Source organism: Armatimonadota bacterium, from assembly GCA_017303935.1.
Classification (GTDB): Bacteria; Armatimonadota; Fimbriimonadia; order Fimbriimonadales; family Fimbriimonadaceae; genus JAFLBD01.
In genome coordinates this window covers 860,725-963,112 of sequence record JAFLBD010000001.1, presented here as the reverse complement: position 1 = coordinate 963,112, position 102,388 = coordinate 860,725, and the positions used below count along the sequence as shown (strand labels likewise).

General features: G+C 52.5%; 88 protein-coding genes and 1 tRNA gene (1 of these 89 cut by a window edge). 52 read left to right on the top strand and 37 right to left on the bottom strand.

Annotated elements, in window-relative coordinates; translation table 11 throughout:
- The coding region (locus J0L72_04555; GenBank protein MBN8690049.1) for a hypothetical protein at positions 1–661 on the bottom strand (661 nt) is incomplete at its 3' end.
- A gap of 133 nt (positions 662–794) precedes the next feature.
- Positions 795–1,631: a M48 family metalloprotease gene (locus tag J0L72_04550; protein MBN8690048.1), complete on the bottom strand. Its 837-nt coding sequence runs from the start codon at positions 1,629–1,631 to the stop codon at positions 795–797.
- Between the two features lie 243 nt (positions 1,632–1,874).
- On the opposite strand from J0L72_04550, the gene J0L72_04545 reads away from it, so the two are divergent.
- The 7 genes from J0L72_04545 to J0L72_04515 all read left to right on the top strand — a co-directional run bounded on the left by J0L72_04545 (position 1,875) and on the right by J0L72_04515 (position 7,102).
- Positions 1,875–2,213 (top strand): prepilin-type N-terminal cleavage/methylation domain-containing protein, encoded by a 339-nt coding sequence (locus J0L72_04545; protein MBN8690047.1) that lies wholly within the window; start codon positions 1,875–1,877, stop codon positions 2,211–2,213.
- Between the two features lie 79 nt (positions 2,214–2,292).
- On the top strand, positions 2,293–2,625 hold the full coding sequence (locus J0L72_04540; GenBank protein ID MBN8690046.1) for a prepilin-type N-terminal cleavage/methylation domain-containing protein: 333 nt from the start codon (positions 2,293–2,295) through the stop codon (positions 2,623–2,625).
- Positions 2,626–2,811: 186 nt separating this feature from the next.
- Entirely contained in the window at positions 2,812–3,288 is a 477-nt protein-coding gene (locus J0L72_04535) for a type II secretion system protein (protein MBN8690045.1), read from the top strand.
- Complete coding sequence (locus tag J0L72_04530) at positions 3,285–3,872, top strand: hypothetical protein (GenBank protein MBN8690044.1); 588 nt, start codon at positions 3,285–3,287, stop codon at positions 3,870–3,872. The genes J0L72_04535 and J0L72_04530 overlap by 4 nt, the downstream gene beginning before the upstream one ends.
- Positions 3,869–5,851 (top strand): hypothetical protein, encoded by a 1,983-nt coding sequence (locus tag J0L72_04525; protein ID MBN8690043.1) that lies wholly within the window; start codon positions 3,869–3,871, stop codon positions 5,849–5,851. The genes J0L72_04530 and J0L72_04525 overlap by 4 nt, the downstream gene beginning before the upstream one ends.
- An 87-nt stretch (positions 5,852–5,938) precedes the next feature.
- Positions 5,939–6,382, top strand: coding sequence for a hypothetical protein (locus tag J0L72_04520; GenBank protein ID MBN8690042.1), 444 nt, complete (start codon positions 5,939–5,941; stop codon positions 6,380–6,382).
- A gap of 54 nt (positions 6,383–6,436) precedes the next feature.
- On the top strand, positions 6,437–7,102 hold the full coding sequence (locus tag J0L72_04515) for a hypothetical protein (GenBank protein ID MBN8690041.1): 666 nt from the start codon (positions 6,437–6,439) through the stop codon (positions 7,100–7,102).
- On the opposite strand, the gene J0L72_04510 is transcribed toward J0L72_04515, so the two are convergent.
- Positions 7,099–7,983 (bottom strand): helix-turn-helix transcriptional regulator, encoded by an 885-nt coding sequence (locus tag J0L72_04510; protein MBN8690040.1) that lies wholly within the window; start codon positions 7,981–7,983, stop codon positions 7,099–7,101. The two genes, J0L72_04515 and J0L72_04510, sit on opposite strands and share 4 nt — an antisense overlap.
- 128 nt (positions 7,984–8,111) lie before the next feature.
- Between J0L72_04510 and J0L72_04505 the strand changes: the two genes are divergently transcribed.
- Positions 8,112–9,134 carry an aspartate-semialdehyde dehydrogenase gene (locus tag J0L72_04505; protein MBN8690039.1) on the top strand — a complete coding sequence of 341 codons (1,023 nt, stop codon included), beginning with the start codon at positions 8,112–8,114 and terminating at the stop codon, positions 9,132–9,134.
- Here J0L72_04505 and surE read toward each other — a convergent pair.
- Positions 9,129–9,881 (bottom strand): 5'/3'-nucleotidase SurE, encoded by a 753-nt coding sequence (gene surE / locus J0L72_04500; protein MBN8690038.1) that lies wholly within the window; start codon positions 9,879–9,881, stop codon positions 9,129–9,131. The two genes, J0L72_04505 and surE, sit on opposite strands and share 6 nt — an antisense overlap.
- On the opposite strand from surE, the gene J0L72_04495 reads away from it, so the two are divergent.
- The 6 genes from J0L72_04495 to J0L72_04470 are packed head-to-tail and all read left to right on the top strand — an operon-like array spanning position 9,880 to position 16,698.
- Positions 9,880–10,569, top strand: coding sequence for a VanZ family protein (locus tag J0L72_04495; protein MBN8690037.1), 690 nt, complete (start codon positions 9,880–9,882; stop codon positions 10,567–10,569). The genes surE and J0L72_04495 overlap by 2 nt on opposite strands.
- Complete coding sequence (locus J0L72_04490) at positions 10,536–11,636, top strand: hypothetical protein (protein MBN8690036.1); 1,101 nt, start codon at positions 10,536–10,538, stop codon at positions 11,634–11,636. The genes J0L72_04495 and J0L72_04490 overlap by 34 nt, the downstream gene beginning before the upstream one ends.
- A complete protein-coding gene (locus tag J0L72_04485; protein ID MBN8690035.1) occupies positions 11,588–14,293 on the top strand; it encodes a hypothetical protein in 2,706 nt (901 codons plus the stop codon). Before J0L72_04490 ends, J0L72_04485 begins: the two co-directional genes overlap by 49 nt.
- Positions 14,294–14,317: 24 nt before the next feature.
- Positions 14,318–15,406 (top strand): glutamine-hydrolyzing carbamoyl-phosphate synthase small subunit, encoded by a 1,089-nt coding sequence (gene carA, locus J0L72_04480; protein ID MBN8690034.1) that lies wholly within the window; start codon positions 14,318–14,320, stop codon positions 15,404–15,406.
- A gap of 9 nt (positions 15,407–15,415) precedes the next feature.
- A complete protein-coding gene (gene radC, locus J0L72_04475) occupies positions 15,416–16,078 on the top strand; it encodes a DNA repair protein RadC (protein ID MBN8690033.1) in 663 nt (220 codons plus the stop codon).
- Positions 16,075–16,698 carry a haloacid dehalogenase gene (locus J0L72_04470; GenBank protein MBN8690032.1) on the top strand — a complete coding sequence of 208 codons (624 nt, stop codon included), beginning with the start codon at positions 16,075–16,077 and terminating at the stop codon, positions 16,696–16,698. Before radC ends, J0L72_04470 begins: the two co-directional genes overlap by 4 nt.
- Here J0L72_04470 and J0L72_04465 read toward each other — a convergent pair.
- Genes J0L72_04465 through J0L72_04455 form a run of 3 tightly spaced genes read right to left on the bottom strand, consistent with a single transcriptional unit; the run spans position 16,688 to position 19,206 of the window.
- Positions 16,688–17,344, bottom strand: coding sequence for a redoxin domain-containing protein (locus J0L72_04465; protein ID MBN8690031.1), 657 nt, complete (start codon positions 17,342–17,344; stop codon positions 16,688–16,690). The two genes, J0L72_04470 and J0L72_04465, sit on opposite strands and share 11 nt — an antisense overlap.
- A complete protein-coding gene (locus J0L72_04460) occupies positions 17,341–18,012 on the bottom strand; it encodes a phosphatase PAP2 family protein (protein ID MBN8690030.1) in 672 nt (223 codons plus the stop codon). The genes J0L72_04465 and J0L72_04460 overlap by 4 nt, the downstream gene beginning before the upstream one ends.
- Before the next feature lie 12 nt (positions 18,013–18,024).
- The gene (locus tag J0L72_04455; GenBank protein ID MBN8690029.1) at positions 18,025–19,206 is read right to left on the bottom strand and encodes a cellulase family glycosylhydrolase; all 1,182 of its coding nucleotides are present in this window, start codon (positions 19,204–19,206) and stop codon (positions 18,025–18,027) included.
- Between the two features lie 45 nt (positions 19,207–19,251).
- Between J0L72_04455 and leuB the strand changes: the two genes are divergently transcribed.
- The 3 genes from leuB to J0L72_04440 are packed head-to-tail and all read left to right on the top strand — an operon-like array spanning position 19,252 to position 23,185.
- Positions 19,252–20,313 carry a 3-isopropylmalate dehydrogenase gene (leuB, locus tag J0L72_04450; GenBank protein MBN8690028.1) on the top strand — a complete coding sequence of 354 codons (1,062 nt, stop codon included), beginning with the start codon at positions 19,252–19,254 and terminating at the stop codon, positions 20,311–20,313.
- Positions 20,310–21,713: a methylenetetrahydrofolate--tRNA-(uracil(54)-C(5))-methyltransferase (FADH(2)-oxidizing) TrmFO gene (trmFO, locus tag J0L72_04445; protein MBN8690027.1), complete on the top strand. Its 1,404-nt coding sequence runs from the start codon at positions 20,310–20,312 to the stop codon at positions 21,711–21,713. The genes leuB and trmFO overlap by 4 nt, the downstream gene beginning before the upstream one ends.
- 8 nt (positions 21,714–21,721) lie before the next feature.
- Positions 21,722–23,185, top strand: a complete 1,464-nt coding sequence (locus J0L72_04440; GenBank protein ID MBN8690026.1) for a proteasome accessory factor PafA2 family protein — start codon at positions 21,722–21,724, stop codon at positions 23,183–23,185.
- A gap of 2 nt (positions 23,186–23,187) precedes the next feature.
- On the opposite strand, the gene J0L72_04435 is transcribed toward J0L72_04440, so the two are convergent.
- Entirely contained in the window at positions 23,188–23,787 is a 600-nt protein-coding gene (locus J0L72_04435) for an NAD(P)H-dependent oxidoreductase (protein MBN8690025.1), read from the bottom strand.
- 38 nt (positions 23,788–23,825) lie between these two features.
- Between J0L72_04435 and J0L72_04430 the strand changes: the two genes are divergently transcribed.
- Positions 23,826–24,455 carry a carbonic anhydrase gene (locus tag J0L72_04430; protein ID MBN8690024.1) on the top strand — a complete coding sequence of 210 codons (630 nt, stop codon included), beginning with the start codon at positions 23,826–23,828 and terminating at the stop codon, positions 24,453–24,455.
- On the opposite strand, the gene J0L72_04425 is transcribed toward J0L72_04430, so the two are convergent.
- Positions 24,456–25,256, bottom strand: a complete 801-nt coding sequence (locus tag J0L72_04425; GenBank protein MBN8690023.1) for an esterase — start codon at positions 25,254–25,256, stop codon at positions 24,456–24,458.
- 27 nt (positions 25,257–25,283) lie between these two features.
- On the opposite strand from J0L72_04425, the gene J0L72_04420 reads away from it, so the two are divergent.
- Positions 25,284–26,675: a beta-lactamase family protein gene (locus J0L72_04420; protein MBN8690022.1), complete on the top strand. Its 1,392-nt coding sequence runs from the start codon at positions 25,284–25,286 to the stop codon at positions 26,673–26,675.
- A gap of 80 nt (positions 26,676–26,755) precedes the next feature.
- Positions 26,756–28,150: a VanW family protein gene (locus J0L72_04415; protein ID MBN8690021.1), complete on the top strand. Its 1,395-nt coding sequence runs from the start codon at positions 26,756–26,758 to the stop codon at positions 28,148–28,150.
- On the opposite strand, the gene J0L72_04410 is transcribed toward J0L72_04415, so the two are convergent.
- The 5 genes from J0L72_04410 to J0L72_04390 are packed head-to-tail and all read right to left on the bottom strand — an operon-like array spanning position 28,127 to position 33,445.
- Positions 28,127–29,986 (bottom strand): hypothetical protein, encoded by a 1,860-nt coding sequence (locus J0L72_04410; protein ID MBN8690020.1) that lies wholly within the window; start codon positions 29,984–29,986, stop codon positions 28,127–28,129. The genes J0L72_04415 and J0L72_04410 overlap by 24 nt on opposite strands.
- 3 nt (positions 29,987–29,989) lie before the next feature.
- Positions 29,990–30,361 carry a hypothetical protein gene (locus tag J0L72_04405; protein ID MBN8690019.1) on the bottom strand — a complete coding sequence of 124 codons (372 nt, stop codon included), beginning with the start codon at positions 30,359–30,361 and terminating at the stop codon, positions 29,990–29,992.
- A gap of 21 nt (positions 30,362–30,382) precedes the next feature.
- Complete coding sequence (locus J0L72_04400; protein ID MBN8690018.1) at positions 30,383–31,525, bottom strand: hypothetical protein; 1,143 nt, start codon at positions 31,523–31,525, stop codon at positions 30,383–30,385.
- The gene (locus J0L72_04395) at positions 31,522–32,451 is read right to left on the bottom strand and encodes a hypothetical protein (protein ID MBN8690017.1); all 930 of its coding nucleotides are present in this window, start codon (positions 32,449–32,451) and stop codon (positions 31,522–31,524) included. The genes J0L72_04400 and J0L72_04395 overlap by 4 nt, the downstream gene beginning before the upstream one ends.
- The gene (locus tag J0L72_04390) at positions 32,423–33,445 is read right to left on the bottom strand and encodes a hypothetical protein (protein MBN8690016.1); all 1,023 of its coding nucleotides are present in this window, start codon (positions 33,443–33,445) and stop codon (positions 32,423–32,425) included. Before J0L72_04390 ends, J0L72_04395 begins: the two co-directional genes overlap by 29 nt.
- 57 nt (positions 33,446–33,502) lie before the next feature.
- Between J0L72_04390 and J0L72_04385 the strand changes: the two genes are divergently transcribed.
- On the top strand, positions 33,503–34,231 hold the full coding sequence (locus J0L72_04385) for an outer membrane lipoprotein-sorting protein (protein ID MBN8690015.1): 729 nt from the start codon (positions 33,503–33,505) through the stop codon (positions 34,229–34,231).
- Here J0L72_04385 and hrcA read toward each other — a convergent pair.
- The 3 genes from hrcA to J0L72_04370 form a co-directional block, all read right to left on the bottom strand.
- Positions 34,228–35,226, bottom strand: a complete 999-nt coding sequence (gene hrcA / locus J0L72_04380; GenBank protein ID MBN8690014.1) for a heat-inducible transcription repressor HrcA — start codon at positions 35,224–35,226, stop codon at positions 34,228–34,230. The two genes, J0L72_04385 and hrcA, sit on opposite strands and share 4 nt — an antisense overlap.
- A gap of 29 nt (positions 35,227–35,255) precedes the next feature.
- A complete protein-coding gene (locus J0L72_04375) occupies positions 35,256–36,437 on the bottom strand; it encodes a glycosyltransferase family 4 protein (protein MBN8690013.1) in 1,182 nt (393 codons plus the stop codon).
- Between the two features lie 86 nt (positions 36,438–36,523).
- A complete protein-coding gene (locus J0L72_04370) occupies positions 36,524–39,049 on the bottom strand; it encodes an ATP-dependent Clp protease ATP-binding subunit (protein ID MBN8690012.1) in 2,526 nt (841 codons plus the stop codon).
- Between the two features lie 250 nt (positions 39,050–39,299).
- Between J0L72_04370 and J0L72_04365 the strand changes: the two genes are divergently transcribed.
- Together J0L72_04365 and J0L72_04360 are read left to right on the top strand one after the other, a co-directional pair.
- A complete protein-coding gene (locus tag J0L72_04365) occupies positions 39,300–40,712 on the top strand; it encodes an MCE family protein (protein MBN8690011.1) in 1,413 nt (470 codons plus the stop codon).
- 19 nt (positions 40,713–40,731) lie between these two features.
- Complete coding sequence (locus tag J0L72_04360) at positions 40,732–41,271, top strand: 50S ribosomal protein L9 (GenBank protein ID MBN8690010.1); 540 nt, start codon at positions 40,732–40,734, stop codon at positions 41,269–41,271.
- Positions 41,272–41,325: 54 nt separating this feature from the next.
- Here J0L72_04360 and holA read toward each other — a convergent pair whose 3' ends face one another.
- Genes holA through J0L72_04340 form a run of 4 tightly spaced genes read right to left on the bottom strand, consistent with a single transcriptional unit; the run spans position 41,326 to position 46,540 of the window.
- Positions 41,326–42,396 carry a DNA polymerase III subunit delta gene (gene holA / locus J0L72_04355; GenBank protein MBN8690009.1) on the bottom strand — a complete coding sequence of 357 codons (1,071 nt, stop codon included), beginning with the start codon at positions 42,394–42,396 and terminating at the stop codon, positions 41,326–41,328.
- On the bottom strand, positions 42,393–44,450 hold the full coding sequence (locus J0L72_04350) for a transglutaminase domain-containing protein (GenBank protein ID MBN8690008.1): 2,058 nt from the start codon (positions 44,448–44,450) through the stop codon (positions 42,393–42,395). The genes holA and J0L72_04350 overlap by 4 nt, the downstream gene beginning before the upstream one ends.
- A complete protein-coding gene (locus J0L72_04345; protein MBN8690007.1) occupies positions 44,447–45,589 on the bottom strand; it encodes a DUF58 domain-containing protein in 1,143 nt (380 codons plus the stop codon). Before J0L72_04345 ends, J0L72_04350 begins: the two co-directional genes overlap by 4 nt.
- Positions 45,590–46,540, bottom strand: coding sequence for a MoxR family ATPase (locus tag J0L72_04340; protein MBN8690006.1), 951 nt, complete (start codon positions 46,538–46,540; stop codon positions 45,590–45,592). It abuts the gene before it with no gap.
- Positions 46,541–46,601: 61 nt separating this feature from the next.
- Here J0L72_04340 and J0L72_04335 point away from each other — a divergent pair, with 61 nt between their 5' ends.
- Together J0L72_04335 and J0L72_04330 are read left to right on the top strand one after the other, a co-directional pair.
- Complete coding sequence (locus J0L72_04335) at positions 46,602–47,624, top strand: ROK family protein (protein ID MBN8690005.1); 1,023 nt, start codon at positions 46,602–46,604, stop codon at positions 47,622–47,624.
- Positions 47,625–47,702: 78 nt separating this feature from the next.
- Positions 47,703–48,908, top strand: a complete 1,206-nt coding sequence (locus tag J0L72_04330) for a 2-oxo acid dehydrogenase subunit E2 (GenBank protein MBN8690004.1) — start codon at positions 47,703–47,705, stop codon at positions 48,906–48,908.
- A 67-nt stretch (positions 48,909–48,975) separates the two neighbouring features.
- On the opposite strand, the gene J0L72_04325 is transcribed toward J0L72_04330, so the two are convergent.
- The 6 genes from J0L72_04325 to J0L72_04300 all read right to left on the bottom strand — a co-directional run bounded on the left by J0L72_04325 (position 48,976) and on the right by J0L72_04300 (position 54,929).
- Positions 48,976–49,635 carry a TrkA family potassium uptake protein gene (locus J0L72_04325; GenBank protein MBN8690003.1) on the bottom strand — a complete coding sequence of 220 codons (660 nt, stop codon included), beginning with the start codon at positions 49,633–49,635 and terminating at the stop codon, positions 48,976–48,978.
- A gap of 9 nt (positions 49,636–49,644) precedes the next feature.
- On the bottom strand, positions 49,645–50,097 hold the full coding sequence (locus tag J0L72_04320; protein ID MBN8690002.1) for a TrkA family potassium uptake protein: 453 nt from the start codon (positions 50,095–50,097) through the stop codon (positions 49,645–49,647).
- Between the two features lie 8 nt (positions 50,098–50,105).
- The gene (locus J0L72_04315) at positions 50,106–52,472 is read right to left on the bottom strand and encodes an HD domain-containing protein (protein MBN8690001.1); all 2,367 of its coding nucleotides are present in this window, start codon (positions 52,470–52,472) and stop codon (positions 50,106–50,108) included.
- On the bottom strand, positions 52,469–53,941 hold the full coding sequence (locus tag J0L72_04310) for a hypothetical protein (GenBank protein MBN8690000.1): 1,473 nt from the start codon (positions 53,939–53,941) through the stop codon (positions 52,469–52,471). The genes J0L72_04315 and J0L72_04310 overlap by 4 nt, the downstream gene beginning before the upstream one ends.
- Before the next feature lie 65 nt (positions 53,942–54,006).
- Positions 54,007–54,369, bottom strand: coding sequence for a hypothetical protein (locus J0L72_04305; GenBank protein ID MBN8689999.1), 363 nt, complete (start codon positions 54,367–54,369; stop codon positions 54,007–54,009).
- On the bottom strand, positions 54,366–54,929 hold the full coding sequence (locus J0L72_04300) for a sigma-70 family RNA polymerase sigma factor (protein ID MBN8689998.1): 564 nt from the start codon (positions 54,927–54,929) through the stop codon (positions 54,366–54,368). The genes J0L72_04305 and J0L72_04300 overlap by 4 nt, the downstream gene beginning before the upstream one ends.
- Positions 54,930–55,028: 99 nt before the next feature.
- Here J0L72_04300 and J0L72_04295 point away from each other — a divergent pair, with 99 nt between their 5' ends.
- Entirely contained in the window at positions 55,029–56,597 is a 1,569-nt protein-coding gene (locus J0L72_04295) for a hypothetical protein (protein ID MBN8689997.1), read from the top strand.
- Between the two features lie 18 nt (positions 56,598–56,615).
- Here J0L72_04295 and J0L72_04290 read toward each other — a convergent pair whose 3' ends face one another.
- A complete protein-coding gene (locus tag J0L72_04290; GenBank protein MBN8689996.1) occupies positions 56,616–56,825 on the bottom strand; it encodes a hypothetical protein in 210 nt (69 codons plus the stop codon).
- A gap of 158 nt (positions 56,826–56,983) precedes the next feature.
- Here J0L72_04290 and J0L72_04285 point away from each other — a divergent pair, with 158 nt between their 5' ends.
- Genes J0L72_04285 through J0L72_04275 form a run of 3 tightly spaced genes read left to right on the top strand, consistent with a single transcriptional unit; the run spans position 56,984 to position 63,182 of the window.
- A complete protein-coding gene (locus tag J0L72_04285; GenBank protein ID MBN8689995.1) occupies positions 56,984–58,879 on the top strand; it encodes a glycogen debranching enzyme family protein in 1,896 nt (631 codons plus the stop codon).
- 49 nt (positions 58,880–58,928) lie between these two features.
- Positions 58,929–62,462: a DNA polymerase III subunit alpha gene (locus J0L72_04280; protein ID MBN8689994.1), complete on the top strand. Its 3,534-nt coding sequence runs from the start codon at positions 58,929–58,931 to the stop codon at positions 62,460–62,462.
- 15 nt (positions 62,463–62,477) lie between these two features.
- Positions 62,478–63,182, top strand: a complete 705-nt coding sequence (locus J0L72_04275) for a hypothetical protein (GenBank protein ID MBN8689993.1) — start codon at positions 62,478–62,480, stop codon at positions 63,180–63,182.
- Here J0L72_04275 and J0L72_04270 read toward each other — a convergent pair.
- Positions 63,169–64,554: a hypothetical protein gene (locus tag J0L72_04270; GenBank protein ID MBN8689992.1), complete on the bottom strand. Its 1,386-nt coding sequence runs from the start codon at positions 64,552–64,554 to the stop codon at positions 63,169–63,171. The genes J0L72_04275 and J0L72_04270 overlap by 14 nt on opposite strands.
- Before the next feature lie 91 nt (positions 64,555–64,645).
- Between J0L72_04270 and J0L72_04265 the strand changes: the two genes are divergently transcribed.
- Both J0L72_04265 and J0L72_04260 read left to right on the top strand, forming a co-directional pair.
- Positions 64,646–65,926, top strand: a complete 1,281-nt coding sequence (locus tag J0L72_04265; protein MBN8689991.1) for an MFS transporter — start codon at positions 64,646–64,648, stop codon at positions 65,924–65,926.
- Positions 65,927–66,174: 248 nt separating this feature from the next.
- Positions 66,175–67,335, top strand: coding sequence for a site-specific integrase (locus tag J0L72_04260; GenBank protein ID MBN8689990.1), 1,161 nt, complete (start codon positions 66,175–66,177; stop codon positions 67,333–67,335).
- Between the two features lie 802 nt (positions 67,336–68,137).
- Here J0L72_04260 and J0L72_04255 read toward each other — a convergent pair.
- The 3 genes from J0L72_04255 to J0L72_04245 are packed head-to-tail and all read right to left on the bottom strand — an operon-like array spanning position 68,138 to position 69,795.
- Positions 68,138–68,992: an AAA family ATPase gene (locus J0L72_04255; GenBank protein ID MBN8689989.1), complete on the bottom strand. Its 855-nt coding sequence runs from the start codon at positions 68,990–68,992 to the stop codon at positions 68,138–68,140.
- Positions 68,993–69,013: 21 nt separating this feature from the next.
- Complete coding sequence (locus J0L72_04250) at positions 69,014–69,556, bottom strand: AAA family ATPase (GenBank protein MBN8689988.1); 543 nt, start codon at positions 69,554–69,556, stop codon at positions 69,014–69,016.
- A complete protein-coding gene (locus J0L72_04245; protein MBN8689987.1) occupies positions 69,553–69,795 on the bottom strand; it encodes a hypothetical protein in 243 nt (80 codons plus the stop codon). Before J0L72_04245 ends, J0L72_04250 begins: the two co-directional genes overlap by 4 nt.
- 293 nt (positions 69,796–70,088) lie before the next feature.
- On the opposite strand from J0L72_04245, the gene J0L72_04240 reads away from it, so the two are divergent.
- On the top strand, positions 70,089–70,286 hold the full coding sequence (locus J0L72_04240) for a helix-turn-helix domain-containing protein (protein ID MBN8689986.1): 198 nt from the start codon (positions 70,089–70,091) through the stop codon (positions 70,284–70,286).
- A 288-nt stretch (positions 70,287–70,574) separates the two neighbouring features.
- On the opposite strand, the gene J0L72_04235 is transcribed toward J0L72_04240, so the two are convergent.
- Positions 70,575–71,270 carry a hypothetical protein gene (locus J0L72_04235; GenBank protein ID MBN8689985.1) on the bottom strand — a complete coding sequence of 232 codons (696 nt, stop codon included), beginning with the start codon at positions 71,268–71,270 and terminating at the stop codon, positions 70,575–70,577.
- A 199-nt stretch (positions 71,271–71,469) separates the two neighbouring features.
- On the opposite strand from J0L72_04235, the gene J0L72_04230 reads away from it, so the two are divergent.
- The 20 genes from J0L72_04230 to J0L72_04135 all read left to right on the top strand — a co-directional run bounded on the left by J0L72_04230 (position 71,470) and on the right by J0L72_04135 (position 100,690).
- Positions 71,470–71,766 (top strand): iron-sulfur cluster assembly scaffold protein, encoded by a 297-nt coding sequence (locus J0L72_04230; protein ID MBN8689984.1) that lies wholly within the window; start codon positions 71,470–71,472, stop codon positions 71,764–71,766.
- Positions 71,767–72,084: 318 nt separating this feature from the next.
- On the top strand, positions 72,085–76,797 hold the full coding sequence (locus J0L72_04225; protein MBN8689983.1) for an RHS repeat protein: 4,713 nt from the start codon (positions 72,085–72,087) through the stop codon (positions 76,795–76,797).
- A 14-nt stretch (positions 76,798–76,811) separates the two neighbouring features.
- Entirely contained in the window at positions 76,812–77,279 is a 468-nt protein-coding gene (locus J0L72_04220; GenBank protein MBN8689982.1) for a hypothetical protein, read from the top strand.
- Positions 77,280–77,322: 43 nt separating this feature from the next.
- Positions 77,323–78,483: a hypothetical protein gene (locus J0L72_04215; protein ID MBN8689981.1), complete on the top strand. Its 1,161-nt coding sequence runs from the start codon at positions 77,323–77,325 to the stop codon at positions 78,481–78,483.
- Positions 78,480–79,268 (top strand): hypothetical protein, encoded by a 789-nt coding sequence (locus J0L72_04210; protein MBN8689980.1) that lies wholly within the window; start codon positions 78,480–78,482, stop codon positions 79,266–79,268. The genes J0L72_04215 and J0L72_04210 overlap by 4 nt, the downstream gene beginning before the upstream one ends.
- 20 nt (positions 79,269–79,288) lie before the next feature.
- Positions 79,289–80,533 carry a hypothetical protein gene (locus tag J0L72_04205; protein MBN8689979.1) on the top strand — a complete coding sequence of 415 codons (1,245 nt, stop codon included), beginning with the start codon at positions 79,289–79,291 and terminating at the stop codon, positions 80,531–80,533.
- Between the two features lie 597 nt (positions 80,534–81,130).
- A complete protein-coding gene (locus tag J0L72_04200) occupies positions 81,131–81,460 on the top strand; it encodes a hypothetical protein (protein MBN8689978.1) in 330 nt (109 codons plus the stop codon).
- An 89-nt stretch (positions 81,461–81,549) separates the two neighbouring features.
- Positions 81,550–82,464 carry a hypothetical protein gene (locus tag J0L72_04195; protein ID MBN8689977.1) on the top strand — a complete coding sequence of 305 codons (915 nt, stop codon included), beginning with the start codon at positions 81,550–81,552 and terminating at the stop codon, positions 82,462–82,464.
- Between the two features lie 1,702 nt (positions 82,465–84,166).
- Entirely contained in the window at positions 84,167–86,998 is a 2,832-nt protein-coding gene (locus J0L72_04190) for a glycosyltransferase (GenBank protein ID MBN8689976.1), read from the top strand.
- Between the two features lie 19 nt (positions 86,999–87,017).
- Positions 87,018–88,604, top strand: a complete 1,587-nt coding sequence (locus tag J0L72_04185; protein MBN8689975.1) for an SAM-dependent DNA methyltransferase — start codon at positions 87,018–87,020, stop codon at positions 88,602–88,604.
- Positions 88,595–89,527, top strand: coding sequence for a hypothetical protein (locus tag J0L72_04180; GenBank protein MBN8689974.1), 933 nt, complete (start codon positions 88,595–88,597; stop codon positions 89,525–89,527). Before J0L72_04185 ends, J0L72_04180 begins: the two co-directional genes overlap by 10 nt.
- A 37-nt stretch (positions 89,528–89,564) precedes the next feature.
- Positions 89,565–91,454 carry a DUF262 domain-containing protein gene (locus J0L72_04175; GenBank protein ID MBN8689973.1) on the top strand — a complete coding sequence of 630 codons (1,890 nt, stop codon included), beginning with the start codon at positions 89,565–89,567 and terminating at the stop codon, positions 91,452–91,454.
- Entirely contained in the window at positions 91,451–92,272 is an 822-nt protein-coding gene (locus J0L72_04170) for a hypothetical protein (protein MBN8689972.1), read from the top strand. The genes J0L72_04175 and J0L72_04170 overlap by 4 nt, the downstream gene beginning before the upstream one ends.
- On the top strand, positions 92,269–92,430 hold the full coding sequence (locus tag J0L72_04165; GenBank protein MBN8689971.1) for a hypothetical protein: 162 nt from the start codon (positions 92,269–92,271) through the stop codon (positions 92,428–92,430). The genes J0L72_04170 and J0L72_04165 overlap by 4 nt, the downstream gene beginning before the upstream one ends.
- The gene (locus J0L72_04160) at positions 92,427–93,626 is read left to right on the top strand and encodes a restriction endonuclease subunit S (protein ID MBN8689970.1); all 1,200 of its coding nucleotides are present in this window, start codon (positions 92,427–92,429) and stop codon (positions 93,624–93,626) included. Before J0L72_04165 ends, J0L72_04160 begins: the two co-directional genes overlap by 4 nt.
- Entirely contained in the window at positions 93,619–94,371 is a 753-nt protein-coding gene (locus tag J0L72_04155) for a hypothetical protein (protein MBN8689969.1), read from the top strand. The genes J0L72_04160 and J0L72_04155 overlap by 8 nt, the downstream gene beginning before the upstream one ends.
- Before the next feature lie 644 nt (positions 94,372–95,015).
- On the top strand, positions 95,016–95,321 hold the full coding sequence (locus J0L72_04150) for a plasmid maintenance system killer (GenBank protein MBN8689968.1): 306 nt from the start codon (positions 95,016–95,018) through the stop codon (positions 95,319–95,321).
- Positions 95,311–96,387: a HigA family addiction module antidote protein gene (locus J0L72_04145; GenBank protein MBN8689967.1), complete on the top strand. Its 1,077-nt coding sequence runs from the start codon at positions 95,311–95,313 to the stop codon at positions 96,385–96,387. The genes J0L72_04150 and J0L72_04145 overlap by 11 nt, the downstream gene beginning before the upstream one ends.
- Positions 96,384–97,541 carry an ATP-binding protein gene (locus J0L72_04140; protein MBN8689966.1) on the top strand — a complete coding sequence of 386 codons (1,158 nt, stop codon included), beginning with the start codon at positions 96,384–96,386 and terminating at the stop codon, positions 97,539–97,541. Before J0L72_04145 ends, J0L72_04140 begins: the two co-directional genes overlap by 4 nt.
- Positions 97,538–100,690 (top strand): type I restriction endonuclease subunit R, encoded by a 3,153-nt coding sequence (locus J0L72_04135; GenBank protein ID MBN8689965.1) that lies wholly within the window; start codon positions 97,538–97,540, stop codon positions 100,688–100,690. The genes J0L72_04140 and J0L72_04135 overlap by 4 nt, the downstream gene beginning before the upstream one ends.
- A gap of 284 nt (positions 100,691–100,974) precedes the next feature.
- Here the strand turns inward: J0L72_04135 and J0L72_04130 are convergent.
- The 4 genes from J0L72_04130 to J0L72_04115 form a co-directional block, all read right to left on the bottom strand.
- Positions 100,975–101,049 (bottom strand) — tRNA-Thr (locus J0L72_04130).
- Positions 101,050–101,108: 59 nt separating this feature from the next.
- Positions 101,109–101,510: a hypothetical protein gene (locus J0L72_04125; protein MBN8689964.1), complete on the bottom strand. Its 402-nt coding sequence runs from the start codon at positions 101,508–101,510 to the stop codon at positions 101,109–101,111.
- Between the two features lie 204 nt (positions 101,511–101,714).
- Complete coding sequence (gene bcp, locus J0L72_04120; GenBank protein ID MBN8689963.1) at positions 101,715–102,170, bottom strand: thioredoxin-dependent thiol peroxidase; 456 nt, start codon at positions 102,168–102,170, stop codon at positions 101,715–101,717.
- An 11-nt stretch (positions 102,171–102,181) separates the two neighbouring features.
- On the bottom strand, positions 102,182–102,388 hold the 3' portion of the coding sequence (locus J0L72_04115) for a CBS domain-containing protein (protein MBN8689962.1). Its footprint extends 156 nt past the window's final position; the window shows 207 of its 363 coding nt (coding positions 157–363); its start codon lies off the right edge, out of view; its stop codon occupies positions 102,182–102,184.

The window sequence follows — 102,388 nt, the reverse complement described above, 5'->3', positions numbered from 1 at the left end:
CCGATTCGGTGATGACATGGGCTGCGCCTGACGTATCGCCCACCGGCAAAGGTAGTGCTGTGTAATTGCCAGCCAGGTCCCAAGTCCCTGGGCGGTATTCGTTCATCCCGACGATGGTGCCATCGTTGGAGATATCTTTGGCAAAGCTTCCTCCAAGCTCGGTCAATACCATGCTAGAGGTCGGAGAGTATGAGACATACGCACCATACATATCTGGGTCGAACCTAACCCCGTAACCCACCACTTGCCGCGATTCATTGATCCCTTGGGTCGATAGAGAAGCTCCTGATCCTGGAGGGCTAGGATTGTGCCAATTCTCGACTGTTCCGTTAGCGTTCCACATCCAAATAGACTGGACAGCGTTTCCCTGGTTATCAAAGTTGAACCCGCCGATCGCGACATCTCCATTTTCGTTCATGGCAGTTGCACTACCCGCCGCCATATTAGAAATAAACTCTGAAACGGCACCAGATCGAAGGCGCCGGTAAATCTTTCCAGTGCCACTGTCCTTTATTGCCATTGTGCCTTGGCTGTTAAATGACTGTATCTGCAGGTTGCTCGTAGCACCTGGTACCGATACGGATTGCATGGTCCAAGTGATGGCCTGACCACTGGCCAGAAGGCCAGCGGTCATCGCGCAAGCAAGAGCGAATTTCGCCACAGACCCAGTTCTCAAAATTCCCGACATCGACAAGGCACCTGGATTCAGTATAAGCCAGTTTGATGCCAAATCAAACTTTGGGTTCTAAAAGGAGCTATGAGCCAGAACAAAGATTCGCTAATCAGAGGGCTGATCAATAGTCCCGGAGAGCGAGAATCTCCAGGAATGTCAGCGAGGACACCGGCTTGGGCTTCATCGCGTCGGTTTGAAACGGGAGCGGTTTTTGTGCAGGTGGAGCAGTCTTTTCGGCCTTCAGTCGCTTCTCGATCGCTTCGGCCCGCTTGAGCGGATCGGGGTGCGTCGAAAGAACATCGCCGAAGCCATCCTTGCCTTTGCCAGCCGCGAGCTTACGGAAGACGTCCGCCATTCCTTGCGGGTTCATGCCGAGCTTCATCACGAGGTCATAGCCGAACTTGTCGGATTCAGACTCGTGCTTGCGCGAATAGGGAAGCAAGAACAGGCCCTGATCGATGATGTCCGCGGCATTTGTGATCGAGCCGTTGGCGTTGATGATGGTCAAGAGCACCGCCAGACCGAGCCGGCGTTTCATGTTGTCGGCATACGCCGATGCCCAGTGCTGGTTGCGCACGTGGGTGATTTCGTGGCCGAGTACTCCCACAAACTGGTCGCTTGTGGACATGAGGTTGATCAGCCCGGTGTAGAAGAAGATTGGGCCACCCGGGAGCGCAAACGCGTTAATCTCTTTACTGTCGATCACATCGAAGCTGTATTGGAACGGTCTTTTCTTTCGCTCGGCTTCGGGGATGAGCGCAACTAGCTTCGGTCCCATCTCGCGGATGTACTTCACGCGAGGGTCGCTGTCTGGCAGCACCTTTTCCTCTTTGCGGATTTGCTTGGCGGCATCTTGCCCGATCTTGATCTGTTCGGCGACGGAAGGCCGAAGGTCCTGCGCGCCTACCGACTGGAGTAGGGCAGTGACTAGCAGCGGGGCAACAAACCGTTTTCTCATGTTCTTATTCGACGATATACCCGCAAAAGACGTTTCTTGATCGGATTGTTGGTTTTTGCGAAAAGTATGGAATGGACTCATTGCGGTGAGACTCATCGCACAGGAATCGGGCCAAAGCTCACAAGGTGGTCGAGATCAGAAACTAAAGATTCTGAGAAAGAAAACCAAGTATTTGTACTGAGACTGTCATTGGACTCTTGATGGAAAGCCCAATGTGAGTCGCATCGGAGGCAAAAACATCTTATGAATCGCTCGAAGAAGAACAAGGGCTTTACGCTCGTCGAAATTATGATCGTTGTTTTGATCATCGGTATCCTGTTGGCTATCGCTGTTCCAAACTTTGTCCGTGCTCGAGAAACGAGCCGAACCCGAACCTGCGTTGGTAACTTGAAGCAGATCGACTCGGCAAAAGAGCAATACGCAATGGAAAACCGACTTGCATCGGGTGCTGCAGTGGCCTGGGCAAACCTCGCTCCAGACTATTTGAAGCGACAACCAGCATGCCCATCGGGTGGCACTTACACAATCGGCAACGTGGGTACGGACCCAACTTGCTCGACTGCAGGCCACGTCCTTCCTTAACGTCTAGTTATTCGAATTGGCCTGGTAGCGATTTAGATTGCCACCAGGCCATTCAGTTATTGGGAGACTTAAAGTTTAAATGAAACGAATTAAAAAGGGATTTACGCTGGTTGAAATCATGATCGTGGTTTTGATCATTGGTATTTTGTTGGCAATTGCTGTTCCGAACTTCGTCCGTGCTCGTGAAACGAGCCGAACACGAACGTGTGTAGCAAACTTGAAGCAGATTGACTCCGGTAAGGAGCAGTACGCAATGGAAAACCGATTGGCATCCGGCGCAGCGGTAGCTTGGGCAAACTTGACCCCGAACTACTTGAAGCGACAGCCAGCATGCCCGTCGGGTGGTACCTACACGATTGGCAACGTCGGAACCGATCCGACATGCTCGACTGCAGGCCACGTACTGCCATAAACTAAGACAAAGACTTTTCATCACAAGAAATCCACTCAGCCAGTTCGCTGAGTGGATTTTTTTGTGCCTCATCCTAGCAGATTCGCTAGAAACCGTCGCCTCAAGCATTTTCACCATGTGAGGTCCTTTGACAATTGTTGAACAACCCATTCGGACGGCACAGTTTTTGCGGCGAAGAGTCCATCAATGGGCAATGAACTAAAAGGCACAATTCGGAACCGGAAGCGGGCGCGCGGCTTTACTTTGATCGAAGTTCTCTTCGGCATATTTTTGGTAATGCTGTGCGCGACGGTGCTTGCTGCCTCGATGCCTGTCGGAGATCGCAGCCGCATCACCGCTAACAACCAGAACGTCGCACTTTCTCTGGCGCAAAAACAGATGGAAGCTGTGCGGACTGCTGGTTACGCGAATCTTAGCGTGGATCGTCTCATGGCTCTCGGAATGATCGACGACACCGATCCAATCTCAGGGAACACGTACTCGTTCACCACTTGCGATAACGCGGTCGTCGACAGCCCAGCTGACGCCTTGCCAGAAGGAAATGGGACGATCACCGTGAACCAAATTGCGATCGACCTCCGGGAAGTGATCATCGAGGTCAGCTGGTTCGAAAACGGTAGGGAACGGACCGTGACACTCGGAACGATGGTGGCAAACTTATGAGAACTCGCAATCGAAATCAAAAGCGAACGGGCGCCACCTTGGTCGAGGTAATGATTGCCTCGGCGCTCACCGTATTCGTTTTGACGGGCGCACTCGCGACCTTATACACCGGCATGAGGTCTTGGGTCGCCGGCCAGAGCAAGATCGAAGCGGAGACCGATGGTAGCCAGGCTATCCGGACCATCAGCATCGAACTCCGAGAAGCGATGTCCGTCACCGTCGCTTCTGACGGGAATTCCATTAGCTACCGATTGCCTAAGAGAGATTCCAACGGCGATTTCATCGTGCCTGTGGAATGGGACGGTGTCTCTCGCAGAGTCGTGGTCCAGCCTTCTGGAACGAAGTACGCACTCTTGATCGGCGTATCTGGCAACGAAGCACTACTCACCAAAAACGTGATTTTGGTCGATCCTGAACGTGCGGGATCACCGGCATACCGAGTGTTTACGGCTGGCCCCGGAGCGATTACTCGAAGCGTGAACATTCAAGTGGTTACACGAACCACAAACGAAAAAGGCGGATTCATTAACCACCGCGTGAGAGAGACCCTCTTCTTGCGCAACATCCCTGCGATAACCCAATGACGAACGAACAAGAAGTAAATCAACTCGAATCCAAGCGGCAAAAGGCAAAACGACGCGGATCAGCGATGGTCGCGTCATTCCTAGTGCTGTCGATGTTGGCAGTCGCGTCGTCGGCGTATCTAACTAATGCCACCGAGACTGTCCGCACCTCTCGGCGCTTGACCCACGAAGTCACTGCAACTCACCTTTGCGAAGCTGGAGTTCAGGACGTCGTCCGGTCGTTGTGGCGTCCGTTTAAAGTTGTCCAGTCGTTCAACGACCTCGATTCTGACTTGATGTCGGCATCGGTCGCGAATCCTAAATCCACGATGACCGACACGATCACTGGCGTTGGCAGCTATTCCGCTGGCGTGATTCGGTATTGGCAGCCATCGGGCAATGCCTATGTCCGCAACATCGTCGTTCGAGCTGTTGGATGGGTGGATCGCGATATGGATGGCGTCCTGGATGACGGTGAACCTAGCCGCGTCGTTGACGTGACGACTCGATTGGAGCTCGCACGTAGCCAAGTGTTTGACTACACCTACTTCGTCAACAACTACGGCTGGATGGACGGATTCCGAGAAAGTGACCTCATCATCAACGGTGATATGCGCGCCAACGGGAATTTCAACTTCCTCCATGGATCGCCGACGGTAAATGGCTCGGTTTACGCCAGTAGTAACGACAAATTGGTGCCGAGAGCGGTTGGATTGTTGAATAGTGCGCCTGTAAAGATGTCACAGGCGAGCTACTCCGGCTGGAACCCCGCAGCACCTTCGCGGATTTCTGGCGAATCGGATTCGGCATACAGCGCTCGCGTCGCGGCATATCGAGATACGCTCGCAAAGCGGCGTCGACCTTCTTATTCTGCTGCCACCTACGGCGCGGACGGAAGCTCCTCGTATGAAAATTCGAGAGACTTTGTCTATCGAAGCGATGCCGCACTCGTCGAAGGGCGTGTCGCCGGAGCCGTCGTGGGTGATTCAACTGGAATTCGTAGCTGGAGCCGCACTGGATCCGGTTCCGCCGCTCTGACAAACCTGTTGGACGCAGGGCAAACGAAAGAAGTCGTGATGCCTGATCTGAGCGATCTCGCCAGATACAACGCAATTAGCACGAGTTACCGCGACCCGAAGGCAACGTTTGCTGACGGCACCGCGAATCCGGATTACAATCAGCCCGCTTACGTCGAAGTCTGGAACTCAAATTTGAACCGGTATGAACGACTTTCAACAAATGGCGTGATTACAGGCTCAGCGGTTCTAGTCGGCACGGATGCACGTCCCATCAAAATCCACGGACCGGTCACCGTTTCGCAAGACGTCGTGATCAAAGGGACGATTGACGGCCAGGGCACCTTCTATGCCGGACGAAATGTTCACATCGTAGGATCAATTCGGTACGCCGATGGCCCTGATTTCAGAGGAGATCTAGCCGCCTCGGACCTGGCGAACGAGAAGAAGGACTTCATGGGTCTGGCCGCTCGAGGCTCGGTGATTATGGGCAACCCGACAACTTTCGGCAATCCCTATCCGTTGCAGTACATGACTCCGGTAAACCCTCCCGCGAAGACGGTGGGCACCTACGGACGGTATGACGAAAACGGCACCTGGATTCCACCCTATGACGCCATGCAGGTGGACAGCAGTGGTCGCCGTCGATACCAAAGCGTCGTGTCCGACTCGACAATCAACAACATCGCCGAAGGGATCAATCAGATCGACGCCGTGATTTACACCAATTTTGTCGGTGGAGGAAACCTCGGAACAGGTGGTGGCGGTGTCGTCTTCAATGGCACGATCATCAGTAAGGATGAAGCCATGGTCACGTGGAGCCTTCCCGTGGTGATGAATTACGACAACCGGATTCGAGAGCGGGCTGTCAGTCAGACACCGCTGATCGATTTGAACCTGCCTCGAAGCCCAGTATTGATGCGAAGTACTTGGCAAGACCGTGGATATACCGATAGAGTACGCGGTCACATCGAGGAAGATTAACTTTAACCCCAGCTCTGCCGGACTGTTCCCCCACTGTTCGGCAGAGAAAACAAACAACCCCAAATAATGAAGAAACCCAACATTCTTATGTTGAGTTTGGTCCTATGTGTCCAAGCTCATGCCCTTGTCGGCGAAGAAAATCGAACAGGACAATATCAGACCGAAAATACTCAGGACCAGGTGGCCGCGCAGCAGGCATACCAAGGTCGCATGGGCGAAGTCGGCACTGTTCAAACGGACACCGAAATAGAACGCAATGAGAGAATCCGCAAAAATGATCGGGCAGAATCTGCGCTGAGCGCGGGGACACAACGTTCGCTTGATCGCGGCAATCTCGCAAAGGCGAACGAGAAATTAGAGGCTGAGCAATCCGGTCGTCAGCGTCCGGCGACAAACTGGGCATTCGGAGGATTACTCGTAGCGGTAGCTTGCGCGTCAGGGTTAGCCTTCAAGGACTTCGTTTCGAAGAGAATTCCAGATATGCCTGTCCTTCGAAAGAAAAAGAAGAAGCAGATCAAGTCTGTTTTGTAGCTTTTGCCCTAGATTGGCAACGAACATTTGGCCCATGCCGTTCTTAGAATCAGCATGGGCTTTTTGCTACAAGGGATTTGGATTGTGTTTACCAACAGGGAACTCCGCAGAGAAATCTGGCGACCTCTGTTGCAATCGGTGCTCCTATCGATCGGTGTTGTGATCGTCGTTGCGATTCTGCTTGGGTCGTTTCTCAATTCCCGAATGCCGCAGAACTTTTCGGGTCCGCTTGGGTTCATTCTCGGCACTATCGCTGCGGTCCTGCTATTCCAGCCAGTGTTCTTTCTGGGCTCGGTGATGCTGAGTGCGAATCGATGGGCGAGCATCTCTTTAAAGGTTGAGGATCAAGTAACACGTGGACCGATCCCTATGGACAAGCTAAGTAGAGGCCAGATCATTCAGGACATGGCGTTTCGTTTGGTTTCCGGCTTCACCTTTGCAATCATCAGCTTGGTCATCGGTACCATTTTCACACCCTGGGTGGGAATGATTTTCGCTTCCTTTGCTGCAACATTTGATGTCGCTGGTCCAGCGTATGCGCGTCGAGGCAAGATTTTTCCTGGACATGTGATGCAGGAGATAACTTCAAGAGGCTATCTCTCATTTTGGGCAGGCTGCTGGCTGCTCTCTTTGATCCCGATTGTCAACCTTTTGGCACTACCAGGAATGGTCGCAGGCGCGACGATACTTGTGGCCAATTCGGAGCGAAAGCAGAGTTAGCGCACTCGCTTGAAGTCAGACGCGGCCAATCCGAATATTCGTCGAATAGCGTCTCGCAATGACGCAGCTGAGCTGAATCCGGCGTGCTCAGCTGCTTTGGTGAAGTCGGGGCGGTCCGCTTTCAGATTGCTAATCGCGACTTCGAGCCTTGTTCTCTCGACAAATTCAGGGAATCCGATACAAAATTCGGCGCGGAAAGTCCGGCTCAAATGGAATTGCGAGTAAGTGGCAACTTCTGCGGCGCGCGCAAGTGTCCAGTCTCCCGCCGGATCTTCTCTCACTTCGGTAGCAAGTCGCCGTAATCCCTCAGACGCTTCAGGCGGAACCATCGTTAGTCGGCTGAACTTGGGTGCTTCAATGACATTAACAAGTTGTGAGAGAGCTGTTGAAAACACCCTCCCTTCCGTTGCACTATCAACGCTACTTATGAGCTGAAACAGTTCGCGGTTGGCGCAACCATACTGCCTGGTGCAATCGCATCCGAGGGCAAATGAGCGATCAGAGCATTCTGTAGCGAAAACCTTTGCTTTCCACTTCGAAATGGTATCTAACGCATGCCCAGGCCAAGAAACCACGATCAATTTGGCAGCATTTCGGCTCAAGCAGCCACTTATCTGCCTCCGAGGACTCACAACAGCGAAGTTGAACTCGGGAAGGATTTCAAATCCGTGAAATGAGGGCCGGAGGCACAGAAGAGGTGCCGACATGTTGGCGATCAGGGAAACATGATCTGGAATGAAATTCAGCTTGAATTTCTCAGCTTCACCAGGAGAAATTTCAATTTCTTCGACCCGAATAAGGTCGCCCTCGTAGAGCGATTTGGTGTCGACTTCTCGTAGCCCAGCTTCGACCCGAATGGATGATGACAATCTCGTGTTCATAAAACAAATTGCGAACCTCGCACAAATACATTAACCGATTCCTACACTTACAGACGAAAAACTTCACAGAATGTATGCAAGCGTCCTCACTTTAAGATTCGTTGAATCCAAGTAAACTTCCTCTAAGTATGCACACTTCTGATCGAAAAATCGCAATTTTTGGAGCAACTGGCGCAGTTGGTCAAGAACTTTTACGATTGATAATCGATCGCAAGTTCCCAGTAAATTCACTGTCATTGTTCGCGAGTCAGCGCAGCGCGGGAAGTACGGTGAAGTTCAAAGATCATCGGGTCACATTAGAAGTCGCAACGCCAGAGTCTTTCGCAGGATGCGACATCGCGTTCTTTTCTGCAGGCTCGGGCCCATCGCGTGAATTCGTGCCTCAAGCATTTGCTGCCGGTGCCCTTGTGATAGACAATTCCAGCGCATTTCGAATGGATCCGGAGGTGCCGCTCTGCGTCCCAGAAGTAAATCCAGATGCTTTGTCACCAGATAAAAAGCTGATTGCAAATCCGAACTGTACGGCGGCGATCCTACTGATGGCAGTGAACCCATTGCGCCAGATCGGTGAGATTAGTCGCCTGATCGTCAGTACTTATCAATCGGCCAGCGGAGCAGGTGCCCAAGCGATGGAAGAGCTCAAAACGCAGTCGCGAGACTATTTGGATGGAAAGCCCATCGTGCCCAACATCATGCCCCATCCGTACGCATTCAACCTGTTTAGCCACAATACGGCGATCAACGAGCACGGATACAACGACGAAGAATGGAAGGTGATGCTCGAAGCACGCAAGATCCTTTCGATGCCCGAACTGCCAATTAACGTCACCTGCGTCCGAGTTCCAGTGCTGCGGGCGCACTCGCTCTCGGTTACGGTCGAGTTTGATGGTGTCGCGCCATCCGAAGAAATGGTCAGGGAAGTGCTCAGCCGCGCGCCGGGAGTGGTCTTGGTTGATGACCGAGACTCAAACACGTTCCCGATGCCAAGCGAAACTTCGGGTCAAAACGATGTTCGTGTGGGCCGAATTCGCACCGATCTGAGCCACAAGAGCGCAATCAGCATGTTCATTTGTGGTGACCAACTCTTGAAAGGCGCCGCGCTCAACGCTATTCAGATCGCCGAGCACTATATCCAGAACGACTATCTATAACGCGTTGTAAGCATCGATCGCGGCTTGATCACTCCAATTCAGGCTAATAGGGGTGATGCTGACATATCCCGTTGAAACTGCTTGAACATCGGTGCCAGGCTCGTCGCTTCTGACCACGACCACACCGCCTTGCCAAAAGTACTGCCGACCCCAAGGGTCTGAGCGTTCCTCGACACGGTCTTCGTAAACTCTGCGACCCATCGAAACGAACTTGTGCCCATTGATCTCGCTGAATTCAATGGCAGGGATGTTGACGTTGAGAAAAACCCGATCTCGCCTGGGAAGTCCGACCAAGTATTCGAAGTTCTCGGTGAGCCACTTCTCGCCAGTCTCGAAGTGCAACGGTGCGCCGTCAACAAAGCTCGCCATGCTCACAGCGATTCCGGGAATTCCGTTAATGCAGGCTTCCATCGCTCCGCCTACAGTCCCGCTATAGGTGATATCGAATCCTAGATTAGGGCCATTGTTGATCCCACTCAGGACGAGATCACATCCATCTGGCCATGCGACGCGCAGCCCGACGTTCACGCAATCCACTGGCACTCCGTTCACTTCAAACCCTTCAACTCCATCGCAGTCCACTTGGCGAACCCTGAGCGGATCGCGCAAAGTCATGCTGTGACCGCAAGCACTTCGTTCTCGGTCTGGGGCTACAATCTTGACTTCACCAAACTGCCGAGCGACTCTCAAAAGGCTCCGAATCCCGGGTGCGTTGATGCCGTCGTCGTTTGTTATCAAGATTCTCATGCGCGACTTCATTATGGCAAAGCCCGAACGCCAAGCATGGCTCACTTGCCTTTGCTTTGGGGCCTTGTTCGCGGTCAGCTTGTCGGTCGGACAGTCTGGGATTCCGATGCTGTGCCTGCTATGTGCGGGCAGTTTGATCGCGTTCTTGGCACCGTCGCAGCAAGCAGGGATCGTTTTGCTTTGCGCTTCGATGAATGTGTTCTATACCAAATGTCCGCCAAACGACCTCACCATTCCACTAATTAGCATCGCTGCGGTACTTATGGCGGCCTTCGGAATCGGGGTGCGACTCGCTTGGGTTCCGGTGATTGCACTGGCGTTACCACTCACTTACTTTTCGGGCGGGGCGGGAGGTGCTGGTGGATGGGCCGAATATCTGATGGGCCACTTCGGTTTGACGTTTCAGCAAGCCGACTTTGCAGTCCTCGCACTCAGAAAGACAATCCACTTTTCTTACTACGGATTGATTGGACTTAGCGCATGGTTTGCCCTTCGTGAAGAGGTACGTCGCCTGATGATGGCTCTCATTTTGGTTCTTGGGGTTTCCTGTTTTGATGAAGTCCGGCAGACGTTCACGCCCGGAAGAACAGGGAAGATCGAAGACGTTCTCATCGACCTTGCCGGGGCCGCCGTCTGTGTGATACTTATTGAACGATGGAGTCAACGAAGAAACACCCCGTCCGGCTGATCGTCGTTGCTCCCGGCATGCTGGACGGCGCAGAAGAATCTGGTTTCTGGCCGGACTGGCGGCTTAGATGGGAAGAGTGTTTCAGACTTCAGCCGAAGCAGGATTCCGTTCATTGTTTTGAATCGCAATTTCTTGGACTCCCGCCCGAAATCGATATTCATGCTGGCCCCCTAGCTGTCGCCCTGCACAAAGTATTTCCGCCACAAGATGCGGTTCTCCTCGCACTGAGTCTAGGTTCCGTTGATGCTGGCGGGTTCATGCGCCAGCCGTTAGTCAGCACTGAAGCGGAGTTCATTCAAATCGTAAACCAGTTGAATCGGCTGAATTCGACAAAACTCACCCTGATTGCCGAACATGGTCTTGACCTCGGACTTGTTTGGGAAGGAGGCTCGATTAGCAACCGACTGGTGCCGTTTGGGGAGGTAATCGGTCAAGATATCGAGGAAAACATGCCGCAAGGAGATGGCGACAGACTGCTCAAGACTTACATCGACGACAGCCGAGAACTCCTTTCGAATTTGGATTTCAACAAATCACGCGAAGATAGAGAGTTGGCGCCGATTAACATCGCATGGCCTTGGGGCGGCGGATTGATGCCTAAATTGCCCAATTTGCCTTTGAGATATGGCGGACCGGTAGACGTTGCCGGAGGTGGGAATACCATCAATGCACTCTGTCGGCTAACTGGAGCGTCTCGGAACCCAATCGCTACAAACTTCAAGGCTAAATGGAACGAATTTAGGCCGAGAGCGAGCCGCTCCATTTTGATTCTGGATGCTCTGGGTGAAGCGGCGAATGCCCACCAGTTCGACCGAATCGAGAAGCAATGGATCGCATTTGTCGATTCAATTCGCGCCCTACAATCGCAAATGAAGGAAACTCGTATCCGTCTTTCGGTACTCTGTCCGAGCCTCAGTGACAAAAATGGAGTTGGATGGGTCTGCGAGGAATTGTTTGCCTTGCCTCAGTCACCAGCAGAACAGCGTGACCGAATCGAGGGAAGCCAACAGAGGGCAGTATGGGAAATTGTCGATCAGTCGTTATCTTTTGCGCCGTCGGAGCGCTAATCAACTGTGCACAGGCTCAGTTTACGGATGTCGAGAATCAGTTCATCCGCGACACCCTTCGCATCTCGAACTTAACTGATGAAGACTTGCGCTGGAGCCGCGAGCCGTATAGCGATGATTTTCGGCTGCCTTTGATTTCGGACGCTCTGCAAAATCCGATCTCGGGTGCTAGCCGGATCGATAAGCTCGAAGCGACACTGGCCAATACTTCCGTTTCACAGTCCCTGAGGTTGCTCAGCGACACTCTCGAACAAGGCCTGGAATTGCCTCCAGAATCAAAGCCACTAGCAATCAAGGAACTCGGACTACCAGAGCCGTATGCCTCTCTTGTGACGCCAGTATTGAAGCAGATTTCCGTTGCGTCGCAAGAATTACGCGCGAGTCTTGGTGAACTCTCTGAGGCCGAACGAAGATCACTGATCGAAAGCCTGCCAGCGCTCATGATGGAGGAATTTAATCCTGGATTCGACTTCGTGAATTCAAAGCCGATTCCTCGTGACGACGCGTTTGGATTGCTCCGAAAGATCGATTTGAAGCGGATTTTCCGTGCAGGAATCGCACTGAACAACGCAGTTGAAACACTCGTTGCGCAGTTGAAGGTCCTGAATCCGAGCGGCGCAAAATTCCCGATGATCGCCAAGGTCGCCGGTCAAACCGTTCGAATCACTGGCCCCGGCCGGGATGTCCACAGCGAGAAGGATGCGGTGCTGACGATCGATATGGGCGGCGATGATGTTTACACTGGCCGAGCAGGCGGTGGCGCAGGCTACGCCAGTGTGCTGGTCGATATCAATGGAGACGATCGCTACACTCCTTCCGACCTTAGCATCGGCGCAGGATTACTCGGAATCGGTATCGCATGGGATTGCGCGGGTGACGACATTTACTCAAACAAGTCGATTGGACTGGGATGTGGTATTGCGGGGGTTGGCATTTTGGTCAACCAGGCTGGCGACGATTCCTACAAATCGCACTGCCTCGCACAAGGGTTTGGCGCATTTGGCGCTGGATTGCTGATCGATTCCAGCGGAAGCGACACCTACGACATACACCTCACGGGGCAAGGGGCTGCACGGACACTTGGATTTGGTGTTCTTTCAGATCGTAAAGGACGCGACATTTATCGTGCTGGTGGCACCGCGCTCAATTCACCTTTGTTCGCTGATGTGAACTACAGTTTTGCGCAAGGATTTGGGATGGGATACCGCGAAGACACTGGCGGAATTAGTGGTGGAGTCGGGTTCCTACTAGACCTTGCTGGTGATGATGCATATCTTGCAGAGACTTACGCGCAGGGCGCGAGCTATTGGTTCGCTATCGGCGGGCTTTGGGACGGCGGTGGACATGACACTTATTCGGCGTACCATTACGCTCAAGCCAGCGCGATGCACTGCACTGCGGCTTATCTCACTGACAACGGTGGTGATGACGCCTACGTCACCAAATTCGGCGCAAGTCTTGCGATCGGGCACGATTACGGCGTCGCTGCGCTGATCGACCGCTCCGGCAACGATATCTACACGGCAAGGGATTCGACTCCCGGTGTCGGCAACGCGAATGGTATCGGAATGTTTTTCGATTTTGGTGGGGACGATCGATATCAAGGACCTGCCGGGGTAGGAAATGCTGCCCGGTCATCCGGTTCGCTTGGAATCTTTTTAGATGCTTCCGGACAAGACAAGTATCGCGAGGGACTCGTTGACGCCTCCGCGACAGTGACCGAACTCTGGGGCGTGGCCTATGACGCAGAGACACCGCGAATTCAGGCACCTCGTCCCGTCGATTCCCCAGACGTTCCCAAGCCAAATTCTCAGCCGATGCCAGACGATAAGACCATCGCAGAAATCTATCGGCTGGCTTGTCAGTGGGGCGTCGGCACTGCTCAGCAGGAAGTCAATCTCAACACGAACAAGCTTATCGCGATCGGGATTCCAGCGGTCAAATGGATGCTCGACAATCGCCTCGCCAAAGCGGACCGGCTACAGCAGCGTGCCTTTGTCGCAGTGATCAAAGCTGTTGGGCACGATGCTGCAGAAGCACTCGCGTTTAAGATCGCGCGGGGAACCACTGCAGAGCAGCGAAACGGCCTCGGGATCGCCGTCGATGGAGCATTTATGGAGGTCGCCTCAATCGTCCCGCCGTTGATCGATAATCCAAGTGTCTCGCTGCAAGCCATCCGCGCGGCGGGAGTGTTGAAGTCATCCGTCAGCGTCGACCGGTTGATGCCGCTCACGCGCAAAGATGGAACGACCGGTCTCGCGGCTATGATCTCGCTCGCACAAATTGGAGATGAACGGGCTTTCGGCACGGCCCAAGCGTTCTTGACCGCAAAGAGCTTACCGATGCGAAAAGCCGCGCTCAGCCTCGTCGCACAATTCCCAGAAAAAGCGATGCAAGCTGGCACACAACTCTTGTTAGAAAGCGATGAGCGCGCGGCAAGAATCGGTATGGAAGTTCTGGGTGCGGTCGGCACAGCAGAAGCGCTGGAGCAAGTCGCAGGTAGGTTGCTCGACCCCAGTCCTGGGTACCGGATGCAAGCGTTGATCACCCTCAAGGGTCGGTGTCCAGAGAATTTTAGGCTCACCTACGTATCACTGCGCAACGATCCAGATCCGATGGTACGTGCCGTCGCACAACGAAGCGACCCTGGTCGGTAGGTCTGCGAGGTACAGTTAGTATCCGTGAACCTGATTCTGAGCGACGGAACCGTTTACCCTGGAAGGCCCCTTGGCGCCATCCGCGAAACCGTCGGTGAAGTGGTGTTCAACACCGGTATGACGGGGTACCAGGAGATCCTCACCGATCCTAGTTATGCCGGTCAACTTGTCACGATGACGTATCCGCTCATCGGGAATTACGGCATCAACGAAGACGACTTCCAATCTGATCGACTCCAGCCATCCGGCTTTATCGTGCGCGAAGCGTGTGATCGCCCGAGCAATTGGCGCTCAAAGAAATCACTCCATGAACTTCTTTCGGAGCGAGGACTTACTGGAATTCAGGGCATCGACACTCGAGCATTGACGCGGCATATCCGGGAAATGGGCGTTTGTATGGGGATGATCACGCTAGAGAATCCTGAGCAAGCCGTGGCGAGACTGCACGCGATGGAATCTTATGACGAAACTGACTTTGTCTACAAGGTGACGACTCGAACGCCGTACGCTTGGGGAAAGATGGGTCGTGAGGCGATCGACGAGCCCTCTTCGCCTTACAATAAGAAACTCGTCGCCATTGATTGCGGCCTGAAGCAAAATATTCTGAGGCGTTTTGCTTCTCTGGGCGTGCGAACGATTATCCTCCCCGCAACGGCGAGTGTGAACGAAATTCTGAGCTATGACCCAGACGGCATTCTGCTTAGCCCCGGCCCAGGAGATCCGGCCCGGCTTCAGCCGATCGTTGCGACGGTAAAAGAACTTCTGGGGCAAAAGCCGATCTTTGGGATCTGTTTGGGCAATCAACTGCTGTGCCAAGCGCTTGGCGGTAGCACGTACAAACTGCCGTTCGGGCACCGAGGATCTAACCATCCGGTGAAAGACTTGCTGGATGGCTCGGTGACCATCACTTCACAAAATCACGGATATGCGGTCGATCCGGAATCGCTCGAAGGTACCGGTGCGGAAGTGACACAAATCAATGTGAACGATGGAACAGTCGAAGGCATTCGGCACCAAGACTACAGGGCAACGAGCATTCAATATCACCCCGAAGCGGCCCCCGGACCGTGGGATTCCAGAAAATACTTCGTGCAATTTGTCGATTCACTTTAAAGGCACGCCATGAACCCAACTCCGGAGGAAACAATCTACGAGAGGTACCTCATCGAAGGGAAGGAGAGTGCCAGCATTCCATTGCTTATCGGGATCGTGGCCGCGGAGAATCCAGATGGAGTTGCAACCATCGTTGAGAATGCAAAAGTTCTCATGACCAGGCGCGGGCTGGATTCTTTAAGAGACCTCTCGCGCGCAGATTTGGAAGAGATCGGTGTCACCGACCCGTTTAGGATTCAACAATGCCTCGCAGCGTTCGAACTGGCTCGTAGATTTTCATTAGTGAACCGGGGGCAAAAGACACGAATCGATCGCGCAGAGGACATCTACAAGCTTTTCAGAGATCTCGACGGCGAACCGAAGGAGTACTTCTGCGCGCTCTACTTGGACTCAAAGAACAACGTTCTCAGCCGAAAGACCATCCACATCGGCACGATCAACATGAGCATTGTTGGGCCGAGGGAAGTATTTCGTGAGGCGGTTCGAGAAGGCGCCGCGAGCTTTGCTGTCGTGCACAATCATCCCAGCGGCGATCCCACGCCAAGTCCTGAGGATATGGACGTGACCGAGAAGTTGGCCCAGGTCGGCGTGTTGCTTGACATCCCGCTGATCGACCACATCATCATCGGCCATAACAAGTACACCAGTTTCAAGAAACTTAAACTCCTATGAGCATTCCACTCGTTGACCCAGAAGCCCGACAAATCTTGGACGCGATGCACAAGCGCCGTGAATCGGCACTCGCGATCTGTCGCCAGATCATCCAGCTTTGCAGCAAGTCGATTCGCCACGTGCATCGCAAGCAATTCGCGGAAGCGGAGGTTTTGCTTGAAGAGGCAAAACAGCGTTCAAGAGCACTTCGCGCCGAACTTACGCCCTCTCCGGCAATTCTTTATGCGGGATATCTTCAAGATGCAGAGAAGGAGCTTGTGGAAGCCGCAGCCGTATTCGCGATCACACAATCGAAACCGGTTCCAAGCCTCGCTGAACTTGGCGTCGATGTGGTGAGCTATCTTAACGGACTCGGAGAGGCGGCCAGCGAATGCCGACGATACGCTCTGGATGAACTGCGGCATAGCCGCGGGGAAGAAGCTGAGCGGATTCTAATTTGGATGGAGTCCGTTTATGACGAGTTGATCACCTACGACTACCCAGATTCGCTTTCCGGTGGACTCCGCCGTACTTGTGATGCATTGCGAGCGGTGGTCGAGCGGACGCGAAGCGACTACACGTTGACACTAAGTCAGAAAGAGCTACTCGCCGAACTCAAAAAATACAACTCTAGTCGCTGAAGAAGGCGCAACCAGCTGTAATTTTTTCAGGCACGTCTGCATCGTCAAACTCGCGTGGGCCAGTCTTTGATAGCGTTCCGAGCAAGAAATTGGCTTGACGGAGGCTCGCCTTGTTGTATCCAGGCGAGACGGTGACGATCATGCCCTTGCCATCAATCACGGCAAAGCTACTACTGGCTTCGATCTTGAACGCTTTCATGAGCGACTTAGATGGATCGACAAGAATAGAAAAAGGCACAGTATTGGCGTCGGCGAAGTTCTGGGATGCTTTCGCCGAGCCATCGATGATCCCCAAGAAGTGAACGTCGCCGCCAAACTTCGCGGCCAAATCATTAAAGAAAGGCTGACTCTCGATGCTGCAAGGGCATCCGTCCTTGATGAACAGCAACAATGTCGGCTTACCGGACTTTAGGAGGTCGCTGGAAATCAGATCACCGTTTTGATCGGACAACACAAACTTAGGCGCTGGTGTCCGCTTGAGATTCTCGGCGGCAATTTCCATCTCCTTGGTGACAGGATGCCGAGTCGGAATCACGTACGGCTTTTCACCAAATGGTTGACTTTTTGCCATTCGCGACATCAAGAAGCCCGAAATTGCGAGAACGCAACTGAGCGGGAATGCGATGGCGATGACCCTGACTTTCACACTTCTATTGTACGCTGAACTGGCCCTTTCGTGAGCATTTGGACAATGGACGCAGCCATCAAGCCGATTCCCGCACCAGCAAGAACATCTGTTGGAAAATGGACGCCGACATAAACCCGGCTCGCCATCACGAGTAGCAGCCAGACTCCGGCAAGAACCCGAACACCCGAGCCACTCAAGTTCATCATCAAACAGAAGGCGATCGCGGCAGTAGAGAAGGCGTGCCCGCTCGGAAAGCTATCTTGAAAATACGGCTCAAGTGGATTTGACCACGCAAAATTACTAGGCCTCGGACGGTGGAAGAGTTGCCGCAAGATCCCGTGAATCAAGAAACCTAAAATCACCGATCCCCATACTTTGGAAGCTAGTTCTGGCTTGATTCGGTAGAAAGCAATCGCCAATACCGCGAAGGATGCCAAGTGCAAAATCAGATGATTTTCTCGCCATCCCAAGATTCCGACAATCACCGATACCACCAGCCAAGTGAGCCAGTGAAACTTCTGATTTAGCTTCTTGTTGATGACAATCGCCAAAAAGGGGGCGAGTTGAATTTGGCCGAGGCCAGTATTCGTGATGACCAGCATGATCGGGTCGAGCCACGACTGCCGAGCATCAACGTTCAGCGCGCGCACGCCCCAAACGTCAAATTGCCACAGCCAGTCGAACATGCTGTGTGAAGATTACCGACTCTTCGGTCTTGGCGGCTTTTGATAACCTAAGGCGAAAACCGTGTTCCAGTCCGCGGTGTCGTAACTCTCTGGAACAAAGAACTCACGATAGGCGAACCCCATCCCGCCACGATAGGAGTACATTGCCCAACCAATTCCAAACTTCTCAAGAGCCTTGCGAACATCGCGGTGCCAAAGCGTACGACTGTACGGGTCAGCATTGGGCCGGTAGGTTCCGAATTCGTCGCAAATCAATTTGACACCGAAATGCTTGGCCCATTGATCGGCGAGAGCGATCCGATTCTCAATCGCGTCATAGTTCCAAGTTTGCTTCGAATACTCGTTGTAGACTTCTAGCCAAGCACGATTTTGAACCTGAGTCTCTAGCCTCTTGGCAGTCTCTGGACTGGAGGGATACCGGACACCTCGCCAATTTGCCAAGTGCGAATCGACCCATGGCGCGTTGTTGTGAGTGAAGATAAACGGGTCGTAAAAGTGGAAGACATACACCAGATTCGGAATCTCGTACGGCTTCTCAGCGATCAGGTCTTTGATCTCAGAACGGCCGTCTGGACTGACGAGAATGGTGTGCTTTGGCGCAACTGAGCGTATCGCTTGCACGGCTCGGAGTTGCACGCTCCACCACATCGTCCTGTTGCCGGTCGTGGGTTCGTTCAGTACTTCGAATGCAATATTCGATTCGGAAATCTTTGAAAACCTTGTGGCGACGGCTTTCCAAAATTCGATGAAACTCGCAGCATTTTTGGGGTCATTGAGCGTTGCGCCGAAGGTCTCTTTGGGATGAAAATCTAAGATCACAAAGATTCCGCGTCGGTTAAGTTCACGAATTTCGGACTCCACAGCTTTGCACTTAGCTTCATTCAACGGCAGTCCCGAATCAGAGTCGCTAATAGCTCGCTGGACGAAGGGAAGTCGAATCATTTTGATTCCCATCGACTTCATAAAGTCCATTTCGCTCGGCGGCAGATAGCCCTTTATGTCTTTGATCTCAACCGAATCACGGTGCGAAAGCCAATGATCAACATTCACTCCTGCCGCGAGCCGCGAAAGGACTTTGTCTGTCGGAGGAGTGCGCTGAGAGGATTCAAACTTCCGATCCAGAATCTGGGAGCTTTGTAGCACGAAAGGTAGCACAAGCAAAATCAAGTTTCGGATCATCGTGTTTGAGTTCAAAGATTTCAGTTGGCTCCCCCAATAGGATGCCATAATTTGCGCATTATGCCCCACAAAATTGCAGTTCTCGCTGGCGATGGAATCGGTCCTGAGGTGACCGCCGAAGCAGTCAAGGTTCTCAACGCGGTCCGAACAGACCTTGAATTCACAGAAGCTTTGATTGGCGGCGCAGCTTACGACGCCACAGGGACGCCTTTGCCAGAAGACACTCTCGCGCTTTGCAAGGAGTCTGATGCGGTCCTTCTCGGCGCAGTCGGAGGACCAAAGTGGGACCGAATTGAGCCAATTTCGATGCGGCCGGAAGTCGGTGCATTGCTTCCACTCAGGCGCGAACTGAACCTGTATGCTAACGTGCGACCCGCGAAGGCATTCAAGCAGTTGTTGAGCGCGTCTCCGGTCAAGATGCCTAATGGGCCAATCGACTGTGTGGTGTTTCGCGAGCTAACAGGTGGGATCTACTTCGGTCAGCCACGTGAGCGGCGTGAGAATGGCACCGTCGCGATCGACACCTGCGTGTATTCCAGGTTCGAGATTGAGCGGATTGCAAGGCGCAGTTTTGAAATCGCCCGCAATCGAAGAAAGCAAGTTTGCAGCGTTGATAAGGCCAACGTGCTCGAAACCAGCCGGCTTTGGCGAGAAGTCGTCAACGAGATTGCACTGGAGTTTCCGGATGTCAGCTTGTCACATATGCTTGTCGACAACTGCGCCATGCAGCTTGTGCGCGATCCTGCTCAGTTCGACGTCATTCTCACCGAGAACATGTTCGGCGATATCCTCAGCGATGAGGCGGCGATGGTTACCGGTTCACTTGGCTTGTTGCCAAGCGCGTCGCTATCCGATGGCTCTTTCGGGCTGTATGAGCCTTCCCACGGCTCTGCACCAGACATCGCAGGGCAAGGCAAAGCGAATCCGATTGCGACCATCTTGAGCGCGGCCATGCTGCTCGAATACTCGCTTGGAGACATTGATGGGGCAGGCAAGATCGAATCAGCGATTGAATCTACTCTCGAAGCTGGGCTTCGAACGGCAGACATCTTTGAATCAGGTTGCCAACTGGTGAGCACGAGTCAGATGGGCACTGCAATCGCCGAGAGAATCGCTCGTTGATCACAGTCGTCGGCGGTGGATTTGCGGGAGTTGAAGCCGCTTGGGCGGCTGCTACTCGCGGCCAACGAGTGGTGCTGTACGAAATGCGCCCTGTGCGGATGACACCAGCACATACGACCGATTCCTTTGCCGAGCTCGTCTGTTCGAATAGTTTCAAATCCAAGCTGAGCACGTCTCCAGCGGGCCAGCTTAAGGCGGAAATGAGCGCGCTGGGTTCCATCGTGCTCGAGATCGCAGAACGTCACTCGGTTCCTGCTGGCGAAGCCCTAGCCGTCGACCGGGCGAAGTTCGCCGAAGATATCACCCGTACGATCGCAGACCACCCACTCATTGAGGTTCGAAGGGAAGAGTTTCAGCCTGAGGATGTTGACACTGCGATCCAGAATGGGCCGCTCATCCTTGCGACGGGGCCGCTGACTTCTCCCGAACTCAGTGAGGCCCTGGCGGGTTGGATCGGCCGAAAGCATCTCTATTTCTATGATGCCGTCAGCCCAACGGTGACGGTCGAGAGCATCGATTTCAACATCGCCTTCCGAGAGAGCCGGTACGGAAAAGGGGACGGGCAGGATTACATCAATTGTCCGTTTGAGAAAGATAGCTATCTCAACTTCGTGAGAGAACTCGTGAACGCCGAGCGGGCTCCGATCCATGCATTCGAAGCTGGCGGAAAGCGAGATGCGGACCCCAATGAGCTTGAGGGGCAACTCCTCGAAAAGATTAAGTACTTCAGTGGCTGCACTCCGATCGAAGCAATCGCAGAAAAGGGCGAGCGTAGTCTGGCGTTCGGGAATTTCAAACCGGTTGGACTCACCGATCCACGAACCGGCCGCCGGCCTTATGCAGCGCTGCAACTCCGACCAGAGAACAAAGAAGGCACTCTGTATTCGCTAGTCGCCAGCCAAACCCGCCTCAAGTGGGGAGAGCAAAAGCGGATTTTCCAAATGGTTCCGGGGTTAGAAAACGCCGAATTTGTCCGTTATGGTGTCATCCACCGCAACACTTATGTCGAGGCGCCGACCGCCCTTGATGATCGCCTCCAAGTAGTTCAAAAGCCGGGAGTATTCCTTTCAGGTCAGCTCACGGGAGTGGAAGGATACGTCGAAAGCGCCGCGATTGGAATCTTGAGTGGCCTACATGCGGTCGCACAATTGGGAGGGTTCGAGCTGCCACTTCCGAGCAGGGCGACGGCGTACGGTGGACTGATCTCACACTTGCGGGACCCAATCGAGCGAGAGTTCGCACCGATGAACGTGAATTGGGGATTGTTCCCAGACCCGCCAGAACCGATGCGTGACAAAGGACTCAAGCGCGCCTACAAGATCGAAAAAGCCAACGAGGGCCTGCAAGAATGGATAGAACTTCTGCGGGATGCTGGAATAATCGGGCGCGACGCATCGTAGCAACTACCGTGAGAAAGAAGTGGCCTGGTCGAATCTTTGGGATCGAGACTGAATTCGGTTGCTTGGTGCTGGACGACGAGTTAGGCACAGCTGAATCGGTTGTTGACGCGATCAAAGACCACATCTTCCTTGAGCAGCGCCTTGGGCTGATTGACCTCCACTCGCGTGACGAGGTGTTCGAACCGTCCCACTCTGGCGGCTTCTTGATGAACGGATCCAGGCTTTATGTGGATGCTGTTGGGAGTCATTTGGAGTACGCGACGGCGGAGTGCCTCGACCTAAAATCGATCATCACCAATGACCGAGCAGGGCATCGAATCATCAGCCACGCACTGGAGCAGATGGACTTGGTTGGCCGGGTCAAGCTGTTCAACAACAGCGTTGATCACTTTGGCGGGCAGACCTTCGGGACCCACGAAAACTACCTCGTGCACATGACCGAGGACTTCTTTACAGACCGAGTGCCGCACTTGTACTCGTTCTTGGTGACACGTCAGATTTTCGCCGGGACGGGCCGTGTCGGAGGGCACATCTTAGGTGAAAAGGACAATCTCCCGACGGTGGGGCAAATTCGCCAAAACCCGATTGATAACATCTGGGTGAGCGCGGTGTACGGTGTCGGACTCGACGATTCGATCCCATTCCAATTGAGCCAGCGCGCCGACCACATTCTGAAGCCAGTTGCGAGCCGTGTCCGATTCAATCGCGCGCTGATCAATCCTAAGTGGGAGCACTTTTATTCTCACAACGATCAACAACGGTTCCACTTGCTCTTTGGCGAATCGAACATGATGGAGTTTGCCTACGCACTCAAGGTTGGTACAACGAGCCTTGTATTGCGCTTGATTGAAGAAGGGCATTCGTTCCCCGATCAAATGTTGGTAGACCCGATCGAAACCCTGCGATCTGTGAGTCGAGATCAGTCGTGGAAGTGGCCTGTCGAAACTGTTTCTGGCGAGCACGAAACCGCAATTGGCATTCAAAGAAAATTCTTGGAGGCGTGCAAGAAGTACGGCGGGGAAAGCGCCGAGATCGACTGGATTTTGGAGCACTGGGCGAGCACCCTAGATGCACTTGAGATTGATCCTTTGAAACTCTACGATCGGCTGGATTGGGTAGCGAAATACAAGATGCTGTCCGAGTTCCGTAAATCCGAAGGGCTCGAGTGGAGCGATCCCTATCTGCACTCGCTGGACATGGAGTACCACAACATCAACGCCAAGGAAGGGCTCTATTACGCGCTTCAATCCATGGGCGATGTTCAGCGGATCACGTCAGAACTTGATGTGATTGACGCGATGACCGATCCACCATCCAATACTCGCGCAAATGCGAGGAGCCAAGCAATCAAGAAGATCATGAGCGGGAAGAAGCTCATCCCTTACATGATTGACTGGAGCGGGATTGCAATTGGCAGGTCGGAATACATCGATCTGGAAGACCCATTCAATCCGAATCTTCCAGAAGGATAGCGTTACTCTTTGCCGTGCTTTTCGCTGTAACAATACAGCCACTTGTCGCCGTACCGACCGCTATTCGTGGGCCACTGTTTCCACTGATTGGTCCCGTTCATGGCTTCGATTAAGTTGTGGCAGACGGTCTCGACATCGTTGGTCGTCCAGAGCTCGTTCTTGAGATGGTCGTTCGCGTGGGGATAGGCTGTCTGATTGACGTAGGTGATCGCAAGACCCGCCATCGGAGGAAACATCAGCCCATAAACGTTGAGCACGCCCATGAGGCGAGAGACGATGCCTTTCGCACCGACAGCGTGTGCTGTCGCCATCACGATTGCAGGTTTACCGACCCAAAAATCAAATCCTTCGGTGTGGGCAGTTTCTTCAAGGAACATCTGCATCGGCGAACCCCACGCATCCCAGTAAGTCCCAGTCCCAAAGATAAAGCCATCCGCGCGCTGGACAGCTTCTAGAACGCGGTCGATATGTGGACGGCGAGAGAGGTCTAGAATTTCGACTTCAACTTCGCCCGAAAGTCGCTCTTCTGCCAACGCAAGGAGTTCACCGGTGTTGCCGGTCACTCCGCCCAACGATCCATTCACAATCAAAACGCGCTTCATCTGTTAGCAAGATTATGACTCGGGTACAGTGCGGATTCATGGGCCTCTACGAGCGATTGCTACAGGGAAATTCGGAATGGCGAAGTCGTAAACTCGTCGCCGATCCTGAGTTCTTTTCGAGGCTTGTGAGCCAGCAGTCCCCGACCTACTTGTGGATCGGTTGCAGTGACAGCAGAGTCCCAGCAAACGAAATCACGGGTACGGATCCTGGCGAGATTTTCGTTCATCGCAACATCGCCAATTTGGTGGTCACCAATGACCTCAACCTACTTAGCGTCCTAAACTACGCGGTCAGCATTTTGAAAGTCAAGCATGTGATCGTGTGCGGCCACTATGGATGCGGTGGTGTTCGGGCTGCGGCGCTAAGAGATCCGGTCGATCCAATTCTGAGCATGTGGCTCAAGAACATTCGGGACGTTGTCCACGAAAATAGCCTCGAACTCGATCGGATTTCGGATGAAGAGCAGCGCGTCAATCGAGTTGTAGAGCTGAACGTGGCTTCCCAAGTCCAGAATCTCATGCGGACCGACATCATTCAAGACGCATGGCGCAATCAAGGTGGCCCCGATTTGCATGGGTGGGTGTATAGCATCGCCGACGGAATTCTGCATCCGCTTGTCGAAGTCCCGGCCGGAAGCCATGTCGACGACGCCTATCTTCGCAAGTAATCACTTCTTGGAGTGTTGTTTCAGGAACTTGTAGAACACTTCGTTCGAATCCTGCGGCATCTCGTGCGATCCGTTATGAATATGGGCGACGACAGGCGCGCCGACTTTCGAAGAAAACTCCATGATGTCTTTGCGGCCATCCCAAGGCTTGCCATCCGCGCTACATTGATTGATGGTTTTGAGCCGTTCGATCGTCCTTTCTTGATTTTTGAACGGAACCACTGGGTCTTTTCGGCCGGCGATGTGCAGCACTGGAATCGGGCTTGGGTCTGGTGCAGAACCAAATCCTCCAGCACACACCGCGATTGCAGCCAGCAAATTTGGCCTCGTACGCCATAGGCAATAAGTGAAGCCTGCGCCGTTCGAATGGCCAACCGAATAGATTCGCTTCGAATCCACTTTCGCCATCTTCTTCGCGGTGACCAAGAGCTGATCGAAGAACTTGAGATCGCGATCTCCATTAAGCCCTGGCGAGTTTTGCCAGCCATTTTTCTTTCCATCAGGATCAGTCCGTCCAGCAGTCGGCAATCCTTGAGGATAAACGGCGATCGCTTCGGGCCAATAGTCACCCACAGCAAACTTTCGAACTGAATAATTCATGTTCCCGCCGTGGCCATGAAACGCGAATACGATGGGAGAAGACTTGGTTTTCGCAGAGCTTGGAATGACGATGATCGCCTTTCGCTCGACGCCGTCGACGGTCAGGGTCAGAGTTTCTGTCGTTGGCTCCATGGCCATAAGCATCAGAGGGAACAGCGCAATCATGCAGTGCCAAGACGATTCAAAGTCTGAACGGTTCACCCAAATCGTCCTAGATTCGATAATCCTATGAAAGCTAACAGAGTGACTGTATTCGCCGCGCTATTTTGCATGCCTTTGGCGGCTACTGCGGAGGTCAATGCAACTGAAATCAACCAAATCGCTGCGGACTGGCAAAGGGTCTGTGGTGCGCCAGGAAGCGCGGTTGGAATCGTTCAAGACGGCAAGCTGATCTATTCCCAAGGCTTTGGCGTGATGTCTCTGGCTACCCAACAAAGGCCGGATAAGCGCACCTCGTTTTTGATTGGTTCTCTCACAAAGCAATTTGCTGCTGGCGGGATCATTCTGCTGAAGAGGGAGGGCAAGGTGAAACTCGATGACCCAATCACCAAATACATCCCATCGGCGCCATCGAGCTGGAGCGATATCACGCTCAATCACTTGTTGCACCACACCAGCGGATTATTCAATTACACCGACATTGCGGTGTCCATGATCTCGCCGAAGCCATTCACCTTGAGCGATGTTATCAAAGTCACTTCTGGACAAAAGCGAAAGACCAAGCCCGGTGAAGCCTTTGAATACTGCAACACCGGTTACTACCTTCTTGGCTCGGTCATCGAAGCGGTGACCAAGAAGCCGTACTTCGATTACCTAAATACAAAGATTTTCAAGCCACTTGGCATGAGCCGAACTTACATCTACCGGCGATCCATACCACGTCCGTACGAAGCGATTGGCTATTCGGATGCTCCCAATCGATTTTTGCCGCCCAACGAAGTGACGCCGGGTGCCGCAGGAAATTTGGCAAGCACCGTCGAAGACCTCGCGAAGTGGGACGCGGCTCTTTATGGCAACGACTTGTTCACCAAAGAAGAAAAGGCTCTCATGTGGACTCCATTCACCCTTAATTCGGGCGCAAAATCTGACTATGGAATGGGTTGGGGGGTTGGAAATGAAGGCGATCTGCCTGTCGTTGAACATGGAGGCGGAATCCCTGGATTCACCACGTATATCAAGCGATTTTTGAATGAGAAAACCACGATCATCGTGCTAAAGAACTCGATGAACGGCTCATCTCCTTCTGATTTGGTGACTCAAATTTCGCTGAGAATCATCCCCAAATTGGCGAAGTTATCTGAAGGCATTCCGGATGACAACACCCAGCTTACGGCGAGAACTTTGAACTTTGCGCGCTCTCTGATCGCGAACAATCCAGACCGCTCTCAAATGAGTGATGAAGCCAACAAAGGGCTGACGCCACAACTTGTACGCCAGGTTTCACAACAGTTTGAGCCCTATGGTCCGCTCAGCAAACTGACCTTGCTGAAGCGTGAATCAACAAATGGCACGATCATTAGCACCTATCTCGCCACATTTCCAACTGTTAGCCTAAAGTTGATGGTTTCAGTGAATTCCGAAGGGAAATTTGCAGGAATTCGGTTTTTGCCGTTCCCTTAAGTTCGATTAACTTTACGAATACTCGCATCGGGAGAGGAGCAATTGCTATAATAAGTTCGTCTAATTTTTTGTAAATTATTGTGAAAATTCTGGCTGGTATTGTGGTGGCGGTAGCCACGGTTTCGGGAGGTGCGTTGGCCGTTGGGGCATCGCAACACTCTCCTGTCATCCCGCAGGGAACGGTGATTGGCGTCGTTCCTGTCGGTGGTCTTTCGCCGGAAGAAGGCCGCAAACGATTGCGACTTTGGTGGGAAGGCGAGCGAACAGCGCAAATCAAGCTAACCAGCAAGAAGGTGGATGTGGGTTCTGGTGGTCGTGTGGATGAACTCGGGCTTTACCTCGACGATGAAGCCAGCATCAAACAGATTCAACTCGACGGATTTTGGGAGGACACCAAACGCAAGGTCGGCATTGATCAATCTAAGTCCAAGTTTCCGATTATCTTCGGAGTTCGAGAAGAGAAGATCAAAGCGCTCAGCGCGAAAATCGATTCCCAGAAGCGCGAGATGTCTCCTGCACGAGTGACTTTGGTCGCAGGGAAGATCAATCGCACCTACGAAAATGCAGGCATCGCACTGGATGCTGAGTCGTACCGAACAGCCTTGCAAGACGCCTTTTTGAACAAGATTCCTGAGATCGAGGTTCCACTGAAGGAAGGCGCCAAGAAAGTGCCGGACGAAGAACTCGAGAAGATCATCGAAACGGCATCGACCTTCACGACCCATTTTCCAGCCTCGAATCGACCACGCTGCGCCAACATCAAGCGCGCCAGTGAAATCATCGACGGTTTGGTTTTGATGCCTGGAGAGCAGTTCGCCTTCAACACAGTCGTTGGCAAGCGGACTGTGGCCAGAGGATTTAAGGAAGCTGGCGTGTATGTCAATGGTCGCCACGATACCGGTGTGGGCGGCGGCATCTGCCAAGTGAGCACGACGCTTTACAATGCTCTTTTGATGGGCGATTTCAAGATCGTCAAACGATCGAATCACTCACTGCCCGTGGCATATGTTCCAGTCGGCAGAGATGCTACAGTGAGCTTCCCGAATCCTGATTTGGTGTTCGAAAACAACAAGGATTACCCGATCGCCCTGGATTGCACCTATAGTCCCGGCACGCTGACCTTCAACATTTTAGGAATCAAAGAGAAGGGGCTGAAAGTCGAGATCATTCGCGGAAAGCAAACCACATGGTCGCGAGGAACAGAATACAAGCACGATCCTTCGTTACCGTTCGGAAAGGTGGTACTCATCGACCGTGGAGGCGCAGCGCATAAGATTAACACTTGGCGTTACGTCTATAAGGACGGCAAGCTCGTTCGCAAAGAAGATCTGGGCACCAGCTATTATCCGGGATCGCCTAGGCTGTACGGCAAAAATATGCGGGCAAAGGCTCCGGCGGCTCGGCCTTCAGCCACACCTACCCCTGCGCCCACTGCTGAACCGAGCACTCCCTCAGCGCCTGACCCGAATCAATAAGAACTGGTTTCCTTTGTAGACCATTTCTCCCAGATTGTTGATGCTGGCGAGATTTGCGTTCGGATAAGCCTCTGGATTCAGTCCCACCACGTATGTCACGTTGTACTTTTCGACATACGCTTGCTGCCTAGTAGGTGTGGAAGTTGGAGCAAAGAGCTCCTCTGCCATTTCGGCACGTCGCTCGGAATAATCAGGCGTTTCGCTCCAATGCCCGGCGATCGCCCTAGCACCGCCAAGACCGACAAATACTGGATTGAGATCGGGAATGATCGGGCTCCCGAAGCTGTCTGGCCCAAGCGGCGTCGGAACACCGGGGATGGCAGCGATGACCGGCACCGAATTCGAATCCCGCTGAACGATGTTGATCATCGCCAGCGCGTCTTTGCTCAAGAATGCGGGATGCACCGTTGTAGTTGACACATCGCCAGCGACCAATTTTGCCTCGCGTTGAATCCAGAGCACTGAGCTGGTGCAGATCATGATCAAGAACACGAAGGTCACGCTGTTTCGCTGATGCCGTTCGAACCGCTGCATGATGCACGCGATGCCGATGGCGGCAAGCGTGGCGACTGGAATGATCAGACCTGCCGCCATCTTACGCTGGAACAGAACAGGGAAGTAAGGTGCGGCCAGGCCGCACATAAGCCATGCGAGCATCAGATTCCAAATCGGCTCCTTGCGCCCTGCGCCAAAGCAGATCGCCAGCGCAGAGATAAAGAAGACAGCCCAGGTAATCGTTGTAAGAACGAAGTAGTCGCCCGTTCCTCCAGCCGCAATCCAGCTCACCAGCAGAAGCAAGAAAAATCCAAGCGCGCTTACTGTCGATCGAATTCGTTTCTGAGCGTCTGAGGCGATCGCCCAGACACAAAGCAAAATTGCAGGGAGCAATCCGCCTAAGAATGGCCGAAACCCGACGGTGAAAGTTGGAGTGGCGGCCCGCGCTTGAAACACCGCGTCGCTTTGGAGCACGTGCCAAAACCATGCAGCACTCGGCAATGCGCCAAGGCTCATCAGTGCGACTCTGCCCACCCATTTTGGCTCGACCTTCTTCGCGCCAAACATCGCCACCAACATCCCCAGCAGCACGAAGGCTAATGTGAGCACATCGTAGCTGTGGATGTTCATGAGCAACAAGAACGCCAGTGCACCACGCCAGACTCCCTTCGAGCTATCCCTGGCATTGAGCACCTCCAGTACGATCCAAAGCATCAAGCAGAGGCTCGCCATGAAGAGGCTGTTTGTGAGCATCGAAGGGAACACAAAAATCTCGGGCTGCCACACGTCCGTGGGAAGGTGTCCGCCAAAGATCGGCGCAAACACCTTGCCCTGTGGCGTGACGATCAGGCGTCCAAACATCTGCCAAGCCAGGAATCCCAATCCTCCGCCGAAGCAAATCAGGGTGATCGCGAGCTTGCAAACAAATAGATTGAGATCAGTGCGCCTGAATATCTGTCCGAGGAGATGGACAAATAGGTAAGTCAGTCCTAACCGAGCCAGCGTGAACGTGCCGATGATCCCAAAAATCCTGGCGAGATTCCCAAGTACCAAGAAGTAGAGATGAATTGTCAGCTTCGGCTGAGGATCAGTCGTGAATCGATTCTCGAAGAGGAAATTTCCTTCCATCGCCTGCCGCATCCAACCCATGTAGACCAGGTGATCATCGGTGTTGAAGACTTCGCCAAGATAAGCCTTGCCAGGAGGCTGGATACCCAGCGCGATGAGGTGGGGTAGTGCCGCCAAAAAGACGCAGACAAGCCCCAGAATTACACAGAAGCGGCTCAGCAGTTTGTTGCGCTGAGCCGAGTCGTCTGTTAATAGAAATTCTGGGAAATGCAAAGCTTAAGCAGGAATTGGGCGACCCATTTGCCGGTAGATGTCTTCGATCATCTTCTTGTTCTGAAGCGCTTCTTTGTTCTTTGGATCGAGCTTGAGCGCCTCTCGGTAGAGCTTTAGTGCCTTGGGATATTTGTCTTTCGGCCCAAGCGTCGGGGAGAGCATCGTGCCAGTGCCAAATTTTACGGTTGCATCGACATACGCTGCCTTCAGCTTGGCGTTTTTGGGGCTCTTGAGATATGCGGCCTTAGCGGACTTGTACGTTTTCTCCAGCTTCAAAAGCTTCTCTTTTTCGGCTTTCATGCCAGTAGCGGATTGTGCGCCGGCGAGTGATACTCCGAGCAACGAAACAACGGCAATGAGGGCTGATGCACGCATACAGGCATTTTACACACGTTGCTATCGGGACGTGTTGAGCTCTTCGATTTCTGTTTTGATCGCCGCGACTGTGGCAACGTCGATTTCCTCACCCCGAGAAATACGCTGCGTGGTGGACTCAATCATTCCAGCGAGTTCGGGACTGACCCGATTTGTAAGATTCTCGATTGGTGCATTGCGCGGAATACGCAGCTTTGTCTTTGCCTGATGGATGATCCGATCGAAGTAGAGAGCTGACGCGTACGAAATATTTTCGGTCCGTACGAACGTCGTACCGAGTGCATCAATCGCGTCTGTCGTTCCTCGTTCACGTGACCGCATCTGGTGAGCAATTCCGAACCGAACCGACACGCTATAGCACACCACGATGAAAAGAAGAAGTGCTTGCCATGAGGCCACAACCGCCCAGTTCCCGATTGCAGTGAAGAGGTTTGTGGGCTGACCGTTTCCAAAGGTGCTTTCGTAAGAGACGAAGTGGGCATTCTTGCCACCAAAACGGCGGAAAAGACTCACCAAGAATTCCGCATTGTCACCTTTGTCGATAAACCGATTGGATGCAATAAGGCCGCTGTTTAGCATCAAGACCTCGGTATTGCCGAACTTTTTAGACCAAGCAACGCTTTGATCTGCCGACGATCCGGTTTCATATTTTCCAAGCGGGGAACCAATATTCTCTTCGTAATCGGGGATGTCGCGAGGGATTCCTTGTAACTTGTATGATGGCTTCCCCAAATTCATCACTGGTATGTATGTTGCTGGACCTGCCGAAACCGATTGAGAGTCGAACTCTGGATCCATACGTACCAAGATGAGCTTACTGCCGGGTTTCGAATTCTTCAAAAGGTTTGATAGCGAGGGCATCAAACTTTCCGAACTAGAATCTTCTTCGTCGGACAGATAGTAAAGGGCAGATGAGATGTCTTTAGTAACGAAGGCAACGCTCACGGTCCCTTCTTCGGCAGTTGGAAATTCTGACCGGTTGGCATCGATCTTCATACCATTGCGCTCCAACAACTCGCCGAAGAGCTTCATCCCACTGGGTGCGCTGCTAGCCAAACTAGGAAATGCTGTCCTGGATTGTTGTCCTATGAGCAGGAAAACCGTCGCACCGAAGAGCACTGTGGTCGACCAAAGGGCAAATTTCTGGAGAGATCTGAACCTCATTTGCCAGCCACCTTCAGGGTTTCAGTGACCGACTCGTAGTAGGAGCGGAATTGCAGGGCGTCGCTTTCCGTGCAGTCCTTGTTTCCATACCAAAACTGGTCGAATCCTTCGGTCGGGGCCTTCAGATCGAACTGCTGCGAAAACTTGTTCCGCGAAAATCGGCGATAGTGCTCCCAATTCGTTTCAAAGGACTTGAGATCTAGCTTCTTGGATTCGTCCAACCGGATCAGGCACGCAATATAGAGGCATCGAACCGCCTCTCGGTGTCGACCAGCCGCAATGAACCCGTCCGCACGGGCTAGCCATTCATCAATCGAAAGCCCGGCTTCTTCCTCGGTGATCAAGCCACTACGAGATTTGGCGACTTTGATATTCCTCTTGAAAAACGGGGCAAAAACTTTGATGAGCATCAAGGCGCAGGCTGCGAGTGCAATGTAAATTGCAGATTCGATAAACTGTGGCGAAATGCTGGGGAAATTTGGAGCTGCGCCAGCCGGGGTCTCGACCCTGAAATCAAGCGAATCGAACCATTCCTGCATTTTTTTTGCAGAATCGGCCATCCAACTACTTTCTGTAAGCCCGCCCTGATCGTGATAGATTGGATCCTTCTTGGCCTCTGAGATCTCCTTGAGCCCGGAAACCGAGGATTCTCCTGCAGCCGTCGTGCTGTCTCCAAAGATCACCTTTGAGCGGACATATCCTTCGTAATTGTAGATCCCATAGCTTTCCGTCGCGTGGTCGGCGTCCCACAACTTCTTGAACTCAGGATCGTTGAATGCGCCATATTTCTTAGCGATTTCAAACCGAACTCCCTCTTCAGTGGCTGTGGAGAGCTCTTTGTCGAGTCCTGCCCAATCCACGGCCAGTGCCGTGCAATGCAGCAGCAAAACCAATGAACTAGCGGCGATTTTTTGAAGGAAGTTCATTGTTCATCAAATGGATGTCGTAGCCCTCAGCCCGGATGCGGCGCTCGAAGTAACTGACCGAGCTACTCACGCACCACATGGGAAAAAGAAAGGCAAAAACTGCAAAAAATGGAATCCCACCGATGAAATTACGCCAGACTTCCGCAAGAGGCGAATCTCCCATGAGCCGTTCGAGAATGGCGTAGATCGGCAGCATTTGATAGAGTATTGCCAGACTTCCGGAGAAGATTAGGCCCAAAATTCCGATGACGATGGTCATACCCAGGGTCATATCGGAGCCCGCCGCCACACCTCGATGCGCTTTTGACATCTGCTTGCTGCGCGCGAGCGCATCTTTGGGGCTGATCTTTTCCGCAATCAAAGCCGTAGGCGCCAGCAGATCGCGCAAAAAGTACACCAGCGGCATGACGAGCGACAAAATGACGAGTACAAACAGCGGAAGGTAAATGATCATCGAAGCATCGGAGTTACTGCTCACAAAAGCCGATGACGCTCCAAAGAAGATCGCAGTCGAAACTGGCCAAATCGATATTCGAAAGAGGATCCGGCTGCAGAGTTTGAACATCTCATATCCGGTCTGATCACATCGATTCTCGATCTCTTGCGGCGCAGCGGACCGCTGGTTGAAATGTGCCACGACGTGGTGCGTCACGGTGTTGAGGATCGACGAAAGCCCGATGATCAGCACCGGAACGCTCGTCATCACCATAAGCAAAAGAACGATGCCCGCTTCCAGAATTTGGAACCTCGTGTCGTTTGGGCGAGAAGTCAAAAACAGCCTCGGAATCAACACCTGGAAGTTCAAAACGATGACACTGTAAATCAGCGCGGACGGCAATAAGGTCTTGCCGTATATCTTGCCGGCGAGCTTTCTGAAGATTGTGGTGGTTGACTCAAACGTGCTCGCACTCAGCATCGACTGCAAGCGATCATATCGCTCGTGCTGATAGGTTTCTAGCGGCTCATTCCGCTCTTCGACGCTGTTTTTGAGCATGTTTATCGGATTGACAGAAATCCTTGGGTCTCTAATTCGTATCTACTTGTACGAGTCATGAGTATTTTAACCACGTTGGCGGCCACGAGCTTGATCCTCACGCCACAATCGCAAGATATAAAGAACTACGTTCAATCAGGCTTTCGGGATGCACAATTCACCGTCAAGACCGGAGCCCACAGCATCTCGGAGCTCAGCAAGATCAACAAGGACTTCACGAATTCCTATCGTGTCAGTTCGTCCCAAGTTTGGTTGAAAGAACCGTTCAAACTCCGCATGGTTTCCACGATCCAAGGTGAAGCCGTCACGTTCATCGTCAACGGCGGGATCAAATGGACGCGCGTGCCACGCTCAAACCTCAACGTCAAGATGGACGTTTCCAAAAAGCCTGGAATGCGCCAGACCGGATTCGACTTCGGATTGTTAACTCCAGCGATGCTCACGACCTTGTTCCAAGCGGACTTTGTACGTATGGACCGCGCGACTGGTGACGCCGTCTTTGATCTCACTTACTATGCGTCGCTGAAGGACACATCCCGATATCGCATCTGGATCGATCCAGAGCAGAAGCGAATCACGAAGAAGGAATGGTACGCCCAAAAGGGAAGGCAAGGAGGCCGTCTCATGGCGACGATCTTCTACGAGAAGCCTGTCACCCAAAATGGAGCCACTCTCGCGACTCAGGTCAGCGTGAACAACGCCGACAACAAGCGGGCCGGAACCGTCAGCTATGAGAACGTGAAGATCAATGCGGGCGTCGCCGACGACCTGTTCAAAGTGAACTAACGCAACAACTTCTCAATCGAATCACTAATCGCCTTGCTCGTGAATTTGAGCAGGGCGATATTCTTTTCGTACTCGGTGCGTGTCGGCCCCACCAATGCGATGGTTCCTGCGTGCTCATCGCCGATCGTAAAGCTGTGGCGTAAGATGCTAAGCGAGTGAAGCCCAGGAGTCAAATTCTCTTTGCCAATCGTGATGTACAACGGCTCGCTGCTTTGGTTGTCTATCGCTTGTGCCAGGAGTGTGTCGTCTTCAATGCTCTGCAAGACATTGGAAAGATTCATTGCGTCGCGCTGAACTTCGGGCGCCGCGAGCACATACTCTTCGCCTTCCACGAATAGCTGACCGCTAGAGCGATCCTTGTTGATTGCCTTCAGCCCTGCGATGGTATTCGCGGCAAGCTCTTCAATCGCTCCTGGCCTGCCTATAGAGCTCGATTTGAGCTTATTCACCTCACCCAGAGTTTGATTCACAACGACTCGGGTCAGCCAATCGTTGAGTTCACCAAAGTCGGCCAGAGTCACTTCTTTTGGAATCTCGAGTGGACGGTTTGCTACATCGCCATTACCGAGAACAACAACCAAGAGCGCGCTTCGTTCGCCAAGAGCGGTCACCACGGCATTGCGGATGACTTGCTTGCTGACGGTACTGAGTTTTGCTGCGCTGAGCTGGTGCGTCATCCGGCTCAGTAGCTTAGTGGTGTCTTGCAGGAGATCGCGGAGAATTTCAGCCTTCTGTGTGGTCTGATCGATCCTAGATTGCTCGCCCTCTTCAGGTGCGCCAGGGTTAACCATATGGTCAACAAAGTAGCGGTATCCAGAATCGCTTGGGATTCGTCCGGCACTCGTGTGAGGCTGCTCCAGCAATCCCATCTCACTCATTTCGGCGAGCTCGTTTCGAACGGTCGCGCCACGCACGCCAAGATCGTATTTGGTCGCAATCAGTTCGGAGCCTACTGGCTCTCCCTCGGCGACGTACTCGACAATCACCGCCTTCAAGATAATTCTCTTTCTTGGATCCAGTTCACTCATTGGGCGCACCCTTCAATGGATTCTACGACGCTTTTGGCAAAGGTTTCAATCGTACGATCCTTCGCATAAGCCAAACCAGCATCCTTGTATTGTTCCGCCTTCGATGTCAACTGGTTCAACGCTTGCGAGGTCAACTGGTTCAACGCTTGCGAGGTCATTTCAGGATTGAGGATATCCACTGCCAAGCCAAGACCGTTTTGGAGGACTTCCTTCCCGACATGACCGTCTTTGTTCGCGAGAATGGGCTTTCCTGACGCAGCTGCCTGGACCAGGACTCCGCTGCCACCCAACCAGTCGATGTACCCCGCCCAGACGCAATCGCATTCTGTAAATGCCATCGATTGGACTTCATTGTCTGCAAATCCAGGCAAGACGAAAAGCCGGTCGGATTCGATTAGTCGCGTTGCCCGATTCTCGCGCAGCAATTTTTGAACGTCATCGTCTTGCTTGCCGACGAGCAACCCAACGACATCTTGGTGGCACTCGGGCGAATCCAACGCGGACAGAAATTCTGCAACTCCCTTTCGTGGAGTCAATGATCCGAACATCAGGCAAACACGCTGTTCAGGCTGAATTCCAAGCTCTCGCCGTAGTGATCGCTCGGTATCTACGAACTCGATATAAGCCGCGTCTGGGATGAACCTGACGATTGACCCTTTCTGTGATTCTGCGAACTCAGGATCGACGACCAAGATCGATTTGAGGCTAGGAATCTTTAAGAGCCTCTGGAACGAGATCTTCTCAATTGCGTTGCGTGCGCCTCCCGCAAGGTGAAAGTGCCGCCCAAACAAGAAACCAGTGTAGGGAGAGGGACCAAATGGTGAGCCCTTGACCGCCATCGCGTGATCTGCACGGTCCAAGTTGACCATGAAGATTGCATCTTGCTTCGGTAACGAAAGATAAGCCTTGTTATAAGCCTTCCAGCGACCAAACTGGCCCCTGAGCTTTTCGCGAATGCCCGCAGATTCAGGTGTCGGGACATCCTCCATTTTCACGATGGAGAACTGACCTTCGAATCTTTCTTTTATCATTTCGAAGGCCACGCTCTCAATCACTCGATCGGTGGTGACCAAAGTAACCGTGTGGCCAGCCGCAAGCAGTGGGCCGAGGATGTACCGCACATAGACCAAGTGATGCCCATCGGGCTCTGGTTGGAATATGGCGATTTTCAGGCTCATCCTATGGTGCATTATGCCATTTAGGGCAAAAAAGAAGAGTCTGGGACTTGCCCCAGACTCTTCTTTCGATTCACAGAAGGGAAGAGTTAGTTCTTAACGAGCTCCTTCTTCTTCTTTCCGCCTTCAGTTTTCTTCTTGAAGACGACCTTCTTTGGATTTTCTGGATCGAGGCTAGCGATGATCGTGTCACCTTCGGCGAATGCGCCCATCAAGAACTCTTCGCTCAACGGATCTTCGATATATCGCTGAACCGCGCGTCGCAATGGTCGGGCGCCCATGTTCGGATCATATCCGTCGTTGACCAAGAGGTCCTTGACGTCTTCACCGAGTTCGATGGTGATGCCGATCTCCTTCGCTTGCTGATTCACCCGCTTGAGGTAGAGGTCAGCAATTCGCAGAATCTCTTCGCGTCGCAAGTGCTCGAATACGATCACTTCGTCCACACGGTTGAGGAACTCAGGGCGGAAGAGCTTCTTCATTTCTTCCAACATGCGGTTCTTCATCGCTTCATAGACCTTTGGATTGTTAGGATCTTCTTTCTGATCCTTGAATCCAAGAGCCTTATCCAGTTCGATCGGCCTTACACCGACGTTGGAAGTCATGATGATGATCGTATTGCGGAAGTCCACCTGGCGGCCCTGGCTGTCGGTCAAGTGACCGTCTTCCAAGACTTGCAACAGGATGTTGAAGACCTCTGGATGCGCCTTTTCGATTTCGTCGAGAAGAACCACGCAGTAAGGATTTCGGCGAACTTGCTCGGTGAGCTGACCGCCCTCATCGTATCCCACGTAGCCGGGAGGCGCTCCGACAAGTCGGCTAACCGCAAACCGCTCCATGTACTCGCTCATGTCGAGCCGGACCATGTTGGTGTCCTTCTCATACAAGTAGCCAGCAAGAGCCTTTGCAAGCTCCGTCTTACCGACACCGGTTGGGCCAAGGAAGATGAAGCTACCCATTGGTCGCTTCGGATCCTTGAGGCCGGATCGGCTGCGCCGGATTGCGCGGCTAACCGCGCTCACAGCGTCGTTCTGTCCGATGATTCGCATGTGCAAGTCATCTTCCATTCGGAGAAGCTTCGCGCTTTCGGTCTCAACCAGTCGAGTAACCGGAATGCCAGTCCAGCTTTGTACAATGCTGGCGATTTCTTCTTCGCCCACCACTGCATCGGGCTTGTCTTCCAGTTCCCAAGCTTCTTCACGCTCGATGATGCTGTTTTCAAGATCATCAATTTCAGTTTGTAGCTTGGTGATAGCGACCTCGTCCTCTGCCTTGTTTCGGCGAGCAAGGTGGTCGTATTCCGAACGCATCTTGGCGATCTTCACCTTGTCTTGACGGACTTCTGCCGGCGGCAAACTCTGTTGCAACCGAACTCGGCTAGCAGCTTCGTCAATCAAATCGATCGCCTTGTCTGGCAGTGTTCGATCAGAGATATAGCGCATGCTGAGCGTCACCGAAGCCTTGATCGCGTCGTCCGTGATCTCAACGTTATGGTGAGCTTCGTATCGCTCGCGAAGTCCTTTCAGAATGTCAATCGCTTCTTCTTCGTTTGGTTCTCGAACCTTGACGGCTTGGAATCGTCGTTCCAGCGCAGCGTCGCGTTCGATGTACTTCCTAAACTCTTCTTGTGTTGTTGCGCCGATGCATTGCAGTTCACCGCGAGCCAAAGCTGGCTTCATGATGTTGCTGGCATCAATCGCGCCTTCAGCTGCGCCGGCACCTACCAAGGTGTGAAGCTCGTCGATGAATAGAATCACCTGGCCTTCGGCGCGTCGCACCTCTTCCATGACCTTCTTCATTCGCTCTTCGAATTCGCCGCGATACTTCGTACCTGCGACAAGACCAGCAAGGTCCAGCGAGATCAATCGCTTGTCAGCAAGCAAGTTCGGTACGTCACCAGACACGATGCGCAAGGCAAGGCCTTCAGCGATAGCGGTCTTTCCAACACCAGGTTCGCCAATGAGGCAAGGATTGTTCTTGGTTCGTCGCGTGAGGATTTGCATCACACGCTCGATTTCCAAGTTACGACCCACGACTGGGTCCAATTTGCCTTCGCGGGCGAGTTCGGTCAAATCACGGCCAAATTCGTCCAGGGTTTGCGTCTTGACTTGGTTTTGATTCGACGCCGACTGCCGGCTAGAGCCAGAGCCCTTCGATGATCCACCGGAGCTACTGGTGCCTTCGTTATCTTGCAACGACCCGACTTCTCGGCGAGCGCGCTCCAATTCAACACCCAACTTGGCGAGAACACGTCCTGCCAAGCCATCGCCCTCTCGGATGAGGCCGAGGAGCAAGTGCTCGGTGCCGATGTAGTTGTTGTTCAAATTGCGAGCTTCGTCGTAGGCAAGATCAATGACTCGCTTGGCCCGAGGCGTCAGCGTCATCTCTTGCGAAGGGCGAGCATCACCGCGAGGAAGCTGCTTTTCAACTTCGGCTCGGATTCGGCTCAATGAAACCCCAAGTCTTTCGAGGACCCGTGCAGCAACACTGTCCGACTCTCGGACGAGGCCCAGCAACAGATGCTCGGTCGAAACGTATCCTTCACCGAATTTCTGCGCCTCTTCTTGGGCGTAAAAAACAACTTTTCTAGCTCGTTCTGTAAAGCGTTGCCACATATAGTTTATTCAGCCTCCTGCTGCCCCAAAGGGGTTCCCATCCATATAGACCACTGAGAGTTCATGGAGTGTTCTACGAAATAGGACTATTGCCGATTTCAAAACTCCCAGCGAATCTACCAGTTGAAGTCTACCATTCGGATTTTTTTGATGCCGTTACCGGGACTATCGGTCTTTTCCAGCACGTTCTTGACCTTTTAATGCGGTTGCGTCGTACGAAATCTCTTGCCGGATCGTCTGAAACGACAAGATGCAAAGCGCGTGGAAAGTAGGAGCGTTGGTTGTTGGCTTCACCGGGTGTGTTCTCGGAGCCTACGCCGTGCTGGGCAGATCTATTTTTGCTGAGTCCAAAGATGGCTACTCGGCGAAGTTTGTCGATGCGGGTGGGGTGGTCTCTGGCGCACCTGTGATGCTTTCGGGCGTTAACGTCGGGCAGGTTGTCAAAGTGCAACTCGCTGGAGCGAGTGAGGCCGTAGTTTCATTCGAGATCAAAAAAGGGATCGAGCTACCCAAAGGCACGATCGCAGAGATTCCTAATAGCTTAATCGGTATCGGTGATCGACCGATTTTGCTCAAGCCTCCAGTGACGACTTCAGCACAGCCGCTCGAAGTTGGCTCCGTTCTTCCCGGAAAGATGACCAGCCCGCTGGAATCGATGGCACCAGAGAGCGGCGAAACGATCAAAGCGCTGACGGCCACCTTGAAGGCCACCCAAGCTCTTCTGGAAGACCAAAAGCTCAAGAGCGATGTACAGAACCTCCTGGTAACCAGCAACAAAACCGCCGCGGAGTTCGGTGCCCTCGCCGCAAATCTCAGCAGTGTTGTGACCCAAAACCAGGCATCACTCCGAAGCACGTTGCTGAAGGCAAACATGATGATGGCCGACCTTTCTCAAGCAACTGCTGTGATCGCCAAGGTCGCGAGTAGCGGAGAAATGGAAGGCAAAATCAATCGGATCATGGATGAGATGAACTCGACCATGATGGCCTCGACTGCACTGATCAACGATCTCAAGAAGACCGTGAATGATCCTGAGCTTCAAAAGCCGATGAAGGACATTCTCGCAAATACGGCGACGATGACCGAAACCGGGACTAGAATCGCGAACAATGCCGAAGTGATGACCAAGAACGGCATCACTTTGAGCGAAAAGGCGATCGAAATCGCAGAGAAGGCGAGCAAGCTGGCCGATGAACTCAGTGGCGTCCTTCAAAAATTTGACAAGACGTTGGGTTCGGTCGCAGGCATCGGGCAAAGCAGCGGGCTAGGCAAGGGAATGGGGTACGAGACCACGGTCACTCGTGAAACCTCTCCCGGTCGGTTCCGCACTGACTTTGAAGCTAACCTGCCAATGAAGGGCGAAAACCTCTATTTGGGAATTTACGACGCCTTTGAAGGTAACAAGTTGATTGCGCAAGTTGGACGCCCATCCAATAGTCGTACAGAAATCCGGTATGGAGTGTATGCATCTAAGCCTGGACTTGGGGTAAAGTATTCACTCGCGCCCGGTTCGATTATTCGGGGCGACCTTTTTGATGTCAATAAACCGAGATTGGATTTGAGGGCAAGTTTCAGCCTCAATAAAGATATGACTGGTTGGATCGGTGTCGAAAGGATATTTAATCGAGCTGCGCCATCTATCGGAATCGGTATCCGGCGCTGAAAAAGGAATTTACAACACCATGAAAGTCATTCTGAACCAAACCGTGCCAAAGCTCGGCAAGACCGGTCAGGTGGTTACCGTCAAAGACGGCTATGCCCGAAATTATCTGTTCCCAAAGGGACTGGCCATTTTTGCTGATCGCGGTCAACTTAAGACCTTGGATCGAAAGAATGAGCGAATGGCAGCTAAGCTCGCCGAAACCAAGGCTTCTGCCGAAGCAACCAAGGCCAAGATCGATGGTCAATTGATCAAGATCGAAGGAAAGGTTGGTCGAGATCTCGGCAAGCTGTTTGGTGCGATCACCTCGCAAGATGTCGCTGATGCCATCAAGAAGGAACTTGGCGTCGATGTCGAAAAGAAGGATGTCTGCCTCATCGAGCCAATCAAGCGAATCGGCAAGCACGCTGTTATGGTTGATCTTCACCGAGACGTGGACGCTCACATCACCGTTCAAGTGTTCGACCCTGCTCACCCTGAATTGGATGTTGAAGCTGCCGCTCCGGTCGCAGAAGAGGCTCCTGAAGCCAGCGAACCAGAAGCAGAAGCTGTCGAAGCCTAATTCCTGTTAGTCAATTTGAAAGCCCTTGGTGATTCATCAAGGGCTTTTTGTATCTCAGATTCGAACCGAGATTCGAAAGAGCAGCTGTTCTAGAGTATCTAGGCTAGACGCGCTTGGTTCGCATCCTTTTAGGCGTGCATCGGCGCGCGCGACTTCTTCCAAACAATTCGTAATCTGGTCCATTCGCAATGTTCGCGCTTGGGCGACAATGCGCTTCGCTACCATCTCTTTTTGATCGGCCAAGCTGTTCTTTTCGGGCATCAAAGCGCTCACATTATCCGGTACTCGCATCGGGTCGATGTGGTGATCAAGGCAATACCGAGCTTGGTAGAGCAGTCGAAAGTGCCTGCTGAACGCGGGCAGGAGTTGGGAAATTGCAGTGTCTTCGAGCTTCTTGTTGCTACCAATCAAGATTCGCAGTTGCTTGAGTGCTTCGGATATCTTCTTGTCACGGATCGCGTTCATCAGCGTCCAGATATTCCATTCGCGGCTGGCTGAGACAACCAATTGAACATCGGATTCGCGAATCTCCTTACTCTCGGTGCAGTAGAACACTAGCTTATCAAGTTCGCTCAACGCCTTACTGTAGTTCGAACCACACATTTCGATGAGCATCTCTGATGCCGAAATGCTCATGCTGAATCCGCGTTGATTCGCCTGAGACCGGATGAGCTTGATCAGGTCCTTTTCGTCAACCTCGCAGGGTATCAGGATGCCCTTAGCTTGCTTGACCCAGTTTTGCCACAGAGTCAGGTTCGATTTAGCCTTTCGCCCGCGGTCACTTCCCGTTGATCCTGCGTCCTCTTGAGCGACGAGAATGATTCGGCTGAATTCCGAGATTCCCGTGAGCGGATTCTTGTCTTTTGAGAATGAAGACAGGTCCGCTGAAAGCGCGTCCTTGACGATCACGGTGCGCTTCGTCGCCAGGAACGGGACCGTCGAAGCCAATCCCAGCCATTCTTGGACGGGCATCTGTGCGCCTGTGACGACTTCACAGTCGAAGTCGTCTGGGCCGAGTTCGGCAGCTTCTGATATTAGTGCCAAAGCCTCGCGCCGGAGGTAGTCCTCTGAACCGTAAATTAGAACGACCGGAGCCGAAATCGCCTTTTGAAGATCAAAACTCATGAGTTTTTGAGAGCGATGCGAAGTTGCTCCACAATCGATCTCGTTTGGTCTAACGATTTTAGCCAATCCGCACTGTCTGCATCCGGCGGAGCGAACAGTAATCCTTCGATCGAATCGATGTAATCCGGAGGAATTTTGACCGTAGGGAAGGCGGTGCCCAAACGGAGGAGATATTCGCGTGGCGTTTCAGGGAAGTTGCGCCGGGTATCGCTCGCACGCTCGATTTGCGCAATGGCGAACAGGACGTTATCTACGTACGGCCGCGCCAAGATTTCGGTGCCTTCAACGCGAACTTTCTTCCAAATTTTCCTGGCCAAAGTGTCTTTGAGCAGGGCACCCACCAACACCACTCCAGCTAGCCCCAAAAGGATGTTCGCAATTTTCTCGATCCGTTCTTGGCTGAACAGCGGCTCGACTTCGCGCCAGCTTTCACCAACGCCATTACCTGGCACTTCCGATGAGAAGCTAGTCGCATCAAAGGGAACCCAGCCGAAATCTTCAAAATAGATTTCAGTCCACATGTGAGCATGGCGGTCGCGGATGATGTATTTGTCTTCATCATCCATGCTTTGAGGGTCAATCAAATACCCCATCGCAACCCGGGAATGCAGTCCAGCCGCACGTGCGAGCAAGGCGGTACAGGTCGCGAAAAGGTCGCAGTAGCCTTCCTTCTTGTCGAACAGGACGGAATCAACCAGATCCGTGTTCTCGGCAACCGCACCGGCTTGCAAGTTATAAGTGATTTGCTTGCCCACCGCTTCTGTAATCGCCTCTGCCTTCTCGTAATCGGTCATCTTGCCCGCGATGGCGTTCTTGAGGAATTCGACGCTTCTGCTTGAAATCCTAAACTCGTCAAACGTGTCCGACCACAGCGCCGGGCGAACTGACCGTACTGGCTTTTTGGTGAGGTCTGGAACGCGCACGAACCCTGCCGTGATGCCTGGAGAGTTCAATCCGAATCCGACTTGCACCATCCCGTCCGAACGTAAGTTTGCCCGGAATACTCCAGACTTAAACTCTTCGGGTACTCCGGGGAAAATCAGTGAATTCGCACCACCATCGATCGGCTCTAAGATGAATGGAATGCTCTTGGCTTTGTTCATCTCCGCCAATTCAGGGATCAGATTCTTGGTGACGAAGCTGCCATTGCGCGCTTGTGGTACCGCGCTGAATTGGAAATTGGGATTGCGCCACCGCTGCCCACGGAAGGTGTACAGCGCGTCAGAACGCAAGTATTCGACATTCTTCGCGGTCAGCAAAAGCACCGGGCGATCGCTCGGTTTACCCATTGGGCCCTGTCCCACGCGATATCCCGCACCGCTGAGGTCAGAATTTGAGCTCGTCGGGGTTCCGGCGACTGCATTGCGCATGCTGATTCGAAACGGCGAGGTCACATCTTGCATCGTCGTTTGAATAATCGGGGCGCCAAGCGCGCTCAGAATAATCACGATCACCGCCGAACCAAATGCCCACTCCGGGCCCGCGACAGATTTCCAGGCGTAGGCACGAAGCTTGTTGACATCCGGCTCGCCAGCACGCTCCGCGAGAGTCAACATATGCCGAATGTTGGAGCGCGAGAATAGCGTGCCAGCCGAAGCTAGAAACACGAAGAATAGCAACGGAGTGGCTTGAAACGTATCATAGGCACCTACAAGTCCAAACAGCGCAATTCCTGGTACGGCGAGGAATAACAGGGTCGAATCTCGCCAAGCGAACAATGCGCCAAGCGCAATCACCCAAGAGAGAATTCCGGTTTGGAGTAGTTGCTCGGGATAGCCGTCGTTTGGCAACAATCGGTTCATCGGAACCGCTAAGAAAACGCAAAACAAACTCGTCACGCCTAGCCAAACAGCATCAGCATTGAAAGTGAAGAGCTGCTTGGACGGTTGCCGAATTTTCGGTGCCAAGAAGTGCCCGATCACGTTCATAACGACGAGGACATATCCTGCAAGCGGATTTCGAATCGAGTGCCCGCCGACGATGAGAGCGCAACTCGTACTGACCGCGCTCAAAATGTAGTCGAGCGTCGAAATGGCGTATGGATTCCGCTTCATTTGACCTCCGGAACGGGGAGTAGCCTCACCCTAGCGCCTGCGCGTTGAACTTCGTCCATGAATCCAGGATTCTGATAGGCCGAATCCGATTGCTTAGTCGGGAGAACGAAAACGGTGCAGTTGGCACCCGATAACGCCCGAATTGCTTGCGGCAATCCTGTGTCCGTCACGCTCAGAAAGATGTAGATTTCTCCGCCTGCCCCCGAGGATTTGATCGTCTCGGAAAGAGGCTCGGTATCGGTGGCGGCGATCCCAGATAAGGCGTCTAGGTACGTGCTCAAGTTCTTGCCCAACGACTCGCGAAAGCCGCCGAGAACGATTTGATTCGTTAATGGCAGAAGCTTGCTGATCAAAAACGCGGCATGCCCGCAAAGCAAATCGAGCGATGACTCGTTTTGGAACATCACCTCCGTGCCAAGAGACTTTTGGATGAAGATCGTGGCTTGAGTGTTGGTTCTAGCATCGAACTCCTTGACTTTGAGCTCGCCAGTTTTCGCCGTGCTGCGCCAGTGAATCAGCTTTCTAGGATCACCTCGGACATATTCTCGAACTCCACGGGTGTCCAATGAGTTGGCCGCGCTGCGCTGGGCTGTAGATTCATCCGAACCAAAACCGCCGCTCAGATTCAAATCCAAATCAAACGGTAAGGGGGCAGGGAAAACCTTAAGATTCGCGGCATCTGCCTGGTATGTGAAGGTACTGGTCGCCAAGCCGAGAGCGTCGCTTCCCACGATGGTCACTTCGTCCCAAGCAAACTGCCCGCGACGTTTCGGCACGAACTGATACTTGACCACGACTTCCTGTTGATAGCTCGGCGCAACAGGGATCGGATGGAACAACCAATCGCGCTTCAATCGCTTCGGCACTTGATCTTGCACGAGCAATAGGGGGCGCGTAAGCTTCCTCAAGCTTCTGATGCCCAACATTACGGTGACGGGTTCGCCGATCTGCGCGGTGCTGGGTGCCATACGGCTGATTTGCAAATCTCGGACTGCGTATCTGGCCTGAAATTTCGCCGCCAAAATCGTCACGATCAGAGCCAGCCCCATGTAAAACAGGGCTGGGGAATTCACCATAAGAGCCACCACAGCAAGGAATGCGCTGGCGACGGTGAGCGTCAGGGTGGCAGCGTTTTTCATTTAGCGGACCGGAACTGGTGCAGGAACTGTTTTCAGAATCGAGTGAATGACAGATTCGCTGCCGCCCAACTGAGTTCGCGATTCTCCGCGCACCAAAATTCGGTGTGCAAGCACGAGGACCGCGCAGGCCTTAACGTCATCAGGAGTCACAAAGGTGCGATCTTCGAGACAGGCGCTGGCTTGAGCCGCTAGTTGTAGATGTAGCGCGGCTCGGGGCGAAGCACCCAAATAGATGTGGCTGTGTTCACGCGTTGCTCGCACCACCTCAACCACGTAGTTTTGAACTGACGGATCAATGGTGATCTGCCGGATCGCGCGCTGGATTTGTAACAGTTCTTCAGAGGAAACCGCGGGCCGTAACTCTTCGAGGGGATGAGCTTCTCGCTGGGCGGCCAACATCTCGCGTTCGACTTCACGATTCGGGTAACCGAGGCTGATTCGACCAAAGAATCGGTCCATCTGCGCTTCTGGCAACGGAAACGTTCCAGCCATTTCGACGTTGTTTTGGGTCGCGATCACCATGAACGGCAATGGAACCGATCTTTCCACGCCGTCTACCGTCACAGTTCGCTCTTCCATCGCTTCTAGCAACGCGGATTGAGTCTTGGGTGAAGCTCGGTTGATTTCGTCCGCAAGAACCACGTTCGCAAACAACGGCCCCTTATGGAATTCAAACTCCCGCGAATTCTGGTTGTAGATCGATGTACCGGTCACATCGGAAGGGAGCAGGTCTGGTGTGAACTGAATACGGCTGAATTGCCCACCTGAGACCTTCGCTAGTGCCTTGGCGAGTGTTGTCTTCCCAACTCCGGGAACGTCTTCGATCAGCAAATGGCTCCCGCAGAACAGCACCAGTACCGCCTGTTTGTTTTGGGCCGATTTCCCCACGATCACGGTGTCGAGGGCAGAAATCATCTGCTTGGCAATTCTGGAAACTTCAGCGGGCGTCATAGTGCTCTCTGAGAATACGACGAGAACGGTAACAAAAGTTGGTTCGCATCATAATAAATTTGTGTCTGAAGCGTGTGTAATCGGAGTTGACCTCGGCGGAACCAATGTTCGCGCCCAAGCGATCTATGCCAATGGCGATGTGGCAGGGGATTATCGAAAGAACCCATCGCTTGCCCAACAGGGGACTGATGCCATCGTCGATGCCGTGACGAACACGGTTCGAGAGGCGATCCAGGAAGCCAAAGGTGAAGTTAAGGCGATTGGATTGGCGGTTCCTGGGCATATCGATGATGCGGAAGGACTTGTTCGCTGGGCACCAAACTTTGGGCGGGAAGTCGACGGTGTTTTCTTGTCTTGGCGGGATGTTCCGCTCAAGAAGATGCTGCAAGACAAATTGGACTTGCCGGTTTACATGGGCAACGACGCCAACATGGCCGCCATCGGTGAATATCGGTATGGAACTGGGCGCAATAGCGCTTCCTGCTTGGTTTTGATCACTGTCGGTACGGGAATCGGCGGAGGTGTGGTGATGGCACCGAAGTCTGTGATGGGGCAAGCGGCTGGGCCGCTCCTCCTGATAGGCGGAAATGCTGGCGGCGCAGAACTTGGGCATATGATCGTCCAACACGGCGGACTCGATGCAACTGCTGGCTCATATGGCTCACTGGAAGCGTATTGTCAGCGCGACGCAATCGTCAAGCGGGCTCAGTACCGCCTTCAGCGTGGGAGAAGTAGCAAGATTTGGGACCTTGTAGAAGGAAACTTAGGCCGAATTACACCGCAAATCATCGCGGAAGCTGCACGGCAAAACGATGAAGTTGGAGTCGAGGTGTTCACCGAGGTTGGCACCTACATGGGGGTTGGGGTCGGTTCGTTCATCAATATTTTTGCGCCAGATATCGTCGCGATCGGTGGGCAGATTGCCAAGGCAGGCGACACCTTCATGGATGCAATCAAATCTGCGGCGAGAAACGTTGCCATCCCGTCCCTATTTCATGATTGCGAAATCGTCACTGCAGAGTTGCTCGACGATGCCGGAATCAAAGGAGCAGCAGCGCTCGCTTTTCAAAACATTGGAGCATAACGCTGGTATCCTGTTTGGGAACGCATTCAGCGCGCGCAACGGGGCGCCCGGACTGAAAACTAGGAAAATTTAGACCAAATGACCGAAGTGATCATGCCCAAAATGGGCGACGGAATGGAAGAAGGAACCCTTCTTGAGTGGCTGAAAAAGGAAGGCGAAAAAGTCAGAACGGGCGAAGTTATCGGCACCATTCAGACCGATAAGGCCACCTTGGAGCTTGAAAGCCCAGGAAGCGGAACACTCACCGCTGTAACCCTCAAGCCAGGTGAAACCGTGCCCGTGGGCAAGCGCATCGCCGTATTGCTGAAAGACGGCGAAACTTTCTCAGCCGACGCTCCGGCAGAGCCAGCCGCCAAAGAAACGGCAAAGCCCGCGGCTGAATCGAAGCCGATCGCTGCTGAAACTAAAGTGGCCGCTTCAAATGGCGAGCGAATCAAGGCCAGCCCGCTTGCAAAAAAGATTGCTGAGGAACTCGGCGTTGATCTGGGCACTATTTCTGGATCGGGCCCCGGCGGGCGAATCGTCGAAAAGGACGTGCGCGATGCCAAACCAGCGAGTGCCGCGAAGTCGGCACCAAGCGTTGCCCCAGTCGCGAGTTCTGCTGCCGATACCAAGGTGCCGCTCAATCGGCTCCGACAGATCATCGCTGAAAGAACAGGGCATTCCAAATCTACCGTGCCTCACTTCTATGTGACGCTCGAAGTCGATCTGGAGCGGATCATGGCGTTCCGCGAGATCTTTGAAGAGGAAGAAAGTGGCAAGGTTAGCGTCAACGATTTCGTGGTAAAGGCTTGCGCTCTGGCTTTGCAAGACATGCCAGAAGTCAACGCTACCTATCAGGGCGACCATATCCTGCGCTACGGCAGCGTTCATGTTGGCGTCGCTGCGGCGGTGGACGACGGCCTTCTGGTTCCTGTGATCAAGAACACCGAAAGCCTGAGTCTTCGCCAGATTAGCGAAGCGGCAAAGTCACTCGTCAAGAAAGCCCGCGATGGCAAGCTCCATCCTGACGAGATGTCTGGCAGCACCTTCAGCATCAGCAACATGGGAATGCTGAACGTCGATAGCTTCACTGCGATTATCAATGAACCGAACGCGGCGATCGTGGCTATCGGCACGGCGAAGAAGGTTGCTGTGGTTAACGCAGATGACGAGATCGAAGTCCGCATGCGCATGAACATCACCGGGTCGTTTGATCACCGAGTGATTGATGGCGCGATCGGTGCGAAGTTCATGAACGTCGTACGCGATTACCTCGAAAATCCGAGCCGATTGCTTTCGTAAATTGCTCTTGATATTAGAAAAGCTCTCCACCGAATCAGTGGGGAGCTTTTTTGTTGTCTCATTATTTTTAGTGGACTGGCGAGAGCAATTCGCGAAGTTCTGAAGCTCGTTCGCGTGGCAAAACTGCCACCAGCGTATCGCCGGTCTCGAAGATCGTATCGCCAGAAACCAGAATCGCTTGGTCGTTGCGGAGCATTGCCACGATATTTGTTTGAGGCGGCAGCTGAACTGATCGAACACTTTTGCCAAGAAGCGGACTTCGCAACGAAAGAACGGCTTCCACAACCTCAATGTTGCCTTTAGCCAAGGCGCCAACCGGAATCAGGTCATCCATCGAGATTTGCTGATCCAAGAGCGAGAAGATAATCGCAGTCGCGCTGACCGTATCGTTCACGCCGATTTTACGGAAAATCTCTTCGTGTGATGGGTCGTTGACGCGGGCCAAAACTCGGTCCACTTTCCAAACCGCTTTCGCCATCTGACAAATGACCAAGTTGTCTTCATCTTCACCGGTGACCGCAACAACGACGTCTGCACGGTTGAACCCCGCTGCTTTCTGTGTGGCAACTTCACAGCCATCGCCCAGGAAAACTGAATCTTCGCCAATGACCGATGCGAGCCGCTGGGCTTGCCGCGAATCCTTTTCCATCAAGAGCACTTCGTGCTCCTGGTTTTGAAGTCGTTTGGCGAGTTGGAGTCCGACGTTACCGCCGCCGACTAGAATCATGTACATCTGTTACATCACCTCCAGTTCTTTGATCAGGGTGTTGTAGGTGTCAGCAACTTGGATCGGCTCACCCAGAATCCAGTCGCGCATCATTCCAGCCATGATCAAGCTCGGTGTAAGGCAGTAGAACCCGAGCCTTCGATAAGCCTCTGCCCGGTTAGGATCGGCTACACGGATGCAGATCTTTTCAACTTTGTAGTTGATGTTGGCGACCTGCGCGGCCATCAAATTGGTATTGTCGCCCCGCGTGACCGCAAAAAATGCATCGCAATTCTCGACTCCCGCGCGAACGAGTACATCTTCGTCGATGCCACTCCCAATCACAATCTTGCAATTGTGTCGTTGCCCGAGCCGCCGAAGGGCGTCCGGATTTTGTTCGATAATGGTGACTTGGTGTTGGTGTGCCAGTTGCAACGCAAGCGCTGCACCCGTCCGACCGCATCCGAAGACGATAACATTCATAGGTTGACCTAAGATGATACCTTTGGCCAAAAGCGTTCCTGCAAATCGGCCTCAGATATCGGCTTGCCAGAAGGTTGAGTGAGGCTAAACGACGCCGTGGATTTGCCGGCCCACTGACCGACGCGAGCACTTTGTATGTTCCATTGGCATTCCGATATTCGGCGGCTGATGCGGTACGCCAGCCCTTGCCCGCGTTTGGCTCGCACCTCCAGAATCCCAGGATCGCCCGGGTGCCAGTGGATTTCGGGACTCCCCGCGCTGAGGTCAGATGTCTTTTCTTTCGAGGCCAGCAGCGTCTGAAGCTCGGCGGGATTGTTCAACACGCTTCGAAGACTCTTTTGAATCGTATCTGCCGTATTGTTCGGAACAGGCTTGTTGAGATACGAGATCACGAAGGTGTCCAGTGCAATCGGAGAGTCGCCCTGAGTGGTCATCGCCCTGACGCTGATTAGATTTACGTCGAACGCATATAGAACCCCCAATATGAGGCTGAGCAAGCCCTGAGAGTCACTTCTCGCGACGGTGAGCTCCGTGAATCCGTGTTCGACCTTGTGCTCAAAGGAAATGACAAGCTCGCCTTGGGATGCTCGGTGCACAAACTCCCGGTGTAGTGCCAGAAGATCCGGTGGCGTAGATACGAGATAATGCGCCGGCAGTAGATCGGTGAAGGCGGTGATCTCTTCCTCAGAATATTGGGCTCGCTTGAGACTGGCTTTGGCTTGGCGGCGATATTCCTCCGCATCAAATCTAGCCGCGCCTTCTTCTCGGAAGTGGTTGAGCGACCTGCGAAACAGTTCTAACAAAAAGGTCTGCTGCGCTGGTGTCCAGACGTCCGGCCCGACCGCAGAAGCGTCTGCCTGAGTGAGCAAAGTCAGGGCGGCGAGTTGCTCTCTGGACCCGACTTGCTGTGCAAATTCAGTTGCAGTAGTCGGATGAAGAACGTCCTTGACGCGGATTGTGTGGGACATCAAAAGATGGTTTTGCACCAGCCATCTCAAAAGTGCCGCCCGGTTTTCGTCTAGTCCCCATCTGTTGGCGATCAAGGCGACTTGCTTCGCTCCAGTGTCACTGTGCGGCCCCGATTTATCCGCCTTGCCGATGTCATGGAGCAACGCCGCGAGGAACAAGATTCCGACGTCGTCTAGTTCATGCCACACAAAAGCGAAGTCCGGATTATTTCGAAGCTGGTCCAGTTGAGCGACCGTTTGCATCGAGTGCTCAAACACCGAAAACCGATGGCTGATGTCGTCGGGAACTAAGGTGCGGCATGCTTCAAGCTCTGGAAACATCTGACCAAGAAGGCCACATTGGTCCAAGCGGCGTAGAACGACTTCACCTTCTAGGACTGCGTTCATCGCTTGATTGCCGTTGATTTCTGGCGTTGTTTTGACCTCAATCCTAGAAATCTTCAGTCCGAGTTTGTGCGCGAGCATCAATCCGACCGCCGCGTCACTCTGGCTCGCCGTTGGCAAAACTCGAGCCTCGCCGCTGATGGCAACCACGCCTTCACTTAATTTAAACTTCGCGGTGTGAATGAGGTCTCTGGCAGCCTCAAATTCTTCGTGGATCGCTAGCAATGCACGCATCAGCGAGTTCATGAGTTCGGGCGGCGTCAAACCGAGCATCTTGGCAAGTTCAGGCTGGGCAGAGTGCGTTAGTACATCACGCTTTTCACCCTTGACAAGATGAAGTAGGTTCCTCGCCATAAGAACTGTGTTCGATGCAGACGATTGCGGAAGTGACCGCATTCCGATTGCCATTCGGATTGCATTTGCCGTGTGGAGATCGCGTAGTCCACCAGCCCCATCGCGCAAATCTGGGCAGACAACAAGATGTGAAGCGTTCGATTTGGCATAAACCGCCTGCCGCTCTTTTAGCTTTTGGTGGATGAATTCGCCTACCCCAAACGACTCCCAATAGGAATCAAAGAACTGATCAAACGCTGCTTTTGAACCGGCAACAAGCCGAGCATCGAGCAAGCTTGATCGAGATACCGGATCGAGAGTCGGGGCATCGGAAATCAGCTTGTAGCCCCGATCGATTTCGAGATTCAAGCTAGATGAAGTGAGTTGGCGAAAACCAGACGCCAAGGACTTGATGAAGTCATCGAGGTTTGGGTCGGTCTCATTGAGCGGAATCAGGCAGATATCTGCGTCAGAATTTGGGGCCATCTCGCTGCGGCCATAACCACCACAAGCGACAACAGCCACCGGCACATTCCCGACTTTTTGAACTGAACTATCGAAGACAACCTTGATTGCTCGGTCGACAAGTTCGGTGTATCGCTGACACCACTCCGCACCCGATGGACTCGCTTCCAAATCGGCAATCAACTTGTTTTTGGATTCAAAGAGGGATTCGAAACTGTCCATCATCGGCTCATCGTGTAGTTTGGCTCGTTGATCATGATCTTTTCCAAATGTGAGTGAATCTGGTGATCCGCAATGAGGCAGATTGGAGCAAAGACCACGCTTGCCAAAGAAAACAACACGGCAAAGTTCCTGCCGATCTTCTGGAAGACGAGCCCCAAGTAGGGAACATGTGCTCGCTTTTCTAAGATCGCCCAAATCGCAGAGCTAAACATTGCAATGCTGAAGAAGATGATGGAAAGCCCGATCAGCACAGTCGATCCCGCTCGATATTCTGCTGGGATTTCTAAGATCGGTAGGAGCTCACGACCAGCGCGATTTACCCCTAGCAAAAATGCCAGCATCGGAAGCGCAACGAATAGGGTTACTAGGTTCAATGTAACCCTCTGGGGCGAGGGAAGGGAATCTGGCAAAGATGACTTCAAGTTCTCTGCACGAAAAACAAAGAACGCGATAGAGAGAACCGCCCACATCGAAGGCCAAACCAGCCCGGTCGCCGAGTAGACCAGGTATCCGAAAACCATCCCCAATAGTGGCGCGCGGACATAGTCTGGACTAGGCTTAAGCGGCCCAAACCGGAACATTAGAATCCCAACGAACCAAACGACCACACCCCAAATGGACATGATGAGGAACCCTCCCGGCAGTGCGCTACTCATGAGGGAGGCCCAAGTTAGCAAAGTTCGTCTTTCAGCGTTTTCGTCCGACTCCACCACGTTTTGCCATGCGTCCGCAACTCTCGAATCTCGCTCAACAAGTGTTGCTTCGGATTGGAATCCGGCGCCGCGCAGTTCATCGACAAACTTCTGCCGGGCTTTGAGCCTAGTGCCGTAGGTTGTCGCCATATTGAATTCTGTTGGGCTCGTCGCGGCCTGCATCACTTGGACACCATAAATCCCTGTCCGAATGGAGCGGGCGCCTTCACGAATCAAAACTCCATTTCGATGCGTCGCAAACCGAAGCTGATAGTCGCTTGGGTATTGATTCACGATCTTGGTGGCATACCTGCGCAATTCCAGGACCTGCGCCGTGTTTCGTTCCAGAATGAGTAGCGGGTCGGGCCATGCCATCGTGCGTCCATTCTCAATTTGGAATTGTTGCGCGAGCGTTTGAAGGCGGAGCGTTTGTAAATCGTCCCAACGATCCAAGGTAGACGCCTTCAGCCAACTCGATCGTGCAGAACTTGTGTCCCCAGCGCGGTCGTACATCAGCGCAGCGATCTGGAACCAGTAGGCGTTGCCGTATTCAGCTTCACCAAAGCCGACCGCGCAATTTGCTAGATAGCGGTAAGACTTTTCCAGCGAATTCGAAACTTTTGGTCTTTGGCTCGACGCGATGAGAAGCAAGTACGCGAGCTCTTCTGGCCTCGAAGTTGTTGGCGCCTGGCTAACATTGTTTAGAAAGTAAGGTGACGTGGTGGCGACAGGCGATTCGCCTTGCATCCAGAATCCGATCGCGTACAAAGGCCGCGTCATTGGGTGCACCAATAACACAAAAAGGGCCCCCAAAAGGAGCCCCAGAAACAGCCTAGACGGCGTACTCATCGGATATAAGAACTGTTAGGATTCTCCGAGATTGGCAAGACGATTGGTCCGCCAGACCGTGACATAGCAGATTCGCTCGAGAAAGTCTTGATCGGCTTGATCGTACTGGACTGAGAAATCAACTGAAGCACGGCAAGCAGCGCCACAGCAGCGACGCCAGCTCCGAAAATTGCTGGAGACCAGTAGGTTGCCGTTCGCTTCACCGATGAAACGTGGTGCAAGCGAAACAGTTTGCGATCAAATCGCTCCGCATCGACTTCCGGCTGGATTGCAGATTCAAGCAAGACTTGCGAGAACTCAAAACTTTCGCCTGAGTCTTTGCATTTCTTACTCTTCCAGTTCAATCTCAACCAATTCATAGCGGTGTTTCCTTATTTGCAATCAGCCACAGCTTGCGGAACCTCTCGCGAGCGACGTGAAGTCGACTTCGAACTGTTCCAACAGGCACACCCATATATTCGGCAATTTCTTCGTAGCTCAACTGCTCCATCTCGCGAAGGACAAGAGTAGTACGTAAGTCCTCAGTGAGTTGGTTCAGAAGCTTTTCGACAACGATCTTATTTTCGACTAAAGACCCATTGGCATTGTCGACGAAATCAAACTCGGCAGGCTCTGCGCGTCGCTGTCGGAGTTTGTCCATGCACAGCCGCACGCAGATTCGATAGATGTATCCAGCAAAGGCGCGGTCATCCCGAAGATTGCCTAGCTCCCGAAACGCTTTGAGGAATGCTTCTTGTGCGACGTCCTCTGCTTCATTGACATCGCGCAAGATGTTGGATGCCACTCGAATCAACCGATTTCGGTGTCGATCTACAAGCGCCGCGAGAGCGACTTCATCGCCACGACGGCACCGCTCCAAGAATCTTGCGTCTTCTAGAGCTCTAATAGATAACGATTGTGCAAACCCAGCGTTAAACATCTGTATGCCTCACATTCTACGACAAGTCCTAGGACTCTGAGTGTTCGGATTTCTACAATTTTTTGAAAAAATGTTCAGCGGTACACTCCGTCATTCGCCATGCTTGAACTAGCGGCCATCCCCAAATACGTGACTCCAGATCTTTTTAAGGTTCCGGCAGTCTCTGTTCAAGAGGTCTCCAATGACGGGATTCAAGTTCAGTTCAGGTTCCAAGAAATCCAAAACGAAGGGAAGACGGTCCGGTTTTGGGGCGGAGTTACCGCCACTTACGGGCAAACAGTCCTGAAGTGTGAAGAGCTTTTCTTGGATTACGCGAACAAGTCCGGGAAGGCGGTCGGGAAGGTCAGGCTCATCGACCCCGACGGAACGCTTGAAGGCGAAAACCTAGAATTCAACTGGGAAAAGCGAACTGGTGTCGCGAGCAATGTGAATGCGAACGTCGCCGGAATGAAGCTCCGCATGTCCAAGATCGAGATCGCGCCCAACAACTGGATTCTGTACGACGTGAATGGGACGCCGTCCAAGACCCACCCCCCAGAATTTGAACTTGGTGCCAAGCGGTTGACGCTCACTCCAGGCAAATCTGGAAGGGCAATCAAGCCAACATTCAAGCTTTTTGGCACATCGCTCGGCACAGTGCCTTACTACAACTTCTCGCTCGATACGAGGGTGATCGGATTCAGGCTTCCGGCGATCAACTATAAGCGTGGACTCGGACTCGGAGTCGGGTGGAATAGCGCGTTCATGCTCGGTTCTCAAACCAGCATCACTGGCAAGATCGCCACGTTGCCAAAGGCGCTTCCATCCAGTTCCATCGAAATCGCCAGCAGTCCGATTGCTGCCGAAAACCAGATTGGTAGGCTCACCACACGACCAGATAGTGGCGATCGACTTTTTGACAGTTGGATCGATTCCATTTTGGTTCCAAACAAGGAGCGTGAAGCTCGCAGCTTTAGGGCGCCTCGGAAGACATTTTCAGCGGGTTCGTATTGGAACCTCTCAACCCGTGGGCGAGAATCCGATGTGGAGGAACTGAGTAAGCCGTTCGACATCGCCTACGAAATGAGCGGGCCAATCGGCGATGGCGGATTGCTCGGACAATTGCGACTCCAGCGAATTCGTGGCCAGGTGTCCGATTCTTACGTTGACCGCGCGCTGATTCAGCTGATCGCCCATTCGAGCAATTTTGACTTCGGTAACGGGTTAGGCGCCTATATCCGCCTAGATGGCAACTCGGCCATTGAAAAGGATAATCAGTACTCTTGGCTTCGGGCGAGCGCGGTTGCAACCTCGAATATTGGCAACCTCGGCACCTTCGGTATCGGATATTCGCGAACGTTTGAGACTGGAACACCAACGTTTGGGTTCGATCACCTTTACAGTCGCAATTCGGTGAATTTGCGCAGCGATTTTGACTTCGGTTCTATTTTTGCAAGCGGGCTGATCAAATACGACTTGGACCGAAAGGCCTGGTACGACGTGGAGTACTCGGTGGCATTTGTTGCCGGCTCGTTCGAACCATTTTTCACTTATCGCCAAGTCCCGCGCGAGGTTCAATTCGGCATACGATTGCGCATGAACGACTTCTTTGACCGGCTGAGCAAAAGGAAAGTAGAACGAGAATCGCCCCCAAATCCGAAGACCGGGAGCGATTCCGCTAAGCCATGAGCTTTGACGCGTAGCGTGCTACGCAGAAAGCTGTTCCGTAACAAGAGTGACGTTCGAAACTCGGTCGAGTCGAATGTCTCCCAAGTCCGTGATCATACACGGACCATACAGCGCGATGAACGTGACATCAAAGACCTCAGTGCGGTCAACGTGAGTTGCCCCTGCTCGATCCACATACTCTAGGTCAACGATCTTGCCGATATATTTCTTCGCGTCGGAAATTAACATGGTTCTCCAAAAGTGAGCTCGCCTTTTCGGTGCTGCTCGATGACTAAATGCCGCGATTAGAACCACTGTTATCCTAGTACAGGTGCAAGGAATCAATGTCGATCCGTACATTCAGGTATTTCCGCGAGAACCAATCCTAGTACACTATGGGGGTCGCCATGATTACTACCTTGGATGCCGCTCAATGTCGGAACTTTGATTTGAGTTCTCGGCGTGAATGGATCCTGACCAACGGCATCGGTGGATTTGCGATGGGCACCGTTTCAGGCTCAAATCAGCGACGCTATCATGGTCTCTTGGTCGCCGCCGAACCTGCACCTGCTCACCGAATGGTGCTGCTCGGGAACATTGAGGCTTTCGTTCAGGCAGATGGCAATCCGATCGGCCTCTCATGTAATCAGTATCAAGGCGCGATCAACCCCGAAGGGCACCAGTACATCGACAAGTTCATTGCGACATCCGAGTTTGTTCAATGGACCTTCAAGGCTCTTGGCGTAGCGATCGAAAAGACAGTTCTAATCCACAAAGGCGAGAACGCCGTGACCATTCGGTACAAGAACATCGGCACCAAGGGGATTGGGCTAAGTCTCCGGCCATTGGTCCAGCACAAGTTCTATCACGAGAATTTTCGCCAGTCGGATGATTACCCTCATACCCAGGTTTTTCCGAGAGACCGGACGATCATCGAGCACCAAGGACAATCCCTGATCCTTTTTCATCCCGGCGCGGTTAGGTTGCCGACGGTCGGCTGGTACTTCCGATTCGAGCATCAACGTGAGATCGAGCGAGGTCTCGATGCTCGCGACGATCAATTTTGTCCGTGCGAACTGAAGTACGAGCTTCTACCAGGCGAGGAAGCGGTCGTTGTCGCATCGCTAGGTGATGAATCTCCGCCACAAGAAATCACCAAGATGCCCGGGAAGGCGTCCGGTATGGCCGAAGTTCTGCGGCAAGCCTGCGACAGATTCATTGTCGAGACTCCGGAGCGCTCCTCGATAATCGCGGGATATCCGTGGTTCACCGATTGGGGACGCGATACGATGATCAGCATCCCTGGAATCTGCCTTCATAACGGTCAAATCGAACTCGCGAAGAAGATTCTTCGGGACTACGCTTCTCAGATGAATCAGGGGCTGATTCCGAATCGATTTGTCGACTGTGGAGATGAGCCCGAGTACAACACGGTTGATGCAACGCTATGGTTCGCTCAGGCGATTTATCGCACGTTGCAAACCGAGTGGGATGCCAAGTTTGCCAAAGAGTGCATGGGATACCTCAAGAGCATTTACGAGTGGCACATGAAAGGCACGCACTACGGTATCCATGTTGACCCCAAAGATGGACTGTTGACGCAAGGACAAGAAGGTGTTCAGCTAACCTGGATGGACGCCAAGCTCGGCGACTGGGTGGTGACCCCGCGCCATGGCAAACCAGTCGAGATCAATGGCCTTTGGATCAGCGCACTTAGAATTCTTGAATGGTTGGCGGATGAATTGAAAATTGATGGCTCGGCATTCAAGGCCAGCGCAGAACTGGCAGAGTCGAATTTTGAAAAGAAATTCTGGAAAGAGTCGCTCGGGTACTACATGGACACAGTCGATCCAGACGACGCCAGTCTTCGCCCCAACCAACTGATCGCTATGGCGGTCCCGTTTGCGCCTGCGAACGGAAAGAACGCCGTAAGAGCCTTTGCTGAAGTTTCGCGCGAACTGTTGACCCCAGTCGGCATTCGCACCCTCGCCCCGAGTTCCAGCCAGTACAAGCCGCAGTTCAAAGGACCGATGAGCGAACTAGATGCGGCCTACCATCAAGGCACTGTTTGGCCCTGGTTGATGGGGCCTTACATCACCGCTATGGTCAAGCTCACCGGGGATCGAATCGGTGCCAAAAGAATCCTGAAAAATGGCAAGGAGTTGCTCAACGAATACGGAATCGGCGGGGTTGCCGAGGTGTACGATGGCGACGAGCCCAGAACTCCTGGCGGGTGCCCTTGGCAAGCCTGGAGCGCTGCAGAATGGCTCCGCGCTTGGATCGAAGACGCGCAAGGAAAATAGCATCAAAGCGGCCCGATTTTTCGTCTGAAAAAGGGCCGGAACTCCCACTATGTGCAAATCGTTTGTCCACGTCCACAACCACACTGAGTACAGCTTGCTGGACGGCGCAAATCGCATCCCGGAACTCGTCGCGAAGGCCAAAGAACTTGGCATGCCAGCCATGGCAATCACCGATCACGGCGTGATGTTCGGCGTGATGGAGTTTTACTTCGAGTGCATCAAAAAAGGGGTCAAGCCGATCATCGGGATGGAAGCCTATATGGCTCCGAACGGCCACCTGAACAAGGCGGGAAGGGAAGAGAACCAGACCTACCATCTGCTGCTCCTTGCGAAGAATGACGAAGGGTATCGAAACCTCTGCAAGCTGCACACAGTTGCTGCGCTCGACGGCTTCTATTACAAGCCTCGAATTGATCACGAACTGCTTCGAAATCATAGCAAAGGTCTCATCGGCACAAGCGCTTGCTTGGGGAGCGAAATTTGCCAAGAATTGATGGCTGGCGACTATCAAAATGCACAACGCATCGCCGGGATGTACAAAGAGATTTTTGAGGAAGGATCGTTCTTTATCGAACTCCAAGATCACCGCCTCAAAGAGCAAGCGATGATCAAGGACGCGCTGCTCAAAATCGCCAAAGAGGTCAAGCTACCGCTCGTCGCCACCAACGATGCGCACTATTTGTGCCGCGAGAGTTCGGTCACGCACGACGTTTTGCTCTGCATAGGCACGGGCGCACTGGTCTCGGACGAAAAGCGCCTTCGATTCGAAACCGACGAGTTTTATCTGAAGAGTCCGCAGGAAATGGCTGAGCTGTTCAAGGACACTCCGGAGGCGGTTGAGAATACAAACCTCATTGCCGAGATGTGCAACCTTGAGCTTGGCAAAAACCGCGCTCCGATGCCAGAGCCCGATCTTCCCGAGGGCGTTTCTTGCCGCGATTACTTGAAGAAACTCGCCGAAGATGGCCTCCGAGAGCGAATCCCGAATCCTGGCGAGGAGGCATGGGACCGACTCAAGTACGAACTTGAAGTCATTGAGAAAACCAAGTTTGAAGACTATTTCTTGTTGGTCCGCGAGTTTGCAGGATACGCTCGTAGCCAGAACATCGCCTATGGTGTCCGAGGATCTGCGGCAGGTTCCTTGGTGTCATATGTTATCGGAATTACCGACGTCGATCCACTCGAATACGACCTTACTTTTGAGCGATTTTTGAATCCAGAACGCGTCTCCATGCCCGATATCGACATGGATTTTGAAGATGCGCGGCGCGATGAAGTGATCAAGTACGTCGGAGATCGATTCGGCAAAGAGCAAGTCGCTCAGATCATCACGTTCGGAACGTTGGGGGCGAAGGCGGCAATCAAAGATGCTGGTCGCGTGATGGGTTACCTGCCCGCCGAAACTGACCGGCTGTGCAAAACCATCCCAAACATCCCCGGCATGACGCTACAGAAAGCCCTCGAAGGCAATGCGGAGTTCCGACAGCTCGTGGAATCGGATGCGAAATACAAGCGTCTGGTCGAAGCGGCTGAAGACGTCGAAGGCATTTCCCGTCACGCGGGAGTTCATGCCGCCGGAGTTGTGATCTCGCGCGGACCGCTGAACGACTACATTCCGCTTTACAAAGGCACTGACGGTCAAACCGTGACCGCTTTTGAAATGGGCATTCTTGAGAAGATCGGCCTGCTCAAGATGGACTTTCTGGGCCTTTCCAACTTGACTGTGCTCAGCCGTGCAGTGGCGAACATTGCTCGCACTCAGAAGTCGGACACTCTCCTTGACTGGCGCGACTTTCCGCTGGACGACAAGAAGACCTATGAGATGCTCGGGCGAGGGGACACGATTGGCGTCTTCCAGCTCGAATCGGGCGGAATGCGCCGCAACATCATTAGCCTCAAGCCAGAAAACGTTCGGGAGCTTGCCGCGATGGTCGCGCTCTATCGGCCCGGTCCGATGGAGCACATCCCAACATTTGTTGACTGCAAATTCGGCCGAAAGAAGATTGAATACGTCGATGAGTGCGTTCGGCCGATTCTAGAAGAAACCTACGGTGTTATCGTTTATCAAGACCAAGTCTTGAAGATGGTGCAGTCGCTGGCAGGGTTTTCGCTCGGCAAGGCCGACCTTCTGCGCCGCGCGATGGGCAAAAAGGACAAGGCGGCCATGGACGAACTCATGGTCGAATTCTATGAGGGATGCGAAGCCAAAGGCATCGCAAAGAACAAGGCCGAAAAGGTTTGGGAGTTGTTGCTTCCGTTCGCTGGATATGCGTTCAACAAAGCTCACGCCGTATGCTATGCCTTGATCGCGTACCAAACCGCCTACCTAAAGGCCAATTTCCCGGTCGAGTACATGGCCGCACTGTTGGAGGTCTATCGCGATAAGGAAGACCGCGTCACAACGTTTATCGAAGAGTGCCGCCGAAGCAAGATTCTGGTGATGCCACCCGACGTCAATCGGTCCTTCCAGAACTTCTGGATCGATGAAAAGAAACCAAAGGGATGGACGGGTGCCATCAGATTTGGCCTTGCCGCGATCAAAGGTGTCGGGGAAAAGCTGGTAGACCACATCATCGAAGAGCGGGAATCTGGTGGGCCCTTCACTCACCTGTACGAATTCTGCGTTCGAGTGAAGCAAGGTGGGCTCAACCGCGCTTCGCTGGAAGCACTGATCAAAGCAGGGGCGCTGGACGAATTCGGTCGAAATCGGCGATCTATGCTGGAAGTTGCCGAAGGCGCACTACTTTTTGCTGACAACGTCATCAAGCAGAGAGAAGCGGGCCAAGAATCTCTGTTTGGCGAAGCATCTGATTCGGATGAGCTGAGTTTGCCCACCGTTCCAGAGATTGATCCGCCGAGCCGAACCGAAATCCTGACTTGGGAAAAAGAAGTGATGGGCATCTATGTCAGTGACCATCCGCTTCGAGGACTCGAAAGAGCTATTCGTCAGTCGTCCAGCCACACTTGTGCCTCGGTCACCGAACTCGAAGATGGTCAACAAGTTCGCCTCACTGGGGTTATCTCGGGCATGAGGGTCATCATCACCAAAGCCCGGGGCGAAAAAATGGCCTCTGTTACTTTGGAAGATTTTTCGGGTCAGGCTTCTTGCACTGTGTTCGCGGCGACCTATGCCAAATACACCGAGTTAGTCAAGAAGGACTCAGTTGTGACGATTCGCGGTGTAGTGACTTCCCGGCAGGGCAGGAACGGCGGGGACAGCCAACAGGAAGTGCGCGTCGAGGAAGTTCTGGCGTTTGATGCGCCGGCAGGAATCGAAGAATTGGGCGATGACGATTCCGAGGGTACGGTCACCATTCGGTTACGAAACGCCATCCGCGCTGACCTGGAGAAGTTGAAGACGATCATTTCGAAGCATCCCGGTAACAATCGGTTGATGATCGAAGTTGCTGGGAACGATAGTCTGCCGCCGCTCGAACTTTTACACCGAGTGGACTACACCGACGACTTTAAGAAATTGATCGAAAAGAGCATTTCGCAATCTGTCGTCGACTACGTTTTGAACTCCCGCCAGACGCCTGCAACCTTAGTTGGCCGTTCCGCTGAGCTTTCTGAAGCGTCATAATTTTCAGTAACTTTTATGAAGACTTTTCAAGCTTGGAACATCGCGCTGCTGACGCTCGTGTGCGCTTCTGCACATGCCGAAGAGACATTCGACCGATATGTCGCGGATGTTCGGCTATTGATGACCAACGAAGTCAAGGCTGAGCTGAAAGTCACCCAGGCCCAACGCGATAAAATGAACGCTGCAGCCAAGAATTACAACGCAATTGCCGCCAGGATTGAAGAAAAGGCGCGCAAAGGTCAAAAGGCGTCCGAATCCGAGCAGAAGCAACTTGATTCGGAAATCGAGAAGATGCGCAATGGCGTTTTGAATGCGCTGTCCGCAAGTCAAATTCTGCGACTTAGAGAGATCACCTTACAAGTTAACGGCCTTCAATCGCTCGCCGATGACCGCGTCGCAAAGCGAGTTGGCCTCAGTAGCTCGCAAGTTTCAAAAATTCGAAATCTGCTTCAATCGGCGCTGCAAAAGTCGGTTGACATCCGGCGAAAAGCTGTCGAGCGCATCGAAGCTCAATACAAGGACAAAAAGCCGAAGACCGATGCCGAAAAGCAGAAACTCGCAAAGGAGATTGAAGCAAAACTCCGAGCCGAAATGAAGCGCGTACAACCTCAAATCGACAAGGTGGAGACCGATGCGCGTAACGCGATCGTCAAGGTCATGACGCCTGGTCAACAGCAGGTTTGGGACAGTTTGCTTGGCAAGCCTTTCAAGCCGAAGTAAGCAACCGGTAAAGGTCTGCAAAAACAGCATTTCTTGATTGCGCCGCCCGTTGCGCCAATTCAAGAATGGTTGACTTCAATTCAGGATGCTCGATGGCGTAATTCCAGACTGCTGCCAGTTGGGATGCGTTCGCGCAGATTTCCGCAACTCCTGAGTCGCTTACCAACTGAACAGCGGCTTCTTGCTGCCTGAAATAGGGGCCAAGAGTCATTGGAACTAAGCTACTGAGTGCTTCCAGCGGAGTGTGCCCGCCGACGCCGTCCACCAATGTTCCGCCTATGTGCGCTACCGTGGCGATGCTATACAACTCGCGCAACTCACCGACCGTATCCAGCAAAATAACAGGCGCAGCACGTTCAAATCGGTCTAACTGCGACCTTCGATCAAAGTCGATCTTGGCTTCAAGAAGTGCTGAATCGGCCCCACCGCGACGGCCCAATTGCCTTGGAGCTAGAATCAAAACTGCGTCGGGATGGTGCTCCCACAAGATTTTCATCGCCGCGATGAGTTCCAGTTCCTCGTCGTGGTAAGTCGATCCGGCGAGAACGACGTGCGTTCCATCGGGAATCTGTAGCAGCGACTGCCATTTACTCTTGGCCGCCGAACTGCCTGCAACCGGGCTCTCGAATGCACCAAGCGAAATTCCAGAAACATAGATTCTGTCTGGATGAACATCCAGTTGCTCAAGACGCCTGGCGTGGCAACTCGCCTGAACAAAGAATGTATCGACAAAGCTGAACTGCCACTTGCCCAGAGGCTTTCGCAAGAGCCGGACTTTGCGATCTTCTGGCAGGTTGACGTTGATCAGAGCGGTTGGAATTCGCAAGATCTTCGCGGCGAAAGCTAGGTGATAGTTCCCACTGAATTCCACGAACAGGATCTGCTTCGGTCGCCATTGCCACAACGCCAACAACGCAGCGAATGGACTGTTAAACGGGGCATAACCGATGGGATAGATCGAATCATTAGCTCGCAATGCGTTCGGCAATCGGGGGAGCTGAGTCAGGACGGCAACGTCCGGCGAGCACTCTCTTGAAATCTCATCGGCTGCTTGAACCGCAGTTCGAGTCTCGCCCATGCTGGTTGCGATGATCAAAGACCAGTCGCCCTCCCGCGGGGGTTTTGTTCCGCCAAGAAGCCTTCGAAAGATGACGCCGCGATACCTCCCATGCCGAATCCGACCCAAAAATCGAACCAAAACCAGCGGGAAAGCAACGATGTGAAAGAGGGAATAGATCAGATACCCGCCCAGCCAGTAAAGAACTAGGCCAAGGGTTGGCTTTGGGACAGACCGCAAATTTGCGACTGATCCGACCTGCTGGATAGACGCTGTTTGGGTGCCAACAAAAAAGCGGTTTCGATACTCTTTCACGAGTTTCTGCCGACAATTATGACGCTGAAGATTGGTGCATTGGACTTATCCGCGCAAACAAACTCCGTCAAAATTCAGTAGTCTTTAGTATATGCGACACGTTGCGGGAAGATTTGAGCGAATAAAATCTTCCCAGCAACTCGCCCCCTTCCGAATTGCCGATTTCCGATTGTTTTGGATCGGCGCATTTTTTTCTTTTGTCGGCACTTGGGTCCAAACCGTCGCCCAAGGCTATTTCGTCTACGAGCTCACACACGACCGCGCCAAGCTCGCTATGGTGAGCTTCTGTTCGATGTTGCCAGTCTCGATTCTTGGACCGTTTGCCGGTTCATTGACCGATAACCTGGACCGGCGCAAAGTCCTGATCATCTCCCAACTGATATTTGGATTCAACGCACTGTTTATTGCCAGCGCGGTTTATTTCGGTTTCATCCAGTATTGGCACATCCTGGTCATCGCCACAGTCAACGGCATCGCGAGCACTTTCGAGATGCCGTGCCGTCAGTCGTTGGTTTCCAATATTGTCCCGAGCGAACACCTTTCCGCGGCAGTGCCGATGCAGGCCATGACCTTTAACATGGCTCGAATCATCGGCCCGGCGATTGGCGGAATATTGCTCCAGCGGATCGGTGCCCAAGCGTGTTATGTGGTCAATGGACTTTCGTACATGGCGCTTGTTTTCGCCGTCATCGCTATCAAGGCAAACCTGAGCAGCTTTAAACCGCGAACCGAGCCCGTGATCGACCTGTTCATTGAGGGGTTTCGGTACACATGGAAGAACACTCAATTGCGAACACTTTGGCTGATGGAGTGCACGTTGTCCGTTTTCGGATTGGCCTATTTGCCACTGCTCCCCGCGTTTGCAAAAGACGTTCTCCGGCTCAAAGAATCCGGTCTAGGCAACCTCTACACGGCAATCGGAATCGGAGCGATGATTGGATTGACGACATTGATCACGTTTTCCAACCGACCGATCAAAGGATTTGTCGTCAAAGCGGCGATGCTGACCTTTGGTATCGCGTTGATCTCCGCAAGCACCGTACACAACTACACGGTCGCTCTCATCTCGCTTGGCTTATGTGGGATGTCGGCGATCATGCAGTTCAACACGACGAATACGCTATTTCAGATTCTCTCGCCAGATCGGCTGAGGGGAAGAGTTCTAACAATGCATATTTGGGCGCTGAGTGGAGCCGGTCCGATCGCCCTGCCGCTATTTGGATATGTTGCGCAGCAATATGGGGTGGCGACGGCGATGCGGCTGGGTGGCCTTATCGTGTTGATTGGCGCATTGATCGTGTGGAATCAGCGCCACAGACTGAGCGGAGTGGACTCTGCAGTCAGCGAGAAGTTGATCGAAGCCAAAGGCTGATTTGAGAACCTTGAGAGGTCTCGAAAGGGAATGGAGCCGGAAACAGGATTCGAACCCGCGACCCGCTGTTTACAAATTAGACGATGTTCTTGTTTTGAACCTAGGAATCGTCTCGATATGAAGGCCGATTTGAGTTCAAAGCATACATGCATGTCCGGATTTGTACGCCAAAGTTCGCACGCTCTGCCGTCATCTCTGCCGTCAAATTCTGCATCTCTGCCGTCAGGATTTTAGTGTACTATTGAACTGTGAGTGACGGTACGAAGCAGAATGGAAAGCGTGTCCGACGACCCGATGGATACTCTATCGCAAAGAGAGCGGACGGCAGGTGGGAAAGTCGGATCGTCATTGGCTACAACGACTCTGGCAACCCGATCAGAAAGAGCTTCTACGGAGTTTCGAGGGCGGCTGTCCTTGCACTGGTCCAGGATTACAAGTCAAAGGTCGATACAGGGCGGATCTCCGCTAGCTCAAAGGAGATGCTTCTAGGGCAGTGGCTTGAGGTTTGGCTCTCCCAGTACGTACTTCCACACCGAGAGCCCAAAACGTATCGATACTACGAAGCGTACTGCAGGCTCCATCTTGTTCCTGCACTCGGCAAAGTCCCAGTGCGCAAGCTAACACCCAACCAGATTCAAAAGCTCTTGAACGAGAAGCTGGCCGAGGGGCTTTCGGCTTATTTCATTCGAGGGCTGCGGGCGACCCTCCGAGCAGCACTTGCCCAGGCTTGGAAAACGGGCCTGATTGAGCAAAACCCTGCATCTAGGGTGAGCACCCCCAAGGTCGAGAGGTCTGAAACAAGGTTTCTTGGGCCGAGCGCTGCTAAGAAATTCCTAGTCGCAGCAAAACAGAATCGGCTTGGTCCGCTCTTTGAGTTTACGCTTGTGACTGGTTTGCGAATCGGCGAGGTGACAGGCTTGACTTGGGACGACATCGACTTCAACACGAAAACTGTGCGGGTTAGGAACCAACTACAACGAATTGATGGAAAGTTGATACTAAAGTCTCTTAAGAGCGAATCTAGCCGACGTGAAATCTCGTTAGGTGAAATCGGTGAGAGAGCGCTTCAGAGCGTGAAAGCCGAGCAATTACTGAACGGTTGGGCCCCAGAAGAAGGCTACATATTCCTCAATTCTAAAGGAAGACCATTGGATCCCAAAAACGTTGAAGTCCACCTAAAATCCGTCCTAAAATCGGCAGGATTACCTCCGATGAGTTTCCATAAGCTAAGACATACTGCGGCAACGCTCATGGTCGCTGGAGGGGTGGAGCTTCATCAAGTGATGAAACAACTTGGGCACAGTCAGATTAGCTTGACCGCTAACCTTTACGCTCACGGAGTTTCGGAGGCACAGCGTAAAGCAACATCGGTGCTAGAGCGGGTCCTCGATTCAGGTTCCTTAGATTAGTGCCTCGGCGCTACCTTGTCAGTACTCAGTCACTAAACGAACTACGGTTTTCATTGCGAGCTCAGTTCGACGAGCGTTAATCGTAAACCTGCAAGATGGCGATATTGCCCCGAAAGATCCGCTATAATGGAGCGCTTTTATCGATTCGGATTGCCTAATAGATGCGGCCATCAAACGACTCCATGCTTGGCTGATTAGCGCAAGTCTTGCGTTCTTGACTGCAAGTGGCTTCTTGAGCTGGACGTAGCAATTGAACACACTATCCTGGTCGACCATATCAACAGTGGCAACTTTGTCTCGGAGGGTCATCTATCAAATCCAAAACAAGTGCGATTGGACGGACCAAAGAGAGCACAAGGAACCAATCCGTAGAACTGCGTATCTGTACCCTGCCTATGAGAGCACATGACTCCGAGCCGTAGCTGGGTTTGATAGGTCAACTTCATGTGAGCACATGACTCCGATCTGTAAGTGCGGATGACCAGACTTGCGTCCCTATTGCCTGCGAGATTCCTCATGTTCGATTAGTAGTAGTTCATTTCTGCAATTGCGCGGACTTTTGGTCATGTAGCCAGGTCCAGGGCCGCTAACCTGGACAAGGTTAAGGTAGGCCCCCCCCCTACCCCCCATCCAGGGAGTATAGAGAAGGCCATTCTCAAGGTTTCTCAAGTTTTCCTATAAATTCCTAAAATTAAGTAATTATAGGAATAGGTTCAATCGGTACTCTGGTTAGGTTCAAAATCGTGGTCAGGCTTAGCGTCATTCCTAAAATTCAAAATAGTCCATAGTGAGATCTGAATCATTAATCCTGGTCCTGCCAGTAATGTGTAAACGTCGACTGAGTGCCAATTCCCGGGGGATTTTCTGGAATCACGTCGTCGGCGAACGGGTCGTAGTTATCGGTCAGTGCCCAGTCCACGCCAGTATCTTTTAGAATGCCAGCAACGATCATTGAATTGCGAGTACGGTAAATCAGCGATTGCTGGAATCCTTGGTGGATTAACATCTGGCGCATGTTGAGTTGGCTCATATTGCGTCCAGGGCACTTCTCCAATATCTCGGCTATTGCTTTCGCACACTCAAATTGGCGAGCTGGCCTGCGCCCACGTGCTTTGACATGTATTTCGAGATGGACCTTCCCAAGATGCTTTGCTAGGGCCTCGTACGCCTCGCAATACGCTTCGACATTGAGCACATGTGGAGCAACAAAGGTTTGCCGCCCTTCTGTGATCTCGATACCGAACGGCTTGCCATACTGGGCCCGCATCGTGTTTCTTGCTGGCACTGCCATGACCTGCGTCCATCCAGCGCGGCATTCGGGATGTGCGAAGAGGACGAACTGGCCACGGGCACCATTGCGCCACGCTTCGCCGCCGGCCGCCATCTCATGGACTTCTTTGCCAGCCATGCCTTTGGAGAAGTGCCTCACGCAGACAATGGCGCATCCGGTCGATGCGGCCACATTCCGCAACGATGCGAGAAACTTGGTGATCGCCGTGTTGTCGTTCTGGCTGGTCAGCGTCTTGGGCACGAACTCGAGCACGGGATCCAGAACCACCATGTCGATGTTGTTCATCGCCACCAACTCCTGGAGCCGGTCGATTCCCATCTCATCCAGCACGAGTGCTCCAGGAATTCTCGGATTGTAGAAGAACAACTTGCTTACATCGCCCCCAGCCTACTTAAACGTGTCGGTGATTTCCTCAGGGGTATCTTCTGATGTGAGGATCAGGGTTTTCCCAGGCTTGCACGTGACTGAGGTTGCCGAGTCCGAAGTAAACGGCCACACGCCTAGCGATAGCCCAGCAGCGATGCCCAGGATGAGCCGGGATTTACCCGACCCACCCTTAGCTTCAACGTTTGTCACTTTGCCACGCATGATGTACCCTTCCCAGAGCCATACCGTCGTCGATGGTGGCAGCCCAGCCGCTGGCAGAAGGTCGCGCTGTGCATAGCGCTCCATCTCTTGCAGGCCCTCGTCAAGCATGCGGTCGACAATGGCATCAACATCTCTAAGGTATTCATATCCACCGCGCTCATCCATGGTCCCTTCGCCATGTGGTTTCGTTGGTGACTCTGGTCCGACAGCTTGCAAGTGTTGATCTGCAATGTCGCCAACGTCGTTATCTGAACCGGGGTCGCTATATGCGATTTCCGGCACTTCTGGTGGAATGCATTCCTTATCTCGTGGGTCGGAGTTGAAATCCTCGTGCTCGCTCATAGCCCAACCTCCACTTGATTGTCGGAACCCGAAGCTGGGGACGAGAAGATTCGATCTATCTCGCTGATCGGTATTAAGTGGATTGCTCCAACTTTAACCGTGAGAACAGACTTTGAAGCAATCAGTCGATAAACTTCACCGATGTGTCGACATGCTAGCTCCGCAAACTCCTTTGGTGTCAACGAGATTCGATTGCCAGTGTCCGAAGTCGTTCGTAGAGATTTATTTAATTGTCTCATGCTAAATAAACGACCACACTACTTTTCGATCAAGGTGCCTATTTCAAGCGGGATGAAGGGGTAAACCCCCGTTTTCAAGGCCTCAAAATGGCCCATTATCTCACGCAGTTTTCATTGCGATCAGTGTCCAAAGTCATCCCTTCAGGTTCAACGTGGTTCGTCGACGAATATTTTTGACCTATATAAACGACCGAAGTCGATTTAGATTTGAAAACACCTGATGGAAAATTTGGACCTCATATTGCGGCGGTCGTTTACGATCCGTGCAAACAAAAACCAATTTCTTGCCAACTATCATTGAAAATCACGAAAAACTGCTCCTCACCATCGAAGAAGCAGCCCATCTGCTAGGAATAGGCCGAACGACCGCCTACACGCTCGTTAAAGAGGGGGAATGGAGGACCTTGAAAATAGGCCGCCTTCGAAGAATCTCACGCTCCGAACTCGATCGATGGATTCAGCAGAAGCTCGGATACTTGTCAGAGAGTTGATGCGATGAGCACCCCATTAATGAAGTGGGGACTTTGAGGGATTAGTCGGTGCAACGCATCGGAACCTTGAGTCACAGTTATCCAGGTGGAGTCGAGACTATTGGCTCGGGCTGACACGCGTTTGAATATCTGGCACCAAACAATACGCGGAACCGGAGTACCTAGCAAAACCTTCGGGCGAGTATGGAAATGGGAGCGACCTTCGCACTTACGTGATCTGGACTTCAACATTTAGCTTGCTTCGAGGCGGTCAACCCTTTCCTGGCGGTCCAACAGAACGCACTGATGTTAGGCCTTATGAAAGTATGTGGCCGACAAATCGTTGGCTCGAAATCTTCCGTGAGTCCTCATCCACGAGTCGATTCGCTTTTCAAAAAGCTCGCCACCGTAATCTGGGTACCTAGAGGAAGCAAAGTGCCGAAGATTAAGGTCGGCTCCTAATATCTCTTTAGTCCTGACCAAATAGCATTGATCCGAGAATCCATATCCGATCCCATAGACTCCCCGCCTGCTGATCGTCTCGAGGAGAGCCATATTGTATTCACCGTTCCAGAGCGGATTTACGACAGAGATTTCTGGATCAGAATTGAGGAGGTCCATTCCACGACTGCACCAATCTGAGATGTGCAAATTCCAGCAGTCGCTCGCGTAGTGGCACAAGAACTCTGTCGTGCAAGTGTACAGTCCGACAAGCTCTGCGCTAGAGTAGACAAAACCCTTTCCCAGGGATTCTTTCGAGATATTGAAATGGTTCAGCGCGGGCTCAATGTGCTCAGCGACGACTACAATCTCGTGCACGAGTCCGATTCTTACGAGGCGGTCGGCATGCTCCTTAACTTTCGGAAGGTCATCCACATTGTTGATTAAAACGCGGCGGTGGTAATTACCCGGATTCAGCTCAAAAGTCAGGCGCAGGCGTTCAGGGTTCAAGACCACTTGCCAATCACCGTTCCATACCTTGGTCTCGATCGTAAGGCTTTTCATCGCAATTGGATCTCACTTTGGCAGATTCGAGACAGCGAGGTTGAGCTTGTTTCTAGGCCCAATGTTAAGACGACTGTGCGATTTTGAAAATTTATCATTTTCTTCAACACATTTTTTCACGGATCACTTATACTACACACAACTGATGTTCTCGGCTCTGGCACTTGACCACATAAATACGAGGCGAAACATTGGACCGATGGAGGGCTCCACGCACTACGGTGTCTCTGGAGTACCAGGTGAAGGTCCGTATGTCGAGCTCTGGTTTCGCGTGGCGGACAGCAGCATTATGGAATGTCGGTACAAGACAAATGGTTGCCCAACCTCGATTGCTTCGTCGAGCGTCGTAGCAAGTTTGTTGGCAGGGAAGTCTGTTCAGGTTGCACTAAGTGTAAACGAGCATGACATCGCGGTTTTGCTCGGGGAGATCCCTGAAGGCAAAGAAGATTGTCCGCAAAGAGTGGTTGACGCCATTCGGGCCGCACTCGCGAAGTAACTATACGGAAGGAATCGGAAACAGCAATGAGATCAGAGAGTTCGATTGAAAACGGAGGATTGTACTGATGGACGTCCCTGGAACAGGACCAACTGGGTTTTGCCCCGCCAGCAATCCTTGTTCGTGTTCAAACGAAGGAGGCCCTGGAGGTCAGAATGCCTCTCGATGCACCACAAAGTCGGGTGGCAACTCTCCAATTCCTCCGGGCCTTTATCCCGGCCATTCGCCAAGTTCGCCATCCAGTTACGCGCCAGGAATCATGAATGACGGCTCCGGCCCATGTATCGACATCTCGTTCGCGCAGGCAAAGTTAAACTAATGCGATTTTTTCCCTGGGAACAACCAACAGCTGAGCGTCTGGGCACGCTTCAACCAACCGAAAGAGAGCTTCTCCCGAATCCTCTGGCGGACCCATTTTCGGGCGAGCTAAAGATCGACCCTGAGATTCGGCTCCAGGCAAAAGGCTTTGAAGTTCAGATCAGCACCTATTACAACTCGGCATCATCGAGGGCAGTTGCATACCCTTGGGGATTAAAACGCAGTTGTAATGTACAGGCCCAACTCATTCCGGATACTGGGAGCGTCACTATCCTCCGGGGAGACCTCACCTCCTATAAATTCACGGGTACTCACACTTCTGGCACGATTTCCACATACACATCGGACGCGGCTCAATACAGTGGAACGCTGTTGACCTGGGACGGTACGAACTTCATTGAAACGTTCGCGGACGGAAAGAAAATCACTTATGGTCCAGATCTAGCGAGCACGGGTCGCTACAACATCCTTAAGATCGAGGACCCATCGGGCAACATCCACACCTACACGTACGATTCCCAAGTACTAAGCAGCATTGTCGTGCCTGGTGGGGACCGTGTGACGTTCGGCTACGACGCGAATGGGATGGTGTCCTACATTCAAGACTGGGCGGATCGCCGTTGGACCATGACGTACGACGTCGATGGTCAGCTCATCAGTGAGCAAATTCCGAGTGGATGTACGACCGAGTACGAGTACACCGGCGGGATGCTCTCGCGCATTCAGGATCCGAACGGTTTCGCTGTCACATACGCTTTTGATTCCGGTGGCAAAATGCTCTCCGCTACAATGGGTGGAGCGACCTGGAATTACGCCTATGATCTAACTTTCGAGGGGGCAACTTCAACTAGTGTCACTGCGCCTAATGGAGCCATCACGACCTACATGCAGGATGCACAAGGTAGGCCCGGAACCACCGTGCTCCCAGACGGATGCCGTGTCACGATCGGTTACGACGCCGAATCTCGAAAAGTGCGCGAGACCATGCCGTACGGCGACATTGTAAGCCTTACACTCAACAGCTTCAACCAGCCACTTACGAGCAAAGATGCGCTAGGCAACACGACGCAAATGTCCTACGATGCGTCGAACAACCTAGTCCAAGTAGAGGACCCGCTCGGCAACAAGGTCACGATGACCTACGATGCAAACCGCCGAATGACAAGTCGGATGGATCCTCTCGGTAGGATCACGACTTACTCCTGGAATTCTGACGGAACACTGAAATCTGTCACTGACCCGAGGAACCTCAAAACGACGCACAGCTACGACGCCAAAGGCAACCTTTGCTCCACTATCTACAGCGATGGAGGCATTGCTAGCTACACCTACGACAATCTGAACCGCCGTGTGAGTGCCAGTGATCCGCTCGGGCGCACTTCCACCACAGCTTACGACGCCGCAAACCACATCATTTCAATGACTAATGCGGCAGGCGAGATGTCGCGGCAAATTTACTCCGGTTGCTTGCTCCAGGCTCAAGTTGATCCGCTCGGAAATCGCACGACGATGACCTATAGCCGGTTCGGCAAGCCAGCAACGTCGAAGAACCAACTCGGAAATACCACGACGTACACCTATGACTCGATGGGCAATCTCACCGAGATGAAGAATCCGCTCGGGTTCGTCACCACCATGGTTTACGACTCGATGGGGCGACAAACCGCGACGATCAATCCTAACGGCAATCGGACCACAACCGTTTATGACGCCGGCGGGCGAACCGTTGCGCAGGTCAATGCACTTGGTCAAAGATCAACCACAATTTACGATGCTCGTGGCCCAATTGCGTCTCAAGATCCTCTCGGCCGCGTCACGACCTACGTCTTTGATGCCGCGGGAAGACAAATTGCGACCGTTTCGCCGATGGGATTCCGCGCTACGACGGTATTTGATGCCGCCGGAAGAACGCTTGCAAGCATCGACCAACTCGGGTTCCGAACGACTTATTCGTACGACCCCGCTGGCAACGTCATCGACGTCCAGGATGCCCTAGGCCACCGCTCTACCACTGTATATTCAAGCAATAGCAACCGCGCTATTGCTCAATTAGACGCGCTCAGCCGCCGAACGACTTACACCTACAACGTCGCAGGTCAACAAGTTTCGGTGCAGGACCCAGCCGGGAACTTCACGACCACTATTTATGATTCTGCCGGGCGAACCTGGGCGGTCAAGAATGCAATCGGAGCCGTCACGACCTTGACCTACGATGGCATGAGCCGCCAGGTGGCCACAACTGATCCTCTCGGCAGAACGTCGTCCACGGTTTACGATGCAGCCAGCCGAGTCATCGCAGGAGTGCTCCCGTCCGGACGCCGCACCACCACGATTTATGATGCCGCTGGTCAAGCGGTTGCAATGATTGACAGCGGGAGCTTCACATGGAGCACCGAGTACGATGCCGCTGGACAACAGATCGCGAGCGTCACGCCTCTCGGATTCAGGACCACGATATCGTACGATGGCGCGGGCAGGCCTATCGAGACCAAGAATCCACGCGGATTCGTGAGCACCACGGTCTATGATGCCGCTGGGCAGACCATTGCGGGCGTGGATGCTCTCGGATTCCGAACCACCTACTCGTATGATGCTGACGGTCGGCAGGTAGAAATTCTCGATCCTGCTGGCGGCCGCATCACGATGGCATACGACGCCAGGAGCGCGATGACCGCCATCGCCAATCAACTGAATCAGCGAACGACATACACCTATGACGGCTCTGGGCAGACCACCACGCGCCGCTTCGCCAACGGAGATGTCACCACGTACTCGTATGACAATGTTGGGCAGGCAATTGCGACACTGTATGCCGACTCATCGCGCGTCACCATGCAGTACGACACGCGAGGAAATCTCACAACCCTAACTGATTCCAGCGGAACTACATTAATGTCCTTTGACGCGTTGAGTCGAGAGACTTATCGTGAAGGCTTCATGGGGCAGTCGGTCGCAACCGCATTTAACAGCGCGAACGAAGTTCTTGCGAAGACGGATGTCGCAGGAAGAATCATTAGTTACACCTACGACAGCGATGGTAGAACTTCTTGCGTCATCGACAATTCTAGTCTCAGAACTACGATGGTTTATGACAACCGCGGGCTTAAGACTGCGACGCAACTCCCAAGCCAAAGAGTGCAATCCGTTTCCTATGATTCCGATGGCAGAGTGCTTGCGCTCACCGATTCGAAGCTTGGCAGTTCAATTCAAATATTCACCTATACGTACGATCCAAATGGCAATCGAAAGACGGTTCTGGATTGGAGTGATAACTTCGACAACATCACAACTTACACCTACGACGCTAAAGATCGCCTGATCCAAGATGAAACCAGCGGTACCCTGGAACACAATTTCACCTACACGTACGACTCGAGAGACAATATTCTGACATCAAGCGAAGAGGGCGAGGTAGTGGTTCAAACTTACGACGCCGCTAGTCGATTGATTGACCGAACGACTGGCTCGGGTACAGAGTCCTACACTTACGACGCCAACGGAAACATGGTCTGGCTCGTCGCCGACGGCAAGGAATCTGCGTACACTTGGAACAAGGAGAATATGCTCGTGAATGTGGTCTACAAAGGCACCCCAGAAACCGACGCCGAATTCACCTATAACGCTTTCAACCAGAAGGTTCTGGAGAGCGTGAGTTCTGCTCCGGAGGATCTTGTTCTCGCGTGGGACGGAGGCCAATACTTAGGATCAACTCCGGTCGGGACGGATCTCAAGACCGCTCGCTTAAACGTGGATGGTGTCGCGATTGCTGAACTCGTTGATGGCGAAGGCCGCGTTGATTACTTGGTCGATGCGCTGGGTTCAGTGACTGGCGTAACCAATGCTTCGGGCTCCGTGAAGCGCGATGCACGGTACTCGCCATATGGCACCTTGCTTTCTGGCAACCAGTTCGAATGGGGCTGGACCGGAAACACTGGCTCGCGCCATTCCGGCGTTCCGTATGCCGAGCAGTACAATTGGAATCGGCACTACTCGAGCCGCACAAAGCAGTGGATTAGCAGGGATGGACTTTGGCCTAGCGAGAATGCTTATGGGTATGTGATCGGGAATCCGGCGAATTGGGTAGACGCCAATGGTCGGATACGGTTCACAGGCTGGACTTGGAATCCGTATCTAGGAGGGATCGTGGCTGCGCCGGGGCAAATCATGATTCCTATACCTTTACCTCCCGTACCCCCGCCAGCACCAACTGCTCCGTTGCCTTCTTTGCCGACACATCAACCGGAGCCACCATCACCTCCGAGCTGGCCGAAACCTCCAGGTGGCACGGCGCGTGCACCCAAATTCTGGTGGTGCTACCAGAAAATAAGAGCACGACTGGATATATCTCCTAAAGAAGCTTGCTTGTACTGTAAGAAAGCTTCTAATAGCAATGTTGATTGCGATTCGCCTGTATTTGGTCAAGAAGAATGTCAGTTGCCTGGGTGGTTCCCTCCAATCTTGCAAACTGACTTTCCTGCTGGTCGGCTTGATGGTCCTAATGGACAAAAACTCTGTTATGGTGAGTGTGTGAAAAAGTATCCCCCGGGACTAAAGACTTGGGCGAGACCCTATTGCAGAGACGCTTGCCGAATCTTAACAACTAAGGGTTGTGACGAACTATTTAAAAGATGTGCTGAGATATGTATTGATTCTGGAGAGCATCACTGTAAACTGTGCATGGCGCAATACGATTGGTGGTGTAGCGGCTTCTGATCGCATGCAATGTAATGAATTTTGAGCGAGTTCAACAGCTTAAAAGCGATCGGTCTCCAGAAGGGACCGAGAAGCTTTTTGCTTTCACTATTGATTCGAAAATAGATGTAAGGGAAAGAATTTTCGCCATGATTGATCTTGTGCGGTACAGACATGCACAACTTGATTACATGACTTCCTTAATGAGCTGGCCATTCAACTTCAGTGAAACCCTATATATATTATATATATCTCGTGGAAATACTTGGATTTCATTTGAACAAGAGTTAGGTAATTTCGAATTATTTAGCGGAGACGAGATGGCCGTATTAAATGGGACGTACGTTGCATTGCATCATGGAGGGCGCATACCAACTAAACAGCAGTTCATCGCGGCATGCAACAGTGCCTTGTCCGCTCATGTCGATGAACTCAAACTTTACTTCTCAGAAGCGCAACTCGATAAATTAGTATCCGAAGTAGAGAGATTCCTAAAGTCTTAGTACGAAGACGTATCGCGGTTTTTTCGACAGTCGGGACAACATCTTGAGCAGCTCGGAAACAGGAAGTGTCGTGACGCGGGTTTATGACGCGGCGAGTCGGATGGTGTCTTCTTCCGACGGTAGCACCTACACGTTCGATGCGAATGGCAACCTCACCGCGGTAGACGATGTCAAGTCGGAATTTGTATACGATACAGAAAATCGCCTGATTTTCTACAGTTCTGAGAGCAATCCTGGCGTAGAAACGACTATGGTCTACAACGCTTTTGGACAAAAGAAGCGTGAAACCAACCCAGGTTCAGATACTCTGTTCACCTGGGATGGGGATGACTACTACGGATTTGCGGATGCGGCGAATGATCCTGAGAATGCCGTAAAGATCTTCATTGGGGATCGCGGCACGATGCTGGGAGAGTTCAATCCGGCCGATTCTCAGTCGAGGATGGACTACGTGGTGGACTTCTTGGGTTCGGTGACTGGCCAAACTAATAAGAAGGGGGACCTCGGCTCCGAGCGGAGGTTCAAGCCGTTTGGTGAACTGCTTTCAGGGGATTCTGTGAAGCCTCTTGACTTTGCATGGACTGGCAACACTGGTTCCATGCACACGGGCCTGCTGTATTCCGAGCAGTATAACCGTGCGAGACACTACTCGACGACCACAAATATCTGGACCACCCGCGATCCACTCTGGCCGAGTGAGCATCCGTATGGGTATGTAAGTGGAAATCCGGTGACTAGGCTTGATCCTAGTGGACTTCAGGTAGTGGTTCCATCAGATGGACTGCACCCGGATTGTATTGATCCGAGTAAAACTAGAGGCATCTGCAATGAAGCGATGATACTAGGTTGTAAGACGTTTTGCCAAATAGCATTTGGACAACCTCACAACAGGTGTTATACCGTTAAGCCATGTTCTCCACCTTCTCCCTCGGAAGTCGGCGCTTGCTGTGCCTGTAATCCGTGTCCAGAAAATCGGGAAGGTGACCCTTATCGAGCATTGCTCAAATGTTGGCCGGACCTCAGAGGACGCAAGCCTAGAAAGTCAAATGGAGTACCAGCGGATAGATGCAAAGGAACCCATTACAAATTTATCTCAAATGGTATGTACTATACTATCACTTGTTGCTACTGCACTGACCTGAAAACCGGTAAAGTCAAGATGAACTGCAATTGCGGTTCCAAGGGCCGCTGGAAACAGAAATGATCCAACTCAAAGTGCATCCTTCTAGCGATTCGAATTCACTCGCTCTTCAATTGAAGTCTAATGAGAAGTTATCCGTTTCTATCGAGGCGGCACATCTTCATTTGCTGAAGGCCTTTTGCGATTCCATTAGCTCGATGGTATCACGGATTTATGAATTGGAAGTCGTGATTTCAGGTTCTGCAGAGAGTCCGATCAACATTGACGTAGGCATGTCAAGTGTTAGGTTCCTCAATGTTACTATTGAACGCAGGCCCAACCTCGATTTGAAGATTAAGGCAGATAGAATTGACATTCTCGGTATCTTTGCTGATACTTCGGTCAAATTGGATCTGCATATAGAAGCAAGGAAACTGCTCCATCTGACCCTTAAGAAATGCAAGACTGCACTATACGGCAATTGCCTGGAGTTTAAGTCGCTGGCCTTACTTATGGGCACTAGTATTTCGTGTACTGAGAAGAGAGTTCATGCCCGCTCAGTGCGATTTTGGACTACGTCGTCTAAATCTCTGATCCGTTCAATAGATCATCAGAGCGTGAAGGAGCTAAATGTCTTTACTTCCGAGCAACGTGCCAAAGAGGCTCTAGAGCTAACTCTCGAGAATTTAGAGCATTTGTCCCTCTCCGCACTGCGTGTAACCAATGATGTGCTTTGCTTGAGTCGGTACCCGGCAATCAAATCAATGGAGCTGTGCGATGTTCGGATAGATATTGATACCCTGAACCAAATTGTTGATTGGAACAACATAAATTTGTCGATGCAGTTCTGTCGCGTTGAGCAAGGTTGACCTCCGCGTGAGTTGCTTTAGTGTTGAAAGCAAGTTCTGCATCGGAGTCTTACGCTTACGACGCAAACGGAAACATGATTTGGCGGGTCGCCGATGGCAAAGAATCGGCGTATTCTTGGAACAAGGAGAACATGCTCGTGAATGTGGTCTACAAAGGCAGCCCAGAAACCGACGCCGAATTCACCTACAACGCTTTCAACCAGAAGGTTCTGGAGAGCGTCAGTTCTGCTCCGGAGGATCTTGTTCTCGGATGGGATGGCGGCCAATACTTGGGGTCTACACCGGTTGGAACGGACCTCAAAACTGCTCGCCTAAATGTGGATGGTGTCGCGATTGCTGAACTCGTTGATAGCGACATCCGCGTTGACTATTTGGTCGATGCGTTGGGTTCAGTAACTGGCGTCACCAATGCTTCGGGCTCCGTGAAGCGCGATGCACGGTACTCGCCTTACGGGACTTTGCTTTTTTGCAACCAGTTCGAATGGGGCTGGACAGGCAATTCTGGCTCGCGGCATACCGGCGTTCCTTATGCCGAGCAGTACAATTGGAACAGGCACTATTCGAGCCGAACGAAACAGTGGACTAGCAGAGATATCCTGTGGCCGAATGAATTGGCTTACGGATACGTGATTGGGAATCCGGCAAATTGGATAGACGCCGTTGGAATGCAACCTATCTTTGGGCCACCATCGCCGTATACCAAATCTCCAATTGGCAGCCCAATTGTTCCAAAATACTGGCCTAATGACGTGGATATCGAGGAAAATTGCTGTATTGCCGCGAGTCACCAGAGCGCTGACTTTTGGTGGTGGATTTCAATGGTTCTGACGGGACATCCTTGGGATTATAAGGATCGGACGAAAGAAATCAGGATTGATGATCGGGGAAGCCAGGTGAACCCTTTAGAAGACTTTGGCAACTGGCATTACGGCGCAATGGCCGCATGCATGGGGATGACTATCGAAACGGCTCTGCTTGGTGCATCGATTGCCCAATATGTGTCTGATAAAATGAAGGGCATCAAGCCCAAGTGGCGAGGTTTTCCCGGCATGTGGGATCCTAAAGAGGATACAATCCAAATCTTGCTAGGATATTTGTTTGCCAAATGGAAACTGCGGAACACGATTGAAAGATGTAAAACCTGTGGAGATCGAACATTTGGACCACACAATCCGCCATCCAACCAGCCTGTTCGACCGTTGCCAAACCCAAACGGTATGCCCGGCGATTGGTGGCGGACACCGACGAGCCCCATTTATTACTAGTGCGAAATTTTTTTAGGAACCAATTCACAAATTAGTTGTTATTATGAGTGATAAGCTATCATGCATCAAATAGAATTGCACTTCTGGCGTTATGTATTTAGCCTGCCTGGGGCTTGCTCAAGAGCATTTTGCCTTGCTTATGGAGGCCACTTTTTTGAGATGCGCATCGAAAGAAGAATAGCGAAGCGGCAGGTGAACTAATCTTGCGTTTACGAAAAATAGCAGGGCGTACGGTGCTAGTAATCCGATGGCACCAGATTATAGAGAGGCAGATCCTCACTATGCTTCCAATCTTTCAAAGTGATAAGTACTTGGCAGTTTTGCGACGTCTGGGTACGACGACAACTAGGATTCGATCTTAGGATTTTGGTGACATAGTACGGTGAGTTACTTTGTTTTATGTGCGCTTTTGGAAAAGTTCTACTCAGCGCCGCGATATTTGGCTGAATGTGGTGAAAGACAATCAGTTGCAAGGAGTGGCGAGAGATTCTCATAGTTTGTGTTTGCCGAAGTGTATCATTAATGAAAGTTTCTAAATTCGCGAAATTTCTGACGGCGTTTACCGCTGCGTCCATCATAGCAGTACTCTTAGTTTTTGTGCTACTTTGGTTTAGCTTTAGGCTTGTAACAAGCGTACTTATTGAGGAGCCTGCTCCGTTTGACCGGCAGCTGGTTGCGACGCTTGAAGAGTCGAGCATGGGCGCGACAACAAATTACACTTATTCAGTAAACTTGAAGCGGCTTGATACCGGAAGCCGAAGGTTAGTGTTTCAATGCGATGGGTGCTTTGTATCAGGTGAAACTAAGCTTCGTTGGGATAATAATATGCTCGTCATTTATAACCTTTCGAGCGAAACAGAGTATGTTAAGCTCAATGTGACGGAAATCCACGGAAAAGTGATTTACGTTCAATATATGAAGGAGTAGTGAAATCTGCTAAGCCGTTTTGCATTGAATGAAAGAATTATCGCCTGATTTTCTACAGTTCTGAGAGCAATCCTGGCGTAGAAACGACTATGGTCTACAACGCTTTTGGACAAAAGAAGCGTGAAACCAACCCAGATTCGGATACTCTGTTCACCTGGGATGGGGATGACTACTACGGATTTGCAGATGCGGCGAATGATCCGGAGAATGCGGTCAAGATATTTATCGGCGATGGCGGCACGATGCTCGGAGAGCTCGATCCCACGGATTCCAAATCCAGGGTTGACTACATGGTCGACTTCTTGGGTTCGGTGACAGGATCCACTGACAAGAACGGTGGCCTCCTAGGCTCTGACCGAAGGTATAAGCCTTTTGGCGAAGTCCTGTCCGGCGATCCCGTGAAAGCTCTAAACTTTGCATGGACTGGCAACACCGGTTCGATGCACACGGGCATGCTGTATTCTGAGCAATACAACCGTGCGAGACACTACTCGACGACCACGAACATCTGGACCACCCGCGATCCATTCTGGCCAAATGAGCATGCTTACGGGTACGTGAATGGGAATCCGGTAATGCGGGTTGACCCTTATGGTACTAGTCCTTGCCCAGCTTCGGGAATAAGAGCCTGTAAAAGAGACTGTAGTAGTAGAGATTGCAATTACGTGAATTGTTACACCGAATTTTTATATGTCGGATTCTGTGTTAATAGATGCATTTGCAGCATGGATTGCCCCCCTGATAGCCGCAGCGCTGCTAAAGCACTTAAACAAGGTCTATATGCTTTGAACAAGGAATATGGACCTTGTAAGCGGTCTAAAATAGGAGAATTGCAGGCAGCAACTTCATGTCGTTGCGCAACCACCGGTATCCCGGAAGGCACTCACATAACGTATAAATATTCATGTCAAGGTAGACTTTTTGCATTATCGATAACGTGTTGCCCTTGTAAAGGAATGGCGAATCAGCACTGCTCATATAGATACCATAGACCGAGGGATTAGGATTTATGAATTGTTCTATTTGGTGCCTATTCGATACGGATTACTCAATCCTTTACAGATACATGCCTGGCAGCCAAAATATTGAAAACTGTACGAATGTGGTTGAAGTAGTACTGTTCGAATCTGAGGTATCTGATTGGGATTCCTTCGATCACGTACCGGACGTTTTGGTTTTAGTAGGGCTGTCCGAAGAGAGCCTGAAGCTAGCGCTAAAATTGTTTCATCCAAAGTGGGGAATTGCTTTCGTATGTTGCAAATCCAAGAATGAGGTCATGCTTAGTGCAACCTCAGTTGTTATTCTGAGGTCAAACATGTGCACCTTTGAGTTCCCAAAGTCAGTGAAGTGCATAATGGTGGATCAGCATTCGCTTCATTGCGCTTTAGGGAAAACAATCTATGGAGATCAGATCATCCTACCGCAGGATATTAGTATTGACTCCTTCAACAAACACCTATTGGGACAATTTCTGAGTGCCTTCGGTTCAGTAATTTTTCTTGATAGGGTTGTGGATGCCAAGCTTTTGGACCTAACGAAATCAATAACTGGCAGTGTTACTTTCAATGGGTGTTCCTCCTTCCTCGAAGATAACATCAAGCAAGCTTCGAAGTTGCGATGGCGAGAAGTATCTTTCGTCAACCATTTTGAAGAGCAAATTCAGTACGATTGCATATTGAGCAATTGTTCTGCATTACGATCAATTAGATTCTATAAGTGCAAATTATCATTGGAGCTGCTTCAATTTTTAGCGACGCAGTGGCCTAACGTCGAATTGTCGCTTACATATTGTGTTTCGGATTGGACTGTGCACGGCTCGATGCCTGATAGTACTCGACCCGTGTAAGATCGATTCATTTTTCGATCAGTTCTGCCTGTTAGATGTATCAGACGAGTTCCTTGTTCCAAGCTAAAAATTTAGCAAACGCTAGATTCTATTGCCGAATTGTGGAGATAATGTAGTGATTGGACGTATCATCACTTCAAAGAGTTTTTAGTACCAACTGGTGCGCCAATCAGCAACGTTGAATTAAATATTTCATCTATTGTATTCTGATTATTATGAGCCTTTTTAGTTCGGCGTGCCAATCGTCTCTTATGCTTAATTCACTGACGGAATATTGTAAGCGATATCAACGTTGCACTTTAATTACATAAGGATATTTCGCAATTGTTTTTTTCCAGCTATAATTGAGCGCAATGACAGTCTTTCAGATAGGTCTTACGAGTAGGCAATTTGAGGATTTGACCGAACGACTAACACTAGCTCAGAGTCTTCGACTTACAACGCAAGCGGAAACATGATTTGGCTCAACGCGGATGGCATAGAGTCCGCGTACACTTGGAAAAAGGAGAACATACTCGTGAATTTGGTCTTCAAGGGCAGCCAAGCAACCGACGCTGAATTCACCGACGACGCTTTATATAAAAAGTCCTTGAGAGCATGAGTGCCAGGGTCCTCGTATCTAGTGGGTGTGCGGACCAGTTTCGATCTTGAGCTAAGAAGTCCTTCCGTCCGTTTTGGTCTTTTTCGCCATACTACGAGCCTCTCACAATTGAACAATCGCAACTTTATGCGAATTCTTAACGTGATCCAATCCGTAGCAAGCGTGCTCAATGATTCAGAGGATTATGTTTGATGATCGATTCTAGATTGAACCAGGCTCGCAAGTGTAAACTCTGAGGCAGCAAGTGAAGACCGAAGAAATGAGCCTAATTCAAGCTGCTATTGTTTGTCACGATGACGCGCACTACTTGAGTTCCGTGATCGGAGCACTGGGCGAGGTGCCCGTCACTGTGTTCGTGAGCGAGTCGTCGTGGGGCTCTGCTCCCGCGGGCAACTGGCAGCACACCGTCGAAGTCGCCGCCAAAGCCGGTGCTTCGGTCATCACCGGCGTTTGGTCCGATGAAGAATCCCAGCGAAAAGCAGTTCTAGAGTGGGCTAAGGCCGAACGCATCCAGTTCCTGATTGTTCCAGACTCGGATGAAATCCTGAGCGCGGAATTGCTTCTGTCGTTGAAGAAAATCGCAGCTATAGATTTGGCGGATGTTGTGTATTGCTCGATGAACACTTATTGGAAGAGTCCAGAGTATGTTATCCGTCCTCGCGAAAGGCTGATGCCGGTCATCATGCTGAAGCCAGCGGAAATCCGGTACGAATTTATTCGGGAATTTATCGGTTCTCGCCCGCTTGCGATCACACATGAACATGGTGTCTTGCAACACCTGAGCTATTCTGGCCCCGACAGCCGCGTACGGAGAAAGGTGAGTTCATGGAGCCACAAGGACGAAGTTGTGCCTAACTGGCTTGGCGATGTATGGACCAAATGGGACTCAGACAGAACGAAACAGCATTTGCATCCCACAAGGCCCGAGAAGTACGGCTTTGCTGAGCGCATAAAAGTACCGACCGAATTGGAGCATGCTTGGGCCGAGTATCTGGAAGCGCATGGCGGACAGGATCCACTACATTCGGAAAGCGATGAGATTGATACGGGTCAACCTTGGCCAAAGGTCTCGATCGTCATCCCTTTATATGGCGGCGGGGAAGACATCAGATTATGCCTTGATAGCCTTTCAAAGATTCGAGATGTAGTGCACGAAGTGATCGTGGTAGACGACCGTTCTCCTGATGAGGCCGCTGCAGTTGCCGAGTCGTTCGACTTCGTTAAGCTGCTTCGGAATGAAGTCAATGCTGGGTTCGCGAAGACCTGCAACTATGGGGCAAGCCAGAGCACCGGCGAAGTTATTCTGTTCCTGAATTCGGACACGATGGTTCCCAGAGTTGGATTTTTGAGGCAAATCAGGTCGTTGATGAAGTCGGGATCGATTGCCGCTGTCGGCCCGAGCAGCAATGCAGTTGGACACTTCCAGCGGATACCTGTTACTTATACATCGATCGAGCACATCGACCCATTTGCTGAGGATCTTGCCCTTTCTGGTCTCGATGACTTTGAGGCTGATATGCTGGTCGGATTCTGTTTGGCCGTACGCCGCACCGCTTGGGACGAAGTCGGTGGCTTCGATGAGCGATTTGCGGTCGGATTGTTCGAAGATAACGATCTTTGCTACAAGCTTCGCCGAGCTGGCTACCGACTGCTTGTAAATCCTAGCGCATTTGTCCATCACAAAGGCGGCGCGAGCCTGGACAGACACCATGAGCCTACTCAAGAACTGTTCCTGAAGAATGCGGATCTTTTCCACAAGAAATGGCAACGAGACATTGAAACAGGGTTTGCTTCGCATCTTTCTGGGAGAGGTCCTGACTCAATTCGATTTGACGAGAGTCGGCGACCGGAGAAGTTGATCGCGAATCTGAAAACCCGTGTGAAGGAAGCAAATATTTCGCTTTGCATGATCGTGAAGAATGAAGAGCGAGTCTTGGCTGACTGCTTGAGTTCTGCCAAGCCATTCTTCAACCAGATTGTTGTGGTTGACACAGGGAGCAACGACGCGACTGTCGAGATTGCTAAGTCATTTGGAGCCGAAGTCTATGAAATTCCTTGGCCCGATAGCTTTGCAAGCGCACGCAATGAGTCGCTATCACACGCAACTGGAGACTGGATTTGCTGGCTTGACGCGGATGACACTCTCCCCTTTTCCTCTGGAGAGAACATTGTTGGAGCTGTACTTTGGGCTCCAGCCCAGATAGGAGGCCTAGTGTTACCTGTCAGATTTGTGAACGATGATCCGGAATTCGGCTCATCTGTGGACCACGTAAAGGTCTTTCGAAACAACCAAGGTTTCCAGTTTGAGGGCCGAATTCATGAACAGATTCTTCCATCGCTTCGAGGCAAAGGTTTTGACGTCACTCGTATTCAAGCAGAGGTTCTACACACAGGTTACGATGTTAGCGAAGAAGGCCAGGCTCGAAAGCGACAGAGGGACGAAAAGCTTCTTAAGCTTGACTTGGAGGATAGGCCCGACCATCCGTTCGTTCTGTTCAACTTGGGTATGACAGCTCACTACAACGGCGAACACGAAGACGCCATAAAGTGGCTAGAAAAGTCCGTATCTTTCGCTAAGAGTGGAGAATCCCATGTTCGAAAAGCCTATGCACTTTGGGCCGTTTCAGTTCGAGAACTTGGAGATAACCAAACTGCGCTGCAAATTGTGGAAAAGGGGTTAGCCGAAGTAGGAGATGATCCGGAACTACTTTTCCATTTGGGTCTGCTTTGCACCAATTTGGGCAGGCTCGAGGATGCTGCTGTCGCCTATGAAAAGGTTCTCATGACGGATAGAAGCTCGTTTTTCAGCAGCTCTGACACCTTGATATTCGGATTTAAGACTCTCCACAACCTCGGCAATGTCTACAGCCAATTGAACGATCCGGTGCGTGCAAAGCAGAACTTCTTGGCAGCAATGCAATCCAACCCGAGATTCTTGCACAGCACATTCGATCTCTTCCGATTGTCACTATCTGAACGAGACTGGGGCACCGCGGAGGAGTGCCTCAGCAATGTTCAGAGGATTGAAGGGATTTCGAGCAACTTTGTGAAAATGGAGCAGCAATACCACGAGACTAGATTTGCGCGATAAAATCAATCTTGCATAACAAATGAGAAACCAAGCCAATTTAGGATTCGAGGAAAAGCTCTTCAAAGCTGCCGACAAGCTGCGAAAAAACATGGACGCGGCGGAGTACAAGCACGTCGTTCTCGGCTTGATCTTTCTCAAATACGTCTCGGACGCCTTCCAACACCGCCGAACTGCCCTCGAAGCTGAGCTCCGAGCCCCTGAAACCGGATTTGATGAAGACGCGATTCAGCGAACCCTTGAGGACCGGGATGAGTACGCCGGAGAAGGCGTCTTCTGGGTCCCGGTTCAAAGTCGGTGGGAGACCCTCCAGGCAACCGCCACTCAGCCAATGATCGGTCAGCGCATCGACGACGCCCTCTACCAGCTCGAACAAGAAAATCCGAGCCTCAGAGCGGTCTTCAATCGAAACTACGCCCGCCCCTCCCTCGAAGACCGAACCCTCACTGAGCTTATCAACCTCTTCTCCGATATCGACTTCATGGCCGGTCGACACGACGACAGCGAGTCAGAGCAGGATGTCGTTGGAAGGGTCTACGAATACTGCCTCAAGAGCTTTGCTTCCCTAGAAGGCAAACGAGGCGGGCAGTTCTACACTCCCCCGGTCGTGGTCCGAATCCTTACCGAGATGCTGGAGCCGTTCGAGGGTCGGGTCTTCGACCCTTGTTGCGGAAGCGGCGGCATGTTCGTCCAAAGTAAGAAGTTCATCCGCGAGCACACCCGCAAACAGCCGGGCATGTTCAACCCCAAGGGCATAAGCGTATACGGGCAGGAGAGCAACGAGACCACCTGGCGGCTCTGCCAGATGAACCTTGCCGTCCATGGGATCGACGGGGACATCAAGTGGAACCCCGAGGGTTCCTTCCTCCGGGATGCTCACCCCGACCTCCGGGCTGACTTCGTCATCGCCAACCCGCCCTTCAACGACTCCGACTGGAGCGGTCAGCTCCTCCGCGATGATCCCCGATGGAGGCTAGGGGTTCCTCCCGCCGGGAACGCGAACTACGCCTGGATTCAACACTTCCTCTACCACCTCAACGAGGACGGCTTCGCGGGCTTCGTTATGGCCAACGGCTCCCTCAGCTCCCAACAGTCGGGAGAGGGAGACATTCGGCGGAGGATGGTGGAGGAGGACCTGGTCGACTGTATCGTCGCTCTTCCCGGTCAACTCTTCTACTCGACCGGTATCCCCGTCTGCCTCTGGTTCCTCGCCAAGAACAAAGCGGGGAAGGGATTCCGGAATCGCAAGGGCGAGACTCTCTTCATCAACGCCGGAAAGCTTGGCTACCTAGAAGACCGAACTCACCGGATGTTCGAGGATGAGGAGATTGCCCGGATCACCGACACCTACCACCGATGGCGAGGAACCCTGGACGGAGCCTATGAGGACGTGCCCGGCTTCTGCAAGTCCGCCACTCGCGAGGAGATAGCCAAAAGCGACTTCGTGCTCACTCCTGGTCGTTATTGCGGCTCCGAAGCCGTCGAGGACGACGGGGAAGAATTCGCCGTCAAGTTCGCGAGGCTTCGGGAGACGCTCGAAGAGCAGTTCAATGAGTCAACAAAGCTCCAAGAGCAGATAAGACAAAGCTTAGACTTTTCATGCCAGTAAATGGATTCAGGTGGGAGGAACTCATGAAAAAACTTGTAAGCAGATGTCTGAAGCTGGGAAAGAAAGAATGGCTCAATCTTCAAAGCAAGGGGTTCTCCAACATCCAGGATCTCCTGGAATTTAGCCTGAAAGCACCGCAGCGATTTATGACTTTTCTAGGACTTGTTGGAATTAGTTTTCCAAGCCTCAACATGCTGGGCTATTTAAGTGAACTCGCTGGTAGGAGGGTCAACTCCAAGGGAACCGCCTTGCTTGCAGACCCAGTGTTCTATCAATGGCTGTCAAAAGTTTTCGCGGAGCAATGGTCGGGGCTCCTTCTCGCCTTCGTTTCCGGTCTTTGGTACCACAGATACAGCTCGTCTGCAGCGCGAGAAAAAGAGCTTATCGTAAGCTGCTTCTCACATGTCAATTTTCCGACTAGACTCAATGCGGTCATCGGAGGGAAAACAATTGTCCTAACTGCATTCGCCCTGTATTTCGGATTCGCTGTGCTAGCTGCAAGTTCAGGATTACTTTGGCTTTACTTGACTATTTGCATCTTCATCAACGTACAGGATTTTGTTGGAAACACCCTGACGATTGCGAATGTTGGACAACTTCTCAAAGACCCTGTCTTTGTGCCAGATGTTTCAGATCCTGAATCAAAGTACTGCATTGAACGCCGAAAGCCAATCTGGAATTTTTACTTAGAGCGGCCACATCTTCCTCGAATCGCAGTTCAACAGCTTGCTCTAATAATTATTCTCGTTCTTGCCCTCAAGACAAATTTCGCAACCTGGCTCCTGAATTTGCTTACATCGATGGTTCTAATTAGTAACTTCATAGTTGTTAGCTCGTGGAGGGTAGAACGCGATGAAGAATTGGAGCGGATATCTGCCTCTAAGACTGAGAACCAGTCAGCAGTGTTCAACGGGCAGAATTGAATTCAATGGCGTCAGCTATGTGGAGACTCAAACACTGATGAAAGAAATCCTCGGCAAAGCCCAAACCGTCCGTGAGCTCCTCAAGGACAAACGCTACTCCATCGACTACTACCAGCGGGAGTACAAGTGGCAAGAGAAGCAGATTCAGGAGCTCATAGACGACCTCTCGGATCGTTTCCTTGACGACCACCGCGCGGGCGACCCTTGGAGTAAGGTTCGCGATTACGGCCACTACTTCCTCGGCTCGGTGATCATCAGCGACAAAGGCGGGCTCAAGTTCATTGTCGATGGTCAACAGCGAATAACGAGTCTCACGATCCTCCTGATCTATCTCAACAACCTTCAGGTGGACCACGAGAAGAAGGCGAAGATTCAGGATCTCATAGTCAGTGAGCAGTACGGCGACATCGCCTTTAACCTCGACGGAGGGAAGGACAGCGAGCGAGTTCCCGCTTTCGAGGCCCTCTACAAAGGCGAGCCGTTCGACGCGACTGACCGCTCGGAATCGGTACGGAACATTGTCCAACGCTACGCCGACATCGAGGAGTATTTTCCCGGCGAGCTGAAGGGTGACTCCCTGCCTCTCTTCATCGACTGGGTCGCGGATAACGTCCACCTCGTCGAGATCACCGCCTACTCGGACGACGACGCCTACACCATCTTCGAGACCATGAACGACAGGGGGCTCTCCCTCACGCCGTCCGACATGCTAAAGGGCTACCTCCTTGCCAACATCCAGGATTCCCAGAAGCGGGAGGCCGCCTCTGACCGGTGGAAGCTCCGCGTCCGCGAAATCCAAGAGCTCGACCGCAACGCCGATACCGATTTCTCGAACAAGCTCGAAGCCGACTTCTTCAAATCGTGGCTCCGGAGTCAGTACTCGACCAAGATTCGCGAGCGAAGGAAAGGGGCCAAGAACGAGGACTTCGACCGCATCGGAACAGAGTTTCACCGATGGCTCCGCGACGAAGCCGACCACGTGGGGCTAAAGGCTTCGGACGACTACTTCCAGTTCATCAACCGGGACTTCGACTTCTTCGCCCGCCAATACCAGCGCATCGTCTTGGCCTCCCGAACCAGGACGGAGGGCTTGGAGCACATCCGCTACAACGCCCATCACCGCTTCACCCTCCAGACGCTGGTCCTTTTGGCTCCTCTCAGGTCGACCGACTCGGAGGAGGTCGTTCTCCGCAAGTTCCGGCTCGTGAGTCAGTTCATCAACATCCTTCTCGCGTGGCGCATCTGGAATTACCGGGCAACCGAGTACTCACCGATGCTCTATGCGATGTTCAATCTTGTAAAGGACATCCGGGGTCTCGATCCTGGGCCCCTCGCTCAGGTTCTCTTTGACAAGCTCCAACAAGAACCCGAGAACTTCCTCAACGTCAGCTACATGCACGAGGCCGGTATCGGCTTGGCCGTCCACCAGGGAAACCGCAAGCAGCTCCACTGCCTCCTCGCCCGGATAACGGAATACATCGAGCTCCAAAGCGGCATGCCCTCTCGCTACGAGGAGTACATGTCGGAGGATTCCAAGAAGCGGTACGAGGTCGAGCACATCTGGGCGAACAAGCCGGAGCGACACGCCGATGAGTTCCCGAATCCAGATGAGTTCCGACGGCATCGAAACCGGTTTGGCGGCCTGCTCCTCCTCCCGAAGAGCTTCAACGCGAGCTATGGAGCCCTCCCGTTCGAGCAAAAGCGGGATCACTATTTCGGCCAAAACCTGCTCGCGGGATCAATGGCTCCCCTCGCCTACCAAAACAACCCCGGGTTCTTGCGGTTCATCTCTGAGAGCGGGCTACCGTTTCATGCCAACGAACAATTCGGCAAAACCGACCTTGACGAGCGGTACGAGCTTTACCGAAGCCTCGCCGAGATGGTCTGGAATCCCGCTTCACTCCTACGAGAAGGTGAGCTGCTTTGAATTGGGAAGAAATCTTCAAGGCTTGGGGGCTTCCTGCATTGGTTGGAGCGGCAACGGGCCTTGCGACGCTGCTGCTCAACAGGCGGCTCCCTTTCCAGCAACAGCTTAACGAATTGCAGCTACAAGAATTGAATTCACGCTTCAAGGATATTGTCCTTAGTACGAGAGGCTTCAATGATCATCTCTATAAAGTGATTTATCTATATGCCGAAATCAAGGAAGCCGAAACACACGAGAGAGAAGCATTACGACAAGAGCTGTTTCAGTCTTTTCTGGTCCCTGAGTACATTGCACCGGTTCAAGAGTTCATGTTCTCGCTCGTGGCTCCAGATGCCGTCATAAAGGCGGCCGCAGAATATCAGCTTGCCATGGCCGCACTACCAGTAATGGCGATGAACCTTATAGACACCGTCGGCCCAGATGTTGCTTGGCAAACCGTAATGCACCAAGCGAACCAACCCCTAGATATGCTGGCAAAAGAGATCAGGAATACCCTTGGAATCAATGACCTAACAGAAATGAATCGCTACCATTCTCTCTCTACTCGGACCAGATTTCACAATTGGCTAAGAATGAAGCAAAACAAGCTGCTTCGAAGGGTGCCAGCATCTCCGTACGAGAGCCTGCTTTTTTCGACCCAGATGGCAAAACTAAGGGCCGTGGTCGAAGCAGACCTCGGATCTGGGGAGGATCAGCCTACAGTAAATGATCTAATGGGCCAACCAGACGGGGCGACGGATGATCTTTCTACCGGTGAGGCCATCAAAAGGACAAGAGAGTTTAGAGTTCAAGGTGACCGAGAGGAGAGCGGTTCGTGAAAACGCCTTCCTTGGAATCTCGGAGCGAAAGCCCGCTTCCAATCAACGCGAACGAGCAATTCGTCAAGGCCGATCTTGACGAACGGTACGAGCTTCACCGAAGCCTTGCCGGGATGGTCTGGAACCCAGGTGGTCTATTGGCTGGAGGCAAGTCTTGAAGGTGAAGTTTCGTGTCTCGACTTGGGGTGAAGAAGTTGAACTCAAGTATGGAAAGGCGATTCGAGGGTACGACACTGATTCCGGCCCCTATCGAGTTTTCGGTACGAATGGACCTGTCGGCTGGACAGGCGACAGCTTAACGGAAGGTCCTGGCGTAATCCTTGGACGAAAAGGAGCGTATCGGGGAGTCCATTTCTCAAAAGAGCCATTCTGGGTTATTGATACGGCTTACTACCTTGAGCCGAAGTCCAGTCTAAACTTTCGATGGCTGTACTATGCGGCCATTGCGAGCAAACTCGGCGAAATCGACGATGGATCACCGATTCCCTCGACAACCAGGGCTGCCGTCCGAGACGTCCCGTTGCTAGTGCCTTCGGCGGATGTTCAAGACAGCATAGCCAATGTCCTTGGGTCGCTCGACGACAAGATTGAGCTGAATCGGCGGATGAATGAGACGTTGGAGGCGATGGCGCGGGCGATTTTCCGGTCGTGGTTTGTCGACTTCGACCCGGTCCGCATCAAAGCTCGCGGCGGCGACCCCACCGCCGAACTCGGCCTCTCCCCCGAAATCGCCGCCCTGTTCCCCGACTCCTTCCAAGACTCCGAACTCGGCCAAATCCCGCAGGGTTGGAAGGCTTCGACGGTGGGTAAAGAGTTTAGGCTGACCATGGGGCAATCCCCTCCTGGGGAGAGCTACAACTCCTCAGGCGAGGGAATCCCGTTCTATCAAGGAAAGACTGACTACGGATGGAGATTCCCCGAGCGGCGGCTATCCTGCACCGCTCCAACTCGCTTTGCCGAAGAGGGTGACACCCTGGTAAGCGTGAGGGCTCCCGTCGGAGCTCTCAACGTCGCCAACGAACGATGTTGCATCGGTCGAGGACTAGCCGCGATTCGACATCTTAGTGGCTCAATGTCGCTGACCTACTATGCCATGGGTGAGCTTTCAGACCAGTTCAAGGTATTCGAAGAGTCTGGAACGGTGTTCGGTTCGATAACGAAGCAAGGGTTCGTCGGGCTTCCATTCGTTACTCCTTCGCTCGAAGTTGCTCTTGCTTTCAACCACCTCGTGGGGGCTATTGACCTTCAAATCGCCGCCAATGAACGGGAATCTAGCACTTTGGCAGAGACAAGAGACTACTTGCTACCGCGTCTTCTGTCAGGATCGCTATGCGCAGGGGCCGAAAATGCGTAGAAAGACGAAAGCTGAAGAAGCCAAACCTCAAGGTGTAGAGGCGGCTGCAGCCAAGGTTGTAGCAGCACCCCCTGAGCATTCAGAAGCCGGGGTAGAACATCCCACTTCGCACGTTCCTGACGCAAACGCCCTCGCCGACGAGAAAATCTACATTGAAGAGCGTTCCGCCCTTGTCAAGCGACGAAACGAGCTTGGCGACCTCTTTGACAAGTCGCGAACGTACATTGCGGGTGGCGCGATTGCTGTCTCCGCGACTCTCTTGAAAGAATTGCTCCCCCGCGCCACGAAAGAGGCCCTATTCTGGGTGTTTGTGTCTTGGAGTCTTTTGACCTTCGCGCTGATCTTTTCGTTGACCGCCGTTTACGTTGCAAACCTCTCATTTCAGAGAGCTACCAACTTGCTAGACGATGACCGACGCAACATGTGGGAAGCAAGGAGACTCAATGATCGTGGCAATAAATACAACTTGTGGCTTGATCGATTCCTAAACCCCGCAAGCATCGTCCTTATTTTGCTAGGGGTATTGACCCTCGGGGTTGCCTTGATGCAACTTATCCCTACTGCCACTAACCCCACTAAAGGAGCAAATGTGAGCGACGACCAACCAACGACAAACACGACCTCGGGAACCCCGGATACCACTAGAAGCTTTGGCTCAAGCAACCGTCCGGTGACCCCACCGCCTTCACAACCCGCAAGCGGAAACTCGTCTACGCAAGACAACTCGGGAGACAAGAAGCAGTAATGGCGACAAGCGACGACAAGCCCGCTAAACATGTTAATTTGCCGGAGATCACAAGAAACATTGGGGCGTCTGACCGTCCAGTCACGCCGCCAAGCGACGCGGCCCAGGCAACTTCAACTATCCAGAGGACTGACGGTCAAGGAGCGAACAGCAATGAGCAAAAGTGATCAGGACTTAGCTGGAGCCCAATCAAGGCCTATAACGCCCTCCGGCGCCGGTCAACCGGGAGCAACGAACTCAGCTCCGAGCCGTCCGGTGACTCCTCCTCCACCTCCTCCCAACAGCGGCAACAATAGAGGCAGCAAGAAATGAGCAAGGATAAGCCGAACGTTCGGACTGGTCAAAGCCCCGGCCCAAACCGCGAATCTACAGGCCCCGCGCCCTCACGCCCGGTTACTCCGCCTCCTCCACATCCGCCGCCCCCTCCCGAGAGAAAGAAATAAGCAACCACAAAGAGTATGAAATCATATCCGGCGTTTTAGGCGAAAGCATAGGAGGCACGAGCCACCAAATTACCCACTGAGTGGGTCTGCGAAGCAGAACTCTAACCCGCCTCCAAAGCCGCGGACGGTTAGCTGCCGCACCGAACTGGCACGCGATAGCCTTTTCACCCTTAGGGTGAAGGTGTATAATGGGATGACCTCTTGATTACGATCCGGTTTGCCAACAAGAAGCTGGAGAAGGCTTTTCTGGAGCTCAAAGCCGGAACGAAGCTTTGGGGTGATGTGGTGGCGAAGAAGTATATCGAGCGTGTAAATGCGCTTCAAGCTGTCAACGACGTCTCGGAGTTCGGGAAGTCCTTTCCGCATTACCGCGACCACGACCTTAAAGGGCCGAGAGCGGGCTTGCGGGCCTTCACTTTGCATGACCGATGGAGATTGGAGTATTGGCCCGACGCGGACGGAAAGGGAGCCGTGATTGAGGAGGTGAGCAACCACTATGGCGACTAAGCCTTTGATTTCAGATTATCTGGTGGCTCCGGGGTTTTACGTTCGGGAGGCCCTGGACGCATTGAACATGACCCAGGGCGAACTTGCCGAGCGGATGGGTCGACCGGACCAGCTCGTGAGCGAGATCGTCAACGCCAAGAAGGAGATCACCGAGGAGACCGCCTTTGACCTGGAGGCCGTTCTCGGAACACCCGCTCATGTTTGGCTGAACCTGGAGACGACCTATCGCTACGGCCTCCAAGCTCGGCAACGTGCCGCCCGGATGGCCGAACAGATCACCCTCGCCGCCAACTTTCCGTACAACGACCTGGTGAAGGTTGGTGCGGTGGCCAAGACCCGAGATCAGTCCGAGCGGGTTGGAGAGCTCTGTGGTTTCTTCAACGTTGCAAAGCTGGACGCGGTAGCGACCGCGTACGCCCCTGCTTTTCGAAAGGATCGCAAGAAGGAACCCTGTCCTTATGCCCTGGCGGCATGGCTTCGGATGGGAGAGCGTGAAGCGGAAAGGATGGACCTTCCTGAGTACGACAAGGCTCGGACACGGTCATGTTTGGCAGAACTGCGGAGGGTGACTCGCGGAGGCGGGGACATTGTCGAAGCGATCCGAGAGATTCTGGGTTCGTGTGGAATCGCCTTTGTCGCAGCCCCACACCTACCGAAGACCTACGCTAATGGGGCGACTTTCTGGCATCGTTCCCGGCCCGTTGTTCTGCTCAGCGTCCGAGGCGCGTACGAGGACATCTTTTGGTTCACCCTCTTCCATGAGATAGGGCACATTCTTCTCCACGAGAAGACGGCGACCTTTATCGAGGGGCTCGGAACCACTTCACAGCAGGAGACTGAAGCCGACGAATTCTCCCGGGATTCATTGATCCCGATAGAAGCGTGGACAAGATTCGTGTCTGATCAAGACTTCTCGCGAGATTCGGTGACATCCTTCGCCGCAACTCAGGAAGTCGCACCTGCGGTCGTGGTTGGTCGACTTTGCCACGAGTTCAACGCTTTCGATCAACTTCACCACCTGCGAAGCCTACGCAGGAAACTCGAATTCTCGGAGGCGGGAGAATGAGCAAGCTAACAAAAGCGGAAATTGACCTGCTTGTGGCGGGAAACGCCGATGAGTCCAAAACGCTCGAGTTTAAATCGGCCATGTATTCGGATTCCAAAGATGGTACTAAAGAGTTTCTCAAGGACGTGACTGCTTTTGCGAATAGTCAAGGCGGCCTCCTAATAATCGGGATATCAGAGCAAAGGAGCGAGGATGGAATTGTGTCAGCAACCTCCGCCGATGGCGTGGATGTTTCCCTCGATCAGTTTAAGCAGAAGTATGAAAACAAGCTCCGGGACAATTGTGATCCGCCACTCAACTCTGTGAACATTTACGGAGTAGAAGGATTCCCACACGGACGTGTCATCGTTCTGGATATTCCGCGTAGCTGGATAGGTCCGCACAGGGTTAGGATTAGCGAACAAAGCTATTTCTATCTGAGAACTTCCTCAAAGGCAGAGCCTATGGATTCGCGAGAGATTCGTCAAGCGTTCCAGGTTGCTGATTCTCTTACAGAACGGATAAAGAGGTGGAGAGCTGAACGGGTCGGACTGATCTCTGTCGGTCAAGGTCAGATTCGAAACGTTACAACGGGCATGGCTGTGGTTCACGTTATACCTCTTGAATCATTCACTGAATCTGCTTTCATTGATGTCACAGCCTCGGGGTTGCGAGGAGCCCTGCCATTTGCTTTCGAAGGAGGAGCATTGCCCAAACTGAACTTCGACGGAATTCTGTCAACCGTGATGCCCGATCGCCGCAAGACCTCTTATTCACAACTTTTTCGGAATGGGGTATTTGAAGGCGTCACTGAAGTTGGGAACACAAACGGACCCGGTGGAACAATTGCAGCGGAACACTGGGAGAATCAAACTATTGACTATGTTTTGGGATGCTTAACATTTCTATCTAGGATTGGCCTTAGTCGGAACATCATCATTTCTTTGAGCCTTACCGGGTGTCATGGGCGAACTTTGTACATGGGGCGAAAGAGTAACGAGGAGCCGATCGACCGAGATATTCTTCTGCTTCCCGAAATTGAGCTACAAGATACTTCAGGATGTATGGACAAGAAGGTCGTAAGACAACTCTTGGCTCCCGCCTTTGATGTGGCCTATCAAGCAGTTGGGATACCCTGTTCACCTTACTCTAAGACTTCGGGTGAAAAGCAATGAGCAGGCTGTCAGAGCAGGAGCTCGAAGAGCTTCACCTCCAGTGGCTCGGTGAACTTGGGTGGAAGCATGTTTTCGGGCCTGATATTGAGCCGGAGAAGCCCGCCGCCGAGCGCGATGAGTTCTCCACCGTCTTTCTATCCGGAAGACTCCGCGAAGCTCTCCGACGCCTGAATCCGGGAGTTTCGCAAGCGGTCCTTGATGAGGCGTTCCGAATCGTAACTCGACCAGACTCCCCTGACCTCATCACCAGCAACCGGAACTTCCATCGAATGCTCTCGGACTCTGTGAGGGTCCCCTATCGTGACGCTGACGGTAAAGATGCAACGGCGAACGTCGTCTTGGTTGACTGGGAATCGCCAGAAGAGAACGACCTCATCGCGGTCAACCAGTTCACCATCATCGAGAGACAGAACATCGGAGGGGATCACCTCCCGGCAACCGAAAGAAATCGCCGTCCGGACATTATTCTCTTTGTGAACGGCCTTCCGTTCGTCGTCATCGAACTCAAGAACGCCGCCGATGAGAAAGCCACGGTAGAGGCGGCCTTTAACCAGATTCAGACTTACAAGGCTCAGATTACGAGCCTCTTCAACTACAACGCGATTTGCGTGATCTCGGACGGGCTCGACGCTCGGCTCGGGACCATCAGTAGCGACTGGGAGCGGTTCATGCCTTGGAGGGCAATCGAGCATCCCATCGAGGGGAAGGGCGACTTGCGTACGCTCACCTTCGGAATTCTTCAACCCCGCCGATTTCTCGATCTCGTCCGCTACTTCTTGGTCTTCGAGGACACCAAACACGGGCCGATCAAAAAGGTCGCGGGATATCACCAGTACCACGCCGTGAACACCGCCCTTGAAGCGGCGATCCGGGCGAGTGAGGAGGGATCGGACGGACGCGGAGGGGTGGTCTGGCACACCCAAGGAAGCGGAAAGAGCCTCACAATGGCCTACTTCGCTGGGCGAATCGTGCTCTCCGATGAGATGCGAAACCCTACAATTGTGGTTGTCACCGACCGGAACGACCTCGACGAGCAGCTCTTCAACACGTTCGCCTCGTGTAAGGACCTCCTTCGCCAAACTCCGACCCGGGCGGAGTCTCGACCGGAAATCCGTCGTCTCCTGAGCGTTCCAGCGGGCGGAGTGATCTTCACCACGATTCAGAAGTTCTTCCCGACCGCCGAGGAAGAGTCGTTCCCGGCTCTCACCGACCGTCGGAACGTGATTGTCCTTGCCGATGAAGCCCACCGCTCGCAATACGGGCTAGAGGCTCGAATCAACCAAAAGGGCGAGATCGCGGAAGGATACGCGATGCACATGCGCAACGCCCTCCCGAACGCTACTTTCATGGCGTTCACGGGAACGCCGATCCAGCTCACGAACGCTAATACGGTTCAAGTTTTCGGCGACGTGATCAGCGTTTACAACGTGCAACGAGCCGTTGAGGACGGAGCGACGGTTCCGATCTATTACGAGGGTCGATTCGCAAAGTTGAGTCTAGACGAGGATCAGCGTCCGAAGATTGACCCCGAATTCGAAGAGATCACAGAGGGAGAGGAAGAGACCGCTCGCGAGCGACTGAAGCGGGAGTGGGCGGCAACCGAAGCCCTCGTGGGCGATCCGAAACGGCTCAACCTTGTCGCCGATGACCTTGTTGAGCATTGGGAGAATCGGGTCGATGGAATGGCCCGAACGGGAGTTGACGGAAAGGCGATGATCGTCTGCATGAGCCGCCGAATCGCGGTCGCGATGTTCAACGCCCTCACCCGCCTTCGCCCCGAGTGGGACGCTCCTCACGATAGCGAGGGAGTCTTGAAAGTGATCATGACCGGAGCGGCAAGTGACCCTCCCGAGTTTCAGCGTCACATCCGCTCGAAGAGGTCGCTGGAGGACTTGGCGAATCGCTATAAGGACCCCAACGATCCGTTTAAGCTCGTGATCGTCTGCGACATGTGGCTCACCGGGTTTGACGCTCCTTGCATGCACACGATGTACCTGGATAAGCCGATGAAGGGACACAACCTCATGCAGGCTATCGCTCGCGTGAACCGGGTCTTCCAGAATAAACCGGGTGGATTGATCGTCGATTACCTTGGGCTTGGGGAGCCGCTGAAGAAGGCCCTTGCCGAGTACGCCCAGGCGAGCGGAGGGGATAAGGAAGACGCCGCCCAAACACAAGCAAAGGCAATCAAGGCCTTCTTCGAGAAGCTCGACACTTGTCGCGGCCTTCTCCACGGCTTCACCTACGACGACTGGATGACCGGGACGCCACAGGACCGGCTAGAGCTATTGGCCGACGCGGTCGATCTCGTTCTCGGGTTCGATGACGAGAAGCAGAAGCGATTCTCTGCCCGGGTCTACGAACTCGGCCAAGCGTACGCCCTTTCCGTTCCAGACGAGAAGGTTATGGAGCACAAATTGGAGGTTGCGTTCTTCCAATCCATCCGAGCCGCATATCAGAAAGAAATCAATGTTCCAAAGCCCGGGCAAGCTCGAACAAATGCTGACCGTGAGCTCGCCGTAAAGCAGCTTGTTTCTAAGGCGATCCTTCCCGGAGGCGTGGTCGACCTCTTTCAGGCAGCGGGAATCGAAAAGCCGAACATTGCCCTCCTCTCTGACGAGTTCTTGAACGACCTCAAGAACCTTCCCAGGAAGAATCTCGCTCTGGAGCTACTGAAGAGGCTTCTTAATGAGGAGATCGCTCTGAAGTCGGAGAAGAACGTCGTCAAGGCCCGAACCTTCGCGGAGATGCTGGAGGAGGCGGTCAAACGATACACAAACCAGGCTATCGAGATGGCTCAACTCATTGAGGAGTTGGTCCAGATGGCGAAGGACTTCAGAGACCAGCGAAACCAAGGCTCCCGGCTCGGACTCAACGAAGATGAAGAGTCCTTCTACGACGCCTTGGCCACGAACAACAACGCGGTAGAGGTTATGGGTGACCAGAAGCTCGCACTCATCGCGCGTGAGCTCCTCTCGACGGTAAGACAGAACGCGACGATTGACTGGCATGTTCGCGACAGCGTCCGGGCGAACCTTCGACGGCTCATCAAGCGGATTCTCCGCAAGTATGGTTACCCTCCTGACTTCGAGAATGCGGCGGTTCAGTTCGTGATCGAACAAGCCGAGGTCATCTGTAAGGGCATCTAGGCCGAAAAGTTCTGCGCTGTGTCAAAACAACACGAATCATGCTGCCTCACGCTGTTCTTCGCCAACTATATTCTCGGCGATACCTCGAACTTGTATCACACGATCTGATGCTGCCCCTGAAAATGCTCCACTCACAAAGCAAGACCATAAATAATGATCGCTTGGCTCAACATGACTGAACGCTAAGACTTGTCCTTAGAATTTCTCTGCCGTCAACTCTGCCGTCAAACGACCTCTCAAAACAGAAAAATCCCACTCAAAAGCGGGATTTTGAACCTAAAATATGGAGCCGGAAACAGGATTCGAACCCGCGACCCGCTGTTTACAAAACAGCCGCTCTACCACTGAGCTATTCCGGCCTGAAGAGAAAAGAGATTACCCAATTTGGGCAATCTCTTTCATAGTCGAATTTTCTGAATTAGCCGCGTCGCTTGCGAGCTTTGACCAATCGTGGGTTGCCGTTTGCATCAAATGCCAGCTTGTGACCTGCTGGAATCTTGCTCAGAGCGGCCATGACTTCGGCAGGAATTTCTGCAGTCTTGGTCGATCGCTTGGCACCAGTTCGGCTACCCTTACGGAAGGATGCCTGGGCTGACTTAGCATCAGCATCGGTTTCGACTGGGCTGATTTCCTTACCCTCGACCTTAAACAGCATTGCGCTTGGTGGGATGTGAACGAAAACGTTAGATTCCGAGCTAAGCATGCGCACTTCGAACGGAAGAGTGTATTTCTTTGCGCCGACTTTCAAGGTGAGGACGTTAGTTTTTGGGTTAGCCTTTAGCTTAAGAGCTTTGGTGATTTTTTCAACGTTATTAGACAATGGGTTGACTCCTTTATATCTAGTACCAGATTATTGCACAAAGAATACGCAATGTCACTATTACTTTTGAAAATTGTAAAGATTCTTCAACCAAAGCCGACCGCGACTCTCACTGCACCAGATAGACGACAACAAGCTGACACAAGTGTGAATCTATTCTTAACGCGTACGAGTGCGCGATGCCGCGGTAGACTTGAAGGGAAGTTACAGCTTACTGATTGCGGCTAGCACTTCTTCTGCATGGCCGGCCGGCTTCACCTTGTTCCAAACTTGCCGAACGACTCCTTCGCCATCCACCAAGAAGGTTGTGCGCTCGACACCCATATACTTCTTGCCGTACATCGACTTTTCGACCCAAACCCCGGCTGCTTCGCATAGTTGGTTATCGACGTCTGCCAATAGAGTGAACTTCAGATCAAACTTTTCTGCAAACTTGCGATGCGACTTGACTGGATCAGGGCTCACTCCAACGACCGTTGCGCCAGAGAACTTTGGCAGCGATTCATTAAATTCGCAAGCTTCTACAGTGCATCCAGAGGTGTCATCTTTCGGATAGAAGTAAAAGATTACAGGCTTGCCTTCGAAATCAGACAGCATCTTTTCATCACCGTTCTGATCGAGCAACTTGAAATCTGGGAAAGGCTGGTTTTCGATTAGCATATCAATCCTAATTACGCGTCAAAGTGGTCGTCCATCAGCATTGCCTGCATCAAATCAACCCTTAAAACGACACCCATCAGTCGGCCATTTTCAACCACGGGGAGAATCGTGAGCCCGCTCGATACCATCGTCAAGAGTGCATCGCTCACTTCGGCATCAATGCTCGCTGTTGTTGGCGAGAGCGAGGCAAATGACATTACAGGTTCTTTGCCGATCTT

Excerpts from the sequence above, each read along its gene's own strand:
- J0L72_04550 (MBN8690048.1), bottom strand. The coding sequence starts at position 1,631 with ATGAGAAAACGGTTTGTTGCCCCGCTGCTAGTCACTGCCCTACTCCAG.
- J0L72_04545 (MBN8690047.1), top strand. The coding sequence starts at position 1,875 with ATGAATCGCTCGAAGAAGAACAAGGGCTTTACGCTCGTCGAAATTATG.
- J0L72_04540 (MBN8690046.1), top strand. The coding sequence starts at position 2,293 with ATGAAACGAATTAAAAAGGGATTTACGCTGGTTGAAATCATGATCGTG.
- J0L72_04535 (MBN8690045.1), top strand. The coding sequence starts at position 2,812 with ATGGGCAATGAACTAAAAGGCACAATTCGGAACCGGAAGCGGGCGCGC.
- J0L72_04530 (MBN8690044.1), top strand. The coding sequence starts at position 3,285 with ATGAGAACTCGCAATCGAAATCAAAAGCGAACGGGCGCCACCTTGGTC.
- J0L72_04525 (MBN8690043.1), top strand. The coding sequence starts at position 3,869 with ATGACGAACGAACAAGAAGTAAATCAACTCGAATCCAAGCGGCAAAAG.
- J0L72_04520 (MBN8690042.1), top strand. The coding sequence starts at position 5,939 with ATGTTGAGTTTGGTCCTATGTGTCCAAGCTCATGCCCTTGTCGGCGAA.
- J0L72_04515 (MBN8690041.1), top strand. The coding sequence starts at position 6,437 with ATGGGCTTTTTGCTACAAGGGATTTGGATTGTGTTTACCAACAGGGAA.
- J0L72_04510 (MBN8690040.1), bottom strand. The coding sequence starts at position 7,983 with ATGAACACGAGATTGTCATCATCCATTCGGGTCGAAGCTGGGCTACGA.
- J0L72_04505 (MBN8690039.1), top strand. The coding sequence starts at position 8,112 with ATGCACACTTCTGATCGAAAAATCGCAATTTTTGGAGCAACTGGCGCA.
- J0L72_04495 (MBN8690037.1), top strand. The coding sequence starts at position 9,880 with ATGCGCGACTTCATTATGGCAAAGCCCGAACGCCAAGCATGGCTCACT.
- surE (MBN8690038.1), bottom strand. The coding sequence starts at position 9,881 with ATGAGAATCTTGATAACAAACGACGACGGCATCAACGCACCCGGGATT.
- J0L72_04490 (MBN8690036.1), top strand. The coding sequence starts at position 10,536 with ATGGAGTCAACGAAGAAACACCCCGTCCGGCTGATCGTCGTTGCTCCC.
- J0L72_04485 (MBN8690035.1), top strand. The coding sequence starts at position 11,588 with ATGGGAAATTGTCGATCAGTCGTTATCTTTTGCGCCGTCGGAGCGCTA.
- radC (MBN8690033.1), top strand. The coding sequence starts at position 15,416 with ATGAACCCAACTCCGGAGGAAACAATCTACGAGAGGTACCTCATCGAA.
- J0L72_04470 (MBN8690032.1), top strand. The coding sequence starts at position 16,075 with ATGAGCATTCCACTCGTTGACCCAGAAGCCCGACAAATCTTGGACGCG.
- J0L72_04460 (MBN8690030.1), bottom strand. The coding sequence starts at position 18,012 with ATGTTCGACTGGCTGTGGCAATTTGACGTTTGGGGCGTGCGCGCGCTG.
- leuB (MBN8690028.1), top strand. The coding sequence starts at position 19,252 with ATGCCCCACAAAATTGCAGTTCTCGCTGGCGATGGAATCGGTCCTGAG.
- J0L72_04435 (MBN8690025.1), bottom strand. The coding sequence starts at position 23,787 with ATGAAGCGCGTTTTGATTGTGAATGGATCGTTGGGCGGAGTGACCGGC.
- J0L72_04430 (MBN8690024.1), top strand. The coding sequence starts at position 23,826 with ATGGGCCTCTACGAGCGATTGCTACAGGGAAATTCGGAATGGCGAAGT.
- J0L72_04420 (MBN8690022.1), top strand. The coding sequence starts at position 25,284 with ATGAAAGCTAACAGAGTGACTGTATTCGCCGCGCTATTTTGCATGCCT.
- J0L72_04405 (MBN8690019.1), bottom strand. The coding sequence starts at position 30,361 with ATGCGTGCATCAGCCCTCATTGCCGTTGTTTCGTTGCTCGGAGTATCA.
- J0L72_04400 (MBN8690018.1), bottom strand. The coding sequence starts at position 31,525 with ATGAGGTTCAGATCTCTCCAGAAATTTGCCCTTTGGTCGACCACAGTG.
- J0L72_04395 (MBN8690017.1), bottom strand. The coding sequence starts at position 32,451 with ATGAACTTCCTTCAAAAAATCGCCGCTAGTTCATTGGTTTTGCTGCTG.
- J0L72_04390 (MBN8690016.1), bottom strand. The coding sequence starts at position 33,445 with ATGCTCAAAAACAGCGTCGAAGAGCGGAATGAGCCGCTAGAAACCTAT.
- J0L72_04385 (MBN8690015.1), top strand. The coding sequence starts at position 33,503 with ATGAGTATTTTAACCACGTTGGCGGCCACGAGCTTGATCCTCACGCCA.
- J0L72_04375 (MBN8690013.1), bottom strand. The coding sequence starts at position 36,437 with ATGAGCCTGAAAATCGCCATATTCCAACCAGAGCCCGATGGGCATCAC.
- J0L72_04370 (MBN8690012.1), bottom strand. The coding sequence starts at position 39,049 with ATGTGGCAACGCTTTACAGAACGAGCTAGAAAAGTTGTTTTTTACGCC.
- J0L72_04365 (MBN8690011.1), top strand. The coding sequence starts at position 39,300 with ATGCAAAGCGCGTGGAAAGTAGGAGCGTTGGTTGTTGGCTTCACCGGG.
- J0L72_04360 (MBN8690010.1), top strand. The coding sequence starts at position 40,732 with ATGAAAGTCATTCTGAACCAAACCGTGCCAAAGCTCGGCAAGACCGGT.
- holA (MBN8690009.1), bottom strand. The coding sequence starts at position 42,396 with ATGAGTTTTGATCTTCAAAAGGCGATTTCGGCTCCGGTCGTTCTAATT.
- J0L72_04350 (MBN8690008.1), bottom strand. The coding sequence starts at position 44,450 with ATGAAGCGGAATCCATACGCCATTTCGACGCTCGACTACATTTTGAGC.
- J0L72_04345 (MBN8690007.1), bottom strand. The coding sequence starts at position 45,589 with ATGAAAAACGCTGCCACCCTGACGCTCACCGTCGCCAGCGCATTCCTT.
- J0L72_04340 (MBN8690006.1), bottom strand. The coding sequence starts at position 46,540 with ATGACGCCCGCTGAAGTTTCCAGAATTGCCAAGCAGATGATTTCTGCC.
- J0L72_04330 (MBN8690004.1), top strand. The coding sequence starts at position 47,703 with ATGACCGAAGTGATCATGCCCAAAATGGGCGACGGAATGGAAGAAGGA.
- J0L72_04325 (MBN8690003.1), bottom strand. The coding sequence starts at position 49,635 with ATGATTCTAGTCGGCGGCGGTAACGTCGGACTCCAACTCGCCAAACGA.
- J0L72_04320 (MBN8690002.1), bottom strand. The coding sequence starts at position 50,097 with ATGAATGTTATCGTCTTCGGATGCGGTCGGACGGGTGCAGCGCTTGCG.
- J0L72_04315 (MBN8690001.1), bottom strand. The coding sequence starts at position 52,472 with ATGATGGACAGTTTCGAATCCCTCTTTGAATCCAAAAACAAGTTGATT.
- J0L72_04310 (MBN8690000.1), bottom strand. The coding sequence starts at position 53,941 with ATGACGCGGCCTTTGTACGCGATCGGATTCTGGATGCAAGGCGAATCG.
- J0L72_04305 (MBN8689999.1), bottom strand. The coding sequence starts at position 54,369 with ATGAATTGGTTGAGATTGAACTGGAAGAGTAAGAAATGCAAAGACTCA.
- J0L72_04300 (MBN8689998.1), bottom strand. The coding sequence starts at position 54,929 with ATGTTTAACGCTGGGTTTGCACAATCGTTATCTATTAGAGCTCTAGAA.
- J0L72_04295 (MBN8689997.1), top strand. The coding sequence starts at position 55,029 with ATGCTTGAACTAGCGGCCATCCCCAAATACGTGACTCCAGATCTTTTT.
- J0L72_04290 (MBN8689996.1), bottom strand. The coding sequence starts at position 56,825 with ATGTTAATTTCCGACGCGAAGAAATATATCGGCAAGATCGTTGACCTA.
- J0L72_04285 (MBN8689995.1), top strand. The coding sequence starts at position 56,984 with ATGATTACTACCTTGGATGCCGCTCAATGTCGGAACTTTGATTTGAGT.
- J0L72_04280 (MBN8689994.1), top strand. The coding sequence starts at position 58,929 with ATGTGCAAATCGTTTGTCCACGTCCACAACCACACTGAGTACAGCTTG.
- J0L72_04275 (MBN8689993.1), top strand. The coding sequence starts at position 62,478 with ATGAAGACTTTTCAAGCTTGGAACATCGCGCTGCTGACGCTCGTGTGC.
- J0L72_04265 (MBN8689991.1), top strand. The coding sequence starts at position 64,646 with ATGCGACACGTTGCGGGAAGATTTGAGCGAATAAAATCTTCCCAGCAA.
- J0L72_04250 (MBN8689988.1), bottom strand. The coding sequence starts at position 69,556 with ATGAGCGAGCACGAGGATTTCAACTCCGACCCACGAGATAAGGAATGC.
- J0L72_04245 (MBN8689987.1), bottom strand. The coding sequence starts at position 69,795 with ATGAGACAATTAAATAAATCTCTACGAACGACTTCGGACACTGGCAAT.
- J0L72_04235 (MBN8689985.1), bottom strand. The coding sequence starts at position 71,270 with ATGAAAAGCCTTACGATCGAGACCAAGGTATGGAACGGTGATTGGCAA.
- J0L72_04230 (MBN8689984.1), top strand. The coding sequence starts at position 71,470 with ATGGAGGGCTCCACGCACTACGGTGTCTCTGGAGTACCAGGTGAAGGT.
- J0L72_04225 (MBN8689983.1), top strand. The coding sequence starts at position 72,085 with ATGCGATTTTTTCCCTGGGAACAACCAACAGCTGAGCGTCTGGGCACG.
- J0L72_04220 (MBN8689982.1), top strand. The coding sequence starts at position 76,812 with ATGAATTTTGAGCGAGTTCAACAGCTTAAAAGCGATCGGTCTCCAGAA.
- J0L72_04210 (MBN8689980.1), top strand. The coding sequence starts at position 78,480 with ATGATCCAACTCAAAGTGCATCCTTCTAGCGATTCGAATTCACTCGCT.
- J0L72_04195 (MBN8689977.1), top strand. The coding sequence starts at position 81,550 with ATGGTCTACAACGCTTTTGGACAAAAGAAGCGTGAAACCAACCCAGAT.
- J0L72_04190 (MBN8689976.1), top strand. The coding sequence starts at position 84,167 with ATGAGCCTAATTCAAGCTGCTATTGTTTGTCACGATGACGCGCACTAC.
- J0L72_04185 (MBN8689975.1), top strand. The coding sequence starts at position 87,018 with ATGAGAAACCAAGCCAATTTAGGATTCGAGGAAAAGCTCTTCAAAGCT.
- J0L72_04180 (MBN8689974.1), top strand. The coding sequence starts at position 88,595 with ATGCCAGTAAATGGATTCAGGTGGGAGGAACTCATGAAAAAACTTGTA.
- J0L72_04175 (MBN8689973.1), top strand. The coding sequence starts at position 89,565 with ATGAAAGAAATCCTCGGCAAAGCCCAAACCGTCCGTGAGCTCCTCAAG.
- J0L72_04155 (MBN8689969.1), top strand. The coding sequence starts at position 93,619 with ATGCGTAGAAAGACGAAAGCTGAAGAAGCCAAACCTCAAGGTGTAGAG.
- J0L72_04145 (MBN8689967.1), top strand. The coding sequence starts at position 95,311 with ATGGCGACTAAGCCTTTGATTTCAGATTATCTGGTGGCTCCGGGGTTT.
- J0L72_04140 (MBN8689966.1), top strand. The coding sequence starts at position 96,384 with ATGAGCAAGCTAACAAAAGCGGAAATTGACCTGCTTGTGGCGGGAAAC.
- J0L72_04135 (MBN8689965.1), top strand. The coding sequence starts at position 97,538 with ATGAGCAGGCTGTCAGAGCAGGAGCTCGAAGAGCTTCACCTCCAGTGG.
- bcp (MBN8689963.1), bottom strand. The coding sequence starts at position 102,170 with ATGCTAATCGAAAACCAGCCTTTCCCAGATTTCAAGTTGCTCGATCAG.